Origin of the sequence: Gordonia sp. IITR100, from assembly GCF_002009645.1 — a bacterium.
Taxonomy (GTDB): domain Bacteria; phylum Actinomycetota; class Actinomycetes; order Mycobacteriales; family Mycobacteriaceae; genus Gordonia; species Gordonia hongkongensis.
Genome location: NZ_MVKV01000001.1, coordinates 1 through 114,103 on the forward strand (window position 1 = coordinate 1; position 114,103 = coordinate 114,103).

104 protein-coding genes and 3 pseudogenes are annotated in these 114,103 nt (G+C 68.2%); 54 read left to right on the forward strand and 53 right to left on the reverse strand.

The genetic code is table 11. From position 1 onward, the window contains the following. Positions 1–669 (forward strand): annotated as a pseudogene (locus B1818_RS00005) (HNH endonuclease); the annotation flags it as partial. 43 nt (positions 670–712) lie between these two features. Here B1818_RS00005 and B1818_RS00010 read toward each other — a convergent pair. Continuing rightward, positions 713–1,792 (reverse strand): diacylglycerol kinase, encoded by a 1,080-nt coding sequence (locus tag B1818_RS00010; protein WP_078111632.1) that lies wholly within the window; start codon positions 1,790–1,792, stop codon positions 713–715. An 80-nt stretch (positions 1,793–1,872) separates the two neighbouring features. On the opposite strand from B1818_RS00010, the gene B1818_RS00015 reads away from it, so the two are divergent. Continuing rightward, positions 1,873–2,796 (forward strand): glycerophosphodiester phosphodiesterase family protein, encoded by a 924-nt coding sequence (locus B1818_RS00015; RefSeq protein ID WP_078111633.1) that lies wholly within the window; start codon positions 1,873–1,875, stop codon positions 2,794–2,796. Here the strand turns inward: B1818_RS00015 and B1818_RS00020 are convergent. From B1818_RS00020 to purL, 3 genes are all read right to left on the reverse strand, one after another. Further along, positions 2,782–3,138 (reverse strand): DUF2752 domain-containing protein, encoded by a 357-nt coding sequence (locus B1818_RS00020; protein ID WP_058252677.1) that lies wholly within the window; start codon positions 3,136–3,138, stop codon positions 2,782–2,784. The two genes, B1818_RS00015 and B1818_RS00020, sit on opposite strands and share 15 nt — an antisense overlap. A gap of 88 nt (positions 3,139–3,226) precedes the next feature. Further along, positions 3,227–3,598, reverse strand: coding sequence for a CD225/dispanin family protein (locus B1818_RS00025; protein WP_058252586.1), 372 nt, complete (start codon positions 3,596–3,598; stop codon positions 3,227–3,229). A 146-nt stretch (positions 3,599–3,744) separates the two neighbouring features. Further along, positions 3,745–6,039: a phosphoribosylformylglycinamidine synthase subunit PurL gene (gene purL, locus B1818_RS00030; protein ID WP_176455858.1), complete on the reverse strand. Its 2,295-nt coding sequence runs from the start codon at positions 6,037–6,039 to the stop codon at positions 3,745–3,747. Between the two features lie 199 nt (positions 6,040–6,238). Between purL and eccA the strand changes: the two genes are divergently transcribed. From eccA to B1818_RS00045, 3 genes are all read left to right on the forward strand, one after another. Continuing rightward, the gene (eccA, locus tag B1818_RS00035) at positions 6,239–8,020 is read left to right on the forward strand and encodes a type VII secretion AAA-ATPase EccA (RefSeq protein WP_078111635.1); all 1,782 of its coding nucleotides are present in this window, start codon (positions 6,239–6,241) and stop codon (positions 8,018–8,020) included. Between the two features lie 64 nt (positions 8,021–8,084). Continuing rightward, positions 8,085–8,513: a hypothetical protein gene (locus tag B1818_RS00040; protein ID WP_078111636.1), complete on the forward strand. Its 429-nt coding sequence runs from the start codon at positions 8,085–8,087 to the stop codon at positions 8,511–8,513. Between the two features lie 14 nt (positions 8,514–8,527). Continuing rightward, a complete protein-coding gene (locus tag B1818_RS00045; RefSeq protein WP_078111637.1) occupies positions 8,528–9,067 on the forward strand; it encodes a hypothetical protein in 540 nt (179 codons plus the stop codon). A 12-nt stretch (positions 9,068–9,079) separates the two neighbouring features. Here B1818_RS00045 and B1818_RS00050 read toward each other — a convergent pair whose 3' ends face one another. The 3 genes from B1818_RS00050 to cysD form a co-directional block, all read right to left on the reverse strand. Beyond that, positions 9,080–9,859, reverse strand: coding sequence for a 3'(2'),5'-bisphosphate nucleotidase CysQ (locus B1818_RS00050; protein WP_068972224.1), 780 nt, complete (start codon positions 9,857–9,859; stop codon positions 9,080–9,082). A 70-nt stretch (positions 9,860–9,929) separates the two neighbouring features. Next, the gene (cysC, locus tag B1818_RS00055; RefSeq protein WP_078111638.1) at positions 9,930–11,792 is read right to left on the reverse strand and encodes an adenylyl-sulfate kinase; all 1,863 of its coding nucleotides are present in this window, start codon (positions 11,790–11,792) and stop codon (positions 9,930–9,932) included. Continuing rightward, the gene (gene cysD, locus B1818_RS00060) at positions 11,792–12,754 is read right to left on the reverse strand and encodes a sulfate adenylyltransferase subunit CysD (protein WP_171011707.1); all 963 of its coding nucleotides are present in this window, start codon (positions 12,752–12,754) and stop codon (positions 11,792–11,794) included. Before cysD ends, cysC begins: the two co-directional genes overlap by 1 nt. A 62-nt stretch (positions 12,755–12,816) precedes the next feature. Between cysD and B1818_RS00065 the strand changes: the two genes are divergently transcribed. The 7 genes from B1818_RS00065 (at position 12,817) to B1818_RS00095 (ending at position 20,691) form a co-directional block, all read left to right on the forward strand. Further along, the gene (locus B1818_RS00065) at positions 12,817–13,746 is read left to right on the forward strand and encodes an IclR family transcriptional regulator (protein WP_058252578.1); all 930 of its coding nucleotides are present in this window, start codon (positions 12,817–12,819) and stop codon (positions 13,744–13,746) included. A gap of 121 nt (positions 13,747–13,867) precedes the next feature. Then, positions 13,868–14,341 (forward strand): hypothetical protein, encoded by a 474-nt coding sequence (locus tag B1818_RS00070; RefSeq protein ID WP_058252577.1) that lies wholly within the window; start codon positions 13,868–13,870, stop codon positions 14,339–14,341. 226 nt (positions 14,342–14,567) lie between these two features. Beyond that, positions 14,568–15,653, forward strand: a complete 1,086-nt coding sequence (locus B1818_RS00075) for an IS110 family transposase (protein WP_091344265.1) — start codon at positions 14,568–14,570, stop codon at positions 15,651–15,653. An 872-nt stretch (positions 15,654–16,525) separates the two neighbouring features. After that, positions 16,526–17,446: an enoyl-CoA hydratase gene (locus B1818_RS00080; RefSeq protein ID WP_058251160.1), complete on the forward strand. Its 921-nt coding sequence runs from the start codon at positions 16,526–16,528 to the stop codon at positions 17,444–17,446. Position 17,447: 1 nt separating this feature from the next. Continuing rightward, complete coding sequence (locus B1818_RS00085; RefSeq protein ID WP_058251161.1) at positions 17,448–18,614, forward strand: acyl-CoA dehydrogenase family protein; 1,167 nt, start codon at positions 17,448–17,450, stop codon at positions 18,612–18,614. 5 nt (positions 18,615–18,619) lie between these two features. Continuing rightward, positions 18,620–19,588 carry an acyl-CoA dehydrogenase family protein gene (locus B1818_RS00090; RefSeq protein ID WP_078111956.1) on the forward strand — a complete coding sequence of 323 codons (969 nt, stop codon included), beginning with the start codon at positions 18,620–18,622 and terminating at the stop codon, positions 19,586–19,588. Continuing rightward, complete coding sequence (locus tag B1818_RS00095) at positions 19,585–20,691, forward strand: acyl-CoA dehydrogenase family protein (RefSeq protein ID WP_068969862.1); 1,107 nt, start codon at positions 19,585–19,587, stop codon at positions 20,689–20,691. The genes B1818_RS00090 and B1818_RS00095 overlap by 4 nt, the downstream gene beginning before the upstream one ends. Positions 20,692–20,698: 7 nt before the next feature. Here B1818_RS00095 and B1818_RS00100 read toward each other — a convergent pair whose 3' ends face one another. The 7 genes from B1818_RS00100 to hsaA form a co-directional block, all read right to left on the reverse strand. Further along, entirely contained in the window at positions 20,699–21,328 is a 630-nt protein-coding gene (locus B1818_RS00100) for a TMEM175 family protein (protein ID WP_068969863.1), read from the reverse strand. A gap of 38 nt (positions 21,329–21,366) precedes the next feature. After that, the gene (locus tag B1818_RS00105; protein WP_078111639.1) at positions 21,367–22,509 is read right to left on the reverse strand and encodes a sulfotransferase; all 1,143 of its coding nucleotides are present in this window, start codon (positions 22,507–22,509) and stop codon (positions 21,367–21,369) included. Next, entirely contained in the window at positions 22,502–23,293 is a 792-nt protein-coding gene (locus B1818_RS00110; RefSeq protein WP_078111640.1) for an SDR family oxidoreductase, read from the reverse strand. Before B1818_RS00110 ends, B1818_RS00105 begins: the two co-directional genes overlap by 8 nt. Further along, on the reverse strand, positions 23,290–24,534 hold the full coding sequence (locus tag B1818_RS00115) for a hypothetical protein (protein WP_078111641.1): 1,245 nt from the start codon (positions 24,532–24,534) through the stop codon (positions 23,290–23,292). Before B1818_RS00115 ends, B1818_RS00110 begins: the two co-directional genes overlap by 4 nt. Then, positions 24,531–25,130 carry a 3-hydroxy-9,10-secoandrosta-1,3,5(10)-triene-9,17-dione monooxygenase reductase subunit gene (gene hsaB / locus B1818_RS00120; RefSeq protein ID WP_058251400.1) on the reverse strand — a complete coding sequence of 200 codons (600 nt, stop codon included), beginning with the start codon at positions 25,128–25,130 and terminating at the stop codon, positions 24,531–24,533. The genes B1818_RS00115 and hsaB overlap by 4 nt, the downstream gene beginning before the upstream one ends. A 16-nt stretch (positions 25,131–25,146) precedes the next feature. Beyond that, positions 25,147–26,058, reverse strand: a complete 912-nt coding sequence (gene hsaC / locus B1818_RS00125; RefSeq protein ID WP_058251167.1) for an iron-dependent extradiol dioxygenase HsaC — start codon at positions 26,056–26,058, stop codon at positions 25,147–25,149. Positions 26,059–26,119: 61 nt separating this feature from the next. Further along, positions 26,120–27,304 (reverse strand): 3-hydroxy-9,10-secoandrosta-1,3,5(10)-triene-9,17-dione monooxygenase oxygenase subunit, encoded by a 1,185-nt coding sequence (gene hsaA / locus B1818_RS00130; protein ID WP_078111642.1) that lies wholly within the window; start codon positions 27,302–27,304, stop codon positions 26,120–26,122. A 225-nt stretch (positions 27,305–27,529) separates the two neighbouring features. On the opposite strand from hsaA, the gene B1818_RS00135 reads away from it, so the two are divergent. From B1818_RS00135 to B1818_RS00145, 3 genes are all read left to right on the forward strand, one after another. Then, complete coding sequence (locus B1818_RS00135) at positions 27,530–28,768, forward strand: Rieske 2Fe-2S domain-containing protein (RefSeq protein WP_058251169.1); 1,239 nt, start codon at positions 27,530–27,532, stop codon at positions 28,766–28,768. Positions 28,769–28,793: 25 nt separating this feature from the next. Beyond that, entirely contained in the window at positions 28,794–29,192 is a 399-nt protein-coding gene (locus B1818_RS00140) for a hypothetical protein (RefSeq protein WP_065629138.1), read from the forward strand. Between the two features lie 123 nt (positions 29,193–29,315). Further along, the gene (locus B1818_RS00145) at positions 29,316–29,843 is read left to right on the forward strand and encodes a C40 family peptidase (RefSeq protein ID WP_058251171.1); all 528 of its coding nucleotides are present in this window, start codon (positions 29,316–29,318) and stop codon (positions 29,841–29,843) included. On the opposite strand, the gene B1818_RS00150 is transcribed toward B1818_RS00145, so the two are convergent. Then, on the reverse strand, positions 29,818–30,387 hold the full coding sequence (locus B1818_RS00150) for a hypothetical protein (protein WP_078111644.1): 570 nt from the start codon (positions 30,385–30,387) through the stop codon (positions 29,818–29,820). The genes B1818_RS00145 and B1818_RS00150 overlap by 26 nt on opposite strands. A 153-nt stretch (positions 30,388–30,540) precedes the next feature. Here B1818_RS00150 and B1818_RS00155 point away from each other — a divergent pair, with 153 nt between their 5' ends. Next, positions 30,541–31,335: a VOC family protein gene (locus B1818_RS00155; protein WP_078111645.1), complete on the forward strand. Its 795-nt coding sequence runs from the start codon at positions 30,541–30,543 to the stop codon at positions 31,333–31,335. A gap of 347 nt (positions 31,336–31,682) precedes the next feature. Next, positions 31,683–33,046 (forward strand): annotated as a pseudogene (locus B1818_RS00160) (MFS transporter). Positions 33,047–33,142: 96 nt separating this feature from the next. Here the strand turns inward: B1818_RS00160 and B1818_RS00165 are convergent. Continuing rightward, entirely contained in the window at positions 33,143–34,291 is a 1,149-nt protein-coding gene (locus B1818_RS00165; RefSeq protein WP_078111646.1) for a TDT family transporter, read from the reverse strand. 102 nt (positions 34,292–34,393) lie between these two features. On the opposite strand from B1818_RS00165, the gene B1818_RS00170 reads away from it, so the two are divergent. Continuing rightward, complete coding sequence (locus B1818_RS00170) at positions 34,394–35,311, forward strand: LysR family transcriptional regulator (RefSeq protein WP_078111647.1); 918 nt, start codon at positions 34,394–34,396, stop codon at positions 35,309–35,311. 35 nt (positions 35,312–35,346) lie between these two features. Here B1818_RS00170 and dmpG read toward each other — a convergent pair whose 3' ends face one another. The 3 genes from dmpG to B1818_RS00185 all read right to left on the reverse strand — a co-directional run bounded on the left by dmpG (position 35,347) and on the right by B1818_RS00185 (position 38,197). Further along, a complete protein-coding gene (dmpG, locus tag B1818_RS00175; RefSeq protein WP_078111648.1) occupies positions 35,347–36,441 on the reverse strand; it encodes a 4-hydroxy-2-oxovalerate aldolase in 1,095 nt (364 codons plus the stop codon). Further along, positions 36,438–37,343 (reverse strand): acetaldehyde dehydrogenase (acetylating), encoded by a 906-nt coding sequence (locus B1818_RS00180; protein ID WP_058251175.1) that lies wholly within the window; start codon positions 37,341–37,343, stop codon positions 36,438–36,440. Before B1818_RS00180 ends, dmpG begins: the two co-directional genes overlap by 4 nt. A 65-nt stretch (positions 37,344–37,408) precedes the next feature. After that, the gene (locus tag B1818_RS00185; protein ID WP_078111649.1) at positions 37,409–38,197 is read right to left on the reverse strand and encodes a 2-keto-4-pentenoate hydratase; all 789 of its coding nucleotides are present in this window, start codon (positions 38,195–38,197) and stop codon (positions 37,409–37,411) included. A gap of 144 nt (positions 38,198–38,341) precedes the next feature. Between B1818_RS00185 and B1818_RS00190 the strand changes: the two genes are divergently transcribed. The 6 genes from B1818_RS00190 to B1818_RS00215 all read left to right on the forward strand — a co-directional run bounded on the left by B1818_RS00190 (position 38,342) and on the right by B1818_RS00215 (position 44,661). Then, positions 38,342–39,157 (forward strand): enoyl-CoA hydratase/isomerase family protein, encoded by an 816-nt coding sequence (locus B1818_RS00190; RefSeq protein ID WP_078111650.1) that lies wholly within the window; start codon positions 38,342–38,344, stop codon positions 39,155–39,157. After that, positions 39,154–40,302: an acyl-CoA dehydrogenase family protein gene (locus tag B1818_RS00195; RefSeq protein WP_078111957.1), complete on the forward strand. Its 1,149-nt coding sequence runs from the start codon at positions 39,154–39,156 to the stop codon at positions 40,300–40,302. The genes B1818_RS00190 and B1818_RS00195 overlap by 4 nt, the downstream gene beginning before the upstream one ends. Further along, positions 40,299–41,384 carry an acyl-CoA dehydrogenase family protein gene (locus B1818_RS00200; protein ID WP_078111651.1) on the forward strand — a complete coding sequence of 362 codons (1,086 nt, stop codon included), beginning with the start codon at positions 40,299–40,301 and terminating at the stop codon, positions 41,382–41,384. The genes B1818_RS00195 and B1818_RS00200 overlap by 4 nt, the downstream gene beginning before the upstream one ends. A gap of 112 nt (positions 41,385–41,496) precedes the next feature. Beyond that, positions 41,497–43,236 carry a 3-oxosteroid 1-dehydrogenase gene (gene kstD / locus B1818_RS00205; RefSeq protein WP_068970492.1) on the forward strand — a complete coding sequence of 580 codons (1,740 nt, stop codon included), beginning with the start codon at positions 41,497–41,499 and terminating at the stop codon, positions 43,234–43,236. A 4-nt stretch (positions 43,237–43,240) separates the two neighbouring features. After that, positions 43,241–44,104: a MaoC/PaaZ C-terminal domain-containing protein gene (locus tag B1818_RS00210; protein ID WP_078111652.1), complete on the forward strand. Its 864-nt coding sequence runs from the start codon at positions 43,241–43,243 to the stop codon at positions 44,102–44,104. A 125-nt stretch (positions 44,105–44,229) separates the two neighbouring features. Beyond that, on the forward strand, positions 44,230–44,661 hold the full coding sequence (locus B1818_RS00215) for a hypothetical protein (RefSeq protein ID WP_058251180.1): 432 nt from the start codon (positions 44,230–44,232) through the stop codon (positions 44,659–44,661). Positions 44,662–44,713: 52 nt separating this feature from the next. Here B1818_RS00215 and B1818_RS00220 read toward each other — a convergent pair whose 3' ends face one another. After that, the gene (locus B1818_RS00220; protein ID WP_065629132.1) at positions 44,714–44,911 is read right to left on the reverse strand and encodes a hypothetical protein; all 198 of its coding nucleotides are present in this window, start codon (positions 44,909–44,911) and stop codon (positions 44,714–44,716) included. A 219-nt stretch (positions 44,912–45,130) separates the two neighbouring features. On the opposite strand from B1818_RS00220, the pseudogene B1818_RS00225 reads away from it, so the two are divergent. From B1818_RS00225 to B1818_RS00235, 3 genes and pseudogenes are all read left to right on the forward strand, one after another. Next, positions 45,131–46,789, forward strand: a pseudogene (locus B1818_RS00225) (MFS transporter). Between the two features lie 13 nt (positions 46,790–46,802). Further along, on the forward strand, positions 46,803–48,107 hold the full coding sequence (locus B1818_RS00230) for an SLC13 family permease (RefSeq protein ID WP_078111653.1): 1,305 nt from the start codon (positions 46,803–46,805) through the stop codon (positions 48,105–48,107). Positions 48,108–48,326: 219 nt separating this feature from the next. Then, positions 48,327–48,971 (forward strand): LysE family translocator, encoded by a 645-nt coding sequence (locus B1818_RS00235; RefSeq protein WP_176455859.1) that lies wholly within the window; start codon positions 48,327–48,329, stop codon positions 48,969–48,971. Here the strand turns inward: B1818_RS00235 and B1818_RS00240 are convergent, their stop codons facing one another. The 7 genes from B1818_RS00240 to B1818_RS00270 form a co-directional block, all read right to left on the reverse strand. After that, complete coding sequence (locus tag B1818_RS00240; protein WP_078111654.1) at positions 48,972–50,606, reverse strand: acyl-CoA synthetase; 1,635 nt, start codon at positions 50,604–50,606, stop codon at positions 48,972–48,974. 61 nt (positions 50,607–50,667) lie between these two features. After that, positions 50,668–51,840, reverse strand: a complete 1,173-nt coding sequence (locus B1818_RS00245) for a lipid-transfer protein (protein WP_065629128.1) — start codon at positions 51,838–51,840, stop codon at positions 50,668–50,670. Then, the gene (locus B1818_RS00250) at positions 51,840–52,295 is read right to left on the reverse strand and encodes a MaoC family dehydratase (RefSeq protein WP_058251185.1); all 456 of its coding nucleotides are present in this window, start codon (positions 52,293–52,295) and stop codon (positions 51,840–51,842) included. Before B1818_RS00250 ends, B1818_RS00245 begins: the two co-directional genes overlap by 1 nt. Further along, the gene (locus B1818_RS00255) at positions 52,292–53,353 is read right to left on the reverse strand and encodes a bifunctional MaoC family dehydratase N-terminal/OB-fold nucleic acid binding domain-containing protein (RefSeq protein ID WP_078111655.1); all 1,062 of its coding nucleotides are present in this window, start codon (positions 53,351–53,353) and stop codon (positions 52,292–52,294) included. Before B1818_RS00255 ends, B1818_RS00250 begins: the two co-directional genes overlap by 4 nt. Beyond that, positions 53,350–54,513, reverse strand: coding sequence for an acyl-CoA dehydrogenase family protein (locus B1818_RS00260; RefSeq protein WP_078111656.1), 1,164 nt, complete (start codon positions 54,511–54,513; stop codon positions 53,350–53,352). Before B1818_RS00260 ends, B1818_RS00255 begins: the two co-directional genes overlap by 4 nt. Further along, the gene (locus B1818_RS00265) at positions 54,503–55,657 is read right to left on the reverse strand and encodes an acyl-CoA dehydrogenase family protein (protein WP_078111657.1); all 1,155 of its coding nucleotides are present in this window, start codon (positions 55,655–55,657) and stop codon (positions 54,503–54,505) included. The genes B1818_RS00260 and B1818_RS00265 overlap by 11 nt, the downstream gene beginning before the upstream one ends. A gap of 123 nt (positions 55,658–55,780) precedes the next feature. Continuing rightward, the gene (locus B1818_RS00270; protein ID WP_078111658.1) at positions 55,781–57,988 is read right to left on the reverse strand and encodes an acyl-CoA dehydrogenase; all 2,208 of its coding nucleotides are present in this window, start codon (positions 57,986–57,988) and stop codon (positions 55,781–55,783) included. Between the two features lie 134 nt (positions 57,989–58,122). On the opposite strand from B1818_RS00270, the gene kstR reads away from it, so the two are divergent. From kstR to B1818_RS00285, 3 genes are all read left to right on the forward strand, one after another. Continuing rightward, a complete protein-coding gene (gene kstR, locus B1818_RS00275; protein ID WP_065629124.1) occupies positions 58,123–58,773 on the forward strand; it encodes a cholesterol catabolism transcriptional regulator KstR in 651 nt (216 codons plus the stop codon). A 124-nt stretch (positions 58,774–58,897) separates the two neighbouring features. Further along, the gene (locus tag B1818_RS00280; protein WP_058251408.1) at positions 58,898–59,908 is read left to right on the forward strand and encodes an alpha/beta hydrolase family protein; all 1,011 of its coding nucleotides are present in this window, start codon (positions 58,898–58,900) and stop codon (positions 59,906–59,908) included. Beyond that, positions 59,905–60,378, forward strand: a complete 474-nt coding sequence (locus B1818_RS00285) for a MaoC/PaaZ C-terminal domain-containing protein (RefSeq protein ID WP_078111659.1) — start codon at positions 59,905–59,907, stop codon at positions 60,376–60,378. Before B1818_RS00280 ends, B1818_RS00285 begins: the two co-directional genes overlap by 4 nt. Before the next feature lie 66 nt (positions 60,379–60,444). Here the strand turns inward: B1818_RS00285 and B1818_RS00290 are convergent, their stop codons facing one another. Further along, on the reverse strand, positions 60,445–61,137 hold the full coding sequence (locus B1818_RS00290; RefSeq protein WP_058251195.1) for an SDR family NAD(P)-dependent oxidoreductase: 693 nt from the start codon (positions 61,135–61,137) through the stop codon (positions 60,445–60,447). 62 nt (positions 61,138–61,199) lie between these two features. Here B1818_RS00290 and B1818_RS00295 point away from each other — a divergent pair, with 62 nt between their 5' ends. Next, complete coding sequence (locus tag B1818_RS00295; protein WP_078111660.1) at positions 61,200–62,483, forward strand: MFS transporter; 1,284 nt, start codon at positions 61,200–61,202, stop codon at positions 62,481–62,483. Here the strand turns inward: B1818_RS00295 and B1818_RS00300 are convergent. Then, a complete protein-coding gene (locus tag B1818_RS00300; RefSeq protein ID WP_078111661.1) occupies positions 62,480–63,346 on the reverse strand; it encodes an oxygenase MpaB family protein in 867 nt (288 codons plus the stop codon). The genes B1818_RS00295 and B1818_RS00300 overlap by 4 nt on opposite strands. A gap of 139 nt (positions 63,347–63,485) precedes the next feature. Next, positions 63,486–64,331, reverse strand: coding sequence for a 3-hydroxybutyryl-CoA dehydrogenase (locus tag B1818_RS00305; protein ID WP_058251198.1), 846 nt, complete (start codon positions 64,329–64,331; stop codon positions 63,486–63,488). A 160-nt stretch (positions 64,332–64,491) separates the two neighbouring features. Between B1818_RS00305 and B1818_RS00310 the strand changes: the two genes are divergently transcribed. The 3 genes from B1818_RS00310 (at position 64,492) to B1818_RS00320 (ending at position 67,203) form a co-directional block, all read left to right on the forward strand. After that, positions 64,492–64,818 (forward strand): hypothetical protein, encoded by a 327-nt coding sequence (locus B1818_RS00310; protein ID WP_078111662.1) that lies wholly within the window; start codon positions 64,492–64,494, stop codon positions 64,816–64,818. Between the two features lie 250 nt (positions 64,819–65,068). Next, positions 65,069–66,544, forward strand: a complete 1,476-nt coding sequence (locus B1818_RS00315; RefSeq protein ID WP_176455877.1) for an LVIVD repeat-containing protein — start codon at positions 65,069–65,071, stop codon at positions 66,542–66,544. Next, on the forward strand, positions 66,541–67,203 hold the full coding sequence (locus B1818_RS00320; RefSeq protein WP_078111664.1) for a DUF305 domain-containing protein: 663 nt from the start codon (positions 66,541–66,543) through the stop codon (positions 67,201–67,203). The genes B1818_RS00315 and B1818_RS00320 overlap by 4 nt, the downstream gene beginning before the upstream one ends. A 27-nt stretch (positions 67,204–67,230) precedes the next feature. Here B1818_RS00320 and B1818_RS00325 read toward each other — a convergent pair whose 3' ends face one another. Beyond that, on the reverse strand, positions 67,231–67,728 hold the full coding sequence (locus B1818_RS00325; protein ID WP_058251202.1) for an HNH endonuclease: 498 nt from the start codon (positions 67,726–67,728) through the stop codon (positions 67,231–67,233). 356 nt (positions 67,729–68,084) lie between these two features. Between B1818_RS00325 and B1818_RS00330 the strand changes: the two genes are divergently transcribed. Further along, positions 68,085–68,459: a hypothetical protein gene (locus B1818_RS00330; protein ID WP_078111665.1), complete on the forward strand. Its 375-nt coding sequence runs from the start codon at positions 68,085–68,087 to the stop codon at positions 68,457–68,459. Positions 68,460–68,463: 4 nt separating this feature from the next. Here the strand turns inward: B1818_RS00330 and B1818_RS00335 are convergent, their stop codons facing one another. Next, the gene (locus B1818_RS00335) at positions 68,464–69,330 is read right to left on the reverse strand and encodes an enoyl-CoA hydratase-related protein (protein WP_078111666.1); all 867 of its coding nucleotides are present in this window, start codon (positions 69,328–69,330) and stop codon (positions 68,464–68,466) included. A gap of 145 nt (positions 69,331–69,475) precedes the next feature. Continuing rightward, entirely contained in the window at positions 69,476–72,016 is a 2,541-nt protein-coding gene (locus tag B1818_RS00340) for an ATP-dependent Clp protease ATP-binding subunit (RefSeq protein WP_058251205.1), read from the reverse strand. 632 nt (positions 72,017–72,648) lie between these two features. Here B1818_RS00340 and B1818_RS00345 point away from each other — a divergent pair. The 4 genes from B1818_RS00345 to B1818_RS00360 all read left to right on the forward strand — a co-directional run bounded on the left by B1818_RS00345 (position 72,649) and on the right by B1818_RS00360 (position 79,622). Beyond that, the gene (locus tag B1818_RS00345) at positions 72,649–74,271 is read left to right on the forward strand and encodes an HNH endonuclease signature motif containing protein (protein WP_078111959.1); all 1,623 of its coding nucleotides are present in this window, start codon (positions 72,649–72,651) and stop codon (positions 74,269–74,271) included. Between the two features lie 73 nt (positions 74,272–74,344). After that, positions 74,345–76,531, forward strand: a complete 2,187-nt coding sequence (gene betT / locus B1818_RS00350; RefSeq protein WP_078111667.1) for a choline BCCT transporter BetT — start codon at positions 74,345–74,347, stop codon at positions 76,529–76,531. Then, positions 76,531–78,057, forward strand: coding sequence for an aldehyde dehydrogenase family protein (locus B1818_RS00355; RefSeq protein ID WP_078111668.1), 1,527 nt, complete (start codon positions 76,531–76,533; stop codon positions 78,055–78,057). Before betT ends, B1818_RS00355 begins: the two co-directional genes overlap by 1 nt. Further along, positions 78,054–79,622: a GMC family oxidoreductase gene (locus B1818_RS00360; protein ID WP_078111669.1), complete on the forward strand. Its 1,569-nt coding sequence runs from the start codon at positions 78,054–78,056 to the stop codon at positions 79,620–79,622. The genes B1818_RS00355 and B1818_RS00360 overlap by 4 nt, the downstream gene beginning before the upstream one ends. A 13-nt stretch (positions 79,623–79,635) precedes the next feature. On the opposite strand, the gene B1818_RS00365 is transcribed toward B1818_RS00360, so the two are convergent. Beyond that, positions 79,636–80,238 (reverse strand): TetR/AcrR family transcriptional regulator, encoded by a 603-nt coding sequence (locus B1818_RS00365; protein ID WP_058251213.1) that lies wholly within the window; start codon positions 80,236–80,238, stop codon positions 79,636–79,638. Positions 80,239–80,306: 68 nt separating this feature from the next. Here B1818_RS00365 and B1818_RS00370 point away from each other — a divergent pair, with 68 nt between their 5' ends. The 3 genes from B1818_RS00370 to B1818_RS00380 all read left to right on the forward strand — a co-directional run bounded on the left by B1818_RS00370 (position 80,307) and on the right by B1818_RS00380 (position 83,117). Next, complete coding sequence (locus B1818_RS00370; RefSeq protein ID WP_078111670.1) at positions 80,307–81,176, forward strand: alpha/beta fold hydrolase; 870 nt, start codon at positions 80,307–80,309, stop codon at positions 81,174–81,176. Between the two features lie 73 nt (positions 81,177–81,249). Continuing rightward, positions 81,250–81,789, forward strand: coding sequence for an RNA polymerase sigma factor (locus B1818_RS00375; RefSeq protein WP_175404299.1), 540 nt, complete (start codon positions 81,250–81,252; stop codon positions 81,787–81,789). Next, positions 81,786–83,117 (forward strand): VOC family protein, encoded by a 1,332-nt coding sequence (locus B1818_RS00380; RefSeq protein WP_078111671.1) that lies wholly within the window; start codon positions 81,786–81,788, stop codon positions 83,115–83,117. The genes B1818_RS00375 and B1818_RS00380 overlap by 4 nt, the downstream gene beginning before the upstream one ends. A gap of 1 nt (position 83,118) precedes the next feature. On the opposite strand, the gene B1818_RS00385 is transcribed toward B1818_RS00380, so the two are convergent. After that, a complete protein-coding gene (locus B1818_RS00385; RefSeq protein WP_078111672.1) occupies positions 83,119–83,592 on the reverse strand; it encodes a DUF1772 domain-containing protein in 474 nt (157 codons plus the stop codon). Between the two features lie 117 nt (positions 83,593–83,709). On the opposite strand from B1818_RS00385, the gene B1818_RS00390 reads away from it, so the two are divergent. Together B1818_RS00390 and B1818_RS00395 are read left to right on the forward strand one after the other, a co-directional pair. Beyond that, on the forward strand, positions 83,710–85,020 hold the full coding sequence (locus tag B1818_RS00390) for a PQQ-binding-like beta-propeller repeat protein (protein ID WP_078111673.1): 1,311 nt from the start codon (positions 83,710–83,712) through the stop codon (positions 85,018–85,020). Positions 85,021–85,237: 217 nt separating this feature from the next. Then, positions 85,238–86,002: a lytic transglycosylase domain-containing protein gene (locus tag B1818_RS00395; RefSeq protein ID WP_078111674.1), complete on the forward strand. Its 765-nt coding sequence runs from the start codon at positions 85,238–85,240 to the stop codon at positions 86,000–86,002. Between the two features lie 366 nt (positions 86,003–86,368). Here the strand turns inward: B1818_RS00395 and B1818_RS00400 are convergent, their stop codons facing one another. The 4 genes from B1818_RS00400 to B1818_RS00415 form a co-directional block, all read right to left on the reverse strand. Beyond that, entirely contained in the window at positions 86,369–87,661 is a 1,293-nt protein-coding gene (locus tag B1818_RS00400) for a M18 family aminopeptidase (RefSeq protein WP_078111960.1), read from the reverse strand. Between the two features lie 14 nt (positions 87,662–87,675). Continuing rightward, the gene (purQ, locus tag B1818_RS00405; RefSeq protein WP_058251220.1) at positions 87,676–88,356 is read right to left on the reverse strand and encodes a phosphoribosylformylglycinamidine synthase subunit PurQ; all 681 of its coding nucleotides are present in this window, start codon (positions 88,354–88,356) and stop codon (positions 87,676–87,678) included. Between the two features lie 10 nt (positions 88,357–88,366). Further along, positions 88,367–88,606: a phosphoribosylformylglycinamidine synthase subunit PurS gene (purS, locus tag B1818_RS00410; RefSeq protein ID WP_010844201.1), complete on the reverse strand. Its 240-nt coding sequence runs from the start codon at positions 88,604–88,606 to the stop codon at positions 88,367–88,369. 95 nt (positions 88,607–88,701) lie between these two features. Then, positions 88,702–89,184 (reverse strand): glutathione peroxidase, encoded by a 483-nt coding sequence (locus B1818_RS00415; protein WP_058251221.1) that lies wholly within the window; start codon positions 89,182–89,184, stop codon positions 88,702–88,704. A gap of 126 nt (positions 89,185–89,310) precedes the next feature. Between B1818_RS00415 and B1818_RS00420 the strand changes: the two genes are divergently transcribed. Both B1818_RS00420 and B1818_RS00425 read left to right on the forward strand, forming a co-directional pair. Continuing rightward, positions 89,311–89,817: a MarR family winged helix-turn-helix transcriptional regulator gene (locus B1818_RS00420; RefSeq protein WP_058251222.1), complete on the forward strand. Its 507-nt coding sequence runs from the start codon at positions 89,311–89,313 to the stop codon at positions 89,815–89,817. Between the two features lie 132 nt (positions 89,818–89,949). Then, positions 89,950–91,497 carry a DHA2 family efflux MFS transporter permease subunit gene (locus B1818_RS00425; RefSeq protein ID WP_058251223.1) on the forward strand — a complete coding sequence of 516 codons (1,548 nt, stop codon included), beginning with the start codon at positions 89,950–89,952 and terminating at the stop codon, positions 91,495–91,497. Positions 91,498–91,670: 173 nt separating this feature from the next. Here B1818_RS00425 and B1818_RS00430 read toward each other — a convergent pair whose 3' ends face one another. Continuing rightward, positions 91,671–93,839 carry a S9 family peptidase gene (locus tag B1818_RS00430; RefSeq protein WP_078111675.1) on the reverse strand — a complete coding sequence of 723 codons (2,169 nt, stop codon included), beginning with the start codon at positions 93,837–93,839 and terminating at the stop codon, positions 91,671–91,673. Next, entirely contained in the window at positions 93,839–94,735 is an 897-nt protein-coding gene (locus tag B1818_RS00435; RefSeq protein ID WP_078111676.1) for a phosphoribosylaminoimidazolesuccinocarboxamide synthase, read from the reverse strand. The genes B1818_RS00430 and B1818_RS00435 overlap by 1 nt, the downstream gene beginning before the upstream one ends. Before the next feature lie 89 nt (positions 94,736–94,824). Here B1818_RS00435 and B1818_RS00440 point away from each other — a divergent pair, with 89 nt between their 5' ends. Then, positions 94,825–95,112, forward strand: coding sequence for a SelT/SelW/SelH family protein (locus B1818_RS00440; RefSeq protein ID WP_065629099.1), 288 nt, complete (start codon positions 94,825–94,827; stop codon positions 95,110–95,112). Between the two features lie 223 nt (positions 95,113–95,335). Here the strand turns inward: B1818_RS00440 and purB are convergent, their stop codons facing one another. From purB to B1818_RS00455, 3 genes are all read right to left on the reverse strand, one after another. Further along, a complete protein-coding gene (gene purB / locus B1818_RS00445) occupies positions 95,336–96,763 on the reverse strand; it encodes an adenylosuccinate lyase (RefSeq protein WP_058251227.1) in 1,428 nt (475 codons plus the stop codon). Positions 96,764–96,826: 63 nt separating this feature from the next. Further along, entirely contained in the window at positions 96,827–97,228 is a 402-nt protein-coding gene (locus B1818_RS00450; protein ID WP_058251411.1) for a hypothetical protein, read from the reverse strand. A 99-nt stretch (positions 97,229–97,327) separates the two neighbouring features. Continuing rightward, a complete protein-coding gene (locus B1818_RS00455) occupies positions 97,328–97,921 on the reverse strand; it encodes a TetR/AcrR family transcriptional regulator (protein WP_175404307.1) in 594 nt (197 codons plus the stop codon). A gap of 181 nt (positions 97,922–98,102) precedes the next feature. Between B1818_RS00455 and B1818_RS00460 the strand changes: the two genes are divergently transcribed. From B1818_RS00460 to B1818_RS00470, 3 genes are all read left to right on the forward strand, one after another. Beyond that, positions 98,103–98,858 (forward strand): DUF6882 domain-containing protein, encoded by a 756-nt coding sequence (locus B1818_RS00460; RefSeq protein WP_058251413.1) that lies wholly within the window; start codon positions 98,103–98,105, stop codon positions 98,856–98,858. Between the two features lie 53 nt (positions 98,859–98,911). Beyond that, entirely contained in the window at positions 98,912–99,403 is a 492-nt protein-coding gene (locus tag B1818_RS00465; protein WP_058251228.1) for a nucleoside deaminase, read from the forward strand. An 80-nt stretch (positions 99,404–99,483) separates the two neighbouring features. Then, on the forward strand, positions 99,484–100,428 hold the full coding sequence (locus B1818_RS00470) for an alpha/beta hydrolase family protein (protein WP_058251229.1): 945 nt from the start codon (positions 99,484–99,486) through the stop codon (positions 100,426–100,428). A gap of 68 nt (positions 100,429–100,496) precedes the next feature. On the opposite strand, the gene purD is transcribed toward B1818_RS00470, so the two are convergent. Genes purD through B1818_RS00485 form a run of 3 tightly spaced genes read right to left on the reverse strand, consistent with a single transcriptional unit; the run spans position 100,497 to position 105,145 of the window. Further along, entirely contained in the window at positions 100,497–101,750 is a 1,254-nt protein-coding gene (purD, locus tag B1818_RS00475) for a phosphoribosylamine--glycine ligase (protein ID WP_175401151.1), read from the reverse strand. A gap of 54 nt (positions 101,751–101,804) precedes the next feature. Then, on the reverse strand, positions 101,805–103,883 hold the full coding sequence (locus tag B1818_RS00480; RefSeq protein ID WP_078111677.1) for a glycosyltransferase family 39 protein: 2,079 nt from the start codon (positions 103,881–103,883) through the stop codon (positions 101,805–101,807). Beyond that, positions 103,880–105,145, reverse strand: coding sequence for a bifunctional glycosyltransferase family 2/GtrA family protein (locus B1818_RS00485; RefSeq protein WP_078111678.1), 1,266 nt, complete (start codon positions 105,143–105,145; stop codon positions 103,880–103,882). Before B1818_RS00485 ends, B1818_RS00480 begins: the two co-directional genes overlap by 4 nt. Before the next feature lie 137 nt (positions 105,146–105,282). Here B1818_RS00485 and B1818_RS00490 point away from each other — a divergent pair, with 137 nt between their 5' ends. Further along, positions 105,283–107,403 carry a RecQ family ATP-dependent DNA helicase gene (locus B1818_RS00490; protein WP_078111679.1) on the forward strand — a complete coding sequence of 707 codons (2,121 nt, stop codon included), beginning with the start codon at positions 105,283–105,285 and terminating at the stop codon, positions 107,401–107,403. Positions 107,404–107,494: 91 nt separating this feature from the next. On the opposite strand, the gene B1818_RS00495 is transcribed toward B1818_RS00490, so the two are convergent. Beyond that, positions 107,495–107,920, reverse strand: coding sequence for an HIT family protein (locus B1818_RS00495; RefSeq protein WP_004020640.1), 426 nt, complete (start codon positions 107,918–107,920; stop codon positions 107,495–107,497). A gap of 200 nt (positions 107,921–108,120) precedes the next feature. Between B1818_RS00495 and B1818_RS00500 the strand changes: the two genes are divergently transcribed. Next, the gene (locus B1818_RS00500; RefSeq protein ID WP_058251234.1) at positions 108,121–109,116 is read left to right on the forward strand and encodes a DNA adenine methylase; all 996 of its coding nucleotides are present in this window, start codon (positions 108,121–108,123) and stop codon (positions 109,114–109,116) included. Positions 109,117–109,133: 17 nt separating this feature from the next. Continuing rightward, the gene (locus B1818_RS00505) at positions 109,134–109,973 is read left to right on the forward strand and encodes a hypothetical protein (RefSeq protein ID WP_058251235.1); all 840 of its coding nucleotides are present in this window, start codon (positions 109,134–109,136) and stop codon (positions 109,971–109,973) included. Here B1818_RS00505 and B1818_RS00510 read toward each other — a convergent pair. The 4 genes from B1818_RS00510 to B1818_RS00525 all read right to left on the reverse strand — a co-directional run bounded on the left by B1818_RS00510 (position 109,970) and on the right by B1818_RS00525 (position 113,252). After that, positions 109,970–111,364, reverse strand: a complete 1,395-nt coding sequence (locus B1818_RS00510; protein WP_175404308.1) for a cell wall metabolism sensor histidine kinase WalK — start codon at positions 111,362–111,364, stop codon at positions 109,970–109,972. The genes B1818_RS00505 and B1818_RS00510 overlap by 4 nt on opposite strands. Before the next feature lie 61 nt (positions 111,365–111,425). Continuing rightward, positions 111,426–112,148, reverse strand: coding sequence for a response regulator transcription factor (locus tag B1818_RS00515; protein ID WP_058251237.1), 723 nt, complete (start codon positions 112,146–112,148; stop codon positions 111,426–111,428). A 93-nt stretch (positions 112,149–112,241) separates the two neighbouring features. Then, positions 112,242–112,928, reverse strand: a complete 687-nt coding sequence (locus B1818_RS00520; protein WP_058251238.1) for a DUF899 family protein — start codon at positions 112,926–112,928, stop codon at positions 112,242–112,244. A gap of 114 nt (positions 112,929–113,042) precedes the next feature. After that, on the reverse strand, positions 113,043–113,252 hold the full coding sequence (locus B1818_RS00525) for a hypothetical protein (protein ID WP_058251239.1): 210 nt from the start codon (positions 113,250–113,252) through the stop codon (positions 113,043–113,045). Positions 113,253–113,424: 172 nt separating this feature from the next. On the opposite strand from B1818_RS00525, the gene B1818_RS00530 reads away from it, so the two are divergent. Next, positions 113,425–113,664, forward strand: a complete 240-nt coding sequence (locus B1818_RS00530) for a three-helix bundle dimerization domain-containing protein (RefSeq protein ID WP_058251240.1) — start codon at positions 113,425–113,427, stop codon at positions 113,662–113,664. Positions 113,665–113,692: 28 nt separating this feature from the next. Here the strand turns inward: B1818_RS00530 and B1818_RS00535 are convergent, their stop codons facing one another. Further along, on the reverse strand, positions 113,693–114,055 hold the full coding sequence (locus tag B1818_RS00535; RefSeq protein WP_058251241.1) for an Rv2640c family ArsR-like transcriptional regulator: 363 nt from the start codon (positions 114,053–114,055) through the stop codon (positions 113,693–113,695). Positions 114,056–114,103: the final 48 nt, after the last annotated feature.

The following is a 114,103-nucleotide window of genomic DNA, read 5'->3' on the forward strand; positions in this document are numbered from 1 at the left end:
GAAGCCGGACTCGCCACCACCGCCACCGGCACCCTGCTTCCCATCCGGGACCTGATCGCGATGGCCGGTGACGTCCAACCTTGGTTGGCGATCTTCAAAGACGCCACCACCGTCCCCCTGCACTTCGGACGGGGCAAACGCCTCGCCACCCGCGAACAACGACTCGTCTCCTTCGCCCGCCCTGACGGGGAGGTGTGCTCGGCTCCCGGTTGCGATCAGCCCGCCACCCAGGTCGACATGCATCACGCCCAGAAGGACTGGGCCAAAGGCGGTCTCACCGACATCGACGACCTCGCACCGGCCTGTCCCCGACACAACCGGATGGTCGGCGACCAGCCCGGCCAATACACAACACGGGTAGTCCGCGACGGACCCGACGAAGGCCGCTGCGCCTGGCGACTCAACGCCGAACCCGGCGCCCCACCCAACCCCGAACACCTCAACCGCCGACCCGACATACCCAAGCGGTTGCAGGCCCACCTCGAACAAGTGCGGCGAGAGATCCACGGACGCAACACGTCCGGCGATGAGCCACGCCCACATGACGCGCGCCGATCATGGTTGAAAACCAGCCACGTCATCGACGTCCGACCACCCCGCCCAGGACCACGCACACCCAGGCCGTCCCTCGTCGAAGCACACCTCATGGAGTTACTCGCCAGTCGATGACTCGCGCCTGTCGGATCACATCGCCCGCCGTCGTCGAGCGCGGCTACTTCTGCGCGAACAGCCCACGGCCCGTCACTAGCGGCAGGTCGAGGGCCGTGACCAGGCCGGGCTTCGCATCGACAACCGCCGCAACGGAATTGACTAGACGCATCGCGGTGACGATCATGCCGGAGACGTTGTGGTCGCCGTTCTCGCCGTGATGCCCGAACTCGACGGTCATCTCGGGTTCGCCGGAGATGCTGATGCGATAGCAACCGTCGCCCTCGTGCGGGGTAGGCCAGTCCGGGCATTGGTCGGGATGGGTGCGCGTGTAGTGCTCCAGCACAACGCGATCCACGCCGTCGACCTGGCCGACGACCTCGAAGCGCACCGCGGCCATCGTGCCCTCGGGGATCTCGACGGAGACCGTGGAGTAGTCACGATCGGCCGCCACCCGATCGACGCGTTCGACAAGCGGCTCGTCGAGCACGAGGTCGAGGCCCGCGGCGATCTGTCGCACGACACTCCCCCACCCCATCGACAGGATGCCCGGCGCGAACAGCAGCGGCGTCGTGTCCAGCGGCTGCCCGAAACCGAACAGATCCCGCATCACCACCGGCTGGTAGTAGGTCGAGTAATCGGCGATCTCCTGACAACGCACCTGGTCGATCCTCTGGGACAGGCTCGTCATGGCAAGCGGCAGCGCGTCGTTCGCGAAGCCCGGATCGATTCCGTTGACGTGCAGACTCGCCCCGCCCGTCTCGCCCGCGGTCGCGATCCTCTCCAGGAGTGAATCCGGCAGGATGCCCTGCGGGAACTGCAGGACCACCGGACCGCTCGACACCACGTTGATGCCGTTCTCCACGAAGTGGATGAGGTCCTCGATCGACTCCATGACGCGATCGTCGGTCATGGCGGTGTGCACGATGCAGTCCGGCCGCAGGGCGATCAACGCATCGCGATCGTCGGTCGCGGCGACACCCAGCTCACGGTCGAGCCCGGCGAGTTCGCCGGCGTCCTTGCCGACCTTGGCGGGGTCGGACACCCACACGCCCACGAGTTCGAGGTCGGGCCGGGCGTCGATCCCGGCGATGGCATGTCGTCCGACGGTTCCGGTCGACCACTCGACCACGCGCAATGTCATGCGATCCAAACTAGAACACGTTCCAACTTCGCCGTGCGGATTCGGCGAGATGCATCGCTAAGGTCGGGAGGGTGACTGCCATGTCGCCCCCGGACCCCACCGCCCCGATCCACATCGACCACGACGGCCATCGGACGATGCTCAAGTGGCACCGGGGCCGACGGCGCGCCGACGACACGGCGTTCACCTCGACCCGGATCGTCGAGGGCATGCGGCTCGGCGCGAGTATCGAGATCGATCTGGTGATCCACGCCGAGCGCGGTTTCGCCGTCCTGCACGACCGCACGGTCGACCACGCCACCACCGGCACCGGCGCGGTGTCGGCGCTCCCGGCGTCGTATCTGCGGGAACTGTCCCTGCGGGACAACCGCGGCCGACCCGTCGACGAGCACGTCCTCCTGCTCGAGGACCTGACCGAACTCTTCGACGGCGTCGACATCGCGCCCACCGCATCCCTCCAGCTCGACTTCAAGGAGGACGACGCCGCGCTCGATCCCGAGGCGGTGGCGGTGTTCGCCCGCAGTGTCGCACCGCACGCTCGCCACTACATCCTGTCGTGCGGCGACGCCGCGGCGGTCGACACGTTGACCTCGGCCGCACCGGGCATCCGGATCGGTTACGACCCTTGCCACCACGGTGCCGCCGACGCAGCGATCCGCTCCGGGGACTTCGACGGCTTCGTCGAGCGCGCGGTGGCGGCATCGCCGGAAGCAGAGATGGTGTACCTGGAGAACCGGCTGATACTGGCGGCCGACCACGGCGGCCACGACCTGATCGGCGCGTTCCACGAGCGCGGTCGGCTCGTCGACGGGTACACGGTGACGCGGGTCGGACCGCGCGTCATCCCGGACATCAGGCGACTGCTGGAGTTACGGGTCGACCAGATCACGACCGATGATCCCGAGGCCCTGGCGACGCTCGACCTCGATGCCCCCGCACGTGATTCCGGTTCGCGGCTGGTGCGCTGGATCCGCGGCAGCAGCCGACGCTCAGACGTGCAGTGACCGGAACGGTTCGACAGGGATGTTGCGGACGACGAACCAGGCCAGCACGACCACCAACACGACGACCCCGGAGTAGCGGAGGTGCTGCCAGCTGCGAACCCGGCGGCCGGTCCACAGTCGCAGGCAGTACGCGCCGAAAGCGAAGAGCAGCAACCCCATCGCGAGCACGCCGAGGGCGTTGTAGTGCAGCGCCGCCGGGACATCGCCGTGCAGCAGCGAGTAGATCGCCCGCAACGACCCGCAGCCCGGGCACGTCACCCCGAAGATCAGCTTGGTCGGACAGACCGGCAGGGCACCGCCCGGTGTCGTCGGATCGGCGAACCACACGGCCGCGCAGACCATCCCGGTCCCGGCGACGACCGTCGCCGGACCGAGGTACCGATGCTTCGAAAGGGCCGACACCCGTCCGAGGACGGCCCTCTCGAAACGCTCAGTACGTGGACGTGGACGCGGAGGCGCCGAGGAGGATGACGAAGAGGACGACATAGACGATGATGATCAGGACCCAGATGATGACCGACGAGATCGCACTCCACATCGCCCACTTCTTCGCCTCGTCGGCCGCCTTCTGCGCACCGGCGTAGTCGCCGGCGGCCCACAGCTTGCTGACCGAGGTCGACTTCACGATCGACACGATCCCGAGCGGCAGACAGCAGAGCACCGTGGACAGGATCGCCCACACGAGGTTGTTGTCGGGTTCCGGGCCGGCCGGATTCCCGCCCGGGAACCCGCCGTACGGCTGCTGTCCGTAGCCACCCGCGCCGTAGTTCGGCGGCTGGTTCGGATCATTGGGGTAGCTCATCTGCGCCCTTTCGACTCGGTCAGAGAACTCCAGGAGCGTAACCGTTCGTCACCGGGCGCGACATGCCTGGAAACGATATTGATTCCATTGACATACAACGGAATCCTCGCAGGCCGGACCGTTGCGCGATGCAACTAGGCCGTGCTCTAGACCGTGTCGCCGAACAACCTCGGGAGGGTGCCCTCGTGCGCCTCACGGAGTTCGGCGAGGGGCACCGAGAAGTAGTCCTGGACCTCGACGGCGTCGCTGCCCTGGTCGACCACACCGATGCGTGTCCACGGCATCGAACGCGCGTCGAGCATGGCGGTGAACCGCGATTCCTCGGTGCGCGGGACCGCCACGAGCACGCGCCCGGCCGACTCGGAGAACAGCCAGACGAACGGGTCGGCGTCCTCGGGCAGCAGGACGCGGCACCCGGTCTCGCCGGCCAGGGCCGCCTCGACGACGGTCTGAATGAGGCCGCCCTCGCTGAGATCGTGTGCCGCGGAGATCAATCCATCGCGGGACGATGCGGACAGGATCTCGGCGAGCAGGCGTTCGCGTTCGAGGTCGACCTGCGGCGGGACGCCACCGAGGTGGTCGTGACTGACCTGGGCCCAGATCGAGCCGTCGAATTCGTCGCGGGTCTCACCGAGCAGGATGAGTGTCTCGCCGGGTTCGGTGCCGATGCCGGTCGGGATGCGGCGGTGCACATCGTCGATGACGCCGAGGACGCCCACGACCGGGGTCGGCAGGATGGCCGTCGCACCCGTCTGGTTGTAGAAGCTCACGTTGCCGCCGGTGACCGGGATGCCGAGCTGGGCGCAGCCGTCGGCGAGCCCCCGGACCGCCTGCTGGAACTGCCACATCACCGCCGGGTCCTCCGGGGAACCGAAGTTGAGGCAGTTGGTCACGGCCTTCGGCGTCGCCCCGGACACCGCGACGTTGCGGTAGGCCTCGGCAAGCGCGAGCTGCGCGCCGCGGTAGGGATCGAGGAAGGTGTAGCGGCCCGACGCGTCGGTCGCCAGTGCGATGCCGCGCCCGGACTCCTCGTCGATGCGGATCATCCCCGAGTCGGCGTGCTCGGCCAGGACGGTGTTGCCGCGCACGTAGCGGTCGTACTGGTCGGTGATGAACTTGCGGCTGCACAGCGCGGGCGAGGCCAGCATGGCCAGCAGCGTCTCGCGCAGCTGGTCGGATGTGCTCGGGCGCTGCAGCGGTTCGGTCGTCGACGCGATGACGGTGTCCTGCCAGTCGGGCCGGGCGACGGGACGCTCGTAGACCGGACCGTCGTGGGCGACGGTGCGCGGCGGCACGTCGACGACGGTCTCGCCGTGCCAGGTGATGACCAGCTGATCGCCGTCGGTGACCTCGCCGATGACGGTCGCGAGCACATCCCACTTGCGGCAGACCTCGAGGAATTTCTCGACGTTGTCCGGGGTCACGACGGCACACATGCGTTCCTGCGACTCGCTGGAGAGCACCTCCGCCGGGGTCATGCCCTCGGCGCGCATCGGCACCTTCTCCAGGTCGATGTGCATGCCGCCGTCGCCGGCTGCGGCGAGTTCGCTCGTGGCACAGGACAGTCCGGCACCGCCGAGATCCTGGATGCCCACGACGAGTCCGGCGTGGTAGAGCTCGAGGCAGCACTCGATGAGCACCTTCTCGGTGAACGGGTCGCCGACCTGGACGCTGGGCAGCTTCTTGCGATTCGGACCCGAGCCCTCGGAATCGTCGAAGGTCTCCGATGCCAGGACCGAGACACCGCCGATGCCGTCGAGACCGGTGCGCGCACCGAACAGGATGATCTTGTTACCCGCGCCCGAGGCGAAGGCCAGGTGCAGGTCCTCGGTGCGCAGCACGCCCGCGCACAGCGCGTTGACGAGCGGGTTGCCGGCGTAGCTGGCGTCGAAGACGGTCTCACCGCCGACATTGGGCAGGCCGAGGGAGTTGCCGTAGCCACCCACGCCGCGCACCACACCGTCGACGACGCGCCGGGTGTCCGGGGCGTCGGCCGGGCCGAAGCGCAGCTGATCCATGACCGCGATCGGGCGTGCGCCCATGGCCATGATGTCGCGCACGATGCCACCGACTCCGGTGGCGGCGCCCTGGTACGGCTCGACATAGCTCGGGTGGTTGTGCGATTCGACCTTGAAGGTCACCGCCCATCCGTCGCCGATGTCGACGACGCCGGCGTTCTCGCCGATGCCGGCCAGCATGCTCGCGCGCATCTCGTCGGTGGTGGTCTCACCGAAGTAGCGCAGGTGCACCTTCGACGACTTGTAGCTGCAGTGCTCGGACCACATGACCGAGTACATGGCGAGCTCCGCGTCGGTGGGCCGGCGACCCAGGATCTCGCGGATGCGCGCGTACTCGTCGTCCTTGAGACCGAGTTCGCGGAAGGGTTGCGGATGGTCCGGGGTCTGGGCAGCGGCTGAGACGGTATCCACCTGGGCACTCACCCGGACAAGTCTAGGCGTGCGCGGGCGGTTGCGGCCGCCGGGGCGCCTCGGGTGCGCACCCTGGGAGATCTGCGACGGATGTCACGCCGGTCTAGCGATACTCTGTCTCCGGCGACCGCCCCCGGGGCGTGTCGTCGTGGTACCCGGGGAGAACGGTTCGGGGTCGGTGTGCGCCGATGGGACGACACAGGGGGAAACGATGGCCGATGTCCGCAAGGCGAGGGCACTCTTCGAACTCGGCGTCCTGTCCCTGAACATCCCGGTCGAAGGTCAGGAACCGGTCGACAATCCCGCTCAGGCCGCCAAGGCCTTCACTCGAGCGACCGAATGGGACCCGGCCCTGGGCGACGCCTGGATCGGCCGGCTGGCCTGCGGCGACAGCAGCAACGAGGTCCTCCTGGGCCTCTATCGTGCCCGCGGGTCGATCGGCGCGGAGCAGCGCCGACTCGGGCTCCCGCCCGGCACGATCGCGGGGCGCTGGTACACCGGGATGCTGATCGACTTCCCGGCGTCGAATGCCGTCGAGGCGACCGCGGCCTACGCGGCCAGTCTGGTCCGCGGCGCGGACTTCGCCGGTGCGGAAGAGGTCCTCGACGAGGTACCCCCGGCGCACCGCGTGCCGATCGTGGATTTCGTCCGCGCGTTCCTGCACTTCGCCACCCAGCGCTGGCCCGACGTCCTGACCTCGCTGACCAGGTCCGACCGGTGGAACGACCCGTACATGCAGGCCGTCGCCGACTTCATGGCCGGGACGTCGTGCGTGCATCTCGGCATGTACGGCGAGGGCATGCGGCGCCTGCAGAACGCGGTCGACGGCCCGATCCCGTCCTGTTCGACGCAGGCGATCTTCGTCTACGGCCTCGCGCTGCGCGAGCAGGGCCACGAGGAGAAGGCGAAGTCGATGTTCGAGCAGGCCTACGCCCGTGACCCGTCGCTGACCGGCGCGGCCGACGCCATCCGGTCGCCCTCCTACCGGATGCCCCCCACGACGCCCGAGCAGATCGCCGAGCGCACCGACCGGTGGGACCCGAAGTCGGTGCCCGATCGCGCCGAGTCCCTGGTGTCGACCTCCGGGGACCCCGCCGAACAGAATTCGCTGGTGACCGAGGCGCAACGGGAACTGGCCGAACAGATCGGGCTCGAGTCGGTCAAGCAGCAGGTGGCCAAACTGCAGTCCACCGCGACCCTGGCGAAGGTCCGCGCCGACCGCGGGCTGTCGACGTCGGCCCGCAGCCTGCACCTGGCTTTCACCGGACCGCCCGGCACCGGCAAGACGACCGTGGCCCGCATCGTCGCCAAGATCTACTGCGGCCTCGGCTTCATCAAGTCCGACAAGGTCGTCGAGGCCACCCGCCGCGACATGGTCGGTGAACACCTCGGCAGCACCGCCATCAAGACCGCGGCGCTCATCGACTCCGCGATGGACGGCGTCCTGTTCATCGACGAGGCGTACACGCTCATCCAGCAGGGGCTGTCCGGCGGCGACGCGTTCGGTCGCGAAGCCGTCGACACCCTGCTGGCCCGGATGGAGGACGACCGTGACCGGCTGGTCGTGATCATCGCCGGCTACGACGCCGAGATCGATCGGTTCCTCGCCTCCAACGACGGACTGGCGTCGCGCTTCGCACGCCGGGTGCGCTTCGACTCCTACACTCCCGACGAACTCGCCCGCATCGCCGATTTCATCGCGCGCAAACGTGATTCGTCGTTGACCCGGGAGGCGATGGTCGAGATCGAGCAGGCGTGCGCTCCCCTGTATCACGACGTCCGCGAGCATCAGGGCACCGCGCGGCGCGCCACCGATCTCGCCGGCAACGGCCGTTTCATCCGCAACATCATCGAGGCGGCCGAGGAGGAGCGCGAGTTCCGGCTCAGCACCGCAGGCGACTTCGACTCACTCAGCCAGGACGACCTGATGCGCATCGAGACCACGGATGTCCGGGCCGCCATCTCAGGCGTGCTCTCCGGCCTCATGCGCTGACCGCGCCCCATCCCATCCCGCACCACCGGGTCACCACCCGGACCGCTTCCCGAGGAGTTCCGTGATGTCTGTTCCCGCCCGCCGATCCCGCCCCGCCGAGCTGGCCGCGGGCCTGTCGATGGCCGCGATGATGATGCTGGCGATCGGTGCGTGTTCGTCCGACGATGCCGCGCCCGCGCCTTCATCCGACAGCGCGGTCCCGACCACGAGCGCCACCGAGACGAGCAGCCCCGCCACATCCGCGGACAGCAGCCGGGCCAGTGCGTCACCGTCGCGCGGCTCCGAGTCCGGTTCCGACACCGGGTCCGGCTCCGCGTCGACCATGACGTGCACGGAGTTCCGCGAACTCGACGACGCCCGGCGGGCGGCGGTCCTGACCGATCTGGACGTGACCGACAATGTCCAGCAGGTGGCCACCGTGGCGGCGACGGTCTGCCTGACGCGGCCCGACGACACCATCGCCGCTGTCGTCGCCGAACTCCTCCCGCGCTGATAGTTTCACCAGCTATGAGCAACAGTCCGTGGTCCCTGCTGCACGGGCCGCTGTTCAGTCGGGACAACCCACTCGAACGCAAGCACGCCGCGCCGCGCATCAGTGCCTACATCTACGGCAACATCCTGATCCTGGCCGTGCTCATCCCGTTGCACGTCGAGGACGACTTCGTCGGTATCGCGATCCTCGCGGGCACCGCCGCGTCGACCTTCATCGCGCACGTCTTCGCCGAGGGCGTCGCCCGGCGCGTGTCCGACGGCAAGGTCGAGCCGACGCGATCAGAGGTCCTCGGTCATCTCCGCGACTCGGTGCCGATCCTGACCTCGGCGCTCCTGCCCTGCGCGATCCTGTTGCTCGGCCTGATCGGCTGGATCGAGCCCCGTACCGCCCAGTTGATCGCAGAGATCGTGATCCTTCTGCGCATCGGCGGCACGGTCTTCGTCATCGACCGGCTCAACAACGAACGGCCCAGCCGGGCAACGCTGTTCAGCTCCGGAGCGGTCACGCTGGTGGCGACCGTGATCGTCGCGATCAAGGTCGTGGTCACGCACTGAGGCGCTCGGACGTCAGCCGCCGGCACCCTCGGTGGTGACCGTGAGGATCGCCTCGGTGAATTCCGGCCGGCAGATGACGAGGTCGGGCAGGTAGGTGTCCTCGTTGTTGTAGACGAGGGGCGAACCGTCGATCCGCCCGCACCACAGGCCCTTCGCCTTCGCGACGGCGACGGGTGCGGCCGAATCCCACTCGTATTGGCCGCCGGCGTGGACATAGGCGTCGGCCTCGCCGCGCACCACCGCCATCGCCTTGGCACCGGCGGAACCCATCGGCAGCACCTCGCCGGCCATCGCCGCGGCCACCTCGTCGGCGAAGGCCGGTGGGCGCGAACTGCTCACGACGACGCGCGGGACTCCGGTCCGGGGCCGGGACGCCAGGCCTTCCACGGGCTCGACGGCGGAACCGTCGTCGAGGTAGGTCACCCCGAGGGCCGGCAAGGCGACCGCACCGGCGATCAGCCCGTCGTCGGCCGACCACAGCGCGACGTGCACGGCCCAGTCGCTGCGCCCGCCGCCGGGTTCGTAGGTGCCGTACTCACGCGTGCCGTCGACCGGATCAATGATCCACACGCGCGACGCCGACAGTCGCGACTTGTCGTCGGCCGATTCCTCCGACAGCACGGCATCGTCCGGACGCTCCTGTGCGAGACGCCCAAGGATGAACTCGTCGGACCGCCGGTCGCCCTCCTGACCGAGCTCTTTGCCCGTCAATCCGCTGGAGCGGCGGATATCGAGCAGGAGTTCACCTGCGGCGGTGGCCAGTTCACCGGCCAGGGCACGATCGTCGGTCACGGGGTTCCTCTCGGTCGGGATACCGGTGGCAGGACGCGGCGCTTCGCGCCGGACGGCTACGAGGCTGCGCTCACAGACCCAGGTTACGCAGGACCAGGTCGGCGACCTCGGACGGCGGGCCGTCGTCGGGGGTGATGTGCAGATCCGGGTCGGACGGACGCTCGTAGGGCGAGTCGATGCCGGTGAACTGACTGATCTCCCCCCGCCGCGCACGGTCGTACAGCCCCTTCGGATCGCGTCGTTCGCATTCGGCGAGCGGGGTGTCGACGAAGATCTCGTAGAACGGCAGCCCGCGCTCGGCGTGGATCTCCCGGGCCCGCTGCCGTTCCTCGGCGAACGGGCTGATGAGCGAGACGATCGCCACCGATCCCGAGTCGGCGAACAGCGCGGCCACCTCGCTGGTCCGGCGGATGTTCTCCCGGCGGTCGTCGTCGGAGAAGCCCAGATCCGAGTTCAGGCCGTGCCGCAGGTTGTCCCCGTCCATCAGGTACGCCGGACGCCCCTCGGCGACGAAGCGCCGCTCGAGTTCGACCGCCAGCGACGACTTCCCGGAGCCGGACAGACCGGTCAGCCAGATCGTCGCGCCGCGGTGCGCACGGTGCTCGCGCCCGACCTTCGTCGCCTGCCACACGACATGACTGTCGTGACTCACCGGCGCCGTGATCATCCCCGCGCCGACGGTCCGGTTGGTGGCCTCGTCGATCAGGATGAAGCTGCCCGTGTCGCGGTTGCGCCGGTACGAGTCGAAGGTCACCGGCTCCTGGGTGTGCAGGGTGACGCGTCCGATCTCGTTGAGCGACAATCCCTCCGCGTCCTCGTCGCGGTGCAGCGAGTTGACGTCGAGGCGATAGTTGAGGCCGTTGACCTGCGCGCGGGTCAACCGGGTTCCGCAGAGCAGCTGATACCGGTTGCCCGGTCGCAGTTCGGCGTCGTCGGCGAACCAGCACACCATCGCGTCCAGGTCGCGTCCCACGTACGGCCGGTTGTTGGGGCGGGCCAGCATGTCGCCGCGCACGATGTCGATCTCGTCGGCGAGTTCGACGGACACGGCCATCGACGCGAAGGCCTCGTCGATCGGCTGGCCACCGGGCGCCCAGATCTCGGTGATGGTGGTGCTGAAACCGCTGGGGAGGACGACGATCTCGTCGCCCTTGGCGAGCACACCGCCGGCAACGGTGCCCGCGTAGGCGCGGTGGTCGGCGCCGTCGCTGCGCTGCGGCCGGATCACGTACTGGACGGGCAGACGGGTGTCGATCAGGTTGCGGTCGGAGGCGATGTAGACGTGCTCGAGGTGATTCAGCAGCGGACGCCCCTCGTACCACGGCATCGCCGCGGACTGTTCGACGACGTTGTCGCCCCGCAGCGCCGACACCGGGATGAAGGTCAGGTCGACGACGTTGAGCTTGGTCGCGAAATCGACGAAGTCCGCGCAGATCTCGTCGAATCGCTCCTGCGACCAGTCGACGAGGTCCATCTTGTTCACGCAGACCGTCAGATGCGGGATGCCGAGCAACGACGACAGGAAGGCGTGCCGCCGCGTCTGCTCCAGCACGCCCTTGCGGGCGTCGACGAGGATCATCGCGAGATCGGCGGTGGAGGCGCCGGTCACCATGTTGCGCGTGTACTGCACGTGCCCCGGGGTGTCGGCGATGATGAATTTCCTTCTGGGCGTGGCGAAGTACCGGTAGGCGACGTCGATCGTGATGCCCTGCTCGCGTTCGGCGCGCAAGCCGTCCGTGAGCAACGCGAGGTTCGCGTACTCGTCCCCGCGCTCGGCGCTGGTGCGCTCGATCGACTCGAGCTGATCGGTGAAGATCGCCTTCGAGTCGTAGAGGAGCCGACCGATGAGTGTCGACTTGCCGTCGTCCACCGAGCCCGCGGTCGCCAGACGCAGCAACTCGGTCGCGCCGCCGGCGGCGATGAGGTCGCCCATCAGAAGTAGCCTTCCTTCTTGCGGTCTTCCATCCCCGACTCGGAGATCCGGTCGTCGGCGCGCGTGGCGCCCCGCTCGGTCAGCCTCGTCACCTCGATCTCTTCGATCACCTTCATCACGTCGTCGGCGCCCGACAGCACGCAACCGGTGCACGTGGCGTCACCGACGGTGCGGAACCGGACCGTCTCGGTCCGCACCTCCTCACCCGGGAGCTCCTGCAGGAAGCGGGTTTTCGCGAGCAGCATGCCGTCGCGCGGGATGACCTCGCGCTGGTGCGCGTAGTAGATCTCGGGTAGATCGATGTCCTCCGCCGCGATGTACTGCCAGATGTCGAGTTCGGTCCAGTTCGACAACGGGAAGACCCGGATGTGCTCGCCCTTGGCGTGCCGTCCGTTGTACAGCCGCCACAGTTCGGGCCGCTGCTCGCGGGGGTTCCATGCGCCGAACTCGTCTCGGAAGCTGAACACGCGCTCCTTCGCGCGCGCCTTCTCCTCGTCGCGCCGGGCGCCGCCGAAGACCGCGTCGAATCGGTTCTCGGTGATGCCGCGCAACAGCGCGGCTGTCTGCAGCCGGTTGCGGCTGGCCCCCGGCCCGGTCTGTTCGACGACCCGTCCCGCATCGATGTCGTCCTGCACGGAACTGACGAGCAGGCGAACCCCGGTCTCGGCGACCACGCGATCGCGGTACTCGATCACTTCGTCGAAGTTGTGCCCGGTGTCGACGTGCATGAGCGGGAACGGGATCGGCGCCGGCCAGAAGGCCTTGCGGGCCAGATGGAACATCACCACCGAGTCCTTACCGCCGGAGAACAGCAGCACCGGACGCTCGAAGGTCGCGGCGACCTCGCGGAAGATGTGCACCGATTCGGCCTCGAGCGCCGCGAGATGCGAGAGCTCATAACCGTGATGACGACGACGCCGGTCCTCGGTGTCGTCGGGACGACGTCCGTCGTCGGCGTCGATGGTGATGGCCACCGGAGCAACCCCCTTGACATGTCGAATATTCGACACTATGTGTTGACAATGTGACACAAACCGTAGGTGACTTCTCCGACGCACGTCAACCGGCACGTGCGGCGTCGCCACCGACCGCCCGGGTCGTCCGCATCGTCGAACTCCTCGCCGACGCCGAACAACCGGCGCTGACGCTGGCCGAGATCGTGCGTCAGACCTCGATGTCGCGCGCCACCGCGCACGCCGTAGTCTCCGAACTCGTCGACTGCGGATGGCTGATCCGGGACCCGTCGGCCGGCACCTTCGGCGTCGGACCGGCCTTCGTCGGCCTCGTCCGGAACGCCGACGGCGCGGACCACCTCGTACGGTGGGCGGCGTCGGCGGCGCGCGACCTGTGCGAACGGTTCGACGTCCCCTGTTTCGTCGCCCGACGGACCTCGGCCGACGCGGTGACCCTGGCGTCGCACGCCTTTCCGCCCCACCTGGCACCGGAAACCGCGCAGCATCCCTGGTTGCGCAACGGCAGCCGCATCCGGCTCCGCCCGCCGATCTGTCGGGAGTTCATCGCCTTCGACCCGGACGACGCCCGGTCGAACTGGATCGGCCAGGCCGCCGAGTCCACCCGCACCCGGCTGGGCATGGTGCTCGACGTCGTCGCCGAACGCGGCTACTCGATCGAGCGCATGACCGACGACCACGTGGCGATGATCGAGGCCCTGAGCTCCCTCGACACCATGTCGGACACCCTGCGCGCGCGGGTCGGCGACCTGCTCACCGAGCTGTCGGTCATCGATTACCTGCCCGAGGAGATCGACGCCTGCGCGGCCGACGGCACGGGGGTACCCGTGGTCACCATCGGCGCCCCCGTCTTCGACTCCGCCCGTCGGGTGGTCGCGGCGATCGTCGCCTGCCCGAACACCACCCTCGACGTCGACGAAGTGCGCCGACTCGGCGAGGCCACGCGTGCTGCCGCCGACGGCATCTCGAGTCATCTCAGCTGAGGGGCGGGTCGACCGAACGAATGAACACTGCGCCCGGAAATACCCACGAAACGGACTTCCTGCGGAAAACTGACCGGTGATCACGACACGTCACCGTCGCCACCAGCAAGGGAGTCGAGATATGCCCAGCACCAAGACGATCACCCGGTTGGCCGCCGCCGCCATCGCTCTGACCTCGGCTGCCGGACTCGGCGTCGCGGCCACCGGCGACGCGAACGCGGTGTCCCGCGAGTATCCGCTGTCGACCTGCGTGGGCCTGAGCCCGAACGTCGTCGACGTCCCGTTCCTGGCTCGACGCACGATCGTGAGCACGTATGCCGGCAACGCCTACATCGCTGCCGACTTCACCAGCTACTTTCCCGGCGGCTACCAGTCCTCGGCCCGCCTGGACTGGCACAACCTGGCCACCGGCAAGCGCGGCTCGAAGGTCAGCAACGTCCGCGTGAACCCGCCGTACCAGGGCGTCCACTACTTCGTGATCCCCGTCAACCAGATCGGCAAGGGCCGGGTGAACGTGACCTTCAGCGCGGTCAACCGGAACGCGCTCTGGAGCGTGCCGTCCACGAGCTGCAGCGGGAGCATCGTCATCCCCTGAGCCGGACCGCCACCGATGACTTCCGGCGGCACCCTGCTCAATCCGGATCCACACCCACTGGTCCCTGATCCGAAAGAAGCGACCCCATTGCTCCCTGAGGTGTGAGGAGCGATAGACGGTATGAGGGCCTTGGGGCCGAAGGCCTCAAGCTGCAAACACATCGTGGGTTGCTGCTGCTGAGTTCACACTCTGCGGTAGCACCACATTGCAGATCAGGAGGCCTCCGGTGATTGTTCAGGGTACAAGTGTCGGATTGGATGTTCACGCACGCTCGGTGGTCGCTCATGCCATCGATGAAGACACCGGGCAGGTGATTCGGCAGACCTTGGTCCCCGATGCGGCGACCATCGTCAGCTGGCTACAAGGCCTGGCCCCGCCGGTGCGGGTGGCCTATGAGGCCGGTCCGACCGGCTTCGGATTGGCGCGGGCGATCACGGCGGCCGGGATGGGGTGTGTGGTTGCCGCGCCCTCGAAGCTGCAGCGGCCAGCCGGGGACCGCGTCAAGACCGATGCCCGAGACGCTGCACACCTGGCGAAGTTGCTGCGCCTGGGCGAAGTGGTGGCGGTCAGTGTTCCTGAGGTGGGCACCGAAGCCGCACGGGATCTGGTCCGCGCCCGCGAGGACGCCCGCAGCGACCTGATGCGCGCTCGGCATCGATTGTCCAAACTGCTGCTGCGACAGGGGATCGTCTACTCCGGCGGGAAACCCTGGACCGGTGTTCATCAGCGGTGGCTGCAGCGTCAACGTTTCGAGCTGCCGCTGCTGCAAGCCGCCTTCGACAACGACCTGGACGCGGTGTTGAGCGTGACCGCCCGCCGTGACCGCCTCGATGAGCTGATCGAACAGACCGCGGCCACCGATCCGTGGCAGGCGGTGGTCACCCGGCTGTCGTGTTTGCGGGGTGTGTCGACGCTGACCGCGTTCGCTCTGGCGGTCGAGATCGGCGACTGGTCACGGTTTAGCGGCGCCACGATCGGCTCCTACGCAGGATTGGTGCCCTCGGAATACTCGACCGGCGGGACCCGCAGTCAGGGATCGATCACCAAGGCCGGTAACGCCCACGTGCGGCGGCTACTGGTCGAGGCGGCCTGGCAACACCGACGCCCCTACGCCACACCCGGACAGACCATGCGCCGCCGGTGGGAGGCGGCCTCACCGGCTGCCCGCGCCCGTGGCCATGCCGGCAATCGTCGGCTACACAAGCGCTGGCAACAATTCGACCGCCGCAGCAAACATCCCTGCGTGGCCAACACCGCGATCGCTCGTGAGCTCGCCGGCTGGTGCTGGTCGCTGGCGGTGCTCGACGACTAACCAGCACTGACACACAATCTTGGCCACCCGTCGCGGGACTCCCGCTGTGGTGAACAGGGAACGAATCCACGGCGTCGCTATGTGCGCCAGCACTTTTGGGTGCACGGTACGCACGTTTACATAGACCCGTCGGCCAGCGTTTTCATCTCCTGTCGAACACCGTTGAGCGGTAACCAACCCGCGTATATCAGTCCGACAACACCGTCGCGAGTAACGACCACCACACACCGCGGCGGGTGGCCAACCCCACAACAGCCCCTGAGAAGGAGGCAATTTCGCCATGGGACTTGACAGAGCAGCACTACATATCAGCGACGAGCCACGAAGGGCCTGGTGAGACAGGTTGCGGAGCCCTTCGTGGCTCGCTTCGCTCGCACCTCAGGGAGCAGAGATGTGGACGCTTAAGAGTGTTCTTTCGTAGTCCACGCAAGACCTGCAACGCTGCCGGCCCGACACGACGGCGCCACTTCGACGGAACTTGCGCTGCCCCGACATGTGACCGGCATGGCGGCCGTCGTGGACTACGCAGCGAACGCTCGAGAGCGTTCTGTTCATGCTCCCTGAGGTGCGAGTGAAGCGAGCCACGAAGGGCCATGTTCGATGCTCGCCCGCCCTTCGTGGCTCGTCGCTTGCGCTCCTCACACCTCAGGGAGCAGGGATTATGGTGTTCTTTAGGGCTAAACAGCAGAGGAAACATCGAATGGTGATCGTCGCCAACATGTTTCGCGAGTTCGCCGAGATGATGCCGACGACAGCCGCCACCTAAACGGCCGGATCCGGGAGCTCACCTATCGCTCCACACCGCACTTCTGACCCCGGCGATCACCGACACCGACTACCAACCAAGCACTTGCTAGGTTAGTCTCGGGGGCATGAGTGACGCCGTCATCCCACCTCCGCTCGGACCCGACGATCTGGGCCCGGACACCTCACCGGTCGCCTACGAGACCGGCGGCCCCGACGGCGCGGTGGCCTATGTGACGCTGAACCGCCCGGAGTACCGCAACGCGCAGAACTCGGTGATGACCTATTCGCTCGACGCCGCTTTCCGCAAGGCCGTCGACGACGCTTCGGTGAAGGTGATCGTGCTGCGGGCGAACGGCAAGCACTTCTCGGCCGGACACGACATCGGCACCCCCGAACGCGACTTCGACACCTACTACGAGAACGCGGCCGTCCTGCACTGGGACCACACCGACAAGACCGGTGCCGACCAGCGTCTCGCCCGCGAGATGGAGGTGTACATGGGGATGTGCCGCCGCTGGCGTGACATCCCCAAACCCCTCATCGCCCAGGTCCATGGCGCGTGCATCGCCGGCGGTCTCATGCTCGCCTGGATCTGCGACTTCATCGTCGCCTCCGATGACGCGTTCTTCTCGGACCCGGTCGCCCGCATGGGCATCCCCGGCGTCGAGTACTTCGCCCACGCCTTCGTGCTCGGCCCGCGCCGGGCGAAGGAGATCCTCTTCACCGGTGAACGTTTCACCGCGACGCAGGCGGCCGACTGGGGCATGGTCAACCACGTCGTTCCCCGGGACGCCCTCGAGACCAAGGTGAACGAGATCGCCGAGAAGGCCGTCGCCATGCCGATGCAGGGGCTCTTCCTGAGCAAGAAGGCCGTCAACATCTGCGAAGACCAGATGGGACTGCGCAACTCGATGGATTCGGTGTTCGGCTGGCACCACTTCGCGCACGCGGCCAACTCCGAGGCGGGTGGCGACTCCCTCGGCGGGATGGACGCGAAGTCGATGAAGGCGTCGGCGTCGACCGGCACCGCGGGATCGGTGAGCTGACATGGACCTGCTGTTCGACGACGCCGCCGACGACTTCCGCGCCGAGGTCCGCACCTGGCTGGCCGATCATGTTCCGCGCGAACCGCTTCCGTCGATGGACACCGCCGAGGGATTCGAGGCGCACCGCGAGTGGGAGCGGACGATGGCCGCCGACCGGATGTCGGTCGTCAGCTGGCCGGAGGAATACGGCGGCCGCGATGCCCCGCTGCTGCACTGGGTCATCTTCGAGGAGGAGTACTACCGTTCGGGTGCTCCCGGACGCGTGAGCCAGAACGGCATCTTCCTGCTCGCACCCACCCTGTTCGAGCACGCGAGTCCTGCTCAGCTGGAACGCATCCTGCCGCGGATGGCCAACGCCGACGACATCTGGGGTCAGGCGTGGAGCGAACCCGAGGCCGGCAGCGACCTCGCCTCGCTGCGGTCGACCGCCGTTCGCACCGACGGCGGCTGGCTGCTCAACGGTCAGAAGACCTGGAGTTCGCGGTCGAGTTTCGCCGACCGCGCCTTCGGCCTCTTCCGCACCGACAAACAGGCGCAGCGCCACAAGGGTCTCACCTACTTCATGTTCGACCTGCGCAGCGAGGGCGTGACCGTCCGACCGATCGCACAGCTCGACGGCGAGGCCGGGTTCGCAGAGCTGTTCTTGGAGAACGTCTTCGTCCCCGACGATCCGTCGAATCCGGGCGAGTCGGGTGTCATCGGCGAGGTGGACAACGGGTGGCGGGTCGCGATGAGCACCGCCGCCAACGAACGCGGGCTGTCCCTGCGCGCACCCGGCCGGTTCCTGGCCACCACCGACCGCCTCGTCGAACTGTGGCGGTCGAACCGGGACGACGTCCCGTCGACGGCGAACACCGATGCGCGCGTGGCAGATGCGTGGATCGGGTCGCGAGCCTACGAGCTGTCCACGTATCAGACGGTTAGTCGTCTTGCGGCCGGTGGTTCGCTCGGCATGGAGTCGTCGATCAACAAGGTGTTCTGGTCGCAGTGGGACATCGCCGCTCACGAGACCGCCCTCGACCTGCAGGGCCCGGCCGCCGAGCTCGACGACCGGTGGACCGATGGCTACCTCTTCTCGTTGTCCGGGCCGATCTACGCGGGTACCAACGAGATCCAGCGCAATGTCATCGCCGAGCGCCTGCTCGGCCTTCCCCGTGGAGATCGGTGATCATCATGGACTTCCGACTCTCCGACATCCACACCGACCTCGCCTCGACGGTGGACGCCATGCTGGGCAAGGCCGACATGCCGACCGCCACGCGCGCCTGGGCGGCCGGTGACCGCGCGGCTGTCGCCAAGGTCTACTCACAGCTGGCCGACGCGGGCATCAGCGGACTCCTGATCGACGAGTCACACGGCGGCAGCAGCGCCGGGGCCGTCGAGATGGTCGTCGCCGTCGAGCAACTCGGACGCCACTGTGCCCCGGGCCCGATCGTCGAGAGCGTCGCCGTGCTGCCGATCCTGCTGCACGACGCCGACGTGTCGGGCCCGCTCAGCGACCTCGCCGAGGGGCGGCTGGCGACCTGCGCGATCGGACCGCTCCAGCCGTTGGCCGCCGACACCGCCTCCGCCGATGTCTACCTCGTCGAGGACGGAGTGCTCTCGCGGGCCACCGTGCAGAGCACCGAGCCCTCGGTCGACAGCACCCGGACGTTGTCGCGGGTCACCGCCGGCGACGTCCTGGCCACCGGGGTCGATGCGTCCGACGCCGCGGACGCGGGCGCACTGGCCACGGCTGCTCAGCTGCTCGGCCTGGGTCAGGCGATGCTGTCCATCGCCTCGGAATACGCGCAGTCGCGCAAGCAGTTCGGCCGACCGATCGGGTCGTTCCAGGCCGTCAAACATCATCTCGCCGACGTGGCGATCGCCATCGAGATGGCCCGCCCCCTCGTTCACGCGGCCGCCCTCGGCGTCGACGGCCAGGTGCCGGAGGGCACCGACGTCTCGCGCGACATCTCGGCGGCGAAGGTCGCGGCCGCCGAGGCCGCCGACCTGTCGGCCCGCCGCTCGCTGCAGGTGATGGGGGCGATCGGGTACACCGCCGAGCACGACATCTCGCTGTACATCACCAAGACCCGGGCGCTGCTCAACGCCTGGGGCTCCCCCGCCGTGCACCGCCAACGGATCCTGGAGACGCTGTGACCGTCAGTACCGGCATCGAAAGCCCGGCCATCGGCGCGGAGGAACGGGAGGCACTCGTCGAGGCGGTGCGGGATCTCCTGCGTCGCCGGGGCGATTCGACCACGGTCCGCGCGGCCATGTGCGCTCCCGGGCGCATCGACTCGACCCTGTGGCAGACGCTGTGCACCGAGATCGGGGTCGCCGCGCTTGCTGTCCCCGAGCGATTCGGCGGTGCCGGGGCGTCATGGATGGAGTCGGCCGCGGTGCTCGAAGAACTGGGCGCCGCACTGAGTCCCGTCCCCGCGCTCGGCTCCGCACTCGCCACCGGCACGATCCTGCTCGCGGGTGACGACGACGCGTCGTCGCGACTTCTGCCCGCCCTGGCCGCCGGCGAGCGGACCGCGGCGGTGTGCTGGGCCGGTGAACGCGGCTGGCAGACCCCCGGTGTGCGTGCCGACGCCGGACTCCTCACCGGGACAGCCCACTTCGTCGTCGACGGCGAGTCGGCCGACGTGCTCCTCGTGCTCGCGGCCGGCCCCGGGACACACCTGACCCTGCACGAGGTGGCCGCCGATGCGGACGGCGTCTCGGTGTCGCCGATGCCCGTCCTCGACCCGACCCGGGCGCTGTCCTCGGTGCGCTTCGACGAGGTGGCGTCCGCGGCGATCCCCGCGCCGGACGATCTCGCGTCCCGGCTCCGTGCGCTCGCCTGGGCCCTGCTGTCCGCCGAGCAGGTCGGGGGCGCGCAGCGAGCGCTCGACCTCACGGTCGATTACACCAAGTCCCGCAAGCAGTTCGGGCGCACCATCGGCTCGTTCCAGGCCCTCAAGCATCGGATGGCCGACATGTACGTGCTGGTCGAGACGGCGCGGTCGATCTCCCGCGCCGCCGTGGCCGCCCTCGCCGCCGACGACCCGGATGCCGCCGATCTGGCGCTGGCCGCCCACGTGTACTGCTCCGATGCCTATCGTCGTGTCGCGGGCGAGGCCATCCAGCTGCACGGCGGCATCGGCATCACCTGGGAGCACGACATCCAGCTCTATTTCAAACGCGCACAGGCCACGTCGCAGATGTTCGGTGCCCCGCACACCGCGGTGACCGAAGCGGCCCGCGCACTGCGCTGACCCGACCTCAGTGCCGCCGCGGCCGCCACCGGGCGAGCAGCCGCTCGACCGGATCGGTCAGCAGCAGTAGGAACAGCGGCAGATTTCCGCTGCGCGGGAACACGATCGCGACGCCCAGTGCGACCGCGAGGATGATGAACGTGGCGACTCCGCTCGACGAGGCAACCCATCGGTCGGTGGCGTCGTCGTCGGCGAGCAGTTCCCGGTGCCGACGGCCCCATTCGGCGATCCCGATGAGCGAGCCGACCGAGACGGCCAGCACACCGATGTAGAGGATGTTGGCCTGTTCGATGTGGGCGCCGTCGATGAGGGCCGTCGCGAAGGGCAGCGCCACGATCGTGAGCAACCAGATGAAGTGGAGGTTGATCAGCGTGCGGTCGTAGGCGCGGAAGTACTCCATCGTCTGATGGTGCTGGCGCCACAAAATCCAGATGACGCCGAAACTGATGATGAAGCTGACCAGTTCGATCGAGTTGTCGGACACCACGTCCGCGACCGACGAATCCTCGCGCAGGTCGTTCGCGATGTCGACGAGCGGGAGCACCAGCAGGGTCAGCGCGATCGCGACCACCGCGTCGGCGAATGCGATGAGCCGGCTCAGTCCCTCTGCCGACTGTCGGTTCTCCGGTTCTGCCATGCGAAGCACTGTAGAACGACCGACGGGCGGCCTGTGGGTCAGACGGCGAAGGCCGCCTCGACCGTTGCCTCGTCGAGTCCGTAATCGGCGAGCTGGTACCGGTGCTTCGGTTTGCGCGCACCCGACCGGCTCTCCTCGTCGAGCGCGGTCACCGCCGCACGCGCGTCCTCCGACATCGGGGTGTCCAGCGCCGCGTACACCCGCTCGACGGTGCCCATCGGGTCGTTGCGCAGATCGGTGAAGTCGATGTCGAGGAACTGGGCCGGGTCGTACCGCTTCCGTGCGGTGGAGAACTCACGGAGTCCGCGTGACCACAGCTCGAGCTGGTCCTGGCCCACTTGCTCGCCGGTGAACGTCGTCGACCATCCCGGGGTGGCGTGTTCGGCCAAGCTGCACATCGACGCGATGAGAGTGCTGGGCGGCCGGTGCGTCTGGATCACCAGGGCATCCGGGTACGCCGCCATGAGCGCGTCGAGCGCGAACAGATGGCTGGGGTTCTTGAGCACCCACCGCTTGCCGGGGTCGTTGAGCCCGATCAGCTGCAGGTTCTTGCGGTGTCGGAGATACGCCGGCGTCCAGTCCTGTTGGGCGAGCCACCTCGAGTAGGTCGGGATGTGCGCGAGGGATTCGTACGAGATCGACATGACGCTCTGGCGGAGCAGCTGCCAGCACTCCTCGACCTCGCCGGCGTCCATGTAGTGCAACCCCATGAACTCGGGATTCTCGACGTGATGTTGCTCGAATCCGGCCTGGATCTGCTGGTAGACGGGGTTGTCGGACCAGGTGTCGCGCGGCGGCCGGGGCTGCGGGAACTCGGCGAGCCACATCTCGACGCCCTGGTGCGCCGGATCGGCGGCCAGGAGTCGGTGCAGCGCAGTCGTTCCCGTGCGCGGCAGGCCGGTCACGAAGATCGGCCGCGTCACCTCGACGTCGGCGTACCCCGGGTTCGCCTTCCACGACGCCTCGCTGAGCAACCGGGCGACCAACGCGCCCTTGAGGAAGAAGCGGAACATCTTGCTGCCGATCTCGGTCAGCCCCGCCTCGGAGCGGTAGGAGTCGAGCAGGATGCCCAACGGCTCCAGGTACTCGGTGTCCCCGAAGTCGTCGAGGCCGGTGGCGCGAGTGGCCGAGGAATGCAGGTCTTCGATCGTGCCGACGTCAGTGCGTGCCGCACTAGTCATGGTATTCACCGCAATTCACGTCCAGGGTGTGCCCGGTGATGGCGCGCGCCATCGGCGAGGCGAGGAACACGACGGCGTCGGCGATCTCGTCCGGCTCCGGCAATCGCTTGAGGTCGGACTTCGACGCCGTCTGCTCGTAGACGTCGTCGGGTGAGATCCCGTATTTCTTGGCGACCTCGCCGAAGTACCACTTCAGCTGGTCGTCCCAGATGTAACCCGGTGCGACCGAGTTGATGCGAATCCCCTTGTCGCCGAGTTCGGAGGCCAGCGACTGCGACATCGCCAGCAGCGCCGACTTCGCGATCTTGTAACTGCCGTAACGGGGTTCGGAGTGCCGGATGACCATGGAGTTGATGTTCACGATCGAGCCGTCGGACTCGCCCAGCGCGTCGGTGAACGCGCGGATCACCCGCAACGTGCCCAGCACGGTGACGTCGATGCTGCTCGCGATCTGATCGAAGTCGGTGCGGGACAACGGTTTCATCGACGGGAGGGCGAAGGCGTTGTTGACCAGTACATCGGCCCGGCCGAACTCGGCGACGGTGGTGGCCACCAGGTTCTCGACGGCGGCGTCGTCGGTGATGTCGGCCGGGACGACGAGGCTGGTCCCGCCGGCGGCGTCGATCTCGGCGGCGACCTCCTTCAGCCTTGATTCCGTACGGGCGGCGAGGACAACCCGCGCCCCCTCCGCGGCCGCGCGCAGACAGATCGACCGCCCGAGTCCCGGACCGACACCCGAGACCACGACGACCTTGTCCGCGAGCAGACCCCCCTGTGCGCTCATCCCAGCATCCTCTCGGCGAACCCTCGCTGACGCGCCGCGATCCGCTCCGCCCAGCCGTCGGCGTCGATCCTGTTGTGCTCGAGGTGCGGCAGATGGTCGGCGACTTCGTCGAAAGCGACGACCTGTGCGGTCGGGCCCAGGTCCGGGCCGATCGGCGAATCACTGCGCTGCCAGCGGAACTGCAGGATGCCCTTCGACCGTCCCGTCGTCTCGATCCAGTTCGCGACGCCCGGATCACGATGCGACACCACCATGCGGATCATGCCGTCCGGATCCACCTGCGCCTGAGCGGAGTTCAGGCTGGTCTGGTGGTTGACGTAGTCCAGCGAGATGTACCACATGCTGCCGAGCTGGAATCCCTGGTACGGGGCGTCGGACCGCGGAATGGTGATCACCATCGCCTCGTCGGGCCCCAACCGGAAGTGTCCGACGGAGGAGAACTGCGTGCTGAGGCCGCCCGGGGTCTGCCGCGGTTCGGTGAACGTGTTGACCGGCTCGTCGAGGTAGAACCACTTCGGGAAGTTGAACCAGGTGTTGATGCGAGCCGTCAGCATCTTGCCGGCCGTCGCGTACCGGCGGGACACCCGGGCCAGGTCCGGCTCCGGCGGCGCGGTCCCGATGGTGTCGACCCGTTCGATGGTGATCGACCCCTTGCGTTCGGACCAGTCGGAGTAGACCTCGCGCACCGCGAGCATCGACGCGCCCTCGCCGAGCGGGAAGTAGTCGTCCGGCGCATCCGGGATGGGTGGGCCGAAGGTCAGCTCGAACGACCCGTCGTCGGCGATCGTCAGCCGCCGGTCGTCGAACGCATCCTCGCCGCCCGGTACCGACGAGGCCGTGTAGTCGCCGCGCAGGACCTGGAAGCTGAGATCGGTTGTGGTACCGCGCCGCCCGCGTACCCGGTATGTCCCGGTGGGTTCGACGTCGGCGTGATAATAGAGCGTGTCCGGATTGTCCAGGCCCATCTTCGTCGACGGCCCGGTGGACGTCACGAAGTTCGGGTGGGAGATGGACCGGGCGCGCACCAGTTGGACGATGGCGGCGATACTCCCCGCGAGGTAGTCGTAGCCTTCGGCGAGATCTTGGTCGGTCTCGGCGAAATCGGCCGATGCGACCAGCTTCTCGGCCTCCGCGATCGCGTCGAGGAGGGGCTGCGTGACCAGCGGTGCGCCACTCGTTGTTTCGGTTGACGATGTCTCGGTCGTCGCTGTCTCGGTACTCGTCGCGTCGTCGACGGTCATAGCCAGGTGTCCCCGCCCGTCCATGTGAGGAAATTTTCCAACTCTGCCTGTGCGGGCGTGACCCGCGGGTGTTCGGTCGACAGGTAGCCGCCACGGTAGAACAGCAACGGCTTGTCCTGCAGCACTTCTCCGAGAGTCAGTGCGCGGCCGATGACGATGTGATGGTCACCGCCGTCGGTGACGGTCTCGACGTCGCATTCGACCCAGGTCAGGCTGTGCCGGATGACGGGGAGACCGGCCGGTGACGGGTCCCAGATGACGTTCGCGAACTTGTCGTCGCCGGGGGCGCCGAAGGCGGCGCTGACGTCCTGCTGGCGGTTCGACAGGACGTTCACACAGAACTTGCCCGTCTTCTCGATGACCTTCCAGCTCCGGGAGGTCTTCATCGGACAGAAGAGGACCAGCGGCGGATCGAGCGACAACGCGGCGAACGACTGGCACGCGAACCCGACCGGCTTACCCGCGTCGTCGAGGGTCGTGATGACGGTGACCCCGGTACAGAACTGGCCCATCGCCGTTCGGAACTGACGGGAGTCGAAATCGGCGGACCCGTAGGGCGAACGCGTGGACTGCTGGGTCGCGGCGCCGGAGGGCATCTCGGACAAGGGCATCTCAGCCCTTGAACCCGACGCTGAAGTCATGCCCCCACAGACTCACTGCCGTGCTCTCGCGGGCGATCCATTCGTCGTCCTTCACCGTGCGTCCCTCACAACCGAATTCGATGTCGAAGCCGCCGGGTGTCTTCATGTAGAAGGACAGCATGAGGTCGTTGACGTGTCGGCCGAGGGTCGCCGACATCGGCACCTTCTTGCGCAGCGCGCGGTCGAGGCACAGGCCGACGTCGTCGGCGTTCTCCACCTCCACCATCAGGTGGACGATGCCGGTGCTGTTCGGGATCGGCAGGAACGCCAACGAGTGGTGCCGGGGGTTGCAGCCGAGGAAACGCAGCCACGGCACCTCGTCGCCCTCTTCGCGGCCGACCACCTGCGGCGGGAGGCGCATCGAGTCACGGAGCTTGAATCCCAGGACGTCCCGGTAGAATTCGAGCGCCGCCTTGTCGTCGGAGCAGGTGAGCACCACGTGGCCCAGACCCTGCTCCTCGGTGACGAAGCGATGCCCGTACGGGCTGACGACGCGCCGGTGCTCCAGCGCGGCGCCGTGAAAGACCTCCAGGGTGTTGTCCGCCGGGTCGTCGAAGACGATCATCTCGGCGACCCGACGGTCGGCGACCTCCTCGTCCTTGCCCTCACGGAAGACCACACCCGCACGCGACAGCCGATCCCGGACATCCTGCAACTCAGCGGCGTTCGCGACCTCCCAGCCCGCGCAGGCGAGCCGGTCGTGCTCGGACGGCACGATGACCAGACGGGCCGGGAAATCGTCCATCCGGAGATACAGGGCACCGTCGGTGAGACCAGAGCCCTCGATCATGCCGAGGACCTTGAGGCCGTAGGTGCGCCACGCCTCGATGTCGGTGGCCTCGATCCTCATGTACCCCAACGAGCGAATCGGACTGTCACTCATCTCGATCAATCCTGTCTTGTCCCTGCTCCCTGAGGAGCGAGCTTGCGAGCGTCACGAAGGGTCACACCATCGTGTCGCCGATGGGAATCCCGAACTCGCCGTTGCCGAATGCGACGTAGGCGCGCTCGGGGTCGTTCGCGGCGTGCACGCGGCCGGCGTGGGCGTCGCGCCAGAAGCGCTGGATCGGTGTCCCGTTCTCGAGCGCGTGGGCGCCCGAGTTCTCGAAGAGTCGGTCGATCGCGGCGATCGCACGTCCGGTCGCACGCACCTGGTCGCGTCGAGCGGACAGCCGCAGTTCCATCGGGACCTCCTCGCCGGCGAGGATGAGGTCGTACTCGGCCTGCAGGTTGCCCGACAGCTGGCGCCACGCGGCGTCGATGTCACTGGCGGCCTCGGCGATCCGGACCTTGGCGAACGGATCCTCCTTGGCCTTCTCGCCCGCGTAGGCGGCCCGGACCCGCTTGCCCTGGTGCTCGACGTGGGCGCGGTAGGCGCCGTAGGCCATGCCGACGATCGGCGTCGCGATGGTGCTGGGATGGATGGTGCCCCAGGGCATCTTGTAGACCGGCGCGGTGTTGCGCTCCAGGCCCGGGCTCTGCCCCATCGACATCGTGCGCATGCTGAGCATGCGGTGCCGGGGCACGAACACGTCCTTGACCTCGATGGTGTTGGACCCGGTGCCGCGCAGACCGACGACGTTCCACACGTCCTTGATCGTGTAGTCCTCACGCGGGATCAGGAAGCTGACGAAGTCGACGGGCTTGCCGTTCTTGATGACCGGACCCCCGACAAAGACCCAGTCAGCAGTCTCGCAACCCGACGACCACGCCCACGAACCGTTGACCTTGTAGCCGCCGTCGATGACCTCACCCATGCCCATCGGCGCGTACGACGACGAGATCCGGACATTGGTGTCCGAACCCCACACGTCTTCCTGCGCCTGCTGGTCGAAGAGGGCGAGGTGCCAGTTGTGGACGCCGATGATGCCCGACACCCAGCCGGTGGACCCGCAGGCCGACGCGATCCGGCGGACCGCTTCGTAGAAGGTGACCGGGTCGACCTGGTAGCCACCCCACTGCTCGGGCTGCAACAGCCGGAAGAAGCCGGCGGTCTCGAGGCTCGAGACGGTCTCGTCGGGGATTCGACGCAGATCCTCGGTCGACTGCGCACGCTGCTCGAGTTCCGGGAGCAGGACGTTGATCTTCTCCAGGACCTGCTCGGCGGCTTCGCTCCGTTGTGCTGGCATCTCGCCTGCTCCTACTCGTCTCTCCTCGGCCGGACGAGCCGGCCGCTGTACCCATCGAGTTCGAGATTAGAACACGTTCTCATTTCTGTCGAGGACTGGGACTTTATGCCCATGTACAGGCCCGATCGGCGTTCGGGACGACGATCGGGCTGACAAATCTGAAACGTGTTCTAGTATTGGGTACAGTTCTTCGACGCGACACCAGCCACAGACAGGAGAGGGCACATGTCTTCAGGACCCGAGACGATGACCCCGAGCAGCCCCGGCGCGCCGAGCGCAGCCGCCGCCTCCGACGGGGCCGATGTGGGTATCCGGGAGATCGACACGGGTGCGCCGCCCACCCGCTTCGCGCGCGGTTGGCACTGCCTCGGCCTGCACGAGGAGTTCGACGACGGCAAGCCCCACTCCGTCACGATCTTCGGCACCAAGCTGGTGGTCTGGGTCGACACCAAGGGCGAGGTGAACGTGCTCGACGCGTTCTGCCGGCACATGGGCGGCGACCTCTCCCAGGGCAAGCTCTCGGGCGACAACGTCGCGTGCCCGTTCCACGGCTGGCTGTGGAAGGGCAACGGACGCTGCGCCGGCGTGCCCTACGCCAAGCGCAACCCGAAGCTCGCCAAGACGCGCTCGTGGCCGTCGATGGTCCGCAACGGCCAGATCTTCGTCTACAACGATCCCGAAGGCAATCCGCCCCCGGATGAGTGCATCATCCCCGAACTCGAGGAATTCGGGTCCGACGAGTGGACGCCCTGGACCTGGAACCGCATCGTCATCGAGGGCTCCAACTGTCGCGAGATCATCGACAACGTCGTCGACATGGCGCACTTCTACTACGTGCATTTCGCTCTTCCGGATTACTTCAAGAACGTCTTCGAGGGTGAGATCGCCGCGCAGTACATGAATTCGCACGGCCGGCCCGACGTCACCCTCGGCACCAATTACGGTGACAGCCGCCTCGAATCGATCGCGGCGTATTACGGCCCGTCCTACATGCTGAACCCGATGATCCAGTACTACGGCGGCTACGCGGTCGAGACCATCCTCACCAACTGCCACTACCCGATCGACGAGAACTCCTTCGTCCTGATGTACGGCGTGATGGCCAAGGTCCCGGACGGCCTGACCGCCGAACAGGCGTCGAAGATGGCCACCAAGATCAGCGCCGGCGTCGAGGTGGGCTTCCTGCAGGACGTCGAGATCTGGAAGAACAAGACCCGGATCGACAACCCGCTCCTCGTCGAGGAGGACGGCCCGGTGTACCAGCTCCGCCGCTGGTACGACCAGTTCTACGTCGACAAGGCCGACGTCACCGACGAGATGACCGGCCGGTTCGAGTACGAGATCGACACCTCCAAGGCCCTTGAGAGCTGGAACGAGGAGATCCAGGAGAACCTGCGCCGCCAGGAGGCCGAGAAGGCTGCGGAATCCACGGCGTCGGAATCCACGGAGAAGGCCGAGGTCTGACGTGACCCGGGCGGCAGGGGTTCGGATGGCAGGGGCTCCCGGGGGTTCCGACCGTTGGGCGAAGGCGCCCGACTTCCAGAACGATCCGGACCGGCTCGCCCGGGTTCACGAGGCCACCCGCCGCGACCGCGAGCACTACCTGCAGGGTGGGATGCGCGAGATCGAGTGCCGGGCATGCCACGCCTGTGTGTTGGTGAAGAAGACCAGTTCGTTCCACACCAGCGTGCAGTGGAACGCCGACGCCCGGGACCGCTGCCTCGGCCTCGAGCAGATGCGCGCCGGCGGCGACGACGGGAACGGCCCGCTGCTGCCCGGAGCGATGATGCCGACGTGCGCCCGGCTGTCGGCGAGCATCGACCACGGGGTCACCGAGGGCATCATCCCGGCCGAGTCGCCCGCCACCGATCCCGACGGCTACTGGTGATCGGTTAACCGGAACTGCAGCACCATTAGATAACACAAGTCCCAGGCATCACACCGGTCACACGTTCGTCACACCTGGGGAACGACCGACGACACGCCGTCCCGCCTCGGCCAAGCTGTCGTCATGTCCGTTTCGATGACGCGCGCCAGGCGCGTGACCTGCACCATCGCACTCACTGCCGCCTTGTCGGTCGGCGTTCCCCTTGCCGGCTCCCCACTCCTCGACACCGGTCACGCCGCGGCCGCGGGATCGTCGGATTCCTCCGGGTCGGTCCCGATCTATCTGCCGATCCCGACCACCGTCGGCCTCAACGCGCTCGGGGCGGCGATCACCCAGATCGGCAAGCCGTACAAGTGGGCCGGCGTCGGCCCGCATTCGTGGGACTGCTCCGGGCTGGTGCGGTGGGCGTTCTACACGACCGGCGTCCAGCTCCCCCGGACCAGCCAGCAGCAGGCGAAGGTCGGACACGCGATACCGTTTCGCGCCCTGGCACCGGGCGACATCATCATCTTCGGTCGCGACGCCGGGCACGTCGGCATCTACGCGGGCGCCGGTCGGGTGTTCAACGCCTACGGCCCCAACGGCGTCCCCATCGGCTTCACGAAGTTGAAGGACATGGGCTACATCAAGACGATTCGTCGGTTCGGTTGACCTCGGCTCGCTCGGCGGCAGCCGCACGGGGCCACACGGTGCTCAGCACCCATAAACCGACGACGACCAGGAGCAGGATCGCGACCACGACGGTCCCGATCAGTCCGTAACCCGCCTGCATCTCGGGGAGGTCGGCGTCGAGCGCCTCGGACACGCGGTCGGAGAACAGATGCGCGGCGGGGTCGCTCAGCGTGCGGATGCCGACGACGAGCACGATGACCGACGCCAGCCCGATCAGGCCGATGGCGGACGGGCGCAGGCGTGGGCGCCACCAGCCGAGGGCGGCGACCACCGCGATCACGGCACCGAGCACCACCACGCTCAGGCCCGGGCGGCCGGTGTTGTCCTCGAAGAAGAACGCGACATCGTCGTCGCTGGCGCCCAGGATCGTGACGCGTCCCAACCCGGTGATCGACGGCTCCACGCCCTCATCGGTACTGCCCCACTGCACCTGTGCCAAGAGCACCAGCAGCAGACCACCCGCCAGCATCGTCGGCCACGCGAGGCCGCGGAGTCGTTCGCCCGTCCCTTCATGCTTGGTCATCCGATCAGGGTGCCATGAGCCGACGTCGGTGGATATGAGTCGGACTATCCGCAACGCCGTCCGCGACCGATGAGTTTGCGCGACCCTGTCAGTCAGAAGTTCCGACGGGCAGTCGTCCACCAGTTCACGCGGAGCAAGAAAGAGGACTTAGCAATGGCAGAGTATGCAGCCCCCTCCGGGGCACCGATCTGGTTCGACCTGATGAGCAGTGACACCGCGAAGGCCGAGGAGTTCTACGGCGCGATCTTCGGCTGGGAGGCCGAGGCCCCCGACGAGGAGATGGGCGGTTATCGCAACTTCAACAAGAACGGCAAGCGGGTGGCCGGTCTCAGTCCGGTGATGGAAGGCGCCGGGCCGCCCGACATCTGGACGGTGTACCTCCACACCGAGGATGCCGACGCCACGGTGAAGGCCGTCGAGTCGGCCGGGGGCTCGATCATGGTGCCGCCGATGGCCATCGGTGAGGAGGGCACGATGTTGATGGCCTTCGACACCGCGGGGGCGGCGATCGGGTTCTGGCAACCGAAGAATCACAAGGGGTACACCGAGTTCGGCGAGCACGGCACGCCCTACTGGTTCGAGTGTCAGAGCATGGACTACCCCAAGTCCGTCGAGTTCTACCGGACCGTGCTCGGCGCGCGCATCGAGGAGGTCGGCACCGGTGGCGACCCGGACGCCGTCGGGCCCGACAGCTACGGCCAGATCTTCTACGGTGAGGCGTCGTACGCGGGGATCATGGACTCGGTCAAGCTCTTCCCGGCCGGGGTGCCGTCGTTCTGGCAGGTCTACATCACCGTCGACGATGTCGCTGCCACGGTGAAGCAGGCCGAGTCGCTGGGCGCGGAGATCCTCATGGCCGGCGAGGACACCCCATACGGGACGCTGGCCGCGATCAAGGATCCGATGGGCGCCCTGATCTGTCTGGGACATCCGCCCGCCGGCATGTGAGGTGCGGCCGCGGTAGGACTCGGTGAACACCGAGTCCTACCGCGCACGTCATCGGCGGCGTCGAACGTTCATCCCGCCGCAACGCGATGGCCGACGGCACCCTGTAGCGTCCGACTTCCACAGACACGATTCACCGTCATATCGCGTGGAACTCGTCGGCGTAGAACAGGATTCGCATGTCGGCACACGATTCGGCCGTCCCTCCCGCCTCCGTGCAGAGCTACCTCGACGAGGTCCCCACCTGGCGGGACGGCACACCCGCCACCGCGGGCGCGATGACCGCCATGCAGAAGCGGATCTGGCTCCTGGCCTCCGCCGGCAAGTTCCTCGAGGGCATGATCGTCTTCATGGTGGGCGTGGCCCTGCCGTTGATCATCGACGAATTCGGGCTCAGCTCAGCCCAGTCCGGCGTCGTGACGGCCGCGCCGCTGCTCGGCATCATGGTCGGCGCGTCGGCCCTCGGCGGACTGTCCGACCGGTGGGGTCGCCGCCAGATGTTCTTGGCCGAGATGGTCCTGTTCACCGCCTTTCTGGTGGGCGTCACGCTCAGCACCGGCTTTCCGATGCTGGTGGTCTGTCTCATCGGCATGGGACTGGCGTTGGGCTGCGATTACCCGACCGCCCACACCATGATCTCCGAGACCATGCCGACCAGCATCCGGGGTCGAGGGGTGCTGGCGGCGTTCGGTTTCCAAGCCGTCGGCGCACTCGCCGGAACCCTGGTCGGAGTGATCATCCTCGGCAATCGCGACGAGTTGTCGGACTGGCGCTGGATGTTCGGTGTGGCCGTCGTACCGTCCGTACTGGTGATCGTCGGCCGGCTCTTCGTCGTGCAGAGCCCGCACTGGCTTCTCGGGACGGGCAGGGTCGACGAGGCGGAGTACGAACTGAAACGTCTACTGGCTCGCCGACCGCAGTACCCGACCACCGTCACCCTCACGCGCCACGACGGATCCGGGTCCGGCGCCACCTCGACCACCGATGTCACGGCACTGTTCCGCCGGCCCTGGCGCCGTTCGACGATCCTGGCCTCGATCCCATGGTTTCTCCAGGACCTCGGAACGTACGGGATCGGCATCTTCACCCCGACCATCATCGCCGCGACGATCGGAACGGTCGCCGCGGACGACTCGACCGTCAGCGGCGTGGTGATCGATGACCTGCGTGGCGCCGAAGGCGCAGTCCTCATCGACGCCTTCCTGCTCATCGGCATCGTGCTGGCGATCTATCTTGTCAACAGATTCGGCCGAATCCGGTTGCAGGTCTTCGGCTTCCTCGGCTGTGCGGTCGGATTGGTGATCGCCGCCGCCTCCACCCTGCTCGACGGCACCCTGCAGATCATCCTCGTCTTCCTCGGATTCATGCTGTTCAACCTCATGACCAACCTGGGTCCGAACTCCATGACCTACCTCTCGCCGGCGAGGTATTCCCCACCTCGCTGCGCGGGACCGGCGCGGGCCTCGCCGCCTCGGTCGCCAAGGTCGGCGCAGTTCTCACCGCCTTCCTCTTCCCGATCCTCCTCGACGCCTGGGGCACCGCGATCATCGTGCTGCTCCTGGCCGGAACGTCGATGCTGGGCGCGTTCGTCACCTGGACCTTCCGAGTCGAGACCACCGGACTCAGCCTGGAGGACGTGGACCGGATGCACGATGCGCCGGCACCGACCGGAGCCACGAGCGCCCCCCAGCCCGCTACCGCCGGGACTCCGTAGCCCCGCCCTTCGACAAACCCACCCCTTCTCCGTAGACCCACCCGGTCCGAAGGCTGTGGGTTCACGGAAAAGGGGTGGGTGTGCGGGTGGGGCTACTCACCGCACCCCGGGTGCCCGGAGGAGTTCGCCGGTGACGACCCCGCGGACCGTGCGAACCGCCACCACGCTCCATGCCACCACGAGGACTGCGAACCCGGCGACGGCCACGACCTCGAAGACCGTCCCGCCTACGGTGAGGGCCAGCGCACTCGAACCCGTGACGTAGGTGCCGAGCGGGAAGGTGAACGCCCACCAGGTCATCGCGAACGACATCCCCGACCTCAGGGTCCGCGCGGTGAGCCGAGCAGCCACGCCGATCCAGAGGGTGGCCGCCACCCAGACGGCGAGGCCATAACCGACCGCAAACGAATGCAAGGTCCCAGCCATGGGCGCGTCGACGCCATGGGGTGCGACGTGGGCCAGCAGGCACGCCGCGGTGACCGATTGGCCGAGCGGACCGAGGACGATCCACCAGGTGGGGACCATGTGCGCGGCGCCGACGTCACCGGTGCGCAGCCGCGACACCAACACCCACAGAATGGGGAGCGAGGCGAGTGCGGCCAGGACGAACATCGCGCAGCCGATCCCCATCACCACATGCGACGCCCAACCCGCGGACAACTGCGGGGTGAGCACCGCGGCCGCCGACGCCGAGACCATCGGGGGGACGACCGGCATCAGCCAGCCGCCGAACGCGTCGCCGACCGACGGGCGCCCGACGATGAGATGCCGGTACGGGATGACCACCGCGGTGACGACCCCGCCGATCGTGCCGGTGACCCAGCACACGAGGTCGATCCCCAACGCCAGATCCCGGCCGATCACCGTCGCTCCGACGACCATCGTGCTGGTCCCGACCGTCATGATCGCCATCGGTACGGCCCCGTAGAAGTGGGCGACGACGCGGTGGGCGTGATGACCGCGGGCGACCTCCGCGTCGCGGACCCAGTGCCGGACCGTGGCGATCAGCACGACGCCGAACACCATGCAGGCCAACAGCCAGAAGACGGTTGCCACCTCCGCCAGGCCCGCGGGCTGCCAGGGCAGGCTGTGCGCGGCGATCGCGATGATCCCCGTGCCCATCACGGCGGCGAACCAGTTGGGCGGCACGTAGGAGGCGCGACGCCGCCCCACCGCACGGGCTGTTGCGGTCCCGAGATCCGGTGCTGCGAATCCGGCGGAGGCAGTGGTCGTCGTCATGTCCATCACGTTCCCGCGAAACCCGCGACGCCGGTAGGACCCGAAGTGTTGGCAGGGTACAACTGCCGTTTGTATCCCGGGTACCACCGGTGCTTGTACCCTCGAGCGATGGTGCTGAGTCCGCGGATGCCCGACCTCGCGTCACTGGAGACCCTGCAGGCGGTGGTCGGTACGGGCAGCCTCAACGCCGCCGCGGCCCAACTCGGCGTCACCCAGCAGGCGGTCTCGGCACGCATTCGTGCGATGGAGACGCAGCTCGGCGTCGCACTGCTGACACGCACACCGCGCGGATCGGTGCCCACCCAGTCCGGGCGACTCGTCGCCGAATGGGCCGACCGCCTGCTGACGTTGGCCGGCGAATTCGACGCCGGGCTGGCCGCACTACGCCTCGAACGACGTGACCAGCTACGGCTGGCCGCCAGCCTGACCGTCGCCGAGCACCTCCTCCCCCGCTGGCTCGTCTCGTTCGCCGCTCAGCATCAGCCCGCTCCCAAGGTGTCGTTCACCGCGACCAACTCCGATCACGTGTACGACCTGGTCCGTGCCGGCGACGTCGAACTCGGTTTCGTGGAGGGGTCCCGCATCCAGACCGGTCTGCGCAGCCGGACCGTCGCGCGCGACGAGTTGATCCTCGTCGTACCACCGGGTCATCCGTGGACGAGGCTGCGGCGGCCGGTCACGGCCGCCGATCTCGCCCGCACTCCATTGGTGACGCGTGAGGAGGGCTCGGGCACCCGGGAGTTTCTCGAGCGCGCCCTGACCAGGACTCTCGGCCCCGGACGAGAGGCCGCGCCACCCGTCCTGGAACTGACCACGACGGCGTCAGTGCGGGCGGCCGTCATCGCGGGAGCCGGTCCGGCGGTCCTCAGTGACCTCTCGGTCGCCGACGACCTCGGTCACCGGCTCACCCACGTCCCGATCGCCGACCTCGACCTCGCCCGGCCGCTTCGCGCGGTCTGGCTCTCGGGCCCGCAACCGACCGCCGGCGCCGCTCGCGACTTCCTCGCGCACATCGGCCGCAGCTGAGCGGCAACCGGCGACGGCCCCAGACGGTTCGCTGCTCAGACGCCCGCGTTCGCGTCCTGCTTCTTCTTCAGCTCGAGCGCGATGTCGATGAGCTGGTCCTCTTGGCCGCCGACCAGTTTGCGGCTGCCCGCCTCGAGGAGGATCTCCGCGGCCGAGACGCCGTAGCGTTCGGCATGCCCCTCGGCGTGCTTGAGGAACGAGCTGTAGCAGCCGGCGTAGCCCATCATCATCGCCGAGCGGTCGACCAGGCACTCCGACGGCATCGCCGGACGGACGACATCCTGCGCGGCGTCGGCGATCTTCATGAAGTCGACGCCGGTGGTGATGCCGAGCTTGTCGCACACGCCCACGAAGGCCTCGGTGGGCGTGTTGCCCGCGCCCGCCCCGAAACGCCGGATCGAACCGTCGATCTGCTGGGCACCCGCGCGGATAGCGTTGACCGAGTTGGCAACCGCGATGTCGAGGTTCTCGTGCCCGTGGAAACCGACCTGCGCGTCACTGCCGAGTTCGGCCACCAGGGCCTGGACCCGAACGGTCACGTCCTCGAGGACCAGCGCACCGGCGGAGTCGACGACGTACACACACTGACACCCGGCATCGGCCATGATGCGGGCCTGCTTGGCGATGACCTCCGGAGGCTGGCTGTGGCTCATCATCAGGAACCCGACGGTCTCCAGACCGAGATCGCGCGCGAGTCCGAAATGCTGGATCGAGACATCGGCTTCGGTGCAGTGCGTCGCGATGCGGCAGATCTGACCGCCGTTGTCCTGTGCCGCCCGGATGTCGTCCTTGGTGCCCAGCCCCGGCAGCATCAGAAAGGCGATCTTCGCGCGCTTCGCCGTCTCTGCAGCGGCCTTGATCAGCTGCTGCTCAGGAGTTTTGGAGAAACCGTAGTTGAACGACGAACCGCCCAGACCGTCACCGTGGGTCACCTCGATGACCGGCACACCGGCCTCGTCGAGTGCGCCGACGATGGCACGCACCTCGTCCTCGGTGAACTGGTGGCGTTTGTGGTGGCTGCCGTCACGCAGCGACGAGTCCGTGATGCGGATGTCGAGGGTGTCGGAGTACTTGCGCGCGTTCGCCATCAACTTCGGGTCACGCGGTGTCAGAACCACATTGGTGCTCATGCGGGAACTCCCAACTTCGTCTTCGCGATCTCTTCGCCGACCTTCGTGGCGGCAGCGGTCATGATGTCCAGATTCCCGGCGTACGGCGGGAGGAAGTCCCCTGCACCCTCGACCTCGACGAAGATGGACACTCGGGCGTGTCCGCCGTTGAGGACGCTCGGCGGGTCGAACTGGGGATCCTGCAGCAACCGGTATCCCGGCACGTAGGCCTGGATCTCCTTCTCCCGCCGGTGGATCGACTCGGCGATCGCATCGGTGTCCGCATCCTCGGGGATGGCACAGAAGATGGTGTCGCGCATGATCATCGGCGGGTCCGCCGGATTCAGGATAATGATCGCCTTGCCGCGCTGCGCGCCGCCGATCGTCTCGACACCCGCTGAGGTCGTCGCGGTGAACTCGTCGATGTTCGCGCGGGTGCCCGGCCCGGCCGACACCGAGGCCACCGACGCGACGATCTCGGCATACGGCACCGGCACAATCGAACTCACCGCATGCACCATCGGGATTGTCGCCTGCCCGCCGCACGTGATCATGTTGGTGTTCGGCGCGTCGAGATGCTCGCGAAGATTGGCCGGCGGCACCACCGCGGGGCCAACCGCGGCCGGGGTGAGGTCGACGGCGATGATGCCCGCCTCCTCGTACTTCGGTGCGTACTCGCGGTGCACATAGGCCGAGGTCGCCTCGAAGATCAGATCCGGACGTTCCGACGACGCCAGCAGTTCGTCGGCACCACCACTCATCGTGATGAGGCCATGATCGGCCGCGCGCTTCATGCCCTCGGAGGCGGCATCGATGCCGACCATCCAGCGCGGCTCGATCACCTCGGAGCGCTCCAGCTTGTACATCAGGTCGGTGCCGATGTTGCCCGACCCGATGATCGCTGCGGTCAGCTTGGCTGCCACGGGTTCCTCCTCTTGCTCGGTGTGAAAGTTGTTCAGGACTCGGTGAAATCGAGGGACACTTCGTGTCAGGTGAAGTCGAGGGTGACGCTGCCCAGGCCGGCGAAGTCGGCCACGAAGTGGTCGCCCGACGAGATGTCGATGGCTCGCGTCGCGGTGCCCGGCAGGATCACGTCACCTTTGCGCAGGCGCACCCCGAAGCCCTCGACCTTGCGCGCGAGCCAACTCACCGCATTCAGCGGATGCCCCAGCACCGCAGACGAGTTGCCCTTCGCCACGATCTCGCCGTTGCGCGTCAGCGTGGCTTCGATGTCGCCGGTGTCGATCTCGGAGATCGGGACGCGCTGCTGTCCGAGAATCCAGCCACACGACGACGCGTTGTCGGCGATCGTGTCGCACAGGGTGATCTTCCAGTCCATGATCCGCGAGTCGATCAACTCGATCGACGGAACCACCCAGGCGACCGCGTCGATCACGTCTTCGTTGGTGCAACCCTCGCCCGGCAGGTCCTCACCCAGGATGAAGCCGACCTCGACCTCGACGCGCGGAAAGCAGAGCTTCTTGGCGTCGATCGCGGTGTGTTCGAAGTACTGCATGTCGTCGAGCAGGTGGCCGTAGTCCGGTTCGTCGACGCCCATCATCTTCTGCATGGCCTCGGATGCCAGGCCGACCTTGTGGCCGGCGACCTTCGCCCCGGCGGCGAGTCGCTTGCGGATGTTGATCAGCTGGATCTCGTACGCGTCGACCACATCGAGGTCGGGGTGGGCGTCGGTGGGCCGGTCGATGGCGGTCGCCGACGCCTCCGCCCGCGCCAGATCGGCTGCGATCTGCTCGCGAATCCCCTGCTCAACCGTCATCGTGCCCTCGCCTTCCGCATGTGAACGTGTTCTAGTTTAGAACACGTTGCAGTCTGCGGGCAGTCCTCGGTCCGATCGTCGTGCTTTTCGAGGCGTGGCCGAGATCGGTGATGACGTGAGCACCGGGCGACTACGGTTCTCGTCATGAGTTCCGAGTCCCCGAATCCCGTCTCGCCGGACACCGACGACGCCGGCGAAGCCGTCCTCACGACCTTCCACGACGGCGTGGGAAGGCTGACGCTCAACAACCCACGCCGCAAGAACGCCATCACCCTCGAGATGGCCGCGGCGATCGAGGAGTTCTGCGACCGGGTCACCGCGGACGGCAACATCGGCGCGGTCGTCGTCGACGCAGCCGGTTCGTACTTCTGCAGCGGGGCCGACACGCGGATCCTGGCCGGCGCGTCGGCCGATCCGGCGGCACCGGAATCGGTGGCGCAGCTGTCCGCGGTCTACCGCGCGTTCGTGCGGGTCGGGTCCCTGCCGGTCCCCACGGTCGGGGTCGTCGTCGGTGGGGCCGTGGGGGCGGGCCTCAATCTCGCGCTCGCCGTCGACCTGCTCGTCACCACGCCCGACGCCGTCCTCGACAGCGGATTCCTCGCCCGCGGCATCCATCCCGGGGGCGGGCACCTCACCCTGCTGAACCGCGCGGTGGGCCGGGCCGACACGATCGCGCTCGCCGCCTGTGGTCAGTCGCTGTCCGGTGCGCAGGCGGTCGAACGTGGCCTGGCGTACGCGGCCGCACCGGTTCCGGACATCCCGGCGATCGTCGCCGACTTGACCGGACCCGCCGCGCGCGACCCCGAGCTGACGCGCCGGGTGATGGCCAGTGTCCGACTCGAACTGGGCCCGCCGGCGGTGACCTGGGATTCGGCGATCGAGATCGAGCGTGGCGTGCAGATGTGGTCGATGGCCCGCAAGGGGCAGAACTGGTCGTCCCGCGGTCCCGGCCGGTCATGAGCCAGGAAGCCGTGGATGTTTCCGACGACGTCCTGCGCGCATTGCGGTCCGAGGTGCGCGACTTCCTGCGAACCGAACTCGCCGACGGGACAATCCGTCCCGATGTCGACAGCTGGATGACAGGGTTCGATCCGGCCTTCAGTCGTCGCCTCGGCGAACGCGGCTGGCTCGGGATGACGATGCCCGCCGAGTACGGAGGGCAGGGCCGTACGCCGGTCGAGCGTTTCGTGATCACCGAGGAACTCCTCGCGCACGGCGCACCGGTCGCGGCGCACTGGATCGCCGATCGGCAGATGGCCCCCGGCATCCTCGCCAACGGGACGCAGGCTCAGAAGCAGCACTACATCCCGCGGATCTCGGCGGGCACGATGTTCTTCGCGATCGGGATGAGCGAACCCGACGCCGGCTCCGATCTGGCCGCCGTGCGCACCCGGGCCACCGACAACGGGGACTCCTGGACGATCAGCGGCACCAAGGTCTGGACTACCGGTGCTCACATCGCGCACGCCATGGTGCTCCTCGCACGCACCGACGGCACCACCGAGGACCGCCAGCAGGGACTGTCGCAGTTCGTTGTCGACCTGCCGCATCCCGACATCGAGATCCGTCCACTCCCGAGCATCGACGGCGACGCTCACTTCAACGAGGTGATCTTCCACGACGCCGTCGTCGACTCCTCGGCCCTGCTCGGTGCGCGCGGACAGGGATGGCGACAGGTGATGAGCGAGTTGGCCTTCGAACGCTCGGGGCCGGAGCGCTACCTCAGCACATTGCCACTGCTCCGCGCCTGGACTGACCTGCTTCGACAGCACGGCGCGACGCCGCAGCAGCGAAAAACGCTGGGCGAGCTGATCGCACAGGCCTGGGCGCTGCGCCAGATGTCGATGCAGGTGGCGCGCGAACTTCAATCCGGCGGCAAACCCGACGTACTGGCGGCAATGGTCAAAGACCTCGGTTCGACCTTCGAAGGGGACCTCGTCACCGCCATCCGGGACGCGTCCGGCGCGATCCCGCGGCGCACCGGCGGGTCGGAGTTCGACCGCCTGCTGGCTCAATCAGTCCTGCACACACCGGCTTTCACCCTGCGTGGGGGTACCAATGAGATCTTGCGCGGCATCGTCGCGCGCGGACTGGGGATGCGATGACCGAACTGGCAGCAGAACTCGCCGCCGCGACGGCCGCCATGGTGGCACGGTTTCCCGTCGACCTACGGACCCCGGCCACCGAACCCGACCCCACGTTGTGGAAGGCCCTGGTCGACGCCGGGTTCACCGCTCTCGACGTCCCGGAGGCGGCCGGCGGTCAGGGCGCCGACCTCGCCGACGCTCTCGCCGTCCTCGACACCCTCACCGAGGCCGGCGCTTTCACCCCGTATGTCGAACACGCACTGCTCGCCGGTTGGCTCGCGGGCAGCGTCGGACACGCCCTCGACGGCGTCACCGCGACCGTAGCGGTCGTCGACGACGGAACCGTGGTCCGGTCCGCTGATCGGGTTCAGTTCAGCGGCAGGGCAATCGGCGTCCCACGCGCCACGACGGCCGACGTCATCGTGATCCTGGCCGCGACCGTCGACGGCGCGGTGATCGCGGTCGTCGACCGTCGCGACCCGGGGCTTCGGGTCGAGCCCGGCACCGATCTCATGGGGTTGGACTGCAGCGACATCGTCTTCGACGATGCCGAGGTCACGTTCTCCGCCCCGTCGCCGGTCACGGTCGACGATCTGCGTACGCGTGGGGCACTCGTCTACGCGGTCGCCTTGGCAGCCGCAGCGCGGGCAGTCCGCAACCGCACGGTCCGCTACGCCGCCGAGCGGGTCCAGTTCGGCCGGCCGCTGGGCAGGTTCCAGGCCATTCAGCAGAGGCTCGCGCAGATGGCCGCGCAGACCACGCTGATGGAGACCGCCGCACGAGCGGCGACCGCCGCGGCGTCGGAAGACATCGTTACGGCCCGTGACGCGATCGCCGCCGCGAAGATCGTCACGTCGCGCCACGCACACGACGTCGCGGCCGCGGCCCATCAGATCCACGGGGCCATCGGGTTCACCGCCGAACATTCCCTCGGCCGGTTCACCACGGCGTTGTGGACCTGGCGCGACCGGTACGGGACCGAGCACGACTGGTCTGAGCAGTTGGCGGCGCGCATGCTCGACGACGGCCTCGACCCGTGGCACGTGATCACCGGCGCGTCCGATCCCGTCGCACAGTCGACGAGAACAGACGCACAGTGAACGAGTTCAGACGCACAGTCGACGGGAACGGGAGCACCCCTGGCGCCCCATTTCTGCAACGTGTTCTAATTCAGGTAGAACACGTTCCAGCTGCGCGCACGAAGGGGACCCCATGGCCGGCTCGACCGAACCAGAACAGACCAGTACCCAACCCGAGACCCCTGGACCCGAGACCTTCGACGTCGTCGTCGTCGGGGCCGGAGCTGCGGGCCTGAGCGCGGCGATCACCGCAGCTCAGAAGGGCTTGTCGACGGTCCTGATCGAGAAATCGCCGTACTGGGGCGGCTCGACGTCGCGCTCGGGGGGCGGGGTCTGGATCCCGAACAACTCGGTCCTCCGCCGCGACGGCGTGACCGACACCCCGGACAAGGCCCGCGAGTACGTCCACGCGATCATCGGCGAACACGCGCCCGCCGACCGCATCGACGCCTACATCGACCGCGGACCCGAGGCGCTGGACTTCCTGATGGCGCACGCCCCCCTCGACCTCGAGTGGGTCAAGAACTACTCCGACTACTACCCGGAGGCGCCCGGCGGCCGGCTCGCCGGACGGTCGATCGAGCCGCGCCCGTTCGACGCGCGCCGCCTCGGTGACGACCTGAAGACGCTGCACCCGCAGTACACCAAGGCGCCGCTGAACATGGTCGTGCTGCAGTCGGACTACCGCTGGCTCAACACCGGCCTGCGGCACTGGCGCGGCCCGCTGCGAATGGCGAAGGTCGGCAGCCGGTTCTTCTGGGCACGCAGCCGCGGCAAGAAGCTGATCGCCATGGGTGCCGCCCTCGCGGCCGAGCTCCTCCTCGGTGTCCGCGAGGCAGGCGTCCCGATCCGGTTGAACACCGGCCTGGCCGACCTCATCACCGAAGACGGTCGCGTCGTCGGCGTGATCGCCGAATCCGACGGCAAGCGCGTCGAGATCCGGGCCCGCCACGGCGTGATCCTCGCCTGCGGCGGATTCGAACACAACGACGAGATGCGCAAGAAGTATCAGCGCGACCCGATCGGCTCCGAGTGGACCACCGGCGCCCCCAGCAACACCGGCGACGGCATCAACGCCGGCCTCAAGATCGGCGCCGCGGTGTCGCTCATGGACGACGCCTGGTGGGGTCCGACGATCCCGCTGCCGCGCGGTCCGTGGTTCGCGCTGTCGGAGCGGGCGGTACCGGGCACCTTCATGGTGAACACGCGCGGGCAGCGCTACATGAACGAGTCGCTGCCGTATGTCGAAGCGGTACACCAGATGTACGGCGGCGAGTTCGGCCAGGGCGAGGGCCCCGGCGAGAACGTGCCGTCGTGGCTCATCTTCGACCAGCGGTGCCGAAACCGCTACCTCTTCGCCGGGATCAACGCGCGACAGCCGTTGCCCAAGAAGTGGTTCGAGTCGGGCGTCGTCGTGAAGGCCGACAGCATCAGCGAACTCGCCGACAAGATCGGCGTCCCGGCCGACGCGCTCACCGCGACCACCGAGCGGTTCAACGGCTTTGCCCGCAAGGGTGTCGACGAAGACTTCGGCCGTGGCACAAGCGGTTACGACCACTACTACGGCGACATCACCAACAAGCCCAACCCGAGCCTCGGCGAGGTCAGCAAGGGTCCGTTCTACGCGGTCAAGATGGTCCCGGGCGATCTCGGCACCAAGGGCGGGATCAACGCCGACGCCTCGGGTCGGGCACTGCGGGCCGACGGCTCCGTCATCGAGGGTCTCTACGCGGCGGGCAACACCAGCGCGCCGGTCATGGGGCACACGTACGCCGGCCCGGGCGCGACGATCGGTCCGGCCATGGTCTTCGGATACCTGGCCGCCACCGACATCGCCGCCAAGGCCGCCACCCCGACATCGACAGGAGCCTGACCCGATGCCCATCGACCTCTCCGTCGCCCTCGGTGCCGAACTGCCCGAGGTGAGCTTCGAATGGTCGGCGTCCGACGCCGCCCTCTACAACCTTGCGGTGGGTGCCGCAGCGGACCCGATGGACACCACCGGGCTCGAGTACATCCACGACGCGACGCCGAAGGTGCTGCCCACCTTCGCCACCGTGGCCGCCGGGTTCCACACCACCGAGCCCCCGAAGGTCTCGTTCCCCGGCATCGACATCGACCTCGCGAAGGTCGTCCACGGCAGCCAGCAGGTGACCGCCTACCGGCCGCTGCCGGCCGCCGGCAAGGCGACCACTCGCACCCGGATCGCCGAGATCCAGGACAAGGGGTCGGCCGCGGTGATCGTGCAGGAGTCGGTGACCACCGACGACGGCGGGCAGACCCTCTGGACGTCCCGCTCGTCGATCTTCGCGAAGGGCGAGGGCGGCTTCGGCGGCGAACGCGGTTCGTCGGCCAAGGTCGACTATCCCGACCGTGCGCCGGATCATCGCCTCACCGTGGCGACGCTCCCCCAGCAGGCATTGCTCTACCGCTTGTGCGGAGACCGCAACCCGCTGCACTCCGACCCCGAATTCGCCTCCCGCGCGGGCTTTCCCCGGCCCATCCTGCACGGCCTGTGCACGTACGGCACGGTCTGCCGCGTGATCGTCGACGCGGTCCTCGACGGCGACGTGACCGCGGTCGCCGACTACTCGGCGTCGTTCGCGGGCGTGGTGTTCCCGGGCGAGACCCTCGCGGTCGAGGTCTGGGAGGACGGCTCCCGGTTGCTGGCCACCGCGACCGTCGTCGAACGCGACGGCGCGAAGGCCCTCGGCAATGTGGTCTGCGAACGTCGCCAGTAGTACCGACGCCGCGGCGGCTCGGGCGCAGCAGCCCCGAGCCGCTGTCTGGTGGGGCCAGTACGCTACACACGCGGACCGCGAGGCGGCCCGCAGGTTCCACGTCGCATATCCCCGAGGAGACGCCCATGAGCGATTCGCTGACGCCCCTACTCGCCGACAACCGCAGTGCACTGGTGACCGACCTCGTCGGTGTCATCGACGCCGAGGTGGCCGACCAGTCGGGTCTGAGCGGCGCCGCTGTGAAGACCGCCTACTCCGCGGTGCAGAAGGTGAAGCCCGGTGTTGTGCGCAGCGCCACCGATCAGATGGCCGAGGACTTCCTGAAGGCGCTGGCGCCGTTCTGGGACTCCAAGCCTGCCGGTGTCGCCTTCGGCGATCACCTCTCGGCCAACGGAGATGCCGCGGCCGAGGCCCTGCTGTCGGTGACCGACCAGCAGGCCGAGACCGCCAAGCCCGCACTCGCGAAGGCGTACAACTCGCTGCGCGGCAAGGGGAAGAAGTACGTGATCGCGGCACTGCCGCGTCTGGGTGCCGCCATCGAGCGGCACGCCGCCTAGGAGTCGGCGCGCGCGTCGTCGGCGGTCGCACCGACCTCCCCAGAGGGTCGGGTCAGACCGCTGACGACGCGATGGCCACGAGTGCCACGACGACGCCGATGAGTGCGGCGAGCATCGACAGCACACGCCACACATGGACGCGGGCGGGCGAGATCTCGGTCCCGTTCGGGGCGACGTCGGGCGATGCGGCCGCGGTCGCGGCAGCGGGAGTAGCAGCGGCGGGGGTTCGTGCGATTCGGGGTGAGGCCATGACCTGTCACCACTTTCGGTTGTCCGGGGCCAACGGGGACCGGCGCGGTCTCGCGTTCGCCCGGTATCGATACTGCAGTGATAAATGTGTCACAAGTTACTCGAGTAGCGTCGGCGCCCACATAGCGTGTCGCGATAACGAAACCGCAACACCGCGGTGGCGGCGAACGTGCCGACCGAACCGGTTCCGTATGCCGACCCCGAAAGCGCAGGACGCCGAATGAGATTACCGTCCGCCATCCGCCTCGACGCCCGGTCCGCCTGGCTTGTCCTCGTCGCCTGCCTGTCGGTCAGCATGGTCGTGGCCGCCATGGCCGCCCTCAACACGGCCCTGCCCGACATCGCGATCGACACCGGCGCCGACGCCGGTCAGATGACCTGGATCGTCGACGGTTACACCCTGGCGCTCGCGGCGCTCCTGCTCCCGGCGGGCGCGATCGGCGATCGGCTGGGGCGCCGTGAGGTACTGATCGCCGGCCTTCTCCTCTTCGGCATCGCCTCACTGGTGGCGATCTGGGTGGACGGCCCGACCCAGCTGATCCTGGCCCGGTGCTTCGCCGGTGCCGCTGCGGCGCTGATCATGCCCACCACCCTGTCGCTCATCACGTCCGGGATGCCGGAAGGTCAACGCGCGGTCGGGATCAGCATCTGATCGGCGATCGCCGGCGGCGGCGCCATCGCCGGCTTCCTGGTCACCGGGCTTCTCCTGGAGTTCTTCTCCTGGCACTCGATCTTCATCACCTTCGCCGCGGCGTCAGCCGTCGCGGCCGCGCTGTGCCTGACGATCGGCACCTCCAAGGACAGCGACCCCGGTCGCTTCGACATCCCGGGGACCGTCTGTTCGGTCCTGGCCATCACCGGCGTCGTCCTCGGTCTGCTCGAGGCACCTCATCGCGGCTGGGCGGATCCCGTTGTCCTGATCTGCATCGTGGGCGGCGTCCTGCTCGCGGGCGGGTTCGTCGCCGTGGAACTGCGTTCGACGTCGCCGCTGTTCGACGTCCGGTTGCTCGGCAACCGCGCCTTCGGGTCCGGGGCGCTGTCGGTCGCGGTCCAGTTCCTCGCCTCGTTCGGCATGTTCTACCTGCTGCTGCAGTTGCTGCAGCTGGTCTTCGATTACACCCCGCTGCAGTCGGCGGTCGCGCTGATGCCGTTCGTGGCCGGCGTCGGCCTCACCACGCTCATCGCGAACTGGCTTGCCGTACGACTGGATTCGCTCAAGTTCGTCATCGCCGCCGGCGCCCTGCTGTCCGGCGTCGGGCTGATCCTCCTCGGATCGTTCCGGTACGAGACGTATTGGACGCTCGCCGGCGTGGTCGCGTTGATAGCGGTCGGGATCGGTTTGGCGTCGGCACCCGCCACGACGGCCATCATGTCCAACACCCCGCTCGACAACCAGGGCGTCGGCTCGGCCGTGAACGACACCGCCCGGGAGATCGGCGCCGCGATCGGTATCGCGATCGCGGGCAGCATCGTCGCCGCGGGATACCAGTCGCGCATCGGCGAGACCGCACAACTGGCCCGCGATCAACTGACCGCCGCCGGTGAGCAGCGCATCGCCGCCGGCGACACTGCCGGTGGCCAGGCCATGGTCGCCCAGGCCGACCAGGCCGGGACGCTGATCGAGCGATCCCTCGCCGAGGCGACGGTCGTCGTGGACCGGTTGTCCGGTCAGGCCGCATCGCTCGCGGAGAAGATCGCCGACGGCAGTCAAGAGGCGTTCTACGTGCCGTTCGAGTACGCCTGCCTCGTCCTGGGCGGGATCATGCTCGTCAGTTCGGTCGCGCTGCTGTGGCTCACGCCGCGACGCGTCGTCGAGGTGCCGCCGACCATCGAGTCCGACCCCGACCAGGACCGCGACGACACCTACGCCCGCGACTGAGTAGCCTGTCCCGGTGGTACTCACCGCGGACAGCGTCGCCGGCACCCTGGTCGGAGTCGCCGCCCTGCTCGTGGTGATCGTGGCGACCGTTGTCGCCCAGCGTGTTCCGGCCGTTGTGGTCGCCGCACCGGTCGCCGCGCTGCTCCTCGCGCTCGGCCTGGCCGATCTCGAGCAGGCCGCCGACGAGATCGCCACGATGGCGCCAACCATCGGCTTCCTGGCCGCGATGCTGGTGATCGCCGACGCCTGTGCCCGCGCCGGGGTCTTCACCTGGATCGGCGCCCTTCTGGCCCGGTGGAGTCGGGCCTCGCCACATCGGTTGTTGCGCATCGTCTTCCTGGCCGCGGCGACGACGACCGCGGTCCTCAGTCTCGACACCACGATCGTCCTGCTGACGCCGGTCGCCGTCGCCACCGCGCGGCGGATCGGGGCGCCGGTGACCCCGGTCGCGTTCGCGAACGCCCACCTGGCCAACACCGCGTCGACCCTCATGCCGGTGTCGAACCTGACCAACCTCCTGGCGTTCACCGCGACCGGGCTGACCTTCCTCGGGTTCACCGACGTCATGCTGGCACCCTGGATCGCCGCGATCGTCGTCGAATACCTCATCTTCCGGATGTACTTCGCCGACTCGCTCGCGCGCGCTGCCCCGGCAGCCGATTCGACCGCCGGCGATCCGGCTCCGGTGGATGCGCCGCCCCGCCCCACCCTCATGCTGGTGATGCTCGGCTTGCTGCTGCTCGCCTTCGTCGTGACCGAACCGCTGGGCGTCCCGTTGGCCGCGGTGGCCGGCGTGGGCGCGGTCGCCTTCACGGTGCCGCGGTTGCTCGACGCACCGCTGCCCACTGTGCGGGAGACGGTGCAGGCCCTGAACATCCCGTTCCTCGGATTCGTCGCCGTGCTCGGTGTCGTCATCCTCCCGGTGCGAACCGGCCCGATCGGCGACTGGATCGGCAACCTCATCCCGGATGACTCATCACTCCTCGCGCTGCTCGCGGTCGCCGCGCTGGCCGCGGTCCTCGCCAACCTGGTGAACAACCTGCCCGCCACCCTGCTGCTCATCCCGCTCGTCGCCCACGAGCCCGGCCTGGTCCTGGCGATGCTCCTCGGCGTCAACCTCGGACCCAACCTCGCCTACTTCGGGTCGCTGGCCAACCTGCTGTGGCGCGACATCATGCACCGCGACGGCTCCGGCGGGGGCACGGGCGCCCCGACCTCCCGCGAGTACCTACGCCTCGGCGCACTCACCGTTCCCGCCACGCTCGTCGTCGCGGTGGTCGCACTGTGGGCGGTGGTGCGGCTGACGTCCGTGGCTTGACCCAGGTGACCTCGACGGACGCGGCGGCCTCGCTGCGCTCGGTCGACGCTGCTCGGCCAGCAGAACGGGACGCGGCGGCCTCGCTGCGCTCGGTCGACGCTGCTCGGCCAGCAGAACGGGACGTGGCCTCGCTGCAGCTCAGTCGACGGTGCTCGACCAGCAGTGGGGGCCACCGGCCCCGGCGCGCTCGCCCGCGCCCCGGTTCCTACCATGACCTTCATGCTCGCCGCGCTCTTGTCCTTCATCGTCACCGCGACGCTGATCGTGCTGCTGCCGGGTCCGGACACCCTGGTGGTCCTGCGCGGAGTGGTCCGTGGTGGACGCGGCGAAGCCTTCCGGACCGCCGCCGGCATCGTGTGCGGACTGATGGTCTGGGTCACCGCCGCGGTCCTGGGCCTGTCGGCATTGCTGCAGGCCAGCGAGACCGGTTACGAGATCCTCAAGATCGTCGGGGCCGGCTACCTCGTGTGGATGGGTATCAGCTCGGTCCGCGCGCTGCTGCGCGCCGCACCTGATCTCGCGGCATCGCAGGACGCGGTCGAGCCGCCCGCGGGCCAGAAGGCGGGAGTGCTGTTCTCCGGTTTCACCGCCGGCCTGCTCACCAACATCCTCAACCCGAAGATCGGCATCCTGTTCATCAGTCTCTTGCCAGGCTTCGTGCCGGACGGCTACTCGACGGGATGGACGACCCTAGGGTTGGGGGCCATCTACATCGCGCTGACCGCCGCGTACTTCACCGTGCTGGTGGGCGCCGCGGGCCGTATCGCCGGATGGCTGCAGAGCGCACGAATCCGCCGTCGCGTCGAAGCGATCGGCGGAGTCGCGTTGATCGGGCTCGGAGTGCGCCTGGCACTCGAGGGCTGATCAGACCGGGGCGGCCTCGTTCGCTGCGGCCGCGGCCTTGGCCCAGCGGTAGTCGGCCTTGCCGGCCGGGGTCCGCTTGACCTCGTCGACGAAGACGACCGTGCGGGGCACCTTGTAGCGGGCGAGGGTCTCCCGGCAGTGGTCCTGGATCTCCTCCAACGAGGGCTCGTCGACCCCGTCGGCGACGTTGACCACCGCCGCGACCCGCTGGCCGTACTTCTCGTCGGGAACCGGGACGACGAGTGCGTCGGCGATCGCCGGATGCGCGTGCAGCACCGCCTCGACCTCCTCGGCGTAGACCTTCTCGCCGCCGGTGTTGATGCACTGCGAACCACGTCCGAGGAACACGATCGAACCGTCGGCCTCCACGGTGCCCATGTCGCCCAGGATCGAGATCCGGGTGCCGTCGGCCAGCGTCGGAAAGGTCTTCGCCGTCTTCTCCTCGTCCTTGTAGTAGCCGAGCGGGACGTTGCCGATGCGCGCGATGTAACCGACCTCGCCCGAGCCGGGCTCGATCTTGTTGTGCCGTTCGTCGACGACCATCATCCGGTCCGTCGGCGGGACCTTCAGATTCCCGTTCTCGTCCATCATGATCTCGCCGTCGTTACCCGACTCCGAGGCGCCGAAGTTGTCGCGCAGCACCAGATCCGGTTTCACCGCGAGCATCCGGTCCCGCACGTGCTGAGACCAGATCGCGCCGCCGGAGGTGATCGAGAACATCGACGACAGATCGACGGAGTCCTTGCGCCTCTCGAGCTCCTCGACGAGCGGCATGCCCATGGCGTCGCCGACGATGAGGACGATGTTGACCTTCTCCTTCTCGATCTCGGTCACGATCGCCTCGGGGTCGAAGTCGCGCTGGATGACCAGCCGGCCACCGAGGGTGAAGAACGTGAACAACGAGTACGACGCCGCGCCGTGCATGAGCGGAGCCGCGAGCAGGAACGCGATCGGCGGGAAATCCTTGACCGCCGTGCCGATCTCCGCGAGATCCTTGCGGGCCTCGCCGTACGGGTTGCCCCCCGACAGCGGCTTGCGGAAGAAGTCGTCGTGCTGCCACATGACACCCTTCGGGTACCCGGTGGTACCGCCGGTGTAGAGCAGGTAGAGCTCTTCGCCGGTGCGCGGCTCGAAGTCCCGGCCGTCCGGCTTGGACTCCGCGTCGGCGAACGACACGATCTCCACGACGCGCCCGTCGGGCAGGTCGGCGACCGCCGCACGGAGTTCCTCGACGATGTCGCCGATGACGAACACCGTTCGCACGGTGGGGGTCTCGGCGAGCAGCGCGGCGACGCTGCGCTGGTGCTCCGGCAGTTCGACGATGATCGCGCGGGAGTCGGAGTTGTCGAAGATGTACTGCAGTTCGGCGTTGGTGTAGCGGTAGTTCACGTTGACCGGGACCGCGCGCACCTTCAGCAGTCCCAGCAGGCTAGTCACGTGTTCGATGCTGTTCTTCAGGAACAGCGCGACGTTGTCGAACGCACCGATCCCCGCGCCGGCGAACAGATGCGCCACCTGATTGGAGAGGGTGTCGAGTTCGGCATAGCTGATCTGGCGACCCTGGTAGCTGAGCGCGATCCGCTCGGGCACCGAGTCGGCGACGGTCTCGAAGACATCGGCGAGGTTGAACTTCATCGTGCGCGCTCCTTGGTCATACGGAGTGAATTCGAGTGCAAGTGCGTCGGATCGGCAGCTGTCATGCGGTCAGCACCAATCCACTTGTGGGAACGCCGGTTCCGGCGGTCACGACGACCTTCTCGGCCGCCTCGACCTGGTTGACCGAGGTCCCGCGGATCTGCCGGACCCCTTCGGCGATCCCGTTCATGCCGTGGATGTAGGCCTCGCCCAGCTGGCCGCCGTGCGTGTTCAGCGGCAACCGGCCACCCACCTCGAGGGCACCCGGTTCCCGGACGAAGTCCTTGGCCTCGCCCCGACCGCAGAATCCCAGCTCCTCGAGCTGCAGGAGTGTGTACGGGGTGAAGTGGTCGTAGAGGATCGCCATGTCCATGTCGTCGGGGTTCAGACCCGACTGCGACCACAGCTGCCGGCCGACGAGCCCCATCTCCGGCAGACCGGCGAGCTCGTCCCGGTAATAGCTGGTCATGATGTACTGGTCGGCAGCACTGCCGGCCGCGGCGGCCGCGATCACGGCGGGCTTGTGCGGCAGGTCTTTCGCGCGTTCCGGGGACACGATCACCAGCGCGACACCGCCGTCGGATTCCTGGCAGCAGTCGAGGAGGTGCAACGGCTCGGCGATGTACCGCGAGTTCTGGTGGTCTTCCAGGGTGATCGGCTTGTCGTAGAAGAACGCGTCCGGGTTCACCGCCGCGTGTTTGCGGTCGACGACGGCGATCCGACCGAAATCCTCACTGGTGGCGCCGAAGTCGTGCATGTAGCGCTGCGCGATCATCGCGACGAACGCGGCCGGTGTCGACAACCCGTGCGGGTAGGTGAAGGCGTTCTCGGTGCCGGACGAGTTCTCCTGGTTCGCCACCGCCGAATTCACCTGCCCAAAGCGCAGTCCCGACCGTTCGTTGAACGCGCGGTAGGCCACCACGACGTCGGCGACACCCGTGGCCACCGCCATCGCGGCCTGCTGCACCGTGGCACACGCCGCACCACCGCCGTAGTGAATGCGCGAGAAGTAGGTCAGGTCCCCGATCCCCACGGCCCGGGCGACGGAGATCTCGCTGTTGGTGTCCATCGTGAACGTGACGAGACCGTCGACGTCGGCGGGTGTGAGACCGGCGTCCGCGATCGCCGCCGACACCGCCTCCGCGGCGAGTCGCAGTTCGCTGCGTCCGGAATCCTTGGAGAACTCGGTGGCGCCGATGCCGGCGATGACCGCCTGACCGGACAGTGATCCCATCAGAGTCCCTCCCCTCGACCCGCGGGCGAACCGACCGTGTCGGGTTCGGTCGCACCGATCGTCAGCGTGACGGTCGAGATGACGTGCTTGCCCAGCGAATTCGTCCCGGTCACGGCGACGGTGATGACCCCGGCGTCGACCGCGGTGACCTCGCCGGTGAAGGTGACCGTGTCGTAGGCGTACCAGGGCACACCGAGTTTCAGCGCGATGGAGCGGATTCGGGCGGTCGGGCCAGCCCAATCGGTCACGAACCGCTCGACCAGCCCGGTGTCGGTGAGGATGTTGACGAAGATGTCCTTGGACCCCTTCGCCTGCGCGAGATCGCGATCATGGTGCACGTCCTGGAAGTCGCGTGTGGCGAGCGCGGTCGCCACGACGAACGTCGGGGTCGCCTCGATCGTCAACGCCGGCAGCGTCGTTCCGACGGCAGCGGGGTCGGTGGCAACGCTCGTCATGCGGGCTCCCCTTCGGTAGGCACGGCCGGCTCCCACGCGTGCAGGGTCCAGGCCGGGGTCCCGGCCTCGTCATCGGCCGGAAAATCCAGATAGGTGGCGCGCACCGGCATGCCGATGGCCACCTCCTCCGGTTCGACGCCCCGGAGCTCACCGAGCATACGGATTCCCTCGTCGAGTTCGACGAGGGCCACGACGAACGGCAACCGCCGCCCGGGCACCTTCGGCGCTCGATGCACGACATAGCTGTAGACGGTGCCGGTACCGGCCGCGACCACGTAATCCGTTGGCGGGACGGTTCCGTCGGCCTCGCGCGGCTTCCAGGTCGCCGGGACCGGCGGATGCCGCAGTGCACCGTCGCCGTCGCGCTGGATGCGCAACTCGTGGGCGGCGACGCCCTCCCAGAAGAAGGCGGTGTCCCTCGACACGCTCGGCTTGAGCAAGCGAGCCGGGTCGAGATCGTCGGGCACCCCGGCGTCGGAAACCGGCTCGGCGGCAGCGCGTGCGGCGGGGCGGAACTTCAGGATGCGGAACCGCATCTCGGCGACGACCTCACGCGCCCCGTCGTCTCCGCCGACCGACCAGACGTTGCGGGTGGTGAAGAACCAGCCCTCGCCGAGCGCGGTGTTCTTCGGCCCGACGACCTCGACGAGTTCGGCCGACAGCGCGACCTCCTCGCCCGGGCGGGTGTAGCGGTGATAGACGGTGTCGCAGTTGGTCGCCACCACCGAGGTGAAGCCGGCCTCGTCGAAGAGTTCGCTCGCGCGACCCAGCGGATCGTCCGCGGTCCGCACCCCGTGAAGGCCGCGCATCGTCCACACCTGCGCCATCGCGGGCGGCGCGACGATGCCGGGATGGCCGGCGTCCCGGGCCGCCGCGTCGTCGGTGTAGACGGGGTTCGTGTCGCCCATCGCCTCGACCCAGTTGCTGATCATGGGCTGATTGATCGGGTCCCGCCCGGCGACCGGTACGCTCGGTCCGGCGTCGATGATCTCCTGCGCGGCGGCTCGGATCGCCTCGTCTCCGGCGACGCCGTCGCGGGCGAGCTCGGGCGCGCTCACCGCTTGGCCCGCGGGAGTCCGAGGCCGGCGGTCGCGATCATGTCGCGCATGACCTCGTTGACGCCACCGCCGAACGTGATGACGACGTGACGCTTCTCCTGGACGTCGAGCCAGTTCACCAGCGCCGCGGTCTCCGGATCGGCGAAATCGCCGTAGCGCCCTATGATCTCGTCGACCATCCGGCAGACGGTCTGGATGCGTTCGGTCGAGAACACCTTGGTGGCCGCCGCGTCGGCCATCGAGATGGCCTCACCTGTCGCGGCCACCTGCCAGTTGAGCAACTCGTTGATGCGGCCGTAGGCGTCGATGGTCGCGAGCGCGCGACGGACGTCGGGATGCTTGGCGATGACCGTCCCGTCGGGGCCCGGCCGCTGCGCCCAGGCACGCACCCGGGCCGCGAGTCCGTCGATACGACCGGCGGGGCCGAGCATGACGCGCTCGTGATTGAGCTGGGTGGTGATCAGCTTCCACCCGCCCCCCTCCTCGCCGACCCGCATCGACACCGGAACCCGAACATCCTGGTAGTAGGTGGCATTCACGTGGTGGGCGCCGTCGGCGGTGATGATCGGCGTCCACGTGAAACCGGGGTCGGAGGTGTCGACGATGAGGATCGAGATGCCCTTGTGCTTGGGAGCATCCCGATCGGTGCGGACGGCGAGCCAGATGTAGTCGGCGTCGTGACCGCCGGTCGTGAAGATCTTCTGGCCGTTGACCACATAGTGGTCGCCGTCGCGGACGGCGGTGGTGGTCAACGACGCCAGGTCGGTGCCGGCCTCGGGTTCGGTGTACCCGATGGCGAAGTGCACATCACCGGCCAGGATCGCGGGCAGGAACTTCTGCCTCTGCTCCTCGGTGCCGTGGACCTGCAGCGTCGGCCCGACGGTCTGCAACGTCACCGCCGGCAGCGGGACGTCGGCGCGCACGGCTTCGTTGGTGAAGATCTGCTGTTCGATCTCACCGAAACCCTTGCCGCCGAACTCCGTCGGCCAGCCGACGCCCAGCCAGCCGTCGTCACCCATCCGCTTGATGACCTTGCGGTAGGTCGGGCCGTGGCGTTCGGTCAGCATCACCGCTGCCTCGTCGGGAGTGACGAGGTCGGCGAAGTACTCGCGCAGTTCCGCGCGCAGCGCGCGCTGTTCGGGGGTGAGATCAATGAACATCGGGCACCTCTGCGATACGGGTGTCGTCGGCGGGGACGTCGGTGATGTCGGCGAGCTCGTCGAGCCGCACGTGCGCTCCGCCCACCAGACGCGCGAGGTCTTTGGTGAGCGAGAAGTAGCGGTGAAGCGGATAGGTGATGTCGACGCCGATGCCGCCGTGCAGGTGGGTCATCGTCCGCGTGGTCGGCGGGACCTCCTCGGCCAGCCAGTAGGCGGCGATCGCGAGATCGGTTGCGGCGTCCAGACCTTCGGACAACCGCCAGGCCGCCGAGGTGGTCGCGAGTTCCATCGACCGGCCGACGACGTAGATGTCGGCGAGCTGCTGGCCCACCGCCTGGAACAAGGCGATCGGCTTGCCGAACTGCTCGCGCGTGGAGACGTGGTCGGCGGTCAGTCGGGTGGCGCCGGCGACCAGGCCGTCGGCGTAGGCGCACAGCGCCAGGCGGTAGCGATCACGGAGGATCGCGAGGTCGCGGACCACGATGTCGGCGTCGTCGACGGGTACGTCGTCGAAGGCCACCGTGTACTCGCCCCAGCCGCTCGAGGTCGGCGTGCGCGTGATGGTGACCCCGTCGGCGGCGGGCGAGACGGCGACGACACCGGCATCGGCGGCCACCAGGAACAGCGAGGCACCGTCGGCGTGCAGGACGCCGACCTTCGTGCCGGTGAGCCGCCCGTCACGGACCGAGGTCCGCGGATGCGCCGTCAGGGCGTCGCCGTGTTCGCCGATCGCCACCGACACCCAACTGCCGCCGGTGAGCGAACCCCCGAACCGCGACCACACCGATCCCTCGCCGTCGTGGGCGGCGGCCCTGGCGAACACGAGCGCCGCGGTCAGCGATCCGAGCGCCGGCGTCACCGCCGCGGCCCGGCCCATCCGGCGGAACAACGGGAGCAGACCCGACTCGTCGACCTCGTCACCGTCGAGCGAGGCCGGAAGGGGCAGGGCGAGCAGTCCGGCGTCGACGAGCGCCTGCCAGCCATCGGCCTCGAACCCGCCGCGGGTCGCCTCCTGCTCGGCCGCTGCCGTCCCACCGGAATGACGCCCACCGAACGTCGACTCCCAGTCGGGCTGTCGTCGCGCGAACACGTCCTCGGCGACGTCGCGAACCGCGATCGCCGTGCCGTCCAGGGCAAAGTCCACCCTGTGCCTCCCTCACCATGAACCCGTCAAGAACTAGAACCTGTTCTAGTTGTATCAGAGTCCGCGCGCAAGGGTGTCGGAATCGGCGTTTATCTGCGGTTTCGGCACTTTCGCCGCAGCCGGTTACCGCGGCAAACCGAGAATGCGTTCCGCCGCGGCCGTGCGCAGGATCTGAGTGGTGCCGCCCGCGATCGAGAGGCAGCGGTTCTGCAGGACCGCGTCGGACGCCTCGGTCGCCGCCAGACCCGCGACCCCCAGGAGCCGCAGCGCGAGATCGGGTACCGATTGGCGATGTTCGACGCCGATCAGCTTGCGCACGCTCGACAACGCACCGGGGTCGAGCCCGGCCAGTTGCCTGGTCGCCGCCCTCGCGTCGAGGACCCGGCCGACGTGGGCGTCGGCGAGCTGGGTGCCGAGCGACGCTAGCTCCTCGGCGGTCAGCTCCCGATCCATCGACCGCACCTGCGAGAGCAGCGACTCCATCTCCTTGCCGAGGCCGGTACCGCCCATCGCCACCCGCTCGTTCGCGAGGGTGGTGCGGGCCAGCCGCCAGCCGCCGTTGATCTCGCCGACGACACAGTCATCCGGCACGACCACACCGTCGAGGAAGACCTCGTTGAAGTTGGCCCGCCCGGAGAGCTCGCGCAGCGGCCGGATGTCGATGCCCGGCGAACCCATGTCGACGAGGAAGTAGGTGATGCCCTTGTTCTTCGGCGCCTCGGGATCGGTGCGCGCGAGGCAGATCGCCCACTGGGCGTTGTGTGCCTGCGAGGTCCAGATCTTCTGACCGTCCAGGCGCCAGCCGCCGTCGACCCGGTCCGCCCGTGTGCGCAACGCGGCCAGGTCCGAGCCGGCCTCGGGTTCGGAGAACAGCTGGCACCACACGATGTCACCGGCCAGCGTCGGGGCGACGAACCGCTCGCGCTGCGCGTCGGTGCCGTGTTCCAGGATCGTCGGGATCGCCCATGCGCCGATCACCAGGTCGGGCCGCTCGATCCCGGCCACCTCGAGCTCGGTGTCGATCAGCAACTGCATCGCGGCATCCGCCCCCAGACCGTGCGGCGCCGGCCAGTGCGGGGTCAGGTAGCCGGTCTCGGCGAGGAGACGGCGACGATCATCGGGTTCGGCGTCGGCGATCCTCGCGACGGTGGTGCGGACCTCGTCGCGACGGTCCTCGACCTGCGAGAGGTCGAGGCGGAAGCGTCGCCGCGCCCCCGCGAGCCCGAGCCGGGCAAGAGCGGCGGCGTGCGACGACGCGTTCGCGAGCGACGCCTGCGCGGCGAGTGCGGCGCGCAGATACAGGTGAGCGTCGTGCTCGAAGGTGAACCCGATGCCGCCGAGGACCTGAACGCAGTCCTTGGTGTTGGCGACCGGGTCGCGGCCCACCACGACGTCGGCCGCCAGCCTGCTGATCTCGAGTTGCTCGAGCGCCGGAGCGAGCTCGTCCCCCGTCCCGGCCGCGAGCACGTCGTCGACCGCGCCGGCGACATCCCACGCGACCGCGGTGACGCGTTCGCTGCGGCACAGCATCTCGGCGCAGATGTGCTTGATCGCCTGGAACGATCCGATCGGCACGCCGAACTGGGTGCGGACCTTCGCGTAGTCGACGGCGGCGTCGAGGGCCCACCGGGTGACGCCGCTCTGATAGGCGGCCAGCGTCGCCGACAAGAGGCCCGCGACGAACGTCCCGTCGCCCAGTTCGACGAGGTCCTCGACGGCGACCCCGGACAGGGTCACGTGGCTGACCGACGCGGTTCCGTCGAGCGGGGTCTGCGGCGTGACGTCGGCGACTCCCGCACCCGGCGGGATGATCCACCAGGACCGTTCCCGATCGTCGGTCCCGAATTCGACCAGCACGGCACAGCCCTCGACGTAGCCGGCGACGAGCCCGAGGTCGAGTTCGCCGTCGGCCAGGACGAGACCCGTCCCGGCGTGGCTCGTCGCGGGCGTAACCACCGGCACCGATCCGGCCAGCACCTCCGCCAACAGCGCGGCACCCGGGTCGTCGTCACCCTGCGCCGAATCTGAACGGCGAACCGCCAGCGCGATCGCCGCGGTCACCGTCGGACCGAGCGGGCCGGGGACGAGATCGACCCCGCACTGCTCGAGCATGGCGGCCACGTCGAGGAAACTCGCACCGAGACCGTCGGACGCCTCGGGGACCGCTGCGGCGAACACGCCCAGATCGGCGATCTGCGAAAATAGACCGGTCCACTGGTCGCTCGGCTTGTCGAGGTCGGACCGCACGATGTCGGTCACACTGGTGGAGCGCGCCCAGGACGCGATGCTGTCACGGACCGCGATCTGCTCGGAAGACGTGGCGATTGTCACTGGCAATCCCTGTATGTCGAGTTGTGACGAATAATTAGAACCTGTTCTAATATGCCATGGGTGTACTTGGATCGGGTAGCCACCCACGATCCACCCATTGAGACGTTTGATCACGTGAGGATGTTCGAGAGCACATGGCCCGTTCTGCACCCGGCAACGCCGCGGTCGACGCCCCCAACGGGGCTGCGGCGCCGGCCGCCTCGCCCGAAGCCGGCTCCACCGCGCAGCGCGAACGCCGCCGCCGCATCCTCGACGCCACCCTCGCGCTGGCGTCCAAGGGCGGATACGACGCCGTGCAGATGCGCACCGTCGCCGACAAGGCCGACGTCGCCGTCGGGACGCTGTACCGCTACTTCCCGTCGAAGGTCCACCTTCTCGTCACCGCGCTCGCCCGCGAGTTCGAGCGAGTCGAGTCGAAGGTCGATCGTTCGCAGTTGCGCGGCGACACCGCGATCGACCGCCTCCGTCATGTCCTGGACATGATCACCTTCGCCATGCAACGCGATCCGCTTCTCACCGAGGCGATGACGCGTGCGTTCATGTTCGCCGACGCGTCGGCGACCGCCGAGGTCGACCAGGTCGCCGGGATCATCGACCGGCTCCTCGCCGGAGCGATCGTCGACGACGGCGAACCCACCGAGGAAGATCTCGCGATCGCGCGCGTCCTCTCCGATGTGTGGATGTCGAACCTGGTGCAGTGGCTGACCCGTCGCGCGTCGGCGACCGACGTCACGAACCGGCTCGAACTCACCGTCCGGCTCCTGCTCAAGGATCGCGTCAAGTAATCGGGTTCTCCCCTCGAACGTGACGTCACAACTGGGTGACGAGCACCTTCTCGACTTGGGAGCGCCACTCGAACTCGGCTACCTTTGTTACGTCTGAGAATTCTGTTAACCGAAGGGGCTAGTGGTGCGATCCTCCTGGTTGCGACGACTGTGCGTCGTCGGATGTGCCGTTGCGGTCGCGACCGCCGGATGGGCTCCGGCCGCGCTGGCCGAGCCCACCCCCGATCCCGATCGCGCTCGCATCGACACCGTGGTCCACGACTCCGCCCAGCAGTCGACACTCATCGTCTACTCGGCGGCGATGCGCAAACTCATCCCCGTCAACGTGTTGCGCCCCAAGGACACCACCAAGCCGCGCCCCACGCTCTACCTGCTCAACGGCGCCGGCGGCGGCGAGGACTCGGCTACCTGGGCGGCCAAGACCCAGTATGCGAAGTTCTTCTCCGACAAAGAGGTCAACGTCGTCACACCGATCGGCGGCGCGTTCTCCTACTACACCGACTGGCAGCACGACGATCCGGTACTCGGCCGCAACAAGTGGACGACGTTCCTCACCAAGGAGCTCCCGCCGCTGGTGGACAAGGAATTCGACACCACCAAGGTCAACGCGATCGCCGGGATCTCGATGGCCGGGACGTCGGTGCTCAACCTCGCGATCGCCGCACCGAAGCTCTACCGGTCAGCCGCCGCCTACAGCGGGTGCGCGCGTACCAGCGACCCGGTGGGACAGGCCTACATCCGGATGGTCGTCGCCGACCGCGGGCAGGGCAACCTGAACAACATGTGGGGACCGGTCAATTCGGCCGGGTGGCGGGACAACGACCCGTACATCCACGCGGACAAGCTGCGCGGCACCAAGGTCTACATGACCAGCGGCACCGGCATGCCCGGACAGTTCGACCGGCTCGAGGCACCGCTGGTCGCCGGCGATCCGCTGACATTGGCCAACCAGATGGTCATCGGCGGCATCATCGAGGCCGCGGTCAACGAGTGCACCAAGCAGATGGTGTCGCGCATGCGGGCGCTCAAGGTGCCGCACGAGGTCACCTTCCGGCCGAGCGGCACCCACTCCTGGGGTTACTGGGAACGCGACCTCGAGACCACCTGGCCGAAGATCGCGGCAGACCTGAGGTGAGCGACGCATCGGACCGCTTGTGGGCCGATGACCTGTCCGTGGGCCAGATCTTCGAGTTCGGCACGCATCACGTCAGCGAAGACGAACTGCTCGACTTCGCCCGCGCATGGGATCCGCAGGACTTCCACGTGGACAAGGCCGTTGCCGAACGCGGCCCCTACGGCGGGCTGATCGCCAGTGGGTTGCACACGATGTCGATCTACCAGAGGCTCAATGTCACCGGCGTGCTGAACAATTGGCGGGTGATCGCGGGCAAGCGACTGGGCGACGTCGAATTCCTGCGTCCCGTCCGCCCCGGCGACACCCTCACCGGGTCGACCGTCATCGACGCGATCGAGTTCGATGACCGTGCCCGCGCTCTGGTCACCTCGTCGGCGGAGCTGCGCAACGGTGACGGAAAACCGGTGATGCGCACCGTCGTCGAAGCCTATGTGCACGCGCGGCCGGGTCGCGCGACCACCGGCACCTGATCATCAGCACCCCAACAGCTTTCACAACCCGTCGACTGTGCGTCCGATCCGCTGATCGCGTGGAACTCAGCCGACGCCCGGCACGGGGACCTGCGCGCCGGTGATCGCACTCGAGGCGTCGGAGACCAGGAACGAGATCGTCTGCGCGATCGATTCCGGCGACACCCAGCCCGCCCGCGACGAATCCGGCTGACTAGCGCGGTTGCCCGGGGTGTCGATCACCGACGGCAGGATCGCATTGGCCCGGATGCCGTCGGACTTGTACTCGGCGGCGAGCGCACTGATGAACGCCCACACCGCAGCTTTCGACGTGATGTACCCGGCCGCACCGGAGAAGGGTGCGAACGCCGCCTTCGCCGACACCCCGACGATCGACCCGCCGCCGGCCTCGATGATCCTCGGAATGGCCGCCGCGGACAGCAGATACAGCGGCCGCAGGTTGAGCCGGAGCAGTCGCTCGAACTCGTCGACCGGCGTCGCGTCGACCCGCTCCCCCATCGCGAACCCGCCCACCAGGTTCACCACCGCGGTCACCGGCGCCGACGCGTCGCTCGTGGCGATCGCCACGACCTCGGCGACCGACGCCTCGTCGAAGAGGTCGGCGTGCACACCGACCAACCGGTCCGATTCCGGGAGGCGTGACAACCCGGCTTCGGTGCGCCCGGGCACCACCACGCGCCATCCGTCGTCGAGCAACGTGCGGGTGACCGCCGACCCCAGGCCGCCCGTCCCGCCCGACACGATCACCGTCTGCGTCATCCCGCCGACGTTACTGGAGGCGGGCCCCTGGGTGGAGGCGCACGCGCCTACGATGGTCGGCGATGACCGACGACCGTGTTCCCGAGATCGGAGACGAACCGCGGGAGCGCGAACCGGACGGTCGGCGCCCCGGAGACGCCGGGCGGAACAGCATGTTCGCCTCGCTGCGCATTCCCAACTACCGCCTGTTCTACGCCGGTATGGCCGTCTCGATGACGGGTTCGTGGATGCAGGCGACGGCGCAGGCGTGGCTCGTGCTGACGCTGAGCGGGTCGGCGTCCGTCCTGGGACTCATCGTCGCCCTGCAGGCGCTTCCGGTCCTGCTCATCGGGCCCTACGCGGGCGTGATCGCCGACCGCGTCGACCGCCGACGCCTGCTCATCGTCCTGCAGTCGATGATGGGGCTGCTGGCCGCGGCGCTCGCCGCCATCACCCTCACCGGGGTGGTGCAGGTCTGGCACGTCGGCGTGCTGGCGGTGATGCTCGGGCTCGGGCACGCCTTCGAACAGCCGGCGCGGCAGGCGTTCATCCATCAGATCGTCGGCAAAGACCTCATCCGCAACGCGGTCACACTCAACTCGGTCATGGTGAACGCCGCTCGCGCGGTGGGTCCGGCGGTGGCCGGGGTGATCCTGGCCCTCGTCGGTTCGGGTCTATGCTTCGCGATCAACGCGGTCAGCTTCATCGCCGTGGTCGCGTCGCTGCTCGCGCTCGACTCGTCGAAGATCACCGCGGAATCACCGGTTCCGCGCGCGAAAGGTCAGCTGCGCGAGGGTCTTCGATACGTCCGGAGTCGCCCCGCGCTGTGGATCCCGCTGGCCACGATGGCACTCGTCGGGACCCTGACGTACAACTTCCCGGTCACGCTGCCCGCCGCCGCGGACTTCGTGTTCGACGGCGGGCCACAAGCCCTCGGTTTCATGACGTCGGCGATGGGAGTCGGTGCGGTCGTCGGCGGACTCGTGGTCGCGGCCCGCGGGAACACCGGATTGCGGCCACTCACGCTGGCGGCCTTCGGCTTCGGGGTCGCCGTCGCTGCGACCGCACTCGCCCCGAACCTCCCGACGGCGATCTGCGCGCTCTTCGGGGTCGGCTGGTTGAGTGTCACCTTCATGTCGACGGGAAACGCGACCCTGCAGCTCAATTCCGAACCGCGGATGCGGGGCCGGGTGATGGCGTTGTGGTCGGTGGCGTTCATGGGCTCGACGCCCATCGGCGGCCCGATCGTCGGCGCGATCATCGAGACATTCGGTGCGCGTGTCGGTCTCGCGGTCGGAGCCGTCGCGTGCCTGGCCGCCGGGTCGCTCGCCTTCCTGGCCGCACGCCGGAGCGGTACCGCGTCCTAGACGAGCGGCCGCCCCATCTTCACCCGGAGCCGGACATCAGCCAGCAGGAGCCGGAAACCCAACTGCGACACCCACAGCGGAGTGCGACGCTCCTTCTCCACCAGCCGGCCGACGTAGCCGTCGAACCATTTCTGATCTTCGTCGGTCCACTCGACCCGGAGTGCGTCGCGGAACGGCTGCGGCAGATAGCCGATGGTCCGGCGCAGTTTGACCGGACCGTACTTCTCCTGGATGCGTTCCGGCGCGTAACCGAAATTGGCGATGTCGAGCAGGAAGTCCCGGATCTCGTCGCTGATCTCGATGCGCGAGACCTGGTCGTCCCAGTAGGTGGTGAACTCGTCGCGCGTGGCGGGCCACGCCTCGGCCGGCATCTGCAGCGTCGTCCCGCAGACCTTGCCCTGCTGGTAGAACTTCTCGCGATCCGCACCCTGCAGCGGTCCGTGGACACGCTCGTAGATGTCCTCCCACCCGAAGTAGAGGCACGCCGCGACCCAGAGCTGCAGGTCGATGTTCATCGCGTTGTACTCCACGGGACTGTTCTCGTCCGAGCGCACCTGCGCGTGCTGGCGGTTGACGGCATGCCGGTACCGGCGCCGGTCGTCGGCGTTGCCGAGGATCGCGACCGCCAGATACGACGCGGTGGTCCGTGCGCGTTTGACCGGATGTTTGTCGAGCCGCCCGTTCTCGACCTTGCTGTGTGCGACACCGTAGCCGACCGCCGGATTGGCGAGCTGCATGATGACGTTCGTCGTGCTCATCGTCTGTCCCATCGAGAGCAGCGAGCGCGCGAAGAAGCTGCTGTCGATGTTGTCCATCTCCACCCGCGACATCCGCTCGTCGGATTGCGTCATGACCCCACCCATTCTGATAACACTTGTTGTCTGATTGCTGCCAGCTTAGCGGGGCACACGACGGCCGACAATCCCCGCGTGGAGGACCCCTCATACGACGAACCCCGGCTCACCCGAAGGTGAGCCGGGGTTCGGCGTCGGCGATCAGCTGTCAGTAGGTGTAGAAACCGCGACCGGTCTTCCGTCCGAGGCGTCCCGCGTCGACCATGCGACGCAGCAGCGCCGGCGGCGCGTAATGGGGTTCGGCGAATTCCGCGTACAGCGACTCCGCGGCGGAGAGCGTCACGTCGAGGCCGATGGTGTCGAGCAGGGTGAGCGGCCCCATCGGGTAGCCGCAGCCACCCTTCATCGCGAGGTCGATGTCCTCGGCCGAGGCGTAGCCCGAATCGAACATCCGGATGGCCTGGCACAGGTACGGGATGAGCAGCGCGTTGACGATGAAGCCGGAACGGTCACCCGCGCGGACCGCGGTTTTGCCGAGGGTGTCGGTGACGTATGCGCTCACGGCGTCGGCCGTCTCCGGCGCGGTGGTCAGCGTGGAGATGATCTCGACCAGCGGCATCACCGGCACCGGGTTGAAGAAGTGCACGCCGACAACGCGTTCGGGGGTCTTGGTCGCGGTCGCGACCTTGATGATCGGGATCGACGACGTGTTGGTCGCGAGGATGGTGTCGGCACCGGTCGCCTCGTCGAGGTTCGCGAAGATCTGCCGCTTGAGCTCCTCGATCTCGGGCGCCGCCTCGATCACCAGGTCGCGATCGGCGAGGTCGGCGTAGTCGGTCGTCACCCGCAGACGTCCGAGGGCGGCGTCGGCGTCGTCCTGCGCCAGCTTGTTCTTGCTGACCGCCTTGGCCAGCGACTTCTCCACCCGCGCCCGCGCGGCGTCGGCGAACTCCTGCTTGACCTCCACGATCACGACATCGCTGCCGGCCTTCGCACACACCTCCGCGATGCCCGCTCCCATGGTGCCTCCGCCGATGACGCCGATCTGTTGCACAGTGAACCTCCGAAGTCGAGTGATACGAGACCAAACGGTAGTCGGTCGCCGGATCGGTCATCCGAACGACTCCCGGCACCCCGGGAACATTCGTCCTCGACGTCGCCTCCAAGTACATGAACCGCCCAGAAGCACTCACCCCACTTGGAAGGACATACCAATGAGCACCGAGATCCCCGCCGACGCCGTTCTCATCGACACCGATGGCGACGGAGCCGTCGACGCCGCACTCACCGACGTCGACGGTGACGGCACCACCGACGCCATCCTCGACACCGACGGCGACGGCCAGGCCGACTCCATCGCCTACGACACGAATGCCGACGGCGAGATCGACATCATCGAAGCCGACACCGACGCCGACGGCCTCACCGACATCGCCGTCGCCGACACCGACGGCGACGGCACCTTCGACACCGCCGTCGACGACGAAGGAAACGTCGAGGTCGGCGACTTCGGCAGCATCGACGGCGGCGACGCCGTCTGACGTCTGCCGCAACCTGCACCCGACACGAGCCGGCCCGGAGACCCCGGGCCGGCTCTGTTCGTCCGCTCGGATTCGACGATTCGCCGATGTCGTCTCGGCTCGCCCACTAGCGTGTCTCAGATCACGATCGGGGGATGCGATGATGCCTACTCGGTTCGACGCGCGACACACGGCCCGTTCGGGGGTCCGCCGGCGCCGCCGTCGCCATGCCGTCACCTGCCTCCTGGCCGGCGCGACACTTCTCTCGACGATGCTGGTGGCGGCACCGGCCGGCGCTGCCAACCACTATTTTTCCGACATCTCAGAGGTCGCGGTTCCCCAAGCGGACTGCGGGCCGGGCTCACTCCCCGAACCCGGCCTGCAGGGTGATGTCAGCGCCGAAGATCGTCTGTCCGGGCGGAGCATGCGCGGCTACCGCTGCAACATCACGCGGATCGGCGGTGTCCGCGGTGCCGGCGGCGGGATCGTCTCGGCCAACTTCGAGCACTGCAGCTACACCGGCAGCCTGTTCCCTGGAAACAACTGGGTGAACCCGCCGGGCGTACAGGTCATCGACGCATCCGACCCGAGCGCGCCGCGAGTCGTCGGGTCCCTGACGGATCCGGCGATGCGCGGCGGCACGTGGGAGACGCTGAAGGTCAACAAAGAACGCAAGCTCCTGGCCGCCACGTCGGTGCCGTTGCTCTGGGGCGGCGGGTTCTTCGCCGTATACGACATCTCCGACTGCACCCGCCCCAGACTCCTCAACACGGGTCCGGGCACGACGACGCCTTTGCCGTTCACCTCGCACGAGGGCGGCTTCTCCCCCGACGGCCGCACCTACTGGGCGTCCGGGGTGTTCCCCGGGCACCTCAGCGCCATCGACATCGCCGATCCCCGGTCGCCCCGCGTGATCTGGCAGGGTCTGCACTCGTTCCTCGGGCACGGGTTCGGCATGTCCCCGGACGGCAACCGGATGTACCTGTCCAACATGGCGGGTGTGACGGTGCTCGACGTCAGCGACGTCCAGGAGCGGCGGCCGCACCCGCAGGTCCCGCACACCGCGGCCTATCTCTGGCCGGACGGCCAGCTGAACCAGCACTCGATCCCGATCACCTACCGGGGCCGGCCCCACATCGTCACCGCCGACGAAGCAGGTTCGGGCGGCGTCAAGATCTTCGACGTGACGCGGGTGAACAAGCCCCGGTACACCGCGCAGATCAAACTCGAGATCAATCTCCCCGAGCACCTCGACACCAATCTGCGGTCGTCGACCGGCGGGTCGCTGTTCAGCAGCAATCCGCACTACTGCACGGTGGACCGAGCGACCGATCCCACCGCGCTCGCGTGCGGCTGGGAATCGTCGGGTATCCGGGTCTTCGACATCCGCGACTTCGACCGGATTCGCGAGATCGCCTACTACAACCCGCCTGCCCGCAAGGGCACCACGATCGCGGAGTCGCCCAACTCGCCGCACGTCGTCGGCTCGCTGATGGGCTTGCCCGCCGTCGAATTCCTCAGCCTCGGTATGTCGATCGCGAACGGCAAGGTCCGGTTGAACGAGATGGTCGGTCCACGTAGCGGGATGATCGTCGGCGGTGACATGTCGACGGACTGGTGCATGTCCCCACCCGAGTTCCGCGGAAACGAGCTGCGGGTCACCTGTTCCGACGGCGGCTTCCAGGTGTTGCGGTTGAGTCCCGCGGTGTACACGCCACCGCCGGACCAGAACTCCTCGATCGGATGAGCGCTTCTCGCCTCGGCGTCCCGCTGGTGCGCGCGATGGTCCTCGGCGTGACCGCGGCCCTGCTCGTCACCATGGGTGTCGTCGTCGGGGCGGTGTGGCAGGGACGCGATCACGACTCATCCGCGATGAGCGTGTCCGACATCGGCTTCGCGCAGGACATGTCGGCGCACCACGACCAGGCGATCCTCATGTCGCGAACGATCGGTGCGGTGCCCGGAGTCGCGCCGCAGATCCGCGGCCTCGCCGACCGGATCGTCCACACGCAGACCGCGGAGACCGCGACGATGCGTGGCTGGTTGCTGTGGTTCGACGAACCGGTGACCGCGCCGGAGCCGATGTCCTGGATGTCCGGCGGAGACCCTCACCACGAGGGCACCCATCACGACGAATCCCCTCGGCCGATGCCCGGCATGGCGAGTATCGACGAGATCGGCAGTCTCTCCACCCTGCCACCCGGCGAGGCGGAGATCTTGTTCCTGCAGTTGATGATTCGGCACCACCGTGGCGGGATGTCGATGGCCCAGGCGGCATACAACGACGAGCGGACCGGTTCCGCGACGAAGGACCTCGCACTCATGATGATCGGCGACCAGGGCGACGAGATCGGTCTGATGACGATGCTGCTCGCGGAACGTGGCGCCGACCCGTTGCCGACCTGATGGCAGGGGCGGCAACGGATCGAACGTCTAGTCCGTCTTCGGATGCAGGATGAACATCTCCCACACCTCTTTCTGGTCCGCGGCCCAGGGGTCGTAGACGAACGGGGCGTGCCGTAGGGCCATCCCCGCCTTGCGCGGCGTCCGGTTGGCCTTGAAACCGTTGCAGGACTTGCACGCCGCGACCTGGTTTCCGAATGTGCTCGGCCCACCCTGCGAGACCGGGACGATGTGGTCGACGGTGTCGGCGGGACCGTCGCAGTAGGCGCAGATCCATTGATCGCGCCGCAGGATGGTTGCGTTCGACGCGTAGGAGTCCATCGTCTTACCGGCGAACGGGCGGTAGGCATCTCGCTTGATCGCCACCACCTTGTGGATCGGCAGGGACAGCGTCGGCGAATGGACGACGCGGACCAGCGGCGTGCCCTCGACGTTCCGCGCGACCTCGGTGGTCAACAGAACCGCGGCGCGACGCCACGTGACGCGCGCCAGGATCTGCAGTCCGGCGTTGGTGACGAAGATGGTCATGACAGCTCCTCGATGCGTGGGCGAGTGAGTGCGCCGACCACCGAGGTTCATGACCTCAGGAGCTGGTGACGCGTGATGTGATCGGTCCCGGCCTTCCGTCGGACTTCAGTCCGCACGGACGGTCGGAGGGGGCCGTCCGCCACTCGCCGGCGAAAGCCTTGTCACCCATCGACATCTGCGTCACCTCCTCTCGTTGGTCGGGCCTGCTCTGTCGCCACGATAACCGCGGTCGATGGACGCTGCCACCGTTTATGTCCGGCGTGTTCGGATGTTCACCCAGTTCACACGGGCTGTTTGCAGGAGTTTTTCACCGCGCGCCGGTCCCGCGGGAGAATGTCCGACGCTATCGTCGGCGGATGCCCACCGAGGAGACCGCCGAGAATCCCCCTCCGCAGCCACCCGTGTCGACCCTCGCCGCGTTCGCGTCGGTGGTGCTGGGACTGGTGCACGCCGTCTTGGCGATGATCACGATCGCCGTCGCGGGCCTGACGGTCTTCGTCACCGACGCGTGCGCCTTCGAGGAGTGCGGGAGTCCGGTCTGGACCGAGGTCGCCATCGGGGTGGGCATCGGGTCGGCCGTGGTGCTGGTGGCGGTGTCGGTGACCCTCGTCGTCCGCCGCGTGCGCCGAGGACTCCCGGCCTGGCCGGCCGCTGCGTGGTGCTGCGCCATCCAGCTGGCGATGATCTTCGTGGTACTCGAGATCGGCATTCAGGCCGGGACCCTCGACTGAGTGATCAAAAGATCTCGGGTAGATCTTCCGACACGGTGTTGGGGTAGGTCGCCGGACGCTTCTCCAGGAACGACATGACGCCTTCGTACACGTCACCGGACTGCCCGCGGTAGAAGATCGCCTTCGAGTCGGCGTGGTGGGCATCGAGCGGACTGGGCGCACCGGCCATCCGCCACAACAGCTGTCGGGTCAGCGCCGCCGAGACGGGGGCGCTGTTCGCGGTCATCTCGCGGGCGACGGCGATCGCGGTCTCGAGCACCTGGTCTTTGGGGACCACCTGCTGAATCAGCCCGCGTTCATGGGCTTCGGCGACGGGCACCATCTTCGCGCCGATCGTCCACTGCAGTGCGGTCGGCAACCCGACGAGCCGCGGCAGGAACCAGCTCGACGCGGCTTCGGGCACCAGGCCGCGGGCGGCGAAGACGAACCCGAACTTCGCGTCCTCCGAGGCGATCCGGACGTCGGCGGGCAGCGTCATCGTGACGCCGACGCCGGCCGACGGACCGTTCACCGCCACCACGATCGGCTTGAGCGAGGCGAACATCCGCAGCGTCAACTTCCCGCCCTCGTCCGCTGGAACCTCGTCTGAGTCCACCACCGACGAGGCGTCGAACGTGGACCCGCCCGCCTCGAGATCGGCGCCGGCGCAGAACGCGCGGCCGTTGCCGGTCAGCACGACGGCACGAACGGAGTCGTCAGCGTCGGTGTCGTCGAACGCGGCCCGCAGTTCCTCCCCCATCTGCATGGTGAAGGCGTTGAGCCGGTCGGGTCGATTGAGCCGGAAGATCGCGATCTCCCCATCTCGCTCGACGGTGATGGTGGGCTGGTCCTGTCGGGACTTGCGCCCGACCTCTGATGTATCGCTCGTCACAGATCGATGCTATCGGGCGCTGGGACACTCCGCGTCGGCTGTGTCAATCCGCGGAACCGCGCACCAGCCGGGCACAACACAACGGCGGCGCCACCCTGTCGGGTGACGCCGCCGCTGGTGTCAGATCAGCTCAGACGGGCTGCGCTCAGCTCGCGTCGGCCTCGCCGGCCTTGGTGAGCTCGACCGGTGCGTCGGGAACCATGCGCGGCTTCTCCGAGCCGGTGAAGACGAACCGGGCGTCGTCGCCGTCGCCCTCGCCGTCCCAGTTCTCGACGTCGACCAGGACGATCTGTCCGGGAGCGATGTCGCCGAACAGGATCTTCTCCGAGAGCTGGTCCTCGATCTCGCGCTGGATGGTGCGACGCAGCGGACGCGCACCCAGCACCGGATCGAAGCCGCGCTTGGCCAGCAGGGCCTTCGCGCGGTCGGTGACCTCGAGAGCCATGTCCTTGTTCTTCAGCGCACCCTCCACGCGGGTCAGCATGAGATCGACCATCTGGATGATCTCTTCCCGCGTGAGCTGGTGGAACACGACAATGTCGTCGATGCGGTTGAGGAACTCGGGGCGGAAGTGCTTCTTGAGCTCGTCGTTGACCTTCTGCTTCATCCGTTCGTAGTTCGACTGGGTCCCGTCGCTCGACGAGAAGCCCATGCCCACGGCCTTGGAGATGTCCGAGGTACCGAGGTTCGAGGTGAAGATCAGCACGGTGTTCTTGAAGTCGACCGTGCGACCCTGACCGTCGGTCAGACGACCATCTTCGAGGACCTGCAGCAGGGTGTTGTAGATCTCCGAGTGGGCCTTCTCGATCTCGTCGAACAGCACCACCGAGAACGGCTTGCGGCGCACCTTCTCGGTGAGCTGCCCGCCCTCTTCGTAGCCGACGTACCCGGGAGGGGCACCGAACAGACGCGACGCGGTGAAGCGGTCGTGGAACTCGCCCATGTCGATCTGGATGAGGGCGTCGTCCTCGCCGAACAGGAAGTTCGCCAGCGCCTTGGAGAGCTCGGTCTTACCGACGCCGGACGGACCGGCGAAGATGAACGAGCCCGACGGCCGCTTCGGATCCTTCAGGCCGGCACGGGTACGACGGATCGCCTTCGAGACCGCCTTGACGGCGTCCTCCTGCCCGATGATCCGCTTGTGCAGCTCCTCCTCCATGCGGAGCAGACGCGTGGTCTCCTCCTCGGTGAGCTTGAACACCGGGATGCCGGTCCAGTTGCCGAGGACCTCGGCGATCTGCTCGTCGTCGACCTCGGCCACGACGTCCATGTCACCGCTGCGCCACTGCTTCTCGCGCTCGGCGCGCTCGGCGACCAGCTGCTTCTCCTTGTCGCGGAGGCTGGCGGCCTTCTCGAAGTCCTGCGCGTCGATCGCGCTTTCCTTCTCCTTGCGCGCATCGGCGATGCGGTCGTCGAACTCACGCAGGTCTGGCGGCGCGGTCATCCGGCGGATGCGCATGCGCGCGCCGGCCTCGTCGATGAGGTCGATCGCCTTGTCCGGCAGGAACCGGTCGTTGATGTAGCGGTCGGCCAGCGTGGCGGCGGCGACCAGCGCGCCGTCGGTGATCGAGACGCGGTGGTGCGACTCGTACCGGTCGCGCAGGCCCTTGAGGATCTCGATGGTGTGCTCGACAGACGGCTCGCCCACCTGCACGGGCTGGAAGCGGCGCTCGAGTGCGGCGTCCTTCTCGATGTACTTGCGGTATTCGTCGAGGGTCGTCGCGCCGATGGTCTGCAGCTCGCCGCGGGCCAGCTTCGGCTTGAGGATGCTTGCGGCGTCGATGGCACCCTCGGCGGCACCTGCGCCGACGAGCGTGTGCAGCTCGTCGATGAACAGGATGATGTCGCCGCGGGTGTTGATCTCCTTGAGCACCTTCTTGAGGCGTTCCTCGAAGTCACCGCGGTAGCGGCTGCCCGCAACCAGCGAACCGAGGTCGAGGGTGTAGAGCTGCTTGTCCTTGAGGGTCTCGGGGACCTTGCCGTTCACGATGGCCTGCGCCAGGCCTTCGACGACGGCGGTCTTGCCGACGCCGGGCTCACCGATCAGCACCGGGTTGTTCTTGGTGCGGCGGCTGAGCACCTGCATGACGCGCTCGATTTCCTTCTCCCGGCCGATGACCGGGTCGAGCTTGCCCTCGGAGGCCGCGGCGGTCAGGTTACGACCGAACTGGTCGAGGACCAGCGAGGTCGACGGGGTGCCGGACTCGCTGCTGCGACCGCCGGTGCCCGCCTCCTGCGGCTCCTTGCCCTGGTATCCGCTCAGGAGCTGGATGACCTGCTGGCGGACCCGGTTGAGGTCGGCGCCGAGCTTCACCAGCACCTGGGCAGCGACGCCCTCGCCCTCGCGGATCAGGCCGAGCAGGATGTGCTCGGTACCGATGTAGTTGTGGCCGAGTTGCAGGGCCTCGCGCAGCGAGAGCTCCAGCACCTTCTTGGCACGCGGGGTGAACGGGATGTGTCCCGACGGCGCCTGCTGGCCCTGGCCGATGATCTCCTCGACCTGGCTGCGAACCCCTTCGAGCGAGATCCCGAGCGACTCGAGCGCCTTGGCCGCCACGCCCTCGCCCTCGTGGATGAGGCCGAGGAGGATGTGCTCGGTACCGATGTAGTTGTGGTTGAGCATGCGCGCTTCTTCTTGGGCCAGAACCACAACCCGACGCGCGCGGTCGGTGAACCGTTCGAACATTGTTCTCCCTCACATTGCTAGCGCCCCGGCCGCCGCGGAGACCACCTCGGAGGTCCCAGAGGACAACCGGTGCGGATAGACGACGACCAGCCTGCTTCCACTCTAGAGGTCGTCTCGGGTGCACCTGCAGTTAACGCCTGCGCAGGGTGCATCGATCCACCGATGCGGCGGGGATGTGCACAGTACAACTGCGCAGGCCGGGGCTGTGTTCCCCGCCGTCTACGCCGAGAGCGAACGGGCCGCCGACGGCCCGGGATGCGCCCCCACCGGGCGCTGGGACCCGCGACGCGGCGCCCGCGTTGTGCCCGACAGCAGCCGGGTATCGCGGAAACCGCCGGCCGACGAGACCACAGGAGGCGAGTGGGGACCACCCGGGCCGCTGCCGGGCCTCGGTAGATCTGGCCCTCGCTTGACTGCGACCGTCGCACACCAACGAGCAGCAGGGTGCATCCGGGTACGGCCCGATACACGGCGAGCACGGCCACGACACGCGGCGGACGCCTATCACACGACACCGACAAGATGTAGGCGCTCAGTTCTGTTGCACGACAACATTTTTGGTATTGACGGCGACCGATGGCCGTGTACACTCGAACGTACATTCGCAGCAACGGTTCTCGGGGGAGGTGACCATGTCTGACGAGACCACGACGCCGCTACCGCGTGCCGTCGAGTTGGTGGCCGACCTCCACCGCATCCTCGACGAGTTGCAGACCGTGGACCTGGCGCCGTGTACCGATGCCGAATTGGCTGATCTGGCGGCCGACACCGAGAAAGCGATCGCCCGGCTGACCGTGGCCGGTGACCGGCAGATCGATCAGGCCGAGGCCCGAGACCTCCCCCGCAAGACCGGCTGCCGAACACTCATGCAGTACATGACCCACCGGCTGCGGGTCTCCAACCCGATGCGGCGCCGCAAGCAGATGGACGCCACCACCCACCGGACCAGCCTCGGCGGCGACATCCTGGAGCCCGAACATCCGTGCCTCGCTGAAGCGTTCGCCGCAGGAGCGGTCGGCTCCGGACACGTGCAGGCCGCCCTGGATGTCCTCGACCGCATCCCAGTCGCCATCGACCACGACATCAAGGTCGCCGCCGAACGACAGATGGCCGAGATCGCCGCCGACCACACACCTGCTGACATCACCCAACTCGGTGCCCGGCTGCTCGCTCACCTCGACCCCGACGGCACCCTCGCCGACGATTCGGACCAGAAACGACGCCGCGGCCTGTGGATCGGCCGGCAACGCGCCGACGGCACCGCCAAAATATCGGGCACCCTCACTCCCGAACTCCACGCCCGGCTGACGATGATGTTCGCCGTCTGGGGCAAACCCGGACTCAACAACCCCGACGACCCCCACTCGCCCCAAGGCCCGGCCGGCACCGCCGACCCCGACACCCTGACAGCCGCCGCCGACCGCGACGGCCGCACCCCCGCCCAGACCAATCACGACGCCCTCGACGCCGCACTGGCCGCCAAATTTGCTGACGGCACACTCGGCACCTCGCATCGCGGCCTGCCCGTGCAACTGATCGTCAAAGCCGACCTCTCCGACCTCGTCCGCGAAGCCGGCCTCGCCACCACCGCCACCGGCACCCTGCTGCCCATCCCGGACCTGATCGCGATGGCCGCCGACATCCAGCCGTGGTTGGCGATCTTCAAAGACCACACCACCGTCCCGTTGCACTTCGGGCGCGGTAAGCGTCTGGCCACCCGCGAACAACGCCTGGCGTCGTTTGCCCGCCCCGACGGTGAAGTGTGCTCGGCACCCGGTTGCGATCAGCCCGCCACCCACGTCGACATGCATCACGCACACAAGGACTGGGCGAAGGGTGGGCTCACCGACATCGACGACCTCGCCCCCGCCTGCCCACGCCACAACCGCATGGTCGGCGACAAGCCCGGCCAATACACCACCCGCATCGTCCGGTCCGGACCCGACGAAGGCCGCTGCCTCTGGCGGTTGAACGCCGAACCCGGCGCACCACCCAACCCCGAACGCCTCAACCGCCGACCCGACATACCCAGGCGGTTCGCACACCACCTCAGCACCGTGCGCAACGACATCCACGGACCACCAACCCGGCCCGGCGATCAACCACGCCCAGACGGCCACACCCACGACGACGCACGCCGCTCATGGGCGACAGTCAGCCACGTCATCGACGTCCGACCACCCCGACCCGGCCGACGACAGGTCCGCCCCTCCCTCGTCGAAGCACACCTCATGGAGCTACTCGCCACCCACTGAACCGGGTAGAACAACTCACACGGATCCGTCCAAACAGTCCGCCCCATCGGCGATCGGACTAGCGTCGTGGTCCATGAGTGATGACGCCGCTCGACCGTCCACGTCGGTCCATGCCGAGACCAAGACCGGCGAGCGGCGATTGCCCACGCGCCGGGTCAATCTGACCGTCTTCATAGCCTCGGCCGTCATCGTGGTCGCCTTCGCCGCCTGGGCGCTGGCGGCCCCGGCGGCGGCCGAGTCGACGATCAACGACGTCCGCGACTTCATCACCCGGTGGTTCGGCTGGTGGTACTTCATCCTCGCGACCGCCATCGTCGGCCTCGTGGTCTTCCTGGGCCTCAGCAAGTACGGGCGCTACCGGCTCGGACCGGAGGAATCGCGCCCCGAGTACAGCCTGTTCACCTGGACGGCGATGCTGTTCGCCGCGGGGATCGGCATAGATCTGATGTTCTTCTCGGTCGCCGAACCGGTGACCCATTTCCTCAACCCGCCGACCGGGCCCGCGGAGACCAACGAGGCTGCGCGCGAGGCGGTCACGTGGACGGTCTTCCACTACGGGGTCACCGGGTGGGCGATGTACGCGCTCATGGGCGGCGCGCTCGCGTATTTCGCCTTCCGGCACAATCTGCCGCTGACGATCCGGGCAGCGCTCTACCCGATCTTCGGCAAACGTGTCGAAGGCCGCTGGGGCGACGCGATCGACGTCGCGGCCGTCCTCGGCACCATCTTCGGCATCGCCACCTCACTGGGGATCGGGGTCGTCCAGCTCAACTTCGGGCTGAACGAGATCTTCGGGATCGAGCAGGGCAAGGCGGCCCAGATCGGTCTCATCGTCCTGGCGGTGGTGATCGCGACCGCGTCCGCGACGTCGGGTGTGGACAAGGGCATCCGACGCCTCTCCGAGATCAACGTGATCCTGGCGATCTGCATGCTCGTCTACATCACGGTCGCCAAGGACGCCGACTTCCTGCTCAACGGCCTCGTCCAGAACGCGGGCGATTACGTCTCCACCTTCGCCGACCGGACGCTCGACACCTTCGCGTGGGACCAGGTGAACCCGCCGCCCGGCAACGACGCCCGCGCCTTCGTCGATGGCTGGACCCTGTTCTTCTGGGCCTGGTGGGTGGCCTGGGCGCCGTTCGTGGGGCTCTTCCTCGCGCGCATCTCGCGCGGACGCACGTTGCGACAGTTCATCTTCGGCGTTCTGGTGGTCCCGTTCAGCTTCATCCTGGTGTGGATCTCGATCTTCGGAAACAGCGCCCTGCAGGTGGCCCGCGGCGATGCGGACTTCGCCGAGACGACCGCGTCCACACCCGAGGCCGGGTTCTATTCGCTGCTCGAGCAATACCCCGGTTCGACGCTGCTCATCGGGATCGCCACGATTACCGGCCTGCTCTTCTACGTGACCAGCGCCGACTCCGGCTCGCTCGTGATGGGCAATTTCACCAGCCGCCTCGACGACCCGATGGCCGATTGCACACGGTCGCTTCGTATCTTCTGGTCGGTGGCGATCGGTCTGCTGACCCTGTCGATGCTGTTCGCCGGCGGCGGCGACGGGTCGATCCTGACCCTGCAGGCCGCGACGGTGATCATGGGCCTGCCGTTCTCCTTCGTCCTCGGGCTCATCGGCATCTCACTGCTCCGTGCCGTCCGCAACGAGTCGGTGAAACTCGACAGCTTCCGGACGACGCTGCCCAAGGTGATCGCCGTCGGGCGCGGCCCGACGGAACACGGCAGCTGGCGACAGCGACTCATCGGCACCCTGCGCTTCCCCGGCCGGGTTGGGACCCGGAAGTTCATCGAAGCCAACGTCGTACCGGCCATGACCGAGGTCGCCGAACAATTCGGCCGGGAGGGGATCACCGCGACGGTCGACGAGTCGGCCGAGAACGAAGGGCTGCCGTCACCGCGCCTGATCGTCGAACTCGCCGAAGTTCCCCGTTTCGAGTACTGCGTGTGGCCGGTCTCGGCACCGACACCGACGTACGCGGTCCGGACGCAGCGTTCCGATGATCGTTACTTCCGGTGCGAGGTGTACCTCACCGAGGGCTCGCAGGGCTATTCGCTCGCCGGGTACACCCGCGACCAGATCATCGGCGACATCCTCGACCAGTACGAGCGCCATCTCGGCTACCTACATCTGCGGGACTCCGAGGGCGATCACCACGACCCCGAACCCGATCCGGACGCCGACGACGGTACCGTGCCCGACAACGACACGGACATCCCCGACAGCAGTTCTGAAGGAGCACCGGCCTGATGAGCGAGACCCTCTACATCGACGGCCGCTGGCGGGCCGCAGCCTCCGGCGGGACCCGTGAGATCCGCTGTCCCGCAGACAACTCGCTCGTCGGTGTGGTGGCCGAGGGCGGTGCGGCCGACACCGAGCAGGCCATCGCGGCGGCCCGCCGCGCGTTCGACGCCGGCGAGTGGAGCGCCACACCCGCCGCCGACCGTGGGGACCTCCTTCTCCGCGTCGCCGCCCAGATCGACGAGCGCCGAGACGAGTTCGTCCGCGCCGAGACCCTCGACACCGGCAAGCGGCCCTACGAGTCGGACATCGACATGACCGACATCGCGAACTGCTTCCGGTACTTCGGCAAGCTCGCGGCGGCCGACGCCGGGCGTGTGGTCGACACCGGGTCACCCGACGCCGATTCGCGCATCGTGTACGAACCGGTCGGCGTCTGCGGATTGATCACACCGTGGAACTACCCGCTGCTGCAGGCGGCGTGGAAGGTCGCGCCGGCACTGGCGGCGGGCAACACCTTCGTGCTCAAGCCCGCCGAACTCACCCCGCACACGTCGATCCTGCTCATGCAGGTCCTCGAGCAGGTCGGTCTCCCGGCAGGCGTGGGCAACCTCGTCCTGGGCGCGGGCGCCGAGGCCGGCGCTCCGCTGTCGTCTCATCCTGACGTCGACCTGGTCTCGTTCACCGGTGGGCTCGTGACCGGCCGGGTCATCGCCCGCGAGGCGGCGGCGACGGTGAAGAAGGTCGCGCTCGAACTCGGGGGCAAGAACCCGAACGTGGTCTTCGCCGACGCCTGCGCCACCGACGACCTCCTCGCAGCAGCAGTCGACAACGCACTCAACGCGGCGTTCCTGCATTCGGGGCAGGTCTGTTCGGCCGGAGCGCGGCTCATCATCGAGGAGTCCGCACACGATCGCTTCGTCGATGAGCTGGTCCGCCGCGCGGAGCAGATCCGGCTGGGCCTGCCCTACTCCGAGGGCACCGAGACCGGACCGCTCATCTCTGCGGCACACCGCGACAAGGTGCACGCCTACGTCGAACAGGCTCGTGCGGATGGCGCGATCATTCGCACCGGTGGCGCGTTCGCCACGGGCGATGCGGGTTCGGGGCGCCTGGACGACGGATGGTTCTATCTGCCCACCGTGATCGATCGCGCCGACCGTTCGATGGCCTGCGTGCACGACGAGGCGTTCGGACCGACCGTCACCGTGGAGACCTTCGCCACCGAGGACGAGGCCGTGACCCTGGCCAACGACACCGTCTACGGTCTCGCGGGGGCCGTCTGGTCGGCCGACGCGGCACGCGCCCGCCGCATCGCCGGACGAATCCGGGCCGGAACGGTGTGGGTCAACGACTTCGGGCCGTACCTGCCGGAAGCCGAGTGGGGCGGTTACGGCCAGTCGGGATTCGGGCGGGAGCTCGGACCCTCCGGTCTGGCGGAGTACCGCGAGGCCAAACATGTCTACGAGAATCTCCGACCGGGCGTGACCGGCTGGTTCGCGGACCGGTCCGGAGACGGCGAGGAGCGACGATGAGCGAGACCTACGACTACGTGGTCGTCGGCGGCGGCTCCGGGGGTGCCGTGGTGGCGTCGCGGCTGTCCGAGGACCCCTCGGTCTCGGTGTGCCTGCTGGAGGCGGGTCCGTCCGATGTCGGCGACGACGCGATCCTGCGGCTCGACCGGTGGATGGAACTCCTCGAATCCGGTTACGACTGGGACTATCCCATCGAACCGCAGGAGAACGGCAACGACTTCATGCGCCACGCCCGGGCGAAGGTCCTCGGCGGGTGCAGTTCGCACAACAGCTGCATCGCCTTCTGGGCGCCGCGCGAGGACCTCGACTCCTGGGAACGCGACTTCGGGTGCGCCGGATGGGGTTCGGCGGAGTTGCACCGCCTCTACCCGCAGATCGAGACCAACGACGCGCCGGGCGCGCACCACGGTCGCAGCGGCCCGGTCCACCTCATGACGGTGCCGCCGAACGACCCGTGCGGGGTCGCCCTGCTCGACGCCTGCGAGTCGATCGGCATCCCCCGCGTCGAGTTCAACAGCGGCAGCACGGTTGTCAACGGGGCCAACTTCTTCCAGATCAACCGACGACCCGACGGTGTGCGCGCCTCGTCGTCGGTCAGTTATCTGCACCCGCACCTCGACCGGCCGAACCTCACCATCCGCACCGGGTCGTGGGCAAAACGGGTGGTGATCGAGCGGGTCGACGGCGAGCTACGCGCCGTGGGCGTCGACATCACCGACAACGCGTTCGGTCGCACGACACGGATCGAGGCCCGGGGCGAGGTGATCGTGTCGGCGGGGGCGATCGACTCCCCGAAGTTGCTGATGCTCTCGGGAATCGGGCCGGCCGACGATCTGCGCGAGCACGAGATCGAGGCCCTCGTCGACGCGCCGGGGGTCGGTGAACACCTGCAGGACCACCCCGAAGGGGTGATCGGGTTCGAGACCGCGAAGCCGATGGTCCGCGAGTCGACCCAGTGGTGGGAGGCGGGCATCTTCACCACCGTCGATGCGGGTCTGACCCGGCCGGACCTGATGATGCACTACGGCAGCGTGCCGTTCGACATGCACACCCTTCGTCAGGGCTATCCGACCAGTGACAACACCTTCTGCCTGACACCGAACGTGACGCACGCGCGGTCACGGGGCACGGTGCGGTTGCGCTCCCGTGACTTCCGCGACAAGCCCCGCGTGGACCCGCGGTACTTCACCGATCTCGAGGGCTACGACATGCGGATCATGATCGCGGGCCTGCGCAAGGCGCGGCAGATTGCCGCCGCGGAGCCTCTGGCGACGTGGGTTGCGCGCGAACTCTATCCGGGCCCCGCCACCACGAGCGATGCCGAACTGGCCGACTACATCACCCGCACCCACAACACCGTCTACCACCCGGTCGGCACCGTGCGGATGGGTGCGCCCGACGACGAGCTGTCGCCGCTCGATCCCGAACTCCGCGTGAAAGGTGTTGCAGGACTTCGGGTGGCCGACGCGTCGGTGTTCCCGGAACACACGACGGTGAACCCGAACCTCACCGTGATGCTCGTCGGCGAACGCTGCGCCGAGCTGGTGCGCGCCGACAGCAACTGACCGCCAGGAGCGACTAGGTCGCGAACGAGTCGACGATCCGTTCCAGGACCGCAGCTACCTGTTCGGTGGCGGCCTCGCGATCGTCGGCGGCGGCGACGTAGAGCGCCGCCTCGTCGAGCGCGCCGATCGCGACGTGGGCCAGCGGGCGGGTGGGCTGCTCGACCGCCTGGCCCGTGGCGATCGCGGCCGCGATCAGGCCTTCGACGAGTGCGAATCCGAATTCTTCTCCGCGAGCACGCCATTCACTCCATCCGAGCACTGACGGTGCCTCGACGAGCGTGATCCGATGCACCTCCGGTTCGGTGCACAACCGCAGGAACAGACGCATACCCGCCTTCAGCGCGGCGAGCGGGTCCTCGGCGGCGCGCTCCCCCACGGCCGCCGCGATCTGCGCGACGATCGACTGTTCCACGTCGTCGTAGACGGCGACGAACAGCCCTTTCTTGTCGTCGAACTGGTGGTAGAGCGCACCGCGTGTCACGCCGGCCTCGGCGACGATCTCCTGGGTGCCGACGTCGGCGAAGCCGCGTTCGCCGAACAGCTTCCGGCCGGCGTCGATCAATGACGCGCGGGTCGCCGCGGTCCGCTCGGCCTGGGTACGACGGTTGACTTTCATACAGGTTGCACGTAACTTTCGTACTGAGTGTTCGTAAGTTACCGAGTCTACGAGAAGCGGGTCTCGCCATGACGACTGCACTGCCGACCGTCGAACTTCCGTCCGGCGTCATCGAGTACGCGACCTACGGTCCGGACGACTCGGCGCATCCGCCGGTCGTCTTCGTCCACGGCGCCGTCGTCGACCACCGGCTGTGGGAACCGACGGCACGGTTGCTCGCCGAGCGCGGATTCCGGTGCCATGTGCCCCTCATGCCGCTGGGCTCGCACCGCATCCCGCTCGGCCCCGGAGCCGACCGCTCGCCGCGCGGGATGAGCAAGCTCCTACGTGAGCTCGTCGACCGGTTCGACCTGTCGGACGCGACCCTCGTGGCCAACGACTCCGGTGGCGCCATCACCCAGTTCGCCCTCGACGACGATCCTGCGTTCGTCAGCCGGCTGGTGTTCACCAACTGCGATGCCTTCGATCTCTTTCCGCCGCAGCCGTTCCGGTTGTACTTCGCGCTGATGAAGCACCGACTTCTGCTGAAACCGCTGGCCGAGGCGATGCGCCTGCGTGCACTACGCCATTCCGCGCTGGGCGTCGGTCTGCTGTTGAACGATCCCGATCCCGACCTCACCGGCTCGGTCTTCGAACCGCTGCAGCGCGACGTACGCATCCGCAACGACTTCATCGAGTTCCTCCGCGGCATCCGCCCCGCCGAACTGGCGCAGATCACCCCGCGGATGTCGCGCGTCGACCTCCCGGTCCGAATGGTGTGGGGTCGCGACGACCGGTGTTTCACCCCGGCCCACGGACGCCGCCTGGCCGCCGTCTTCCCGGGCGGGGCGCCGTTCGTCGAGGTTCCCGACGCCCGGACCTTCGTCTCACTCGACCAGCCACAGATTCTGGCCGACGAGATCATCGAGCTCACCGTCGGAGAACGCACCGCTCCGTGACCGCCCGGAGAACGGCGCAAGTTTTTTTCGCCACGGGCGTCGGATCATCGGGTCCGGCCGCGACGATAGAGGTGTGAGCAGCGACCAACCGGTTTCTTCGGCCCGGGGACCAGAGGGATTGCTGGCGGTCTACGACCAGGCACTGCCGGAGGTGTACGGCTTCGTCGTGCGGCGCTGCACGGATCGTCGTACCGCCGAGGACGTCACCTCGGAGACCTTCCTGGCCGCCATGGACTCCGTCCGACGACGCCGCGACACCGAACCGACCACTCCGTGGCTCATCGGGATCGCCCGGCACAAACTCGCCGACCACTGGCGACGTGCACAGCGCACGCCGGAACCGGTCGACGACCTGCCCGACCACGGGGACGACCCGTGGGACACCGAACTCGACCGGATGGTCGCCCATCACACGCTCGGCCAGTTGTCGCCGATCCACCGTTCGGTGCTGACGCTGCGCTACGTCGACGACCTCCCCGTCGGCGAGTGCGCGGAGATTTTGGGCCGCACGGTCGGCGCCACCGAGGCGCTTCTCACCAGGGCCAAGCGGGCGTTCCGCGCCGCCTACCCCGAAACACAACCCCAGCCCAGCGGGAGAGGAGGTCACGCATGAGCACCCGGAACAGCTCGCGCTTCGACGCAGCACGAGATCCGCTGCACGTCCTGAACGCAGCGCGCACGCCGGGCTTCGACGATCCGGTCCGTCCCGACCTGGATTTCGCCGCCGCGCTGCGGGACCGCCTCGAGCGCGGGGCGACCCTACCCGAAGGAGTCGTCATGGCCACCGCAACACAACTCGACGCAACCGAGACCGTCCGGACCGAGGCGCCCGCCCGACCGGAACCGACGGTCGAACGTCCCGGCGCCCTCCCGTATCTCGTCGTCGCCGAACCGCAGGCGGCGATCGACTGGTACGTCGACACGCTCGGCGCCCGGCTGCGCGGCGAGCCGATCGTGATGTCCGACGGCGTGATCGGTCACGCCGAACTCGAACTGGGCGGCGGCGCGGTTTATCTCGCCGCCGAGTTCCCGGACCTCGGACTCCGGGCGCCCGCACCCGGACAGGTCTCGGTCAGCCTGATGGTCGCCGTCGACGACACCGACGACGCGGCCGCCACGGCCGCCCGCGCGGGAGCCGCGGTGATCCGAGAGCCGTATGAAGCCCACGGCACCCGCACCGCGGTGATCGTCGACCCGTTCGGCCACCGCTGGATGCTGAGTGGACCGTCGAAGACCGTGGGCACCGAGATGGTCCATCAGGGCGACATCGGCTACATGTCCCTGAACACACCCGACGCGGCCCGCGCCCGGCGCTTCTACGGCGACGTCCTGGGCTGGGAGTTCGACACCGAGGGCCGGCGCGTCACCAACGTCGGCCACCGCCTCGGCATCTTCGAGACCGACGGCACACCGACGGTCTTCTGCGCGTACGCCGTCGACGACCTCGAGGCCGCGCACGAGCGCATCGTCGCAGCGGGCGGGCGGGGCGAGTTCGGCGCAAGCCCCGACGGTCATCGCGTCGTCGACGCCGTCGACGATCAGGGCGTCCGGTTCGCGGTCTACGCCGCGAACCCCGACGACGAACGCCCGCAGGCCCACCCGCGCGACCCCGGGGCCATGACCTACCTGACGGTGTTGACGCCCGACAGCGGCCGCTTCCGCGCGTTCTACGGATCGGTCCTCGGCTGGACGTTCCACGGCGGACGCATCGACGACGGCTGGGAGGTCGACGACTCGCGACCGCAGGTCGGGCTCGCGGGCGGCGCCGAGAGCTCGCTGGCAGTGCCGATGTGGACGACCGACGACGTCGTGACCACGGTCGAACGTGTCCGGGCCGCGGGCGGCACGGTGCTCGAGGAACCGAGCACCGCGCCCTACGGCATCTCGGCGCGGTGCACCGACGACCAGGGCGCTCAGTTCTACCTCGGTCAGTTGTTCTGAGTCACCCCGCGGCCAACCCGACGACGAGCACCGCCACCGCCGCGGTGGTCAGCACGGACCGCACGATGTTCCACGGCACCCAGACGGCGGTGAACCGCGTCCAGACCCCCACCGCCTCGTCGCCGCGGACGACGCCCGCGGCGTCGAGGCGGTCATTGGCCGGGACGTTGACGACCATCGTGATGACGACACCGAGCGCGGTCAGGACCGTCGCGGTCAGGACCCACCATCGGAGCCCGGAACCCCACGAGGCCCAGACGGTCAGCGCGCCGAACACCACGCCGCCGCCGAAGATCACCGCGAAGAGCGGGTTGAGGATGGCGCTGTTCATCCGCTGCATCGCCGCGACCGCGACGTCGGCGCCGGCCCGGGTCAGGCCGGGGATCACGGCATAGCCGAATCCCGCCAGCACACCGGCACTGAGGCCGGTGGTCCCGACCGTCAGGGTCACCAACACATCACGCAACAGGTCCATGGGAACAGTCCAGTGCCCTGCGGGCGCGAAAACCATGACCGGACCGGCGAATTTCCTGCTCCGCCGTCCGGCTCCCGGCTCCGGAGCGGCCACCACCGTCATGGTTGACTCTTACCCATGTCCTCTCGCTCCCGCGTCCGGGCCCTGTCCGCGCGTCTGCCCTTCGGCATCGGGACCGTCGTCTTCGCCCTGTGCGCCGCGCTGGTCGTGACCGGCGGCGTGGTGCTGGCGAGCGGCACCGCCCAGACCGACGACGGCGACTACGCCTACGGCGAGCTGCGCGGCTACGAACGCGAACCGGGGACCGCCTGGACGATAGTCGGGCAGGAGGATCTACCGGACTACTCCGGCGAGGTCACCATCGAGATCGCCGACACCTCCGACGAGGGATGGCTCATCACCTACCCCTCCGGGCTGGGGCGCTCGTTCGTGATGGTGGACCGACGATCGGGAAACCTGCTGTGGGACAGCCCCATCAACGCGGGGCAGGGCGACTGCGCGGTCAACGAGGCCGGCCAGGTCGGTTGCGCGGTACAGCTCGGCACCCCACTCGAGGACGGCTTCTACCTCGTCGACGACGCCGGCATCCCGACCCGCACCGCCGAATACCTGGACACCAAATCGGTGGAGGGCCTCGGCAACAACTTCCTGCGCGTCAACCGGGTCGGGCACCAGGTCACCCTGAACACGCCGGCCGGCAACGGCATCTGGGCTCGGACCTTCGCGGCGCCGGTCGTCGGTATCGAGGTCACCGGCGACACCGTGGTCATCAGGACCGCCGACGCCAGCGAGTACCTGGTCAACCCCGCCACCGGTGAGGACCGCATCGGTTGCGATCAGTGCAGCATCAAGCTCTACCCGACCGGGGTGACCGTCGATCACCAGACGCACGGCGAGGAGAAGGTGGTCACCTACGCCACCGTCAACGGCCGGGTGGACGCCGATCCGGTCGCCGAGGCCGGCGGTCTGAGCGTGCTGCCCGGGCCGTCGACCCTCCCGGTCCTCAACGCGGCGAACCTGGTCTTCGCCGCCGAGGGGCAGTACGAGGTCCGCGACCCGGCACGTCCGGGGGCGCTGTGGCAGATCCGCGACGGCGAACTGTCCAAGGCCAATGCCATCGCGTGCGGGTCCCTCGTGAACTTCGGCCGCCTGGACGGTTCGCGGACGACCTACGCGCTCGCCGACGGCGCGCACATCGGCAGCGGACCGCCGCCGGGACCGCAGCAGCCGATCCTCGCCAACCCGCGGTGCGTCGGGTCCAGCGGCACCACCATGGTCGTCGTCAACCAGGGCCTGCTGACCGGGCTCACCCCGGCGAACACCGCGGCCTGGGAGCGCGGCCTGTCCTCCCCCGGACTCGTGCGGGTCGTCGACGGATACATCGTCGTCAGCGAGGGCAGCACCCTGTCGATGCTCCGCCCGAATTGACCCCGCTCTTCCCGTTAACCCGAGGTCTCACTCCCTTTTGTGGGCCGTTTCACATGACGGGCCGAGCTTTCGGCCTCACCTGCAAGGACACGAATCGGTGGTGGTGTCCAGACCTGAATTGATCACGACAAGGTAACGCTTTGCTCACGACCGCGTGTACGGTCGGCTCGGTTCCGCAAGCACGAACCACGAGATGTACACGCGAGGTCGATCAGTTTTGGGTAAGCACTCCAAGCCACGGAAGAAGTCACGCACACCGTTGTGGGCCACCGCCCTGCTGCCGGTGGGCGTTCTGGCCGGCGCGGCGACCGCCGGGGCCGAACTCTCCGGCAACACGCTGGCCCCCACGCCGGTGTCCGCGCCGCAGGTGACGTCCGAGACCCCGACCACGCCACCGTCCGTGACGCCGGCTGTGAAGGCCCACCCGCTGGCACCCACTCCGCCGCCGCCGCCGGTTCGGCCGGCGAGCGTGACGACGGGCACGGTCCCGGTGACCAACTACGACGCGTATGAGGCGGCCGCGAAGTCCGTCACGAGCACCCACCCGCGCTGCGGCATCGACTGGAAGGTGATCGCCGGGATCGGCCGGGTCGAGTCCCACCACGCCGACCAGGGCAACGTGAACCCCGACGGCGTCCTGCGCAGCGCGATCTTCGGTCCGCGCCTCGACGGCTCCCTCGCCGGCAACCAGGTCATCGGTGACACCGACGGCGGCGAACTCGACGGCGACCCGGTCTACGACCGCGCGGTCGGCCCGATGCAGTTCCTGCCGTCGACGTGGAAGATGTACGCCGCCGACGGCAACGGTGACGGCAAGTCCGACCCGCAGAACATCTTCGACGCCGCGCTGACCACCGCGAACTACCTGTGCGACGACGATCTCGACCTGCGCGACTCGTCCTCGCTGGTGACCGCCGTCCTGCGGTACAACAACTCGATGGAGTACGTGAACAAGGTCCTCGGTTTCGCCCGCGAATACTGATCCCGCTGCCTCACCAGGACCCTTCGTGACGCGCCCTCCGCAAGCTCCGGGCGCTCCTCAGGGAGCAGTGGGCGACGCTCGCAAGCTCGCTCCTCAGTATCTGCGGCCTGGCGGCCGTCGTGGACTCCGAGAGACCCCGTTGTGCTCGGAGGGGGCCCAATTACTGCTCCCTGAGGAGGCCGGAGCTTGCGGAGGCCGTCACGAAGGGTCCTGGTGAGATGCGTCGCCAAGCCCTTCGTGGCTCGTCGACCTCGACGCGCTCCTTCGTCGCTTGCTCGGCCCGGCGGCTAACGCTCCTCGCACCTCAGGGAGCAGCGGGGGTCGCTTCTTTCGGATCAGGGAGCGGTGCCTGCTCGCGCGTCGTTCCTAGCCCTGCGTCAGAAACGCTTGCAGCGCAGCCGAATACATCGGCACGTCGTCGGCGCCCATGAGCTCACGCGCGGAGTGCATCGCGAGCTGCGGCGCGCCGACGTCGATCGTCGTGAGCCCGGTGCGTGATGCCGTGATCGGCCCGATCGTCGACCCGCACGGCAGATCCGCGCGATGGACATATCGCTGCATGGGGACGCCCGCGGCGTCGCACGCGAGCGCGAAGACGGCCTCTCCCACCGCATCCGACGCATAGCGCAGGTTCTGGTTGACCTTCAGCACCGGTCCGCCGCCGATCGAGATGCGGTGCCCGGGTTCGTGGCGCTCGGGATAGTTCGGGTGGGTCGCGTGGGCCATGTCGCCGGACAGGCAGATGCTCGCGGCCATCGTCTGGAGGAAGTCCGCGCGTGATCCGCCGCGCGCGAGCACGATTCGTTCGCAGATCGACCCCAGGAAGTCCGAGGCGGCACCACGCTCGGAACCGCTGCCGACCTCCTCGTGATCGAACAGCACCAGCATCTTCGTGTGCGCCGACGAGCCGGCGTCGAGCAGCGCCCGCAGACCCGTGTAGCAGGTCCCCTGGTTGTCCAATCGCGGTGCGCTGAGCAGGTTTCCGTCGGCGCCGATGATCGCCGACGGCGCGACGTCGTGGGTCATGAGTTCCCAGCCGAGGAGCGCGTCCGGGTCGATGCCCGCGTACTCCGACACCCAGCCGAGGACGTCGGGGACGTCGTCGCCGATTCCCCACACCGCGTTGACATGCCGCTGCGGATCGAGCGACACGCCCTTCCGGTCCTCGGACAGGTGGATGGCGAGTTGGGGTACCCGCACCACCGGTTCGGTCACGTGAACCAGCGTGTGCGCCACCGAGTTCCCCGATCGGTACGCGAGGCGGCCGGAGAGGCCGAGATCGCGGTCGAGCCAGGAATTGAGCCAGGCGCCGCCGTAGGGTTCGAGCGCGACCATCGCGACTCCGGCCGACGAGCGGTCGGGATGCTGCTTGAGCCGCAGGTTGGGGCTGTCGGTGTGTCCGCCGACGATGCGGAAGGTGCCGGTCTGCCCGGTCTCCCAGGCGATGATCGAGCCGCCGCGGATGACGTAGTGCCGCGCCGACGGGGCGTCGAGGCCGGCGTCCGCCCACGGCTGATCCTCGAACAGCCGCGTGTACCCGGCGCTTTCGAGTTCGCGGGCCACCGTCGCGCACACGTGGAACGGCGACGGCGAGGCGTCGACAAACTCGCCGAGGCCGCGTGCGGTCGCGCTGGTCGGAATCCTGGCGGACGCACTCATCGACGAACGCGCATTCACGCCGAGGCGAGGACCGAGTCGATCGCCGAGTAGAACAGGCCGAGGCCGTCGTCGCTGGGTCCGGTGAGCGGCTCCGTGGCGTGCTCGGGATGCGGCATCAGGCCGACGATCCGCCCGTTAGGGCTCGAGATACCGGCGATGTCGAGGGACGAACCGTTCGGGTTCCGCTCGGGGAACCGGAACACGACGAGCCCCTCACCCTCCAGCTCCTCGAGCTTGCGCTGCGAGGCCACGTAACGTCCTTCGCCGGACTTGAGCGGGATGAGGATCTCCGCACCCTGCTCGAAGCGGGTCGTCCAGGCCGTGGTGTTCGACTCGACGCGCAGCCACTCGTCGCGACAGATGAAGTGCAGGCCCTCGTTACGGGTCAGGGCACCCGGCAGCAGCCCGGCCTCACAGAGCACCTGGAAACCGTTGCAGATTCCCAAGATCGGCATCCCCTTGCCGGCTGCCTCGACGACCGATCCCATCACCGGAGCGAAGCGGGCAATGGCCCCCGCGCGCAGGTAATCGCCGTAGGAGAATCCGCCGGGGACGATGATCGCGTCGACGCCCTTCAGGTCGGCGTCGCCGTGCCACAGCGCGACCGGTTCGGCGCCGGCCAGCCGGACCGCGCGGGCGGCGTCGACGTCGTCGAGGGTGCCGGGGAAGGTGATGACCCCGATGCGTGCTGTCATGTGCTGCTCTCTACTCCGCGACGCGCGAGACGTTGAAGTTCTCGATGACGGTGTTGGTCAGCAACTCCTCGGCGATGCGCTCCAGCGTCGTGTCGTCGACCGTGTCGTCGACCTCGAGCTCGAAGCGCTTGCCCTGACGGACGTCGCCGATCCCACTGAACCCGAGCCGGCCCAGGGCGCCGACGATGGCCTGCCCCTGCGGGTCGAGAATCTCGGCTTTGGGCATCACGTCGACCACCACTCGCGCCATGGACCGCTCCTCAATGTCTGCTGGTCGGTTGTCGCCTGACCGGTGTTCTCCCGATCAGTTCACGCCGGTCAGCTTACCGGGTGCACCAAATCGGCTCAGAGCACGGATTCGATGGCGGCGACGACCGTCGGATCGGTCGGCTCGGTGCGCGGACGGAAGCGGTTGACCACCTCACCGTCGGCGTTGACGAGGAACTTCTCGAAGTTCCACTGGATGTCGCCGGCCTCCCCGTCGGCGTCGGCGTGCCGGGTGAGTTCGGCGTAGAGCGGGTGACGCGCCTCGCCGTTGACGTCGGTCTTCTCCAGCAGCGGGAAGGTCACCCCGTAGGTCGCCGAGCAGAAGGTCGCGATCTCCTCGGCGGTACCCGGCTCCTGCCCCATGAACTGGTTGCAGGGCACTCCGACGACGGTGAGTCCCTTGTCTCCGTACGTCTTGGCGAGTTCCTCCAGGCCGGCATACTGCGGCGTGAGGCCGCACTTGCTGGCGACGTTCACCACGAGCAGCGGTCCGCCGAAGTCCTTCAGCGAGACGTCGGAGCCGTCCAGAGCGGTAACCGGGATGTCCTTGATGTTGGCCATGGCTGTCAGATTAGACGGCGCCCGCGCCGCCTTCGGGAGACCCGGGTCACAGGTGCCGCCACGGTATGCGCAAGGTCACCGTTAATTGCGTTTCGGCAATAGTTGCATTCGGGTTAGCATCTTTCGGTGTCCGGAGAATGCAGGTCGAACAGCGGCGCCGACGAGTCGGTGAACGCTGCGTCGTCGGCGCTCAACGCCTTCCTCGAGCGGCTCATCGATCTGAGCCGGCCCGAGGCGCTGGAGAGTCTGGCGGCAAGCGAGGTCACGTTCTCGCAGCTCCGGATCCTCTCCACGCTTGCATGCCAGCCCGGGCCGATGCCGGTCAACGCGATCGCCGATCACGTTCAGCTGTCCCTCGCGGCCGCCGGCCGGACGGTGGACAAGCTGGTGACCGGAGGTCTCGTCGACCGTCGAGAGGACCCGTCCGACCGTCGGGTCAAGCGCATCTCCCTCACCGACGCGGGCCGGCGCTACCTCGAGACCCATCTGGCCGTGAAGCGCGGGACCATCCGGCACTTCGTCGCCAACCTGCCCGCCGACATGCGCGACAACCTCTGCGCGGCACTGCGTCCCATCGTCGACGACGGCGTCGACCATTTCTGTCTGCCCACCGACGGACGGCAGGCCTCGTGACTCCCCTCTCCTACCTCGTCGCTCCCTGATCTCTGACCACCGACCCTCACGGGGTCGAACGAGCCCACAGACTTCTCTGCCGCGGATGGCCGCGGCACGCCCATTTCTCGCCCGACCGATAGGAACACGCGAATGACCTCATCCACAGGTGGCCATCTGCACGACGGCCCACCCGACACCAAGCTGGACCGTCACGTCCTGCTGGTCGCCGGCGTGGTCGTGCTCGGCGCGATCATGTCGATCCTCGACGTCACCGTGGTGGCGGTCGCCCAGAACACCTTCCAGCAGGAGTTCGGCACCGACGCCGCGGGCGCCGCCTGGACCGCGACCGGTTACACCCTGGCACTGGCGGCGGTGATCCCGTTGTCGAGTTGGGCGGCATCGCGTTTCGGCACCAAGCGCGTCTACCTCGTCTCGCTGGTCCTGTTCACCGTGGGTTCGGTGTTGTGCGCGCTGGCGCCGAACATCGGCATGCTCGTGGCCTTCCGCGTGATCCAGGGACTCGGCGGCGGCATGCTGATGCCGATCGGCATGATGATGCTGACCAAGGCGGCCGGTCCCGAGCGGGTCGGTTCGGTCATGGCCGTGCTCGGTATCCCGATGCTCCTGGGTCCGATCTCGGGCCCGATCCTCGGCGGCGTCCTCATCGAGCAGCTGAGCTGGCACTGGATCTTCCTGATCAACGTCCCGATCGGCATCATCGCGCTGGTTTACTCGTGGATCGTCCTGCGCGATGACGCGGAGACCAGCCGCCCCTCGATCGACGTCGTCGGTCTGTTGCTCCTGTCGCCGGGGCTCGCGTTGTTCCTGTTCGGTATCTCCTCGAGCGCCGAGCACCGCACGTTCGTCACGGCATCGGTTCTGGTGCCGACCATCATCGGTGCACTGCTGATCGTGGCCTTCATCGTGCACGCCCTGCGCAAGAAGAACCCGCTGCTCGACCTGCGGCTCTTCGCGAACCGCACACTGAGCATCTCCGTCATCACGATGGTGCTGTTCATGGTCGCGTTCTTCGGTGCGGCGCTGCTGTTCCCGCAGTACTTCATCGGCGTGCGCGGCGAGTCCACGTTGACCGCCGGTCTGCTGCTGGCCCCGCAGGGCATCGGCGCCATGCTCACCATGCCGATCGCCGGCCGTCTCACCGACAAGATGGGTCCGGGCAAGTTCGTGCTCGCCGGCATCGTCCTGATCGTGCTGGGTCTGAGTACGTTCATGTTCCTCGGCGCCGAGACCTCGTACTGGCTGATCTGCGGTTCGCTGTTCGTGCAGGGTCTCGGCATGGGCATGACGATGATGCCGATCATGTCCGCGGCTCTCGCGACACTCAGCAACCCGCAGGTCCCGGACGGTTCGACGCTGCTGAACGTCATCCAGCAGTCGGCCACGTCGATCGGTACGGCCGTCATCTCGGTGATCCTGGCCAGCAGTCTGGCGAGCCGACCCGAGGCGGGACTGGCGATCATGGCGAACACCTCCGACGATCCGCTGCCGCCGGGCGTGCCGAACCCGTTGCCGGAGTCGTTCTTCGAGACGGCCGCGGACGTGTTCTCGAGTACGTTCACCATCTCGGTGGTCCTGATCGTCCTCACCCTGATCCCCGCGTTCTTCCTGCCCCGCAAGAAGATCGCGTCGCCTCTCACCGAAGAGGACATGGACCGCGGTCCGATCATGATGCACTGATCATCGCCTGCTGATCGCAAACCAAAGCCCCACCGACTCCCGGGTCGATGGGGCTTTGTGGTTTCGACAAGCTCAACCAGCGGAAGGTGAGCTCGACCAGCGGAAGGTGAGCTCAACCAGCGGAAGGGTGAGCTCAACCAGCGGAAGGTGAGCTCAACCAGCGGAAGGTGAGCTCAACCAGCGGGAGTATCGAGCGCGCCCGACTGCTGCAGGATCCACGCGATCTCGAAGGCGACCTCTTCCCACTGCTTGTAGCGTCCGCTGACGCCGCCGTGGCCGGCGGACATCTCGGTCTTCAGCAGTACCGGGTTGTCCGAGGTGGTCTTCTCCTGCAGTCGCGCAACCCATTTCGCCGCCTCGGTGAACAGCACCCGGGTGTCGTTGAGCGAGGTCAAGGCGAGGATCGGCGGATACGGCTTCGCGTCGACGTTCTCGTACGGCGTGTAGGTCTTCATGTACTCGTAGACCTTCGGGTCGTGCAGCGGGTCACCCCACTCGTCCCACTCGATCACCGTGAGGGGCAACGACGGATCGAGGATCGAGTTCAGCGCGTCGACGAACGGCACCGACGCCAGGATCCCGTTGAACAACTCGGGCGCGAGGTTCGCGACCGCACCCATCAGCAATCCGCCGGCGGACCCGCCCTCGGCGACCATCTGCTGCGGTGTCGTCCACCCGGTGTCGACGAGATGCCGTCCTGCGGCGACGAAGTCGGTGAAGGTGTTCCGCTTGCTGAGTTCCTTGCCGTTCTCGTACCAGTAGCGCCCCATCTCCCCACCGCCGCGGATGTGGGCGAGGACGAAGACCATGCCGCGATCGAGCATCGACAGTCGCGCCACCGAGAAGTACGGGTCGATACTCGCCTCGTAGGAGCCGTAGCCGTAGAGGAGCAGGGGCGCCGGCTTGGCGGCGTCGGTTTCCTTGCGCCGCACCACCGACAGCGGGATACGGGTGCCGTCCTCGGCGACGGCCCACTCCCGCGACTGCACGTAGTCGGCCGGGTCGTAACCACCGAGCACGGGCTGCCGCTTGAGCAGGGTCCGCTCGCCGGAGGCGACGTCGAGCTCGATCAGTTCCGCCGGTTCGATGAAACTGCCGTATCCGATGCGGAGCCTCGGGGCACGCCATTCCGGGTTGGCGCCGAGGCCCGCGGAGCTGAGCTCCTGGTCGAAGGTCACCTCGTGGAAATCCGATTCGACCGGGATGCCGTCGATCTGCCGCAGATCGGCGATGGCGAGACGCGGCAACGCATCTCGGCGGTAGGACAGGACCAAGTAGTCGGCGAAGGCGTCCAGGTCCTCGATCCGGCGTTGCGGATCGTGCGCGATCAGCGGACGACGGGCCGACAAGTCGGCGACCGGCGCGAGATCGATCGCGAAGTTCTCCGCCTTCTGCCCGTCGCGGACTTCGTTGTGCACGATGACCAGATAGTCCTCGCCACCGATGACGGCGTGCTCGACGCTGTACTCGACACCGTCGATCCGCGGTGCGACGCTGCGGAATTCACCCGTCGGATCGTCGGCGGCGAGCAGATAGCTCTCCGAGGTGATCTTGGACCCGACGCCGATGACGAGGTACTTGTCGCTCCGGGTGGTGCCCATCCCGACCCAGAACCGCTCGTCGGGCTCGTGGAATACCTTGACGTCGGCAGTCCCGGCACCGATGTCGTGGCGCCACACCGTGTCCGGGCGCCAGGCGGCGTCGACCGTCGAGTAGAAGACGTGCCGGGCGTCCGCCGACCACACCGCACCCCCCGACGTGTCGCGAACCTCGTCGGGGAGCAGTTCCCCGGTGCGAAGGTCTTTGACGCGCAGGGTGTATCGCTCGTCCCCGACGATGTCGATGCTGTAGGCGAGCCAGTTGCCGTCGTCGCTGACGGTCAGCGCCCCGAGACTGAAGAAATCGTGACCCTCCGCCTCGACGTTGGCGTCGAGCAGGATCTCCTCGCCGGGCAGCGGGTCGTCGCCCACCTCTGGCGGGGTCCAGTCGTCCTCGGACCGGATCGGGCACCGGCACGACGTCGAGTACTGCTTGCCCTCATGGGTTCGCCCGTAGTACCAATGCCGCCCGCGCCGGTTGGGCACCGACATGTCGGTTTCCTTGGTGCGGCTCTTGATCTCACCGAAGATCTGCGTGCGCAGGTCCGCCAGCTGCGCGGTGTGTGATTCGGTGAAGGCGTTCTGCGCCTCCAGGTAGGCGATGACCTCCGGATCGTCCTTGTCGCGCAACCATTCGTAGTCGTCGACGAAGGTGTCACCGTGGTGGGTGCGTTCGGTGGGCACCTTTTTGGCCACCGGCGCGGTGACCGGAGCGGCGTTCATGATGGTCTTCTCGTCGGTCATCAGATCACCTCTGCGTCGGGCCAGTCCGCGAAGGACTTTCGCGAGATCCATTCGTAGGCATCGATATAGCGCTGCCTCGTACGGTCGACGACGTCGTCGGGCAACGGCGGCGGCGCTTCATCGGACGCCCGGTCCCACCCGGATTCGGCACCGGTGAGCCAGTTCCGCACGATCTGCTTGTCGAAGCTGGGCTGCACCTTGCCGGCCTCGTAGGTGGCGGCCTCCCAGTACCGCGACGAGTCGGGGGTGAGCACCTCGTCGGCCAGGACGAGTTCGCCGTCGGCCCCGCGGCCGAACTCGAACTTGGTGTCGGCGAGGATGATTCCGCGCTCGGCGGCGACGGCGGCGCCGCGCGCGTAGATGTCGAGGGTGGCCGATCGCAGCGCCTGCGCCAACTCCTCCCCCTCCTGCTCGACGACCCGCTCGAAACTGATGTTCTCGTCGTGCTCACCCTGCTCGGCCTTGGTGGCCGGCGTGAAGATCGGTTCGGGGAGCTTGCTCGCCTCCGACAGTCCCGCCGGCAGTTCGACACCACACACCGACCCGGTCGCCTGGTAGTCGAGCAGGCCCGACCCGGTCAGGTAGCCGCGGGCGACGCATTCGACCTGCACCATCGGCAGTCGACGGACCACCATCGACCGGCCCACGACCGACGCCGGGATCCGTTCGTCGGTGGGGCCGCCGGCCAGGTGGTTGGGCACCCCGAGTTCGTCGAACCAGTAGAAGCTCATCGCCGTCAGGATGCGCCCTTTGTCGGGGATCGCGGGACTGAGGATGTGGTCGTAGGCCGAGATCCGGTCGGACGCCACCAGCAACAGGGTGTCGGCGTCGATCTCGTAGATCTCGCGGACCTTCCCCGACGCCAGATGACGGTAGGACTGCAGTTCAGGACGCATGGACTCGACCCTAGAGGGTGAGGTGACCCCGCGGGGCGGCAGGGACCACCCGTCCGGCCGTGGGCCCCGGGGTCTGCGATCCTGGACCGATGAGCGAGCCGCACATCACCATCACCTACTGCACGCAGTGCAACTGGCTGCTGCGGGCGTCGTGGATGGCCTCGGAACTGCTGAACACCTTCGGCACCGAGATCGGCTCGGTGACCCTCGTCCCTGGCACGGGCGGGGTGTTCGCCATCGACGTCGACGGCACCCAGATCTGGGAACGCAAGCGCGACGGCGGCTTCCCCGGTGCTCCCGAACTCAAGCGTCGCGTGCGCGACACCGCCCTCCCGGACTGGAACCTCGGGCACTCCGACGTCTCGACCCCCGAGTGACAGAGCCGACCTTCTGCTCCCTGATCCGAAAGAACGACCCCATTGCTCCCTGAGGTGTGAGGAGCGATAGCGACGAGCCACGAAGGGCCTGGTGAGACACGTTGCGGAGCCCTTCGTGGCTCGCTTCGCTCGCACCTCAGGGAGCAGACGGGGTCGCGCTCCTCAGGGAGCAGGGGGTAGCAGGCACTCCGACGTCACCGCGCCGAAGTGAGATGGCGGAGAGCTACAGGATCGGCGCCGGCGAGTAGCCCGCGGCGTCGGGGTACTGCCCGATGATCTTCTCCGCGGCCGCGATGACGTCGGCGACCTGCTGTTCGGCGGCACCGACGAAGGCCGTCTTGTCGGCCAGCAACGCGTCGAGCTGCGCGCGGTCGAGCGGGATGCGGTCGTCGGCGGCGAGCCGGTCGAGGAGGTCGGGTTCGCGTCCCTCCTCCCGCATGGCGAGCGCGACCGCGACCGCGTTCTCCTTGATCGCCTCGTGCGCGGTCTCCCGCCCGACGCCGGCGCGCACCGCGGCCATCAGGACCTTGGTGGTCGCGAGGAACGGCAGATAACGGTCGAGTTCGTTGGCGATCACGGCCGGGTAGGCGCCGAACTCGTCGAGCACCGTCAGGAAGGTCTCCATCAGTCCGTCGATCGCGAAGAACGCGTCGGGCAGGGCCACGCGACGGACGACCGAGCAGAAGACGTCGCCCTCGTTCCACTGCGCGCCCGCCAGTTCGGCGGCCATCGAGCCGTATCCGCGGAGTACGACCGCGAGCCCGTTGACGCGTTCGCAGCTGCGGGTGTTCATCTTGTGCGGCATCGCCGAGCTGCCGACCTGACCGGGCTGGAAGCCCTCGGTGACCAGCTCGTGGCCCGCCATCAGCCGGATGGTGTGGGCCAGCGACGACGGCGCGGCCGCCAGCTGCACGAGTGCCGACACCACGTCGTGGTCGAGCGACCGCGGATAGATCTGGCCGACCGAGGTGAACGAGCGGGCGAACCCGAGGTGATCGGCGACCCGGCCCTCGAGGTCGGCGAGCTTCACCGCGTCGCCGCCGAGCAGGTCGAGCATGTCCTGCGAGGTGCCCATCGGCCCCTTGATCCCGCGCAGCGGGTAGCGGTCGATGAGTTCGCGCAACCGGGTGAGCGCGATCATCAGCTCGTCGGCGGCCGAGGCGAACCGCTTGCCGAGCGTGGTGGCCTGGGCGGCAACGTTGTGACTGCGTCCGGCCATCACCGTCGACGAGTAGTCGGCGGCGCGTGCGACGATGCGCGCGAGCACTGCCACGCCGTGGGCGTGGACGTGTTCGAGCGAACGCAGGATCTGCAGCTGCTCGACGTTCTCGGTGAGGTCGCGGCTGGTCATGCCCTTGTGGATCTGCTCGTGGCCGGCCAGGGCGTTGAACTCCTCGATCCGGGCCTTCACATCGTGGCGGGTGACCCGTTCACGCTCGGCGATGGATGCGAGATCGACCTGGTCGACGACGCGCTCGTAGTCGGCGATGGCGTCGGCCGGTACGTCGATGCCGAGGTCGCGCTGCGCCTTGAGGACCGCGATCCACAGTCGCCGTTCGAGCTCGATCTTGGTGCTCGCCGACCACAGTTCGGCGAGATCGGCGGAGGCATAGCGGCTGGCCAGGACGTTGGCGATGACGGGCTTCGACACCCGGTCAGTGTAGGTCGCGGCCGTCGCGATCCTCAAAACCCGGAGAGGGCCGCGCACACGCGGTCAGAACGCGATGCACGCCCCGTTGGACCCGTAACCCTGTCGCACGCGGACGAACGTCGGCGCCGACACCTTCCCGTTCTGCACGGCATACAGATACTTGTCACCGGTCCGGTGCGGCACCCAGGTGGTCGAGGCGAGCGCACCCTGCGGCAGGTCGCGTCCGACGAAGCGCGGCGGCAGACCCGCCTTGACCTCGAAGAACTCGACCCAGCCGGACGAGTTGACCGCCACGGTCAGCGGATAGGTGCAGCCGGTGCCGTAGACCGCCGAGGAGAACGGGACCGACGCATCGACCCGCCCGGCCGGCGCGGCCTGCGCTGTCGGGGCGACGAACGCCGTCGCTGCCATGACGGCCGCGCCGAGCGCGGCCCCGACTCCCACCATCCATCGTCTCGCTGACACGCGATCCCCTTCCCCGTCGGTGACCTGACGCCCCATCGTGTCATCGCCGCGTCCACCGCGCGGTGAGTTCGCGAGGTTCGGCCCGGACACTCCGTCCGGTCACTCCCGTGGGGCGAGGACGTCGACGACGTCGAGCAGGGCGTCGCGCACCGCGTCGACCGGTCGTACGGCCGTCTGGGACAACGCTCCCACGATCGCTCCGTCCTCGATGCCGATCAGTTGCGCGATGTGCGCCGGATCGGCGACCCGGTGCGACTTCACCAAGACCTCGCAGTGGTGGAACGCCAGCGATTGCCCCCGGCTCGCGACGACCTCGCGCAGAAGCGGATACCGGGCCGCGAGCGCGATCATCTCGTACCGCGCGGACAGTTGCTGGAGGGTGGTGTCGGAACCGACGAAGACGTCGGCGAGGGCACCCGCCGTCGCCGTGCTGCCCCGGTGCCGGCGCGGAAGAGCGTTGCAGCGGGCGGCGACTGCGGTCTCGTCGTGCGCGCACAGATAGGCGGCGGCCTCGGCCATCAGGTCGTCGAGGGAACCGAAGTAATAGGTGGTCGACGCCAGCGGTAGTTGCGCGCGCTCGGCCACCGCGCGATGACGCACCGCATCGAAGCCTCCTTCGAGCAGCAACTCGCCGGCAGCCTCGATCAGTCGAGACCGCCGCCGCGCACCCTTCGGTGTCGCCGCCGAGGTCATCATGGGAGTCAATGCTGCCAAAGGGCCGGTACCGTCGTATCGCTTTCACCAAAGCGATACACGCCCAGGCGGATTCCCGTATAAGCCCGCTGACCTCGGCGGAATGCCCGACGGCGGTCGGCCGTCAGTCGGACGTCGGACAGAGGGGTACGACGACCACACCCGCGGTTACCGTGACCTCATGCAGTTCGACGGCCTCCATGCTGTCGCCGATTACGCGGCGCTCTACACCTGTCTGCGGCAGGTCGCGTTCGCCGACTTCCTGCGCGAACGGCTCGGTAGCTTCGAGTCGCGCTGCGACCCGGCGGAGCGGTCCGTCGTCTTCACCTCGACGGCCTCGTCCGACCCGGACGGGCACCGCGACTGTGTCCGTTCACGTGCCACCCTGATCGCGGTCATCGAATCGGACGCGATCGTGTGGGGGTGGGCCCATCCTCGCGGCGAACCGGCGGGTCCAGCCGCCGCGCTGCGCGACGTCGGCGCCCGATTCGGCGTCGATGATTTCGCCGTTCCCCGGGTGTCGTTGCCGCCCAGCCTCTCTCGCGACCAGATCGCCGACTACCGGACGCAGGCGATCGACATCGTGGCCGCGGCCGCGGTCGAGAGCACCGGGATCAGTCCGTACTGGACGGCACAGCACGACGACGGGGATCTCGCGGTGTACCTCCTCGACGACGTCGCGCTGCCCGAACCGACCTTCGCCGACTTCGCCACCACGATGCCGACGGTGATGAGATCACTTGCGGTCAACGATCATCGGGTCGCGATCCACGGGATGGCCGCGCGACGCGGCTGGCACATCAGCTGGCGCACCGGCTCCGACGGCGGCCGGTCGCCGATCTGCGACGTCACCGACGGCGAGTCGGTGGCGCACGTCGAGTTCGACCGGCGCGCGCGGCCCGTCGACTTCAGCTGTGAACTCGTCGGGCAGGCCTGAGACACTCGCCGTTCGCCCCACGCCGGCGTGCGGAACCGTGCGACGATCGGGACATGTCCCCCGACAGTCACGAGGACCCCGACATCACCCATCTCCGGCAGGCGATCGACCTCGCCGCCCGGGCCCGGACGCGCGGCGACCACCCGTTCGGCTCACTGCTTGTGGCGCCGGACGGCAGCGTGGTCGCCGAAGCGATGAATTCCGTGGACACCTCGGGTGACCCGACCGGGCATGCCGAGACGAACGTCGTCCGCGCGGTCGGGCACCTCGATCTCGACACGCGCGCCGAGCTGACGCTGTACACCAGCACCGAGCCGTGCGCCATGTGCGCCGGCGCGATCTACTGGGCCGGGGTCGGGACGGTCGTCTACGCGCTCGGCGAGGACGACCTGCGGGAGATGACCGGCGACGATCCCGCCAATCCCACGCTGGCGATGCCGTGCCGACGGGTCTTCGAGGCGGGCAGTCGGCCGATCGTGGTACGCGGTCCGTTCGCGATCGACGCCGCACACGAGGTCCACGACGGTTTCTGGCAGCACAGCTGAGAGGAATTCCTCACAACGGTGCGCGTCGGGAGCCATTCCGTTGCGGCGGGACGGGGGTCGGCCATTACCCTGTTGACTCGATGACCCGAGTGCCACCCCTCCCCAGCAATCCCGACGAACACGCCCGTGCGTTCGTCGGGCGTCGTGCTGTCCTGGCCGCCGGCCTCGGCGCCGCCGCCCTGGGGGTCGCCGCGTGCTCGGGGTCGACCCCGCCGACGTCGGTGGAGCCCCGCAAGCTCGAGGGTCGGGCCGACGATGAACTACCGGTCGAGGCGTCGCCGCCACCGGTCACCGGCGGCCCACCGCTGATCACCGGCAGCTTCCGCTCGGCGCGCATGGCCGGGCGTGACACGCGCTGGGCCGTCGCCCGGCCCAACGGGGTGACGGGCACCCTGCCCGTCGTCGTCGTGCTGCACGCGCTCAACACCAACGAGAAGTCGATCTTCGGGCCGAAGCTCGAGATGCAGTCGGTGATGCAGCAGTACGTCGACGCCGGGAACGCGCCGTTCGCGCTGGCCGCCGCCGACATCGGGCGCAACTACTACCACCGACGCACCGACGGCGCCGACGGGGGCGCGATGATCCTCGACGAGTTCCTGCCGATGCTCGCGAGCAACCCCGACCTGGACCTGTCCACCGAACGCATCGGCCTGTTCGGATGGTCGATGGGCGGGTACGGCGCGTTGCGCCTGGCGGCCATGCTGGGTTCGCCGCGTGTCGCCGCGGTCGCGGTCAGCTCCCCCGCGATGTGGGCCGACCCGCGCAACTTCCCGCCGCGCGCCTTCGACGGCCTCGCCGACTACCAGGCGAACTCGCTGTTCGGGGCCCAGCCGAAGTTCGCGAAGATCCCGCTGCTGATCAACATCGGCTCGAGCGACCAGTTCTACACCTACACACGGCAGTGGGCCGCCGGACTCCGGCCACCGGCGGCGTTCGGGACCGCGGCGGGTGGTCACACCAATCGCTACTGGCGCAGCGTCCTGCCCGAGCAGGTCGAGTTCCTCGGGCGGAACCTGGCGGTCTGAGTCGACCGTCATTCCCTATTTCGTTCTCGCTCAACCGATTTCGGTGAACGGGAACGAGGGAGCGAGACTCAGATGCTGATCCGGCCCTCGAGGGCGTTGCGGCCGATGTCGCGGCGGAAGTGCGAACCGGGGAGCTTGATGTTCGCGATCCGCGCGTAGGCCTGCTCGCGGGCTTCGGCGAGATCGGCGCCGGTGCCCACCACCGCGAGCACCCGCCCACCCGAGGAGACGACGGCGCCGTCGGCGTTGCGCGCGGTGCCGGCGTGCAGAACCCCGTCGGTGTCGGCACCGGTGATGAGGTCGCCGGTGCGCGGCTTGCCGGGGTAGTTCTCCGCGGCGACCACGACGGTGACCGCGGCCCCGTCGCGCCACTGCAGCGGCGGGAGGTCGGCGAGGGTGCCGGTGGCGGTCGCGTGCAGCGCCTGCCCGAGCGGCGATTCGAGCAGGGCCAGCACCGCCTGGGTCTCCGGATCGCCGAAGCGACAGTTGAATTCGACGACGGCGGGCCCGTCAGACCCGATCGCCAGACCGGCGTACAGCAGGCCGGAGAACGGGATGCCTCGTCGAACCATCTCGGCGGCAACGGGTTTGACGACCTCGTCGACGATGCGCGTGGTCATCTCGGCGGGCAGCCAGGGCAACGGCGTGTAGGCACCCATCCCGCCGGTGTTCGGTCCGGCGTCGTCGTCCCCGACGCGCTTGTGGTCCTGCGCGGGCAGCAGGGGCACCACGGTCTCGCCGTCGACGAGGCAGAACAGCGACACCTCCGGCCCGTCGAGGAAGCTCTCCAGCAGGACGGGGTGGCCGCTCTCGAGGCACTCGGCCGCGTGATCGCGGGCGACGTCGCGGTCGGCGGTGACGACGACGCCCTTGCCTGCGGCGAGTCCGTCGTCCTTGACCACCCAGGTCGGGCCGAAGCGGTCGAGCGCGGCGTCGAGCCGGGCGGGGTTGTCGACGATCTCGGCGTGGGCGGTCGTGACCCCCGCGGCCTTCATGACGTCCTTCGCGAACGCCTTCGACCCCTCGATCTGCGCGGCCTCGGCACTCGGACCGAAGGTCGCGATGCCGGCCGCGCGCAGGGCGTCGGCGACCCCGAGGACCAGGGGCACCTCGGGACCGATGACCACGAGGTCGGCGCCGATCTCGCGTGCCAGCGCGACGACCGCGTCGCCGGAGACGGCGTCGACGGGATGGTTCGTGGCGATCGACGAGGTGCCGGCGTTGCCCGGGGCGACGTGCAGGTCGGTGACCGCCGGATCGTTCGCCAGACCGATGAGGAGGGCATGTTCGCGGCCGCCCGAGCCGATCACGAGTACGCGCACGTCCATGACTCTAAACGCCGGTACCCGTGACCGCCCAAACGGTGTCGGCGCCGGTCAGCTCGTGGGCTGGGTGAGGTCGTACAGGGTCACGCCGTCGACGGTTGCGGCGGTGAAGTTCTCCTGCACCCAGGTGCTGATCTGCGACGACGGTTGCGACGAGTTGCCGCCCATGCCGCCCCCCATACCGGGACCGGAACCGCCACCGATGAAGTAGTGGATCTTCTTCGCGGCCACGAGCTGCTGGAATTCGGCCAGGGTCGGCGACGGATCGCTGCCGTTGAATCCGCCGATCGGCATCACCGAGTGTCCGGTCTCGAGCTGGTAGCCCGACGCCGACATCGAGCCCACGGCAGCTGCGACCCACGTGTACTCGTCGGCGTCGGCGGTGAGCCTGTCCACGAGCGCCGCCGACGGCGTCGAACCACGGAGCAGTCCCCCGGCGGCTCCGTCGCCACCGCGACCGCCCCCATCCTGTTGACCCATACCGGGCATCCCCTGCCCGGGTGCTCCCGATCCCTGCGGTGGCATGCCGGGCATGCCCCGTCCGCCGGGTCCACCCGGGCCACCTCGTCCACCCGGCCCACCGCCACCGGGACCGAATTCGCCCTCGACGCGCGGTCCGGCGGTGATGATGGATCCGCTCTTCTCGGTCGCGATGGTGTCGACGGTGTAGGCGACCGGCCCGGCCAGGCCCGCCATGATGGCCCCGATGAGCGCTGCGGCCGCGACGGTCCGACGCTGGGTGAAGACCATGGCCACCGCGGCGAGGAGTCCCACGACGAGGACCGCGTATCGCAGCCACGGCACGAAGTCGGGTGTGCGATCGAGCAGGACGAAGCCCCAGATCGCGGCGGCCGCGACGGAGATCCCGAGCGCGATCCGCACCCACAGCCGGTCCCGGTGCGACCAGCACACCGCCGCGCCGCCGGCGACGACCGCGGCGACCGCGGGAGCCAGTGCCGCCGTGTAGTACTGATGGAAGATCCCGGCCATGAAGCTGAAGACACCCATCGTGACCAGCAGCCACAGCGCCCAGACGACCAGATACGCACGGCGCGGGTCGGTTCGTCGGGCCCTGCCGATCAGTACGAGTGCCACGGCGGCGAGGATCAGGCCGGTCGGGATGAGCCAGGCGATCTGACCGCCCTGCGCGGGTTCGAACATCCGCAGCCAGCCGGTCTCGCCCCACGCGCCGCCCCCGCCTCCGGGGCCACCCGGTCCACCGCCCATGCCCTCCATCGCGTTTCCCCCACCACCGGGGACGACGGCGCCGGTCTCGTTGCCGTTGAGCCGGCCCAGGCCGTTGTAACCGAGGGTCAGCTCGAGGATCGAGTTGTTCTGCGAGCCACCGATGTACGGACGCGACGATGCGGGCCACAGCTCGACGGCCAGAATCCACCAGCCCGCGCTGACGATCATCGCGCCGAGCGCGGCGAACAGTTGTCCGATCCGGCGCAACCAACCACGCGGCCCGAACGCGAGGTAGGTGATCGCCAGCGGGGGCACGATCAGCATGACCTGGAGTTGCTTGGTGAGGAAACCGAAGCCGACGAACACGCCGGTCAGGATCAACCACCGCCAGCGACCGTCCTCGAGTCCCTTCATCATCGACCAGACCGCGGCGATCATCAGCAGGATGAGCAGCGCCTCGGGGTTGTCGAAGCGGAACATCATCGCCGCGACCGGGGTCACCGCGAGGGTCACCCCCGCGACGATGCCGGCCCAGTGGCCGAAGTACTTCCGGGTGATCAGGTAGAGCAGCGCCACCGAGGCGACGCCCATCAGCGCCTCGGGCACCAGGATCGACCACGAGTTGACCCCGAAGATCCGGGCGCTGAGACCCGGAATCCACAGCGAGGCAGGCGGTTTGTCGACCGTGATGGAGTTCGCCATGTCCGACGACCCGAAGAACCACGCCTTCCACGACTGGGAACCGGCCTGGATCGCAGCCGAGTAGAAGGAGTTGGCCCACCCGTTGATCGACAGGTTCCACAGATAGGCCACCGTGGTGCCGACCAGTAGCGCCGCCAGCGAGAGACGTTCCCAGATGGCACTTTTCGCCGGTGAACGCGTCACTCCTAGGGAGTCTGCGGGCGCAACGGAGCCCGCCGGGGAGACGAGGGTGGTACTCATGCGGCAACCTCCGTGTGGTGAGCGGGTGCCTTGCGGAACACCCAGCGGAGACCGACGAACCGGGTGAGCGTCGCCACCAGGTTCGCGATCACCAGGATCATCAGTTCGATGTGTTTGGTCGCGTCGGGGGCGACGGTGTGGAGAACGAACAACGCACCCGAGGTGACGACCCAGCCGAAGAGGAAGACGCCGAGGCCGAAGAGCTGGTGACGCAGGGCGTTGTCGCGTCCGCGGATGCCGAAGCTGAAGCGCCGGTTGGCGGCGGTGTTGAGGACCGCGGTGATCGCGAGGGCGACCACGTTCGAGATCTGGGCGCCGAGGAACGAGTGCAGCGCGAGGAACAGCACCGCATAGGCAAGCGTCGAGGCCACGCCCACCACGCAGAAGCGGGCGAGCTGCCCGACCATGCCCGTCGGCACCCCGTCGAGCTGTGGTCCCGCGGCCCGGTCGCGGCCGATGGAGGCGCGTAGCTGGGCGATCGGCAACCGGCCCATCGCGAGTGCGAGCCCCACGCGCGCACAGCCTTTCAGATCCGCGATCGCGGTCGGCACGATGTCGACGGTGCTGTCGGGGTCGTCGACCCAGTCCACCGGCACCTCGGCGATCCGCAGACCGATCTGTTCGGCGAGGACCAGGAGCTCGGTGTCGAAGAACCAACCGGTGTCGGCGACGAACGGCAGCAGTTCGCGGGCGATGTCGGTGCGCATGGCCTTGAATCCGCACTGCGCATCGGAGAACCGGGCGCCCATCGCAGTGCGCAGCATCAGGTTGTACGAGCGGGAGATGAACTCGCGCTTGGGTCCTCGGACCACGCGTGCGGAGCGGTTGAGGCGCGTCCCGATCGCGATGTCGGAGTGCCGCGACACCAGCGGGGCGATGAGCGGCATCAGGGCGTTGAGGTCGGTCGAGAGGTCGACGTCGCAGTACGCGACGATCTCGGCGTCGCTGTGCTGCCACACCGCGCTCAGCGCGCGTCCGCGGCCCTTCTGTTCGAGGTGGACGACGCGAACGCCCTCGAGTTCACCGGCCAGTGCCACGGCGATCTCGAGGGTCTCGTCGGTGCTGGCGTTGTCGGCGACGGTGATCCGCGACGCGTACGGCACATGCGCGCGCAGGTGGTCGGCCAGACGACGCACCGACGACGCGAGGTCGGCCTGTTCGTTGTAGACGGGGACCACGATGTCGAGTACCGGATTCGGTGTGGAGCTGTCGGCGAGGGTGTACATGAGTGCCGTGTCGCCCGGCGGTGCTTCTGGGATCATGCCGACGACTCTCGGTCCCCAGGCTCCCGTCACTCTGCGTGCGAGCTGCCAGGTTCCTGTGAACGCATGCGCCCTGTGATCGGGGCGTGTGGACAGACCATGTCAGCGTGTCCGACGGCGCCACTACATTGGGGCGCATGGCCGCAACCCTCGCCCCGGACCAGCTGACCGCCGCCAACCGCGTCATCACCAGCCTGGCCGGTGAGGGCGCCGCGCTGCGTGACGACCAGCTCCGGGCCGTGACCGCGCTGGCCGGCCGCCCCGCCGACCCCACCGAACGCGGTGCGCGGGTCCTGGTGGTCCAGGCGACCGGGTGGGGCAAGTCGGCGGTCTACTGGTCGGCGACCGCGATCATCCGCTCGGGCGGTGGCGGGCCGACGCTGATCGTGTCCCCGCTGTTGTCCCTAATGCGCGACCAGGTCGCCGCCGCCGCCCGCGGCGGGTTGTCGGCGGCCACCCTCAACTCGTCCAACGTCGACGAGTGGTCGATGATCGAGGCACAGCTGCGCGCCGGCGACCTCGACGTCCTGCTCGTGTCGCCGGAGCGGCTCGCCAACCCGGGCTTCGGCCGCCGGGTCCTCGACGCCCTCGCCGGCAACCTGGGTCTGCTCGTCATCGACGAGGCGCATGCGGTCTCCGACTGGGGTCACGACTTCCGCCCCGACTACCGCCGTGTCGCCGACGTGCTACGCACCGTCAACCCGACGACGCCCGTCCTGGCCACCACCGCCACCGCCAACGGCCGTGTGACCGAGGACGTCGCTGCCCAGCTCGACGCCGGGGCCGGCGGTGAGCCCACCCTCGTCCTCCGCGGCCCGCTGGCGCGAAAGTCTCTGCACCTCAACGTCCTCGACGGCCTCTCCCCGGTCCAGCGGTACGGGTGGGTGGCCCAGGCGCTGCCGGCCCTGCCGGGGTCGGGCATCGTGTACGTGCTGACCGTCGCCGACGCCGACCGCCTGGTCGAGGCCATCCGGGCGGTCCACGGTGACTCCGTCGCGGTGGCGGCCTACACCGGCCAGCTCGACGCCGACCGCCGCCACGAACTCGAAGACGCGTTGCTGCGCAACGAGGTCAAGGCCCTCGTCGCGACGTCGGCGCTCGGAATGGGTTATGACAAACCCGATCTCGGATTCGTCGTGCATGTCGGGTCCCCGCCGTCGCCGGTCTCCTACTACCAGCAGGTCGGCCGTGCCGGACGCGCCCTCGACGACGCCGTCGTGATGCTCTTGGCGTCACAGACCGACGATCGGATCTGGGACCACTTCGCCACCGCGACGATCCCCGACCCGGACAAGATGCGAGATCTGCTCGGCGCGCTGGAGTCCGCGGACGAGCCGCAGTCGGTGGTGCAGCTCGAGGCTGCCACCCGATTCCGGCGCACCCGAATCGAATTGATGCTCAAGCAGCTGGCGGTCGACGGCGTCACCGACCGAACCCCAGACGGGTGGGTTGTCACGGGCAAGCCCTGGACCTACGAGTCCGAGCACTACGAGGGCATCCTCGCCGTGCGCCGTCGGGAGGCCGACATCATGCGCGCCTACATCGCGGGGCGCACCTGTTTGATGCGGCTGCTGACCGAATCACTCGACGACCCGCAGGCCGCGGACTGCGGTCGCTGCTCGGTCTGCCGGGGCGCCCTCAGCGAAGGACTCCCCGATTCGGTCGACGCCGAGATCGTCCGCACCGTGACCTCGACGCTGCGTCGCAAGGCCCAGACCCTGGACCCCCGCAAGATGTGGCCGGGCGGCGAATTCGGCCGTCGCGGAGGGATTCCCGCCGATCTCCTGGCCGAGCCGGGTCGTGTCCTGGCCCATGCCGACGCCCCGGAGTGGGTCGAGGTGCTGGCCGCGGCCCGCAACGGCGACGAGCGCGCGCTCGCCGAGTTGAGCGACGCCGCGGTTGCGACGCTGGCCGCGTGGGTGCGCGACACCGGTATCCGGGCCGACGTCATCGTGTCGCTCCGGCTGACCGGCACCGTCCTGGCCGAGACCCTGGCCGACCACCTGCGGAAGGTCGGGAAACGCGAGGGCGACAGCTTTCCCGTGCGCATGGGCGATCCGCCCACCGACGCGACCGGCGCGGTCGAGGCCGCGTACTGGCGCGACCACCTCGGCGACCCGCCCGACGTCGCGGGCCGCGCCGTGCTGCTCGTGGTCGACGCCAACGGCTCGGGCTGGCCGATCACCCTGGCCGCCGCCGCCCTCCGCGAGGCCGGCGCCACCGCGGTGCTACCGCTGCTGATCCACCGGACGGTGTGAGCCCTACGCAAACCCACCCCTTTTCGGCATACCCAGCACCCTGACGAGGGGTGGGTTCGCCGAAAAGTGGTGGGTTTGCCGGACGGTCGGGTCAGTCGGCGACGTACTCGCCGTACCCGAGCGACCGGAGGCTGGCGCGGATCTTCTCGGCCGCGGCGTCGAGGTCCTCGGGGCGGGCGTTCTTGTTCGCGTTCGCGAGGTCGAAGGTCTGCATCGAGAGCGCCGGGAACACGTGGACGTGCACGTGCGGGACTTCGAGGCCGGCGATGAGCAGGCCCATCCGCGGCGCGTCGAAGGCGTCCTTCACCGCGCGACCCACGTTCTGCGCGACGGCACTGAGGTGCGCGAACGCGGCGGTGTCCATCTGCTCCCAGTGGTCGACCTCGGCGCGGGGAACCACCAGGACGTGACCGGGCGTGACCGGTTCGATCGTGAGGAACGCGACCGCCTCGCCGTCCTTCCAGACGAATCGACCCGGGAGATCGCCATTGATGATCATGCTGAAGACCGATGCCATGGGCCGAGTCTAGGTGTTGCGGGCGTCGCCACGGTGACGCCGCCGGCGACGGCGAGTGTTGTCCCGGGATGTCAGGGGTCCATGACATTCTTTTCGGTGTGAGTGGGCCAGAATCATCCCGGGCAGGACGCACGTCCCGAGCCGTCGTCGGATCCAGCGACATCCTGGCCCGCGCCCAACGGTTCCCCCGCCTCCGGTACATGGGCTCCAAATACCGGCTGCTGCCCCACCTCGAACGCACCTTCGCCGACATCGGCGGAACCACCGCGGTCGACGCCTTCTCCGGTTCCGGAGTCGTGTCCTATCTGCTGAAGGCGCAGGGCTTCGAGGTCGTCAGCAACGACTTCCTCAACTTCCCGCACATCATCACCCGCGCGTCGGTGGCCAATTCGAGTGTCCGGCTCGAGCCGGAACTGGTCGAAGCAATCTGCGGTCCGCCCGCCGACGATCGCGACTACATCTCGCGGACCTTCGACGGGCTGTACTTCACCACCGAGGACCGTGCGTTCCTCGACTCCGCGTGGTCGCACATCGACGCACTGCGCGGTTACCGACGCGATCTCGCGATCGCCGCCCTCGTCCTCTCGGCCGCCCGCAAACAGCCCCGTGGCGTATTCACCTTCACCGACTCGACGCGTTACGCCGACGGTCGTCGCGACCTGACGATGTCGCTGCGCGACCACTTCCGTCTGCGGGCAGCCGCGGATTACAACGCCACCGTGTTCAGCAACGGACGCAACAGCCGGAGCGTGCAGGGCGACATCTTCGACCTCGAATTACCCTGGGCAGCACCGGACCTCGTGTACCTCGATCCCCCGTATGCCCCGCCGACCGACGACAACGACTACATCAAGCGCTACCACTTCCTCGAAGGCCTGTCGGCCTACTGGCGCGGGATGAGCATCATGGAGAACACCAAGACCAAGAAGCTGCCGAAACGCTTCACGCCGTTCGCCTACAAGCGGACCATCGAGGACGCGCTGCTGCGTACCTTCGAGCATTTCGAGGACGCCGGCGCCATCGTGCTGTCGTACTCGTCGAATGCGTTGCCGGGCAAGGACCGAATCGTCGACCTGCTCGGGAAGGTCAAGCCGTCGGTGGAGGTCATCGCGATCGACCACAAGTACAGCTTCGGCACCCACGCGGCGGCGACCCGCCGCGACGTGAGCGAGTACCTGTTCATCGGCCGGGACTGAGTGGACGACTTTCCACGATGAGCACCGCGGGCGACTTCGACGACTATCTGCAATCGTTGGGACGGTTGACCTCTCACGTCGACCCCACCGCGTCGACGCCGGAGGCCGAGCGGATCACCCAGGCCACGGCGCGTCTCGGTGAACTGCTCGACACCGACATCGCGGGACTGGCGGCGTGGGTGCGTGACAACCCCACCGATGTCCCCGTACTGGGGCTCGCCGTCGGGCTGTCCCAGGAGAAGCTGAAGAACGCCCTACGCGACCGGTTCGACACCAGTGGGTGGCATGCATTGGCGCGCGCACAACCGGTCGAGCTGGTGACCTGGCTCGACACCGAATTCGACCTGGTCCGCATGTTGCGCACCCAGCTGTCCCGCACGTTCACCTTCGCCGACATTCTCGTGGCCCGCGCCGGCACCCGCGCCACCGCCACCCGCGCGGGCGCGTCGGGCCGGCGTGTCGAGGACGAGATCGAGGACATCGCCCGCGACATCGGCCTCGACTACGTCACCCGCTCGCGGTTCGCGGGACGCAACGGCCGGACCGCGCCCGCCGACCTCATCGTCGGCGACCCGGCGTCGGCCGACATCGTGGTCGCGGCCAAGGGCTTCGACTCGACGGGCTCCAAACTCACCGACGCGGTCCGTGAGATCGAGGAGATGGCCGAGGTGCGGCTGCCGACCCAGCTCGTCCTCGCGGTGATCGACGGGATCGGTTGGAAGTCACGGCAATCCGACCTACGCCGCATCCACCAGCTGTGGGCCAACCGGCAGATCGACGGGATGTACACGCTCGTCGGACTCGACCGGTTCCGCGACGACGTCACCGAATTCGCGAAGTTGCGCCGGTTGATCTAATCGGCCTCCGCGAGCGGTAGGCGCACCCAGAACGTCGCTCCCGCACCGGGGCTCGTGTCCACACCGACGCGGCCGCCGTGCGCGGCGACCAGTGCCGCGACGATCGAGAGGCCGAGGCCGCTACCGCCGCCGGAGCCGCGATGTCGGGACGAGTCCCCGCGGTAGAAGCGTTCGAAGACGCGCTCGGCGTCCTCGGGCGAGAGCCCCGGCCCGGTGTCGGCGACGGTCAGCACCGCCTCCCCGGGGCTCGCGGCGTCGTCGACGCTCACCCCGACCGTGATCGAGGCGTCCGCCGGGGTGTGGTTCACGGCGTTGCCGATGAGGTTGCGCAGCACCTGGACCAGGCGGGGCCCGTCGCCGAGCACGACCGGCGGCCGATCGCCCGGGACGACGTCGAGCCGGATCTCGCGCTCGGGGGCGGCGACACGGGCGCTCTGCACGGCATCGGCGGCCAGGCCGAGGAGGTCGACGGGTGCCGAGTCCAGCGGCCGCTGCGCGTCGAGTCGCGCGAGCATCAGCAGATCCTCCACCAGCAGGTTCATCCGGCCGGCCTCGTCGTCGATGCGCCGCATCGCGTCGGTCACGTCGGGGACGCCGCCCTGTGAATAGAGTTCGGCGAATCCCTTGATGGACGTGAGCGGGGTCCGTAGTTCGTGGCTGGCGTCGGCGACGAAACGGCGCATCCGCTCCTCGGAGGCGCGGGCCTGCTGTTCGGACGCGGCCGTCGAGGCGAACGCATGCTGGATCTGGCCGAGCATCCGGTTCAGCGAGTCCGACAGACTGCCGACCTCGGTGTTCGGCGGCGCCGGCGGCACCCGCCGCGTCAGATTGCCCTCCGCGATCTCGTGCGCGGTCTCCTCGACCCGGCGGAGCGGGCGCAGACTCGTGCGCACCAGGACGTAGCTCAGCACCCCGATGAGCAGGACGACCAGCGCGCCGATCGCGAGCTGCAGCCAGACCAGCCTGCTGACCGTGTCGTCGATGTCGGACATCGGGGTGGCCACGATGGATCTGCCGAAGCTGTTGCTGTGCTTGATGACCCGCCACTGCGGCCCGTCCCCGTCGACCGACGGGACGGTGACGGGTCCGGCGTTGTCACCGGTCAGTCCACTGAGGTCGGGTGCGTCGTCGAACTGGTTGTAGACGTTGTCGGCCGACATCCCGCCGGGCCCGTAGACGACGGACTCGACGTAGTAGGGCGACGGCGGCCGACGCGGCCCGGGTGGGCCGGGGCCGTCGCCGAGGAGACCACGGGGTTCGGCCCACGTGCGTACCGCGTTCTCCAGCCCCTCGTCGGCGCGGGAGATGAGGTCCTGCCGCATCGACGAGGTCACCGCGACACCGGAGGCGAGGAGTCCGACGGCGACGAGCAACACCGTCAGCGCCACCATCGAGATCCGCAGTGGGACACCGCGCTTCCGCGTGCCGCGGCCGGCACTCGTCACCGTCGCATCAGTCACGGGGCTCACGCATCACGTAGCCGACGCCGCGGAGGGTGTGGATGAGTCGCTTGTCCCCGGTGTCGAGCTTGCGCCGCAGGTACGACACATAGGATTCGACGACGTTCACCTCGCCGCCGAAGTCGTAGTTCCAGACGTGGTCGAGGATGCGCGGCTTCGACAACACCGTGCCCGCGTTGACCATGAAGTAGCGCAACAGCGTGAACTCCGTCGGCGAGAGGGCGACCAGTTCGCCCGCCTTGAACACCTCGTGGGTCTCGTCGTCGAGTTCGATGTCGGCGAAGGTGATCTTCGACGACGCGCGCTTCTGGTCGTCGAAACCGCTGCGGCGCAGCAACACCTGTAACCGGGCGACGACCTCTTCGAGACTGAAGGGTTTGGTGACGTAGTCGTCACCGCCGATGGTGAGGCCGTTGATCTTGTCCTCCACCGTGTCGCGCGCCGACAGGAACAGTGCCGGCGCCTCCACCCCGTCGGCACGCAGCCGGCGCAGCAGCCCGAACCCGTCCATTCCCGGCATCATCACGTCGAGGACGAGGACGTCGGGTTTGGCGATGCGGCATCGGTCGAGGGCCGCCGGACCGTCGGCGGCGGTCTCGACCTCGTAGCCCTGGAACTTCAGCGACACCGACAGCAATTGACGGATGTTCTCCTCGTCGTCGACCACGAGGACCTTCGCGCCGCGCGTGTTGTTCTGTTTCGCCGCTTCACTCACACGACCAGAGTCCCAGGCGGCCCTGGAACCTCACTGTAGGCACGCTGGGAGATTCCTGTGAACGCTGACCAGCGGATTCACCTCGACGTGAACTCAAGCGTCGGGATCACCATACGCCGCGGCCATCTCCTCCGAGCCACGCCACCGCGAATAGGTCGGACTCTGGGGCCATCCGTCTGGGGAGTCCTGCCACTCTTCCTGCCGCCCGTAGGGCAGCACATCGAGTAGTCCGAACGTGAAGCCCAGCTGTTCGGTGCCGCGTCCCGTCGAGTGCCACGTGCGATAGACGGTGTCGCCGTCCCGGAGGAACACATTCACGGCGAACCCCTCGCCCGGCGCGGCGTCGACGTCGGCGGAGAACGTCGTACCCGCCGACGAGTACCAGTCCATGCGATTGCCGACCCGCCGCTTGTACGCCAGCACCTCGTCGATCGGCCCGTGCGTGATGATGACGAACCGTGCGTCGTAGTCGGCGAGGTAGTCGAGTCGGCTGAACTGGGTGGTGAAACCGGTGCAGCCGGGACACTGGAACCGGGCGCCGTCGGTCCACATGTGGTTGTAGACGATCAGCTGTGAGCGTCCGTCGAAGATGTCGACCAGACGGATCGGCCCGGCGGGCCCAGTGAGGACGTAGTCGTCCATCTCGACCATCGGGAGTCGACGACGCTGCGCGGCGATGGCGTCGAGTTCGCGGGTCGCCGCCTTCTCGCGGCGCCGCAGGTCGGCCAGCGCCGCCGCCCAGGTGTCGCGGTCGGCGACGGGTGGGAATGCCGCGCTCATGACGATTCCTCTCGCATGACGGTGCCTTTCGCTCGGTGAATGTCGATGGTGAGTACAGTCCACCGGGTCAGACCCGGTCCGACCCTCGAATTCATCGAAACGCGGGGCGCGCGGTCAGGCGGAGAGTTCGTATCTGTCCTGGAGGCGTCGTACGTGCTCGCGGACTTCGTAGAGTTCCCGACGCGCCGTGCGGAGGGCCTTCTCGCCCCCGGTTCCGTTCTGCAGCCTGTCCACGAGGGAATCCGCGACACGTTCGAGCTCCTCCATCAGCACGCGTGCCTGCGCCTGTGCGACGGGATCGACGGGACGGCCGGAACGAACCATGGCTGACATCGTAGGTTCTCGGATCGTTCACCGCCGACCCTCCCCGTCTCGCCCTGCGGGCAGTCGACTCACTCCCCGATCGAGGTGGAGCGCCGATAGCGGCGAGATGAACGGTGCGTGAACCCATTCGTCAGGAGAGACCGCTTCGTCGTGTTCGAACTAAATTGTGTCCATGGATGCGAATGACGAACTTCGTCAGATCAGCGAAGTGCAGCACCGGCTGATCGGCCTCTACTCGCACCGGTCACCGGACGACGTCGCCGCGGCTGTGGAAAAGGCGTACAAGCACTTCGACGGGACCGAGGTCCGCGACTTCGTACCTCTCCTGGTGGAACGCCGCGCGAACAAGGCACTCGGCGGCACCGACGTGATGGCCGACCCCGCCGCCGTCCCGCCGCATGTCGGTGAGTGACCCCTGACCAGTCGTAGGGCCCCCGCGTTCAGCAGCAGCCGGCGGTCGCGCTGAGAACGTTGCGCACGGCCTCCAGCGATTCTGGCCGGGCACGGTAGTAGACGTTCATGCCGCGACGCTCGGGCGCCACCATGCCGGCCTTTCGCAGCTGCCCCAGGTGATGGCTCGTCGTGGCCTCGGCGAGTCCGACGGCCGTCGCCAGATCGCACGTGCAGATCCCGTCCTCCTTGTCGGCGAGGAGGATCGACACGAGCTTGATGCGCACCGGGTCGGCAAGTGCCTTGAGTCGCAACGCGATCTCGAGAGCGGCCTCGTCGTCCAGCGGCGCCGACGACACCGGCGGACAGCAGATGGGAGCGCTGATGTCGACCACCGGCAAGGTCTTGGGCATGAGCCGACCATACCTTCGTCATTGACATATGTCGAAAAGGTGACATCC

Excerpts from the sequence above, each read along its gene's own strand:
- B1818_RS00465 (WP_058251228.1), top strand. The coding sequence starts at position 98,912 with ATGTCCCCCGACAGTCACGAGGACCCCGACATCACCCATCTCCGGCAG.
- B1818_RS00380 (WP_078111671.1), top strand. The coding sequence starts at position 81,786 with ATGAGCACCCGGAACAGCTCGCGCTTCGACGCAGCACGAGATCCGCTG.
- B1818_RS00015 (WP_078111633.1), top strand. The coding sequence starts at position 1,873 with ATGTCGCCCCCGGACCCCACCGCCCCGATCCACATCGACCACGACGGC.
- B1818_RS00215 (WP_058251180.1), top strand. The coding sequence starts at position 44,230 with ATGAGCGATTCGCTGACGCCCCTACTCGCCGACAACCGCAGTGCACTG.
- purS (WP_010844201.1), bottom strand. The coding sequence starts at position 88,606 with ATGGCGCGAGTGGTGGTCGACGTGATGCCCAAAGCCGAGATTCTCGAC.
- B1818_RS00330 (WP_078111665.1), top strand. The coding sequence starts at position 68,085 with ATGCCCACCGAGGAGACCGCCGAGAATCCCCCTCCGCAGCCACCCGTG.
- dmpG (WP_078111648.1), bottom strand. The coding sequence starts at position 36,441 with ATGAGCACCAATGTGGTTCTGACACCGCGTGACCCGAAGTTGATGGCG.
- B1818_RS00135 (WP_058251169.1), top strand. The coding sequence starts at position 27,530 with ATGTCTTCAGGACCCGAGACGATGACCCCGAGCAGCCCCGGCGCGCCG.
- B1818_RS00390 (WP_078111673.1), top strand. The coding sequence starts at position 83,710 with ATGTCCTCTCGCTCCCGCGTCCGGGCCCTGTCCGCGCGTCTGCCCTTC.
- B1818_RS00150 (WP_078111644.1), bottom strand. The coding sequence starts at position 30,387 with ATGACCAAGCATGAAGGGACGGGCGAACGACTCCGCGGCCTCGCGTGG.
- B1818_RS00370 (WP_078111670.1), top strand. The coding sequence starts at position 80,307 with ATGACGACTGCACTGCCGACCGTCGAACTTCCGTCCGGCGTCATCGAG.
- B1818_RS00460 (WP_058251413.1), top strand. The coding sequence starts at position 98,103 with ATGCAGTTCGACGGCCTCCATGCTGTCGCCGATTACGCGGCGCTCTAC.
- B1818_RS00145 (WP_058251171.1), top strand. The coding sequence starts at position 29,316 with ATGTCCGTTTCGATGACGCGCGCCAGGCGCGTGACCTGCACCATCGCA.
- B1818_RS00440 (WP_065629099.1), top strand. The coding sequence starts at position 94,825 with ATGAGCGAGCCGCACATCACCATCACCTACTGCACGCAGTGCAACTGG.
- B1818_RS00520 (WP_058251238.1), bottom strand. The coding sequence starts at position 112,928 with ATGAGCGCGGCATTCCCACCCGTCGCCGACCGCGACACCTGGGCGGCG.
- B1818_RS00200 (WP_078111651.1), top strand. The coding sequence starts at position 40,299 with ATGACCGAACTGGCAGCAGAACTCGCCGCCGCGACGGCCGCCATGGTG.
- B1818_RS00105 (WP_078111639.1), bottom strand. The coding sequence starts at position 22,509 with ATGACTAGTGCGGCACGCACTGACGTCGGCACGATCGAAGACCTGCAT.
- B1818_RS00295 (WP_078111660.1), top strand. The coding sequence starts at position 61,200 with ATGACCGACGACCGTGTTCCCGAGATCGGAGACGAACCGCGGGAGCGC.
- B1818_RS00100 (WP_068969863.1), bottom strand. The coding sequence starts at position 21,328 with ATGGCAGAACCGGAGAACCGACAGTCGGCAGAGGGACTGAGCCGGCTC.
- B1818_RS00040 (WP_078111636.1), top strand. The coding sequence starts at position 8,085 with ATGTCTGTTCCCGCCCGCCGATCCCGCCCCGCCGAGCTGGCCGCGGGC.
- B1818_RS00500 (WP_058251234.1), top strand. The coding sequence starts at position 108,121 with ATGGGCTCCAAATACCGGCTGCTGCCCCACCTCGAACGCACCTTCGCC.
- B1818_RS00470 (WP_058251229.1), top strand. The coding sequence starts at position 99,484 with ATGACCCGAGTGCCACCCCTCCCCAGCAATCCCGACGAACACGCCCGT.
- B1818_RS00250 (WP_058251185.1), bottom strand. The coding sequence starts at position 52,295 with ATGACGAGCGTTGCCACCGACCCCGCTGCCGTCGGAACGACGCTGCCG.
- B1818_RS00190 (WP_078111650.1), top strand. The coding sequence starts at position 38,342 with ATGAGTTCCGAGTCCCCGAATCCCGTCTCGCCGGACACCGACGACGCC.
- B1818_RS00415 (WP_058251221.1), bottom strand. The coding sequence starts at position 89,184 with ATGGCCAACATCAAGGACATCCCGGTTACCGCTCTGGACGGCTCCGAC.
- B1818_RS00430 (WP_078111675.1), bottom strand. The coding sequence starts at position 93,839 with ATGACCGACGAGAAGACCATCATGAACGCCGCTCCGGTCACCGCGCCG.
- B1818_RS00170 (WP_078111647.1), top strand. The coding sequence starts at position 34,394 with ATGGTGCTGAGTCCGCGGATGCCCGACCTCGCGTCACTGGAGACCCTG.
- B1818_RS00365 (WP_058251213.1), bottom strand. The coding sequence starts at position 80,238 with ATGAAAGTCAACCGTCGTACCCAGGCCGAGCGGACCGCGGCGACCCGC.
- kstR (WP_065629124.1), top strand. The coding sequence starts at position 58,123 with ATGGCCCGTTCTGCACCCGGCAACGCCGCGGTCGACGCCCCCAACGGG.
- hsaC (WP_058251167.1), bottom strand. The coding sequence starts at position 26,058 with ATGAGTGACAGTCCGATTCGCTCGTTGGGGTACATGAGGATCGAGGCC.
- B1818_RS00300 (WP_078111661.1), bottom strand. The coding sequence starts at position 63,346 with ATGGGTGGGGTCATGACGCAATCCGACGAGCGGATGTCGCGGGTGGAG.
- B1818_RS00340 (WP_058251205.1), bottom strand. The coding sequence starts at position 72,016 with ATGTTCGAACGGTTCACCGACCGCGCGCGTCGGGTTGTGGTTCTGGCC.
- B1818_RS00490 (WP_078111679.1), top strand. The coding sequence starts at position 105,283 with ATGGCCGCAACCCTCGCCCCGGACCAGCTGACCGCCGCCAACCGCGTC.
- B1818_RS00345 (WP_078111959.1), top strand. The coding sequence starts at position 72,649 with ATGTCTGACGAGACCACGACGCCGCTACCGCGTGCCGTCGAGTTGGTG.
- B1818_RS00110 (WP_078111640.1), bottom strand. The coding sequence starts at position 23,293 with ATGAGCGCACAGGGGGGTCTGCTCGCGGACAAGGTCGTCGTGGTCTCG.
- hsaB (WP_058251400.1), bottom strand. The coding sequence starts at position 25,130 with ATGCCCTCCGGCGCCGCGACCCAGCAGTCCACGCGTTCGCCCTACGGG.
- B1818_RS00020 (WP_058252677.1), bottom strand. The coding sequence starts at position 3,138 with ATGGTCTGCGCGGCCGTGTGGTTCGCCGATCCGACGACACCGGGCGGT.
- B1818_RS00155 (WP_078111645.1), top strand. The coding sequence starts at position 30,541 with ATGGCAGAGTATGCAGCCCCCTCCGGGGCACCGATCTGGTTCGACCTG.
- B1818_RS00165 (WP_078111646.1), bottom strand. The coding sequence starts at position 34,291 with ATGGACATGACGACGACCACTGCCTCCGCCGGATTCGCAGCACCGGAT.
- B1818_RS00290 (WP_058251195.1), bottom strand. The coding sequence starts at position 61,137 with ATGACGCAGACGGTGATCGTGTCGGGCGGGACGGGCGGCCTGGGGTCG.
- B1818_RS00245 (WP_065629128.1), bottom strand. The coding sequence starts at position 51,840 with ATGGGATCACTGTCCGGTCAGGCGGTCATCGCCGGCATCGGCGCCACC.
- B1818_RS00485 (WP_078111678.1), bottom strand. The coding sequence starts at position 105,145 with ATGATCCCAGAAGCACCGCCGGGCGACACGGCACTCATGTACACCCTC.
- B1818_RS00235 (WP_176455859.1), top strand. The coding sequence starts at position 48,327 with ATGCTCGCCGCGCTCTTGTCCTTCATCGTCACCGCGACGCTGATCGTG.
- purQ (WP_058251220.1), bottom strand. The coding sequence starts at position 88,356 with ATGACAGCACGCATCGGGGTCATCACCTTCCCCGGCACCCTCGACGAC.
- B1818_RS00385 (WP_078111672.1), bottom strand. The coding sequence starts at position 83,592 with ATGGACCTGTTGCGTGATGTGTTGGTGACCCTGACGGTCGGGACCACC.
- B1818_RS00325 (WP_058251202.1), bottom strand. The coding sequence starts at position 67,728 with ATGACCATCTTCGTCACCAACGCCGGACTGCAGATCCTGGCGCGCGTC.
- B1818_RS00320 (WP_078111664.1), top strand. The coding sequence starts at position 66,541 with ATGAGCGCTTCTCGCCTCGGCGTCCCGCTGGTGCGCGCGATGGTCCTC.
- B1818_RS00310 (WP_078111662.1), top strand. The coding sequence starts at position 64,492 with ATGAGCACCGAGATCCCCGCCGACGCCGTTCTCATCGACACCGATGGC.
- betT (WP_078111667.1), top strand. The coding sequence starts at position 74,345 with ATGAGTGATGACGCCGCTCGACCGTCCACGTCGGTCCATGCCGAGACC.
- B1818_RS00025 (WP_058252586.1), bottom strand. The coding sequence starts at position 3,598 with ATGAGCTACCCCAATGATCCGAACCAGCCGCCGAACTACGGCGCGGGT.
- B1818_RS00510 (WP_175404308.1), bottom strand. The coding sequence starts at position 111,364 with ATGGTGGCGCTGACGGTGTTGCTCGTCGCCGTCGGACTCCTCGCCTCC.
- B1818_RS00535 (WP_058251241.1), bottom strand. The coding sequence starts at position 114,055 with ATGCCCAAGACCTTGCCGGTGGTCGACATCAGCGCTCCCATCTGCTGT.
- eccA (WP_078111635.1), top strand. The coding sequence starts at position 6,239 with ATGGCCGATGTCCGCAAGGCGAGGGCACTCTTCGAACTCGGCGTCCTG.
- B1818_RS00185 (WP_078111649.1), bottom strand. The coding sequence starts at position 38,197 with ATGACGGTTGAGCAGGGGATTCGCGAGCAGATCGCAGCCGATCTGGCG.
- B1818_RS00240 (WP_078111654.1), bottom strand. The coding sequence starts at position 50,606 with ATGAAGTTCAACCTCGCCGATGTCTTCGAGACCGTCGCCGACTCGGTG.
- B1818_RS00525 (WP_058251239.1), bottom strand. The coding sequence starts at position 113,252 with ATGGTTCGTTCCGGCCGTCCCGTCGATCCCGTCGCACAGGCGCAGGCA.
- kstD (WP_068970492.1), top strand. The coding sequence starts at position 41,497 with ATGGCCGGCTCGACCGAACCAGAACAGACCAGTACCCAACCCGAGACC.
- B1818_RS00505 (WP_058251235.1), top strand. The coding sequence starts at position 109,134 with ATGAGCACCGCGGGCGACTTCGACGACTATCTGCAATCGTTGGGACGG.
- B1818_RS00355 (WP_078111668.1), top strand. The coding sequence starts at position 76,531 with ATGAGCGAGACCCTCTACATCGACGGCCGCTGGCGGGCCGCAGCCTCC.
- B1818_RS00220 (WP_065629132.1), bottom strand. The coding sequence starts at position 44,911 with ATGGCCTCACCCCGAATCGCACGAACCCCCGCCGCTGCTACTCCCGCT.
- B1818_RS00010 (WP_078111632.1), bottom strand. The coding sequence starts at position 1,792 with ATGACATTGCGCGTGGTCGAGTGGTCGACCGGAACCGTCGGACGACAT.
- B1818_RS00480 (WP_078111677.1), bottom strand. The coding sequence starts at position 103,883 with ATGAGTACCACCCTCGTCTCCCCGGCGGGCTCCGTTGCGCCCGCAGAC.
- B1818_RS00435 (WP_078111676.1), bottom strand. The coding sequence starts at position 94,735 with ATGCGTCCTGAACTGCAGTCCTACCGTCATCTGGCGTCGGGGAAGGTC.
- cysC (WP_078111638.1), bottom strand. The coding sequence starts at position 11,792 with ATGGGCGACCTCATCGCCGCCGGCGGCGCGACCGAGTTGCTGCGTCTG.
- B1818_RS00315 (WP_176455877.1), top strand. The coding sequence starts at position 65,069 with ATGCTGGTGGCGGCACCGGCCGGCGCTGCCAACCACTATTTTTCCGAC.
- B1818_RS00045 (WP_078111637.1), top strand. The coding sequence starts at position 8,528 with ATGAGCAACAGTCCGTGGTCCCTGCTGCACGGGCCGCTGTTCAGTCGG.
- B1818_RS00210 (WP_078111652.1), top strand. The coding sequence starts at position 43,241 with ATGCCCATCGACCTCTCCGTCGCCCTCGGTGCCGAACTGCCCGAGGTG.
- B1818_RS00530 (WP_058251240.1), top strand. The coding sequence starts at position 113,425 with ATGGATGCGAATGACGAACTTCGTCAGATCAGCGAAGTGCAGCACCGG.
- hsaA (WP_078111642.1), bottom strand. The coding sequence starts at position 27,304 with ATGCCAGCACAACGGAGCGAAGCCGCCGAGCAGGTCCTGGAGAAGATC.
- B1818_RS00425 (WP_058251223.1), top strand. The coding sequence starts at position 89,950 with ATGACCTCATCCACAGGTGGCCATCTGCACGACGGCCCACCCGACACC.
- B1818_RS00360 (WP_078111669.1), top strand. The coding sequence starts at position 78,054 with ATGAGCGAGACCTACGACTACGTGGTCGTCGGCGGCGGCTCCGGGGGT.
- B1818_RS00080 (WP_058251160.1), top strand. The coding sequence starts at position 16,526 with ATGAGTGACGCCGTCATCCCACCTCCGCTCGGACCCGACGATCTGGGC.
- B1818_RS00085 (WP_058251161.1), top strand. The coding sequence starts at position 17,448 with ATGGACCTGCTGTTCGACGACGCCGCCGACGACTTCCGCGCCGAGGTC.
- B1818_RS00455 (WP_175404307.1), bottom strand. The coding sequence starts at position 97,921 with ATGACCTCGGCGGCGACACCGAAGGGTGCGCGGCGGCGGTCTCGACTG.
- B1818_RS00090 (WP_078111956.1), top strand. The coding sequence starts at position 18,620 with ATGGACTTCCGACTCTCCGACATCCACACCGACCTCGCCTCGACGGTG.
- B1818_RS00195 (WP_078111957.1), top strand. The coding sequence starts at position 39,154 with ATGAGCCAGGAAGCCGTGGATGTTTCCGACGACGTCCTGCGCGCATTG.
- B1818_RS00070 (WP_058252577.1), top strand. The coding sequence starts at position 13,868 with ATGCCCAGCACCAAGACGATCACCCGGTTGGCCGCCGCCGCCATCGCT.
- B1818_RS00495 (WP_004020640.1), bottom strand. The coding sequence starts at position 107,920 with ATGGCATCGGTCTTCAGCATGATCATCAATGGCGATCTCCCGGGTCGA.
- B1818_RS00140 (WP_065629138.1), top strand. The coding sequence starts at position 28,794 with ATGGCAGGGGCTCCCGGGGGTTCCGACCGTTGGGCGAAGGCGCCCGAC.
- B1818_RS00260 (WP_078111656.1), bottom strand. The coding sequence starts at position 54,513 with ATGTTCATTGATCTCACCCCCGAACAGCGCGCGCTGCGCGCGGAACTG.
- B1818_RS00115 (WP_078111641.1), bottom strand. The coding sequence starts at position 24,534 with ATGACCGTCGACGACGCGACGAGTACCGAGACAGCGACGACCGAGACA.
- B1818_RS00400 (WP_078111960.1), bottom strand. The coding sequence starts at position 87,661 with ATGAGTGCGTCCGCCAGGATTCCGACCAGCGCGACCGCACGCGGCCTC.